117 protein-coding genes, 4 tRNA genes, 3 pseudogenes and 1 riboswitch (1 of these 125 running past the window's edge) are annotated in these 112,367 nt (G+C 71.2%); of the genes and pseudogenes, 17 read left to right on the top strand and 107 right to left on the bottom strand.

Annotation, left to right across the window (positions count from 1 at the left end; translation table 11 throughout):
- Window positions 1-1,099, top strand: a 1,099-nt coding sequence (locus AB0D32_RS14535) for an alpha/beta hydrolase (protein WP_357089532.1), incomplete at its 5' end; no start/stop codon positions are given.
- 65 nt (window positions 1,100-1,164) lie between these two features.
- Here the strand turns inward: AB0D32_RS14535 and glmS are convergent.
- Window positions 1,165-3,078 (bottom strand): glutamine--fructose-6-phosphate transaminase (isomerizing), encoded by a 1,914-nt coding sequence (glmS, locus tag AB0D32_RS14540; protein ID WP_357089535.1) that lies wholly within the window; start codon window positions 3,076-3,078, stop codon window positions 1,165-1,167.
- A 205-nt stretch (window positions 3,079-3,283) separates the two neighbouring features.
- Here glmS and AB0D32_RS14545 point away from each other — a divergent pair, with 205 nt between their 5' ends.
- Window positions 3,284-4,477 carry a pyridoxal phosphate-dependent aminotransferase gene (locus tag AB0D32_RS14545; RefSeq protein ID WP_357089538.1) on the top strand — a complete coding sequence of 398 codons (1,194 nt, stop codon included), beginning with the start codon at window positions 3,284-3,286 and terminating at the stop codon, window positions 4,475-4,477.
- 20 nt (window positions 4,478-4,497) lie between these two features.
- Here the strand turns inward: AB0D32_RS14545 and AB0D32_RS14550 are convergent, their stop codons facing one another.
- From AB0D32_RS14550 to AB0D32_RS14585, 8 genes are all read right to left on the bottom strand, one after another.
- On the bottom strand, window positions 4,498-4,743 hold the full coding sequence (locus tag AB0D32_RS14550; RefSeq protein WP_357089541.1) for a hypothetical protein: 246 nt from the start codon (window positions 4,741-4,743) through the stop codon (window positions 4,498-4,500).
- A gap of 101 nt (window positions 4,744-4,844) precedes the next feature.
- The gene (gene glmM / locus AB0D32_RS14555) at window positions 4,845-6,203 is read right to left on the bottom strand and encodes a phosphoglucosamine mutase (RefSeq protein WP_357089543.1); all 1,359 of its coding nucleotides are present in this window, start codon (window positions 6,201-6,203) and stop codon (window positions 4,845-4,847) included.
- Window positions 6,204-6,312: 109 nt separating this feature from the next.
- On the bottom strand, window positions 6,313-6,777 hold the full coding sequence (rpsI, locus tag AB0D32_RS14560; protein WP_357089546.1) for a 30S ribosomal protein S9: 465 nt from the start codon (window positions 6,775-6,777) through the stop codon (window positions 6,313-6,315).
- Window positions 6,778-6,797: 20 nt separating this feature from the next.
- Window positions 6,798-7,241, bottom strand: a complete 444-nt coding sequence (rplM, locus tag AB0D32_RS14565; protein ID WP_357089548.1) for a 50S ribosomal protein L13 — start codon at window positions 7,239-7,241, stop codon at window positions 6,798-6,800.
- Window positions 7,242-7,433: 192 nt separating this feature from the next.
- Window positions 7,434-8,804 (bottom strand): nitrate/nitrite transporter, encoded by a 1,371-nt coding sequence (locus tag AB0D32_RS14570; RefSeq protein ID WP_357090005.1) that lies wholly within the window; start codon window positions 8,802-8,804, stop codon window positions 7,434-7,436.
- 134 nt (window positions 8,805-8,938) lie between these two features.
- On the bottom strand, window positions 8,939-9,232 hold the full coding sequence (locus tag AB0D32_RS14575) for a hypothetical protein (protein WP_357089551.1): 294 nt from the start codon (window positions 9,230-9,232) through the stop codon (window positions 8,939-8,941).
- Window positions 9,222-9,479, bottom strand: coding sequence for a DUF6364 family protein (locus tag AB0D32_RS14580; protein ID WP_208417965.1), 258 nt, complete (start codon window positions 9,477-9,479; stop codon window positions 9,222-9,224). The genes AB0D32_RS14575 and AB0D32_RS14580 overlap by 11 nt, the downstream gene beginning before the upstream one ends.
- Window positions 9,480-10,092: 613 nt before the next feature.
- Window positions 10,093-10,809, bottom strand: a complete 717-nt coding sequence (locus AB0D32_RS14585) for a methyltransferase domain-containing protein (protein ID WP_357089556.1) — start codon at window positions 10,807-10,809, stop codon at window positions 10,093-10,095.
- Window positions 10,810-10,966: 157 nt separating this feature from the next.
- On the opposite strand from AB0D32_RS14585, the pseudogene AB0D32_RS14590 reads away from it, so the two are divergent.
- A pseudogene (locus tag AB0D32_RS14590) lies at window positions 10,967-11,359 on the top strand (hypothetical protein); the annotation flags it as partial.
- Here the strand turns inward: AB0D32_RS14590 and AB0D32_RS14595 are convergent.
- The 4 genes from AB0D32_RS14595 to AB0D32_RS14610 form a co-directional block, all read right to left on the bottom strand.
- Window positions 11,338-11,961, bottom strand: a complete 624-nt coding sequence (locus AB0D32_RS14595) for an ATP/GTP-binding protein (RefSeq protein WP_091627807.1) — start codon at window positions 11,959-11,961, stop codon at window positions 11,338-11,340. The pseudogene AB0D32_RS14590 and the gene AB0D32_RS14595 overlap by 22 nt on opposite strands.
- Entirely contained in the window at window positions 11,942-12,307 is a 366-nt protein-coding gene (locus AB0D32_RS14600) for a DUF742 domain-containing protein (RefSeq protein ID WP_091627805.1), read from the bottom strand. Before AB0D32_RS14600 ends, AB0D32_RS14595 begins: the two co-directional genes overlap by 20 nt.
- 88 nt (window positions 12,308-12,395) lie before the next feature.
- Window positions 12,396-12,803, bottom strand: coding sequence for a roadblock/LC7 domain-containing protein (locus AB0D32_RS14605; protein ID WP_067359650.1), 408 nt, complete (start codon window positions 12,801-12,803; stop codon window positions 12,396-12,398).
- Entirely contained in the window at window positions 12,800-15,931 is a 3,132-nt protein-coding gene (locus AB0D32_RS14610; RefSeq protein WP_357089560.1) for a sensor histidine kinase, read from the bottom strand. Before AB0D32_RS14610 ends, AB0D32_RS14605 begins: the two co-directional genes overlap by 4 nt.
- A 444-nt stretch (window positions 15,932-16,375) precedes the next feature.
- Between AB0D32_RS14610 and AB0D32_RS14615 the strand changes: the two genes are divergently transcribed.
- The gene (locus AB0D32_RS14615) at window positions 16,376-17,557 is read left to right on the top strand and encodes an ABC transporter substrate-binding protein (RefSeq protein ID WP_357089562.1); all 1,182 of its coding nucleotides are present in this window, start codon (window positions 16,376-16,378) and stop codon (window positions 17,555-17,557) included.
- A gap of 55 nt (window positions 17,558-17,612) precedes the next feature.
- Here the strand turns inward: AB0D32_RS14615 and AB0D32_RS14620 are convergent, their stop codons facing one another.
- Together AB0D32_RS14620 and AB0D32_RS14625 are read right to left on the bottom strand one after the other, a co-directional pair.
- Window positions 17,613-18,470, bottom strand: coding sequence for an ABC transporter permease (locus tag AB0D32_RS14620; protein ID WP_357089564.1), 858 nt, complete (start codon window positions 18,468-18,470; stop codon window positions 17,613-17,615).
- A 97-nt stretch (window positions 18,471-18,567) separates the two neighbouring features.
- Complete coding sequence (locus AB0D32_RS14625; protein ID WP_357089566.1) at window positions 18,568-19,593, bottom strand: ABC transporter substrate-binding protein; 1,026 nt, start codon at window positions 19,591-19,593, stop codon at window positions 18,568-18,570.
- Between the two features lie 267 nt (window positions 19,594-19,860).
- Here AB0D32_RS14625 and AB0D32_RS14630 point away from each other — a divergent pair, with 267 nt between their 5' ends.
- From AB0D32_RS14630 to AB0D32_RS14640, 3 genes are all read left to right on the top strand, one after another.
- A complete protein-coding gene (locus tag AB0D32_RS14630; RefSeq protein WP_357089568.1) occupies window positions 19,861-20,646 on the top strand; it encodes an ABC transporter ATP-binding protein in 786 nt (261 codons plus the stop codon).
- A gap of 2 nt (window positions 20,647-20,648) precedes the next feature.
- Window positions 20,649-21,638 (top strand): LLM class F420-dependent oxidoreductase, encoded by a 990-nt coding sequence (locus tag AB0D32_RS14635; RefSeq protein ID WP_357090008.1) that lies wholly within the window; start codon window positions 20,649-20,651, stop codon window positions 21,636-21,638.
- Window positions 21,639-21,714: 76 nt separating this feature from the next.
- The gene (locus AB0D32_RS14640; protein WP_357089571.1) at window positions 21,715-23,997 is read left to right on the top strand and encodes a hypothetical protein; all 2,283 of its coding nucleotides are present in this window, start codon (window positions 21,715-21,717) and stop codon (window positions 23,995-23,997) included.
- Between the two features lie 174 nt (window positions 23,998-24,171).
- Here AB0D32_RS14640 and thiC read toward each other — a convergent pair whose 3' ends face one another.
- The 7 genes from thiC to thiE all read right to left on the bottom strand — a co-directional run bounded on the left by thiC (window position 24,172) and on the right by thiE (window position 30,134).
- Window positions 24,172-25,764 carry a phosphomethylpyrimidine synthase ThiC gene (gene thiC / locus AB0D32_RS14645; RefSeq protein ID WP_357089574.1) on the bottom strand — a complete coding sequence of 531 codons (1,593 nt, stop codon included), beginning with the start codon at window positions 25,762-25,764 and terminating at the stop codon, window positions 24,172-24,174.
- 17 nt (window positions 25,765-25,781) lie between these two features.
- A complete protein-coding gene (gene thiD / locus AB0D32_RS14650; protein ID WP_357089577.1) occupies window positions 25,782-26,570 on the bottom strand; it encodes a bifunctional hydroxymethylpyrimidine kinase/phosphomethylpyrimidine kinase in 789 nt (262 codons plus the stop codon).
- Window positions 26,567-27,295: a thiamine phosphate synthase gene (locus AB0D32_RS14655; RefSeq protein WP_357090011.1), complete on the bottom strand. Its 729-nt coding sequence runs from the start codon at window positions 27,293-27,295 to the stop codon at window positions 26,567-26,569. Before AB0D32_RS14655 ends, thiD begins: the two co-directional genes overlap by 4 nt.
- A gap of 119 nt (window positions 27,296-27,414) precedes the next feature.
- On the bottom strand, window positions 27,415-28,185 hold the full coding sequence (locus AB0D32_RS14660; RefSeq protein WP_357089580.1) for a thiazole synthase: 771 nt from the start codon (window positions 28,183-28,185) through the stop codon (window positions 27,415-27,417).
- A 4-nt stretch (window positions 28,186-28,189) separates the two neighbouring features.
- A complete protein-coding gene (gene thiS / locus AB0D32_RS14665; RefSeq protein ID WP_357089583.1) occupies window positions 28,190-28,390 on the bottom strand; it encodes a sulfur carrier protein ThiS in 201 nt (66 codons plus the stop codon).
- The gene (gene thiO / locus AB0D32_RS14670; RefSeq protein WP_357089586.1) at window positions 28,381-29,514 is read right to left on the bottom strand and encodes a glycine oxidase ThiO; all 1,134 of its coding nucleotides are present in this window, start codon (window positions 29,512-29,514) and stop codon (window positions 28,381-28,383) included. Before thiO ends, thiS begins: the two co-directional genes overlap by 10 nt.
- On the bottom strand, window positions 29,508-30,134 hold the full coding sequence (gene thiE / locus AB0D32_RS14675; RefSeq protein ID WP_357089589.1) for a thiamine phosphate synthase: 627 nt from the start codon (window positions 30,132-30,134) through the stop codon (window positions 29,508-29,510). Before thiE ends, thiO begins: the two co-directional genes overlap by 7 nt.
- Window positions 30,129-30,237, bottom strand: a riboswitch (TPP riboswitch). Its footprint overlaps the gene before it by 6 nt.
- Window positions 30,238-30,358: 121 nt before the next feature.
- Between thiE and AB0D32_RS14680 the strand changes: the two genes are divergently transcribed.
- On the top strand, window positions 30,359-31,291 hold the full coding sequence (locus AB0D32_RS14680) for a DUF559 domain-containing protein (RefSeq protein ID WP_357089592.1): 933 nt from the start codon (window positions 30,359-30,361) through the stop codon (window positions 31,289-31,291).
- A gap of 238 nt (window positions 31,292-31,529) precedes the next feature.
- On the opposite strand, the gene AB0D32_RS14685 is transcribed toward AB0D32_RS14680, so the two are convergent.
- Genes AB0D32_RS14685 through AB0D32_RS14700 form a run of 4 tightly spaced genes read right to left on the bottom strand, consistent with a single transcriptional unit; the run spans window position 31,530 to window position 35,066 of the window.
- Window positions 31,530-32,492, bottom strand: coding sequence for an aldo/keto reductase (locus tag AB0D32_RS14685; RefSeq protein WP_357089596.1), 963 nt, complete (start codon window positions 32,490-32,492; stop codon window positions 31,530-31,532).
- Complete coding sequence (locus AB0D32_RS14690) at window positions 32,480-32,743, bottom strand: nucleotidyltransferase domain-containing protein (protein WP_357089599.1); 264 nt, start codon at window positions 32,741-32,743, stop codon at window positions 32,480-32,482. Before AB0D32_RS14690 ends, AB0D32_RS14685 begins: the two co-directional genes overlap by 13 nt.
- Window positions 32,740-34,419, bottom strand: coding sequence for an ATP-binding cassette domain-containing protein (locus AB0D32_RS14695; RefSeq protein WP_357089602.1), 1,680 nt, complete (start codon window positions 34,417-34,419; stop codon window positions 32,740-32,742). The genes AB0D32_RS14690 and AB0D32_RS14695 overlap by 4 nt, the downstream gene beginning before the upstream one ends.
- 41 nt (window positions 34,420-34,460) lie before the next feature.
- Window positions 34,461-35,066, bottom strand: coding sequence for a methyltransferase (locus tag AB0D32_RS14700; RefSeq protein WP_357089606.1), 606 nt, complete (start codon window positions 35,064-35,066; stop codon window positions 34,461-34,463).
- Window positions 35,067-35,318: 252 nt separating this feature from the next.
- On the opposite strand from AB0D32_RS14700, the gene AB0D32_RS14705 reads away from it, so the two are divergent.
- A complete protein-coding gene (locus AB0D32_RS14705) occupies window positions 35,319-36,509 on the top strand; it encodes a hypothetical protein (protein WP_357089608.1) in 1,191 nt (396 codons plus the stop codon).
- Between the two features lie 55 nt (window positions 36,510-36,564).
- Here the strand turns inward: AB0D32_RS14705 and AB0D32_RS14710 are convergent, their stop codons facing one another.
- The 57 genes and pseudogenes from AB0D32_RS14710 to AB0D32_RS14990 form a co-directional block, all read right to left on the bottom strand.
- Entirely contained in the window at window positions 36,565-37,614 is a 1,050-nt protein-coding gene (locus tag AB0D32_RS14710; RefSeq protein WP_357089612.1) for a P1 family peptidase, read from the bottom strand.
- A 144-nt stretch (window positions 37,615-37,758) separates the two neighbouring features.
- Window positions 37,759-38,589 carry a tRNA pseudouridine(38-40) synthase TruA gene (gene truA / locus AB0D32_RS14715; RefSeq protein ID WP_357089615.1) on the bottom strand — a complete coding sequence of 277 codons (831 nt, stop codon included), beginning with the start codon at window positions 38,587-38,589 and terminating at the stop codon, window positions 37,759-37,761.
- 69 nt (window positions 38,590-38,658) lie between these two features.
- The gene (gene rplQ / locus AB0D32_RS14720; RefSeq protein WP_357089617.1) at window positions 38,659-39,219 is read right to left on the bottom strand and encodes a 50S ribosomal protein L17; all 561 of its coding nucleotides are present in this window, start codon (window positions 39,217-39,219) and stop codon (window positions 38,659-38,661) included.
- Window positions 39,220-39,253: 34 nt separating this feature from the next.
- Window positions 39,254-40,276: a DNA-directed RNA polymerase subunit alpha gene (locus AB0D32_RS14725; protein ID WP_350923898.1), complete on the bottom strand. Its 1,023-nt coding sequence runs from the start codon at window positions 40,274-40,276 to the stop codon at window positions 39,254-39,256.
- Window positions 40,277-40,374: 98 nt separating this feature from the next.
- Window positions 40,375-41,001 carry a 30S ribosomal protein S4 gene (gene rpsD, locus AB0D32_RS14730; RefSeq protein WP_357089619.1) on the bottom strand — a complete coding sequence of 209 codons (627 nt, stop codon included), beginning with the start codon at window positions 40,999-41,001 and terminating at the stop codon, window positions 40,375-40,377.
- Window positions 41,002-41,014: 13 nt separating this feature from the next.
- Entirely contained in the window at window positions 41,015-41,422 is a 408-nt protein-coding gene (rpsK, locus tag AB0D32_RS14735; protein ID WP_030329919.1) for a 30S ribosomal protein S11, read from the bottom strand.
- 132 nt (window positions 41,423-41,554) lie between these two features.
- Window positions 41,555-41,935 (bottom strand): 30S ribosomal protein S13, encoded by a 381-nt coding sequence (gene rpsM, locus AB0D32_RS14740; RefSeq protein WP_357089622.1) that lies wholly within the window; start codon window positions 41,933-41,935, stop codon window positions 41,555-41,557.
- Window positions 41,936-42,198: 263 nt separating this feature from the next.
- Window positions 42,199-42,312 carry a 50S ribosomal protein L36 gene (gene rpmJ, locus AB0D32_RS14745; RefSeq protein WP_012184307.1) on the bottom strand — a complete coding sequence of 38 codons (114 nt, stop codon included), beginning with the start codon at window positions 42,310-42,312 and terminating at the stop codon, window positions 42,199-42,201.
- Between the two features lie 93 nt (window positions 42,313-42,405).
- Complete coding sequence (gene infA, locus AB0D32_RS14750; protein WP_007073013.1) at window positions 42,406-42,627, bottom strand: translation initiation factor IF-1; 222 nt, start codon at window positions 42,625-42,627, stop codon at window positions 42,406-42,408.
- Window positions 42,628-43,125: 498 nt separating this feature from the next.
- Window positions 43,126-43,650, bottom strand: a pseudogene (locus AB0D32_RS14755) (DUF1707 domain-containing protein); the annotation flags it as partial.
- 1,032 nt (window positions 43,651-44,682) lie between these two features.
- A complete protein-coding gene (map, locus tag AB0D32_RS14760; RefSeq protein WP_357089624.1) occupies window positions 44,683-45,534 on the bottom strand; it encodes a type I methionyl aminopeptidase in 852 nt (283 codons plus the stop codon).
- A 93-nt stretch (window positions 45,535-45,627) separates the two neighbouring features.
- Window positions 45,628-46,281, bottom strand: a complete 654-nt coding sequence (locus tag AB0D32_RS14765; protein WP_091627746.1) for an adenylate kinase — start codon at window positions 46,279-46,281, stop codon at window positions 45,628-45,630.
- Window positions 46,282-47,610 carry a preprotein translocase subunit SecY gene (secY, locus tag AB0D32_RS14770; protein ID WP_357089628.1) on the bottom strand — a complete coding sequence of 443 codons (1,329 nt, stop codon included), beginning with the start codon at window positions 47,608-47,610 and terminating at the stop codon, window positions 46,282-46,284.
- A 236-nt stretch (window positions 47,611-47,846) separates the two neighbouring features.
- Window positions 47,847-48,290, bottom strand: a complete 444-nt coding sequence (gene rplO, locus AB0D32_RS14775) for a 50S ribosomal protein L15 (RefSeq protein ID WP_357089630.1) — start codon at window positions 48,288-48,290, stop codon at window positions 47,847-47,849.
- Window positions 48,290-48,472, bottom strand: a complete 183-nt coding sequence (rpmD, locus tag AB0D32_RS14780; protein ID WP_012184313.1) for a 50S ribosomal protein L30 — start codon at window positions 48,470-48,472, stop codon at window positions 48,290-48,292. Before rpmD ends, rplO begins: the two co-directional genes overlap by 1 nt.
- Window positions 48,472-49,086, bottom strand: coding sequence for a 30S ribosomal protein S5 (rpsE, locus tag AB0D32_RS14785; RefSeq protein WP_357089634.1), 615 nt, complete (start codon window positions 49,084-49,086; stop codon window positions 48,472-48,474). The genes rpmD and rpsE overlap by 1 nt, the downstream gene beginning before the upstream one ends.
- 33 nt (window positions 49,087-49,119) lie before the next feature.
- Entirely contained in the window at window positions 49,120-49,497 is a 378-nt protein-coding gene (gene rplR / locus AB0D32_RS14790; RefSeq protein ID WP_357090013.1) for a 50S ribosomal protein L18, read from the bottom strand.
- A gap of 8 nt (window positions 49,498-49,505) precedes the next feature.
- Entirely contained in the window at window positions 49,506-50,048 is a 543-nt protein-coding gene (gene rplF, locus AB0D32_RS14795; RefSeq protein WP_357089637.1) for a 50S ribosomal protein L6, read from the bottom strand.
- Between the two features lie 16 nt (window positions 50,049-50,064).
- Window positions 50,065-50,472, bottom strand: a complete 408-nt coding sequence (gene rpsH, locus AB0D32_RS14800) for a 30S ribosomal protein S8 (protein WP_013288624.1) — start codon at window positions 50,470-50,472, stop codon at window positions 50,065-50,067.
- A 118-nt stretch (window positions 50,473-50,590) separates the two neighbouring features.
- Window positions 50,591-50,776, bottom strand: a complete 186-nt coding sequence (locus AB0D32_RS14805) for a type Z 30S ribosomal protein S14 (protein WP_088998358.1) — start codon at window positions 50,774-50,776, stop codon at window positions 50,591-50,593.
- Between the two features lies 1 nt (window position 50,777).
- Window positions 50,778-51,347 (bottom strand): 50S ribosomal protein L5, encoded by a 570-nt coding sequence (gene rplE / locus AB0D32_RS14810; protein WP_357089640.1) that lies wholly within the window; start codon window positions 51,345-51,347, stop codon window positions 50,778-50,780.
- Window positions 51,347-51,667: a 50S ribosomal protein L24 gene (gene rplX, locus AB0D32_RS14815; RefSeq protein ID WP_172896341.1), complete on the bottom strand. Its 321-nt coding sequence runs from the start codon at window positions 51,665-51,667 to the stop codon at window positions 51,347-51,349. The genes rplE and rplX overlap by 1 nt, the downstream gene beginning before the upstream one ends.
- A complete protein-coding gene (gene rplN / locus AB0D32_RS14820; protein WP_357089643.1) occupies window positions 51,664-52,032 on the bottom strand; it encodes a 50S ribosomal protein L14 in 369 nt (122 codons plus the stop codon). Before rplN ends, rplX begins: the two co-directional genes overlap by 4 nt.
- Window positions 52,033-52,129: 97 nt before the next feature.
- On the bottom strand, window positions 52,130-52,405 hold the full coding sequence (gene rpsQ, locus AB0D32_RS14825; RefSeq protein WP_357089646.1) for a 30S ribosomal protein S17: 276 nt from the start codon (window positions 52,403-52,405) through the stop codon (window positions 52,130-52,132).
- A complete protein-coding gene (gene rpmC / locus AB0D32_RS14830; protein ID WP_007073028.1) occupies window positions 52,402-52,638 on the bottom strand; it encodes a 50S ribosomal protein L29 in 237 nt (78 codons plus the stop codon). The genes rpsQ and rpmC overlap by 4 nt, the downstream gene beginning before the upstream one ends.
- Entirely contained in the window at window positions 52,638-53,063 is a 426-nt protein-coding gene (rplP, locus tag AB0D32_RS14835; RefSeq protein ID WP_073834927.1) for a 50S ribosomal protein L16, read from the bottom strand. Before rplP ends, rpmC begins: the two co-directional genes overlap by 1 nt.
- Before the next feature lie 3 nt (window positions 53,064-53,066).
- Window positions 53,067-53,924, bottom strand: coding sequence for a 30S ribosomal protein S3 (gene rpsC, locus AB0D32_RS14840; protein ID WP_357089649.1), 858 nt, complete (start codon window positions 53,922-53,924; stop codon window positions 53,067-53,069).
- A complete protein-coding gene (gene rplV, locus AB0D32_RS14845) occupies window positions 53,924-54,391 on the bottom strand; it encodes a 50S ribosomal protein L22 (protein WP_357089652.1) in 468 nt (155 codons plus the stop codon). The genes rpsC and rplV overlap by 1 nt, the downstream gene beginning before the upstream one ends.
- 40 nt (window positions 54,392-54,431) lie before the next feature.
- Window positions 54,432-54,713, bottom strand: a complete 282-nt coding sequence (gene rpsS, locus AB0D32_RS14850) for a 30S ribosomal protein S19 (RefSeq protein WP_088647003.1) — start codon at window positions 54,711-54,713, stop codon at window positions 54,432-54,434.
- Between the two features lie 12 nt (window positions 54,714-54,725).
- The gene (rplB, locus tag AB0D32_RS14855; protein ID WP_357089654.1) at window positions 54,726-55,565 is read right to left on the bottom strand and encodes a 50S ribosomal protein L2; all 840 of its coding nucleotides are present in this window, start codon (window positions 55,563-55,565) and stop codon (window positions 54,726-54,728) included.
- Window positions 55,566-55,577: 12 nt separating this feature from the next.
- Window positions 55,578-55,880, bottom strand: a complete 303-nt coding sequence (rplW, locus tag AB0D32_RS14860; protein WP_088998352.1) for a 50S ribosomal protein L23 — start codon at window positions 55,878-55,880, stop codon at window positions 55,578-55,580.
- On the bottom strand, window positions 55,877-56,527 hold the full coding sequence (gene rplD, locus AB0D32_RS14865) for a 50S ribosomal protein L4 (protein WP_357089656.1): 651 nt from the start codon (window positions 56,525-56,527) through the stop codon (window positions 55,877-55,879). The genes rplW and rplD overlap by 4 nt, the downstream gene beginning before the upstream one ends.
- Window positions 56,524-57,189 (bottom strand): 50S ribosomal protein L3, encoded by a 666-nt coding sequence (gene rplC, locus AB0D32_RS14870; protein ID WP_357089659.1) that lies wholly within the window; start codon window positions 57,187-57,189, stop codon window positions 56,524-56,526. The genes rplD and rplC overlap by 4 nt, the downstream gene beginning before the upstream one ends.
- Window positions 57,190-57,200: 11 nt before the next feature.
- The gene (rpsJ, locus tag AB0D32_RS14875) at window positions 57,201-57,509 is read right to left on the bottom strand and encodes a 30S ribosomal protein S10 (RefSeq protein WP_007073037.1); all 309 of its coding nucleotides are present in this window, start codon (window positions 57,507-57,509) and stop codon (window positions 57,201-57,203) included.
- A gap of 350 nt (window positions 57,510-57,859) precedes the next feature.
- Window positions 57,860-59,053: an elongation factor Tu gene (tuf, locus tag AB0D32_RS14880; protein ID WP_357089663.1), complete on the bottom strand. Its 1,194-nt coding sequence runs from the start codon at window positions 59,051-59,053 to the stop codon at window positions 57,860-57,862.
- Window positions 59,054-59,272: 219 nt separating this feature from the next.
- Window positions 59,273-61,369, bottom strand: coding sequence for an elongation factor G (fusA, locus tag AB0D32_RS14885; protein ID WP_357089666.1), 2,097 nt, complete (start codon window positions 61,367-61,369; stop codon window positions 59,273-59,275).
- 75 nt (window positions 61,370-61,444) lie between these two features.
- Window positions 61,445-61,915, bottom strand: coding sequence for a 30S ribosomal protein S7 (rpsG, locus tag AB0D32_RS14890; protein WP_077938296.1), 471 nt, complete (start codon window positions 61,913-61,915; stop codon window positions 61,445-61,447).
- Window position 61,916: 1 nt separating this feature from the next.
- Window positions 61,917-62,291 (bottom strand): 30S ribosomal protein S12, encoded by a 375-nt coding sequence (gene rpsL / locus AB0D32_RS14895; RefSeq protein ID WP_014440718.1) that lies wholly within the window; start codon window positions 62,289-62,291, stop codon window positions 61,917-61,919.
- A gap of 525 nt (window positions 62,292-62,816) precedes the next feature.
- Window positions 62,817-63,236 (bottom strand): hypothetical protein, encoded by a 420-nt coding sequence (locus tag AB0D32_RS14900; RefSeq protein WP_357089670.1) that lies wholly within the window; start codon window positions 63,234-63,236, stop codon window positions 62,817-62,819.
- Between the two features lie 355 nt (window positions 63,237-63,591).
- Entirely contained in the window at window positions 63,592-63,963 is a 372-nt protein-coding gene (locus AB0D32_RS14905; RefSeq protein WP_357089673.1) for a hypothetical protein, read from the bottom strand.
- A 109-nt stretch (window positions 63,964-64,072) separates the two neighbouring features.
- Window positions 64,073-67,960, bottom strand: a complete 3,888-nt coding sequence (locus AB0D32_RS14910; protein ID WP_357089676.1) for a DNA-directed RNA polymerase subunit beta' — start codon at window positions 67,958-67,960, stop codon at window positions 64,073-64,075.
- Between the two features lie 80 nt (window positions 67,961-68,040).
- Window positions 68,041-71,472, bottom strand: a complete 3,432-nt coding sequence (locus tag AB0D32_RS14915) for a DNA-directed RNA polymerase subunit beta (RefSeq protein ID WP_357089679.1) — start codon at window positions 71,470-71,472, stop codon at window positions 68,041-68,043.
- A 572-nt stretch (window positions 71,473-72,044) separates the two neighbouring features.
- The gene (rplL, locus tag AB0D32_RS14920; protein ID WP_357089682.1) at window positions 72,045-72,428 is read right to left on the bottom strand and encodes a 50S ribosomal protein L7/L12; all 384 of its coding nucleotides are present in this window, start codon (window positions 72,426-72,428) and stop codon (window positions 72,045-72,047) included.
- A 54-nt stretch (window positions 72,429-72,482) separates the two neighbouring features.
- Window positions 72,483-73,028, bottom strand: coding sequence for a 50S ribosomal protein L10 (rplJ, locus tag AB0D32_RS14925; protein ID WP_357089685.1), 546 nt, complete (start codon window positions 73,026-73,028; stop codon window positions 72,483-72,485).
- Between the two features lie 602 nt (window positions 73,029-73,630).
- Entirely contained in the window at window positions 73,631-74,347 is a 717-nt protein-coding gene (rplA, locus tag AB0D32_RS14930; RefSeq protein WP_357089687.1) for a 50S ribosomal protein L1, read from the bottom strand.
- A gap of 83 nt (window positions 74,348-74,430) precedes the next feature.
- The gene (rplK, locus tag AB0D32_RS14935; protein WP_357089690.1) at window positions 74,431-74,862 is read right to left on the bottom strand and encodes a 50S ribosomal protein L11; all 432 of its coding nucleotides are present in this window, start codon (window positions 74,860-74,862) and stop codon (window positions 74,431-74,433) included.
- A 183-nt stretch (window positions 74,863-75,045) separates the two neighbouring features.
- Complete coding sequence (gene nusG / locus AB0D32_RS14940) at window positions 75,046-75,768, bottom strand: transcription termination/antitermination protein NusG (RefSeq protein WP_357089693.1); 723 nt, start codon at window positions 75,766-75,768, stop codon at window positions 75,046-75,048.
- A 38-nt stretch (window positions 75,769-75,806) separates the two neighbouring features.
- Window positions 75,807-76,205, bottom strand: a complete 399-nt coding sequence (gene secE, locus AB0D32_RS14945) for a preprotein translocase subunit SecE (RefSeq protein WP_357089696.1) — start codon at window positions 76,203-76,205, stop codon at window positions 75,807-75,809.
- Between the two features lie 213 nt (window positions 76,206-76,418).
- Window positions 76,419-76,491, bottom strand: a tRNA-Trp gene (locus AB0D32_RS14950).
- A gap of 128 nt (window positions 76,492-76,619) precedes the next feature.
- Window positions 76,620-77,012, bottom strand: a complete 393-nt coding sequence (locus AB0D32_RS14955) for a MaoC/PaaZ C-terminal domain-containing protein (protein WP_357089699.1) — start codon at window positions 77,010-77,012, stop codon at window positions 76,620-76,622.
- Window position 77,013: 1 nt separating this feature from the next.
- Window positions 77,014-77,460 carry a MaoC family dehydratase N-terminal domain-containing protein gene (locus tag AB0D32_RS14960; RefSeq protein WP_357089702.1) on the bottom strand — a complete coding sequence of 149 codons (447 nt, stop codon included), beginning with the start codon at window positions 77,458-77,460 and terminating at the stop codon, window positions 77,014-77,016.
- A 126-nt stretch (window positions 77,461-77,586) separates the two neighbouring features.
- Window positions 77,587-77,754 carry a 50S ribosomal protein L33 gene (rpmG, locus tag AB0D32_RS14965; RefSeq protein WP_091627630.1) on the bottom strand — a complete coding sequence of 56 codons (168 nt, stop codon included), beginning with the start codon at window positions 77,752-77,754 and terminating at the stop codon, window positions 77,587-77,589.
- A 132-nt stretch (window positions 77,755-77,886) separates the two neighbouring features.
- A tRNA-Met gene (locus AB0D32_RS14970) sits at window positions 77,887-77,959 on the bottom strand.
- A gap of 25 nt (window positions 77,960-77,984) precedes the next feature.
- A tRNA-Thr gene (locus AB0D32_RS14975) sits at window positions 77,985-78,057 on the bottom strand.
- 96 nt (window positions 78,058-78,153) lie between these two features.
- Window positions 78,154-80,682, bottom strand: a complete 2,529-nt coding sequence (locus AB0D32_RS14980; RefSeq protein ID WP_357089705.1) for a bifunctional diguanylate cyclase/phosphodiesterase — start codon at window positions 80,680-80,682, stop codon at window positions 78,154-78,156.
- Window positions 80,683-80,732: 50 nt separating this feature from the next.
- Complete coding sequence (locus AB0D32_RS14985; RefSeq protein WP_357089707.1) at window positions 80,733-80,876, bottom strand: hypothetical protein; 144 nt, start codon at window positions 80,874-80,876, stop codon at window positions 80,733-80,735.
- A gap of 394 nt (window positions 80,877-81,270) precedes the next feature.
- On the bottom strand, window positions 81,271-82,608 hold the full coding sequence (locus tag AB0D32_RS14990) for a PLP-dependent aminotransferase family protein (protein ID WP_357089709.1): 1,338 nt from the start codon (window positions 82,606-82,608) through the stop codon (window positions 81,271-81,273).
- A 97-nt stretch (window positions 82,609-82,705) separates the two neighbouring features.
- Between AB0D32_RS14990 and AB0D32_RS14995 the strand changes: the two genes are divergently transcribed.
- The 3 genes from AB0D32_RS14995 (at window position 82,706) to AB0D32_RS15005 (ending at window position 84,869) form a co-directional block, all read left to right on the top strand.
- Complete coding sequence (locus tag AB0D32_RS14995; RefSeq protein WP_357089711.1) at window positions 82,706-83,521, top strand: alpha/beta hydrolase; 816 nt, start codon at window positions 82,706-82,708, stop codon at window positions 83,519-83,521.
- On the top strand, window positions 83,518-84,261 hold the full coding sequence (locus AB0D32_RS15000) for an SDR family oxidoreductase (RefSeq protein ID WP_357089713.1): 744 nt from the start codon (window positions 83,518-83,520) through the stop codon (window positions 84,259-84,261). Before AB0D32_RS14995 ends, AB0D32_RS15000 begins: the two co-directional genes overlap by 4 nt.
- A gap of 143 nt (window positions 84,262-84,404) precedes the next feature.
- On the top strand, window positions 84,405-84,869 hold the full coding sequence (locus AB0D32_RS15005) for an NUDIX hydrolase (protein ID WP_357089716.1): 465 nt from the start codon (window positions 84,405-84,407) through the stop codon (window positions 84,867-84,869).
- 167 nt (window positions 84,870-85,036) lie between these two features.
- Here AB0D32_RS15005 and AB0D32_RS15010 read toward each other — a convergent pair whose 3' ends face one another.
- The 4 genes and pseudogenes from AB0D32_RS15010 to AB0D32_RS15025 all read right to left on the bottom strand — a co-directional run bounded on the left by AB0D32_RS15010 (window position 85,037) and on the right by AB0D32_RS15025 (window position 87,403).
- The gene (locus AB0D32_RS15010; protein WP_357089719.1) at window positions 85,037-85,420 is read right to left on the bottom strand and encodes a hypothetical protein; all 384 of its coding nucleotides are present in this window, start codon (window positions 85,418-85,420) and stop codon (window positions 85,037-85,039) included.
- 319 nt (window positions 85,421-85,739) lie between these two features.
- A complete protein-coding gene (locus AB0D32_RS15015; protein WP_357089722.1) occupies window positions 85,740-86,318 on the bottom strand; it encodes a DUF4265 domain-containing protein in 579 nt (192 codons plus the stop codon).
- A 366-nt stretch (window positions 86,319-86,684) separates the two neighbouring features.
- A pseudogene (locus tag AB0D32_RS15020) lies at window positions 86,685-86,879 on the bottom strand (N-acetyltransferase); the annotation flags it as partial.
- 149 nt (window positions 86,880-87,028) lie between these two features.
- Window positions 87,029-87,403 (bottom strand): hypothetical protein, encoded by a 375-nt coding sequence (locus AB0D32_RS15025; protein WP_357089725.1) that lies wholly within the window; start codon window positions 87,401-87,403, stop codon window positions 87,029-87,031.
- A 1,248-nt stretch (window positions 87,404-88,651) separates the two neighbouring features.
- Here AB0D32_RS15025 and AB0D32_RS15030 point away from each other — a divergent pair.
- Both AB0D32_RS15030 and AB0D32_RS15035 read left to right on the top strand, forming a co-directional pair.
- A complete protein-coding gene (locus AB0D32_RS15030) occupies window positions 88,652-89,008 on the top strand; it encodes a PadR family transcriptional regulator (protein ID WP_357089727.1) in 357 nt (118 codons plus the stop codon).
- Window positions 89,005-89,922 (top strand): hypothetical protein, encoded by a 918-nt coding sequence (locus AB0D32_RS15035; protein WP_357089730.1) that lies wholly within the window; start codon window positions 89,005-89,007, stop codon window positions 89,920-89,922. The genes AB0D32_RS15030 and AB0D32_RS15035 overlap by 4 nt, the downstream gene beginning before the upstream one ends.
- Window positions 89,923-90,263: 341 nt before the next feature.
- Here the strand turns inward: AB0D32_RS15035 and AB0D32_RS15040 are convergent, their stop codons facing one another.
- The 6 genes from AB0D32_RS15040 to AB0D32_RS15065 form a co-directional block, all read right to left on the bottom strand.
- A complete protein-coding gene (locus AB0D32_RS15040; protein ID WP_357089733.1) occupies window positions 90,264-90,773 on the bottom strand; it encodes a S1 RNA-binding domain-containing protein in 510 nt (169 codons plus the stop codon).
- Window positions 90,774-90,787: 14 nt separating this feature from the next.
- Window positions 90,788-90,991, bottom strand: a complete 204-nt coding sequence (locus AB0D32_RS15045; RefSeq protein ID WP_357089735.1) for a hypothetical protein — start codon at window positions 90,989-90,991, stop codon at window positions 90,788-90,790.
- A gap of 15 nt (window positions 90,992-91,006) precedes the next feature.
- Window positions 91,007-91,579 (bottom strand): hypothetical protein, encoded by a 573-nt coding sequence (locus tag AB0D32_RS15050; protein WP_357089738.1) that lies wholly within the window; start codon window positions 91,577-91,579, stop codon window positions 91,007-91,009.
- Window positions 91,576-92,091 carry a sigma-70 family RNA polymerase sigma factor gene (locus AB0D32_RS15055; RefSeq protein WP_357089740.1) on the bottom strand — a complete coding sequence of 172 codons (516 nt, stop codon included), beginning with the start codon at window positions 92,089-92,091 and terminating at the stop codon, window positions 91,576-91,578. Before AB0D32_RS15055 ends, AB0D32_RS15050 begins: the two co-directional genes overlap by 4 nt.
- A 163-nt stretch (window positions 92,092-92,254) precedes the next feature.
- Window positions 92,255-93,289 carry a tyrosine-type recombinase/integrase gene (locus AB0D32_RS15060; protein ID WP_357089743.1) on the bottom strand — a complete coding sequence of 345 codons (1,035 nt, stop codon included), beginning with the start codon at window positions 93,287-93,289 and terminating at the stop codon, window positions 92,255-92,257.
- Window positions 93,290-93,638: 349 nt separating this feature from the next.
- Window positions 93,639-93,722: transfer RNA gene (locus AB0D32_RS15065), tRNA-Tyr, on the bottom strand.
- A 149-nt stretch (window positions 93,723-93,871) separates the two neighbouring features.
- On the opposite strand from AB0D32_RS15065, the gene AB0D32_RS15070 reads away from it, so the two are divergent.
- The gene (locus tag AB0D32_RS15070; RefSeq protein WP_357089746.1) at window positions 93,872-94,366 is read left to right on the top strand and encodes a YajQ family cyclic di-GMP-binding protein; all 495 of its coding nucleotides are present in this window, start codon (window positions 93,872-93,874) and stop codon (window positions 94,364-94,366) included.
- A 249-nt stretch (window positions 94,367-94,615) separates the two neighbouring features.
- Here AB0D32_RS15070 and AB0D32_RS15075 read toward each other — a convergent pair whose 3' ends face one another.
- The 9 genes from AB0D32_RS15075 to AB0D32_RS15115 form a co-directional block, all read right to left on the bottom strand.
- A complete protein-coding gene (locus AB0D32_RS15075; protein WP_357089748.1) occupies window positions 94,616-95,875 on the bottom strand; it encodes an MFS transporter in 1,260 nt (419 codons plus the stop codon).
- A 143-nt stretch (window positions 95,876-96,018) separates the two neighbouring features.
- Window positions 96,019-96,894, bottom strand: coding sequence for a zinc metalloprotease HtpX (gene htpX / locus AB0D32_RS15080; protein WP_357089750.1), 876 nt, complete (start codon window positions 96,892-96,894; stop codon window positions 96,019-96,021).
- Window positions 96,895-97,063: 169 nt separating this feature from the next.
- On the bottom strand, window positions 97,064-98,578 hold the full coding sequence (locus AB0D32_RS15085; RefSeq protein ID WP_357089752.1) for an NADH-quinone oxidoreductase subunit N: 1,515 nt from the start codon (window positions 98,576-98,578) through the stop codon (window positions 97,064-97,066).
- 100 nt (window positions 98,579-98,678) lie between these two features.
- Entirely contained in the window at window positions 98,679-100,184 is a 1,506-nt protein-coding gene (locus AB0D32_RS15090; protein WP_357089755.1) for an NADH-quinone oxidoreductase subunit M, read from the bottom strand.
- 173 nt (window positions 100,185-100,357) lie between these two features.
- Window positions 100,358-102,292, bottom strand: coding sequence for an NADH-quinone oxidoreductase subunit L (locus AB0D32_RS15095; protein WP_357089757.1), 1,935 nt, complete (start codon window positions 102,290-102,292; stop codon window positions 100,358-100,360).
- Window positions 102,289-102,729, bottom strand: coding sequence for an NADH-quinone oxidoreductase subunit NuoK (gene nuoK, locus AB0D32_RS15100; RefSeq protein WP_357089760.1), 441 nt, complete (start codon window positions 102,727-102,729; stop codon window positions 102,289-102,291). Before nuoK ends, AB0D32_RS15095 begins: the two co-directional genes overlap by 4 nt.
- The gene (locus AB0D32_RS15105; RefSeq protein WP_357089763.1) at window positions 102,726-103,322 is read right to left on the bottom strand and encodes an NADH-quinone oxidoreductase subunit J; all 597 of its coding nucleotides are present in this window, start codon (window positions 103,320-103,322) and stop codon (window positions 102,726-102,728) included. Before AB0D32_RS15105 ends, nuoK begins: the two co-directional genes overlap by 4 nt.
- Entirely contained in the window at window positions 103,319-103,945 is a 627-nt protein-coding gene (locus AB0D32_RS15110) for an NADH-quinone oxidoreductase subunit I (protein WP_357089765.1), read from the bottom strand. The genes AB0D32_RS15105 and AB0D32_RS15110 overlap by 4 nt, the downstream gene beginning before the upstream one ends.
- A 145-nt stretch (window positions 103,946-104,090) precedes the next feature.
- Window positions 104,091-104,525, bottom strand: a complete 435-nt coding sequence (locus AB0D32_RS15115; protein WP_357089767.1) for an ester cyclase — start codon at window positions 104,523-104,525, stop codon at window positions 104,091-104,093.
- A 349-nt stretch (window positions 104,526-104,874) separates the two neighbouring features.
- On the opposite strand from AB0D32_RS15115, the gene AB0D32_RS15120 reads away from it, so the two are divergent.
- Window positions 104,875-105,894 (top strand): glutathione S-transferase C-terminal domain-containing protein, encoded by a 1,020-nt coding sequence (locus tag AB0D32_RS15120; RefSeq protein ID WP_357090015.1) that lies wholly within the window; start codon window positions 104,875-104,877, stop codon window positions 105,892-105,894.
- 181 nt (window positions 105,895-106,075) lie between these two features.
- Here AB0D32_RS15120 and AB0D32_RS15125 read toward each other — a convergent pair whose 3' ends face one another.
- Entirely contained in the window at window positions 106,076-107,038 is a 963-nt protein-coding gene (locus AB0D32_RS15125; protein ID WP_357089769.1) for a complex I subunit 1 family protein, read from the bottom strand.
- Entirely contained in the window at window positions 107,038-107,790 is a 753-nt protein-coding gene (locus tag AB0D32_RS15130) for an NADH-quinone oxidoreductase subunit C (RefSeq protein WP_357089772.1), read from the bottom strand. Before AB0D32_RS15130 ends, AB0D32_RS15125 begins: the two co-directional genes overlap by 1 nt.
- 161 nt (window positions 107,791-107,951) lie before the next feature.
- On the opposite strand from AB0D32_RS15130, the gene AB0D32_RS15135 reads away from it, so the two are divergent.
- Window positions 107,952-108,998 carry a glucose 1-dehydrogenase gene (locus AB0D32_RS15135; RefSeq protein WP_357089775.1) on the top strand — a complete coding sequence of 349 codons (1,047 nt, stop codon included), beginning with the start codon at window positions 107,952-107,954 and terminating at the stop codon, window positions 108,996-108,998.
- Window positions 108,999-109,004: 6 nt separating this feature from the next.
- Here the strand turns inward: AB0D32_RS15135 and AB0D32_RS15140 are convergent, their stop codons facing one another.
- The 3 genes from AB0D32_RS15140 to AB0D32_RS15150 form a co-directional block, all read right to left on the bottom strand.
- Window positions 109,005-110,321, bottom strand: coding sequence for a DUF2252 domain-containing protein (locus AB0D32_RS15140; RefSeq protein WP_357089778.1), 1,317 nt, complete (start codon window positions 110,319-110,321; stop codon window positions 109,005-109,007).
- A 56-nt stretch (window positions 110,322-110,377) separates the two neighbouring features.
- Window positions 110,378-110,968: an NADH-quinone oxidoreductase subunit B family protein gene (locus AB0D32_RS15145; RefSeq protein ID WP_357089781.1), complete on the bottom strand. Its 591-nt coding sequence runs from the start codon at window positions 110,966-110,968 to the stop codon at window positions 110,378-110,380.
- Window positions 110,969-111,153: 185 nt separating this feature from the next.
- Window positions 111,154-112,367 carry the 3' portion of an aminotransferase class V-fold PLP-dependent enzyme gene (locus tag AB0D32_RS15150; RefSeq protein ID WP_357089784.1) on the bottom strand. The gene runs 277 nt beyond the window's last position, so only the last 1,214 of its 1,491 coding nucleotides appear in the window; the start codon falls outside the window, past its right edge; its stop codon occupies window positions 111,154-111,156.

A 112,367-nucleotide genomic window follows, 5' to 3' on the forward strand; every position in this document is an offset into this window, starting at 1 on the left:
CGCGGCGTGGCCCGCCGCGCCACCGGCCGGCCGGCCGCCGCGCGGCGCCGACCCGGCGGCGGTACGGGCGTGGTGGTCCGCGCTCACCCCCGCGCAGCGACGGTGGCTGGTCGCGCACGAGCCGGGCCTGGTCGGCCGCCTCGACGGGGTGCCGGCGTCCGCCCGCGACCAGGCCAACCGGCTGCTGCTCGGGGCGCGGCGGGAGGAGTTGCTGGCCGCGCGGCGACGGCTGCTGGAACGGGTGCCGCGCGGGCCCGTCGAGCTGGCCGGGCTGGCGCGCGTCGGGGAGTCCCTGGCGGGGCTGGACGCGCTGGCCGCCCGGCTGGCCGGCGACGAGCAGCCCCGCGCCTACCTGCTCGGGCTGGGCACGGCCGGCGAGGGACGGGCGGTCGTGGCGCTGGGCAACCCGGACCGGTCGACGCGGATGCTGACCTACGTGCCGGGGATGACCGCCGGCCTCGGCGACGTGCCCGGCGAGCTGGGTCGGGCGGCCCGGGTGCTGTCCCGCTGCGCCGCACTCGCCCCCGAGGAGGAGACCGCCGCGGTGCTCTGGCTGGACTACGACGCCCCCGACTTCCTGCACGAGGCGGCGTGGCCGGGCCAGGCCCGGAACGCCGGCCCCGCGCTGCACCAGTTCCAGGAAGGGCTGCGGGCGACCCATGACGGGCCCCCAGGCCGGCAGACCGTGCTGGGGCACAGCTACGGCTCGCTGGTGGTCGGCACAGCCGCCCGCGACCACGGGCTGGCCGCCGACGCGCTGGTCTTCGTCGGCTCGCCCGGGGTGGGGGTCAGGCACGCGGGCGAGCTGGGCCTGCCGGCCGGGCAGGTCTGGGCGAGCACCGCGCCGGACGACGTGATCCGGTTGGCCCGACCGCCGGACGAGTTGGCCCGGCGGGCCCTGCTGGGGGCGTCGCCGGTCGGCCCGGCGATCGGGGGACTGCTCGGCATGCCGGAGCGCGAGCTGTGGTTCGGGCAGGATCCGTCCCACCCGGGCTTCGGCGGGCGCACGTTTCCCAGCGGGCGGCACGGCCACACCGGCTACTGGGCGGCCGACAACCCGGCTCTCGACGGGATGGCCCGGGTGGTGCTCGGCCGCTGACCCGGCGAACGTGCCGGGCCCCGCCCACCGGCGCGGTGGACGGGGCCCGGCACGGGGCGGTGCGACTACTCGACGGTGACCGACTTGGCCAGGTTGCGGGGCTGGTCCACGTCGTGCCCCCGGGCTGCGGCGATCTCGGCCGCCAGGATCTGCAACGGCACGGTGGTGACCAGCGGCGCGAGCAGGGTCGGCGTACGCGGCACGCGGATCAGGTGGTCGGCGTAGCGGACGACCGCCTCGTCGCCCTCCTCCGCGATCACGATGGTCCGGGCACCACGCGCCCGTACCTCCTGGATGTTGGAGACCACCTTGTCGTGCAGCATGCCCCGGCCCACCGGGGAGGGCACGATGCAGATCACCGGGGTGCCCTTGTCGATCAGCGCGATCGGGCCGTGCTTCAGCTCGCCGGCCGCGAAGCCCTCGGCGTGCATGTACGCCAACTCCTTGAGCTTGAGCGCACCCTCCAGGGCCACCGGGTAGCCCACGTGCCGGCCGATGAAGAGCACGGTCGGCTCGGCCTTCAGGTCGCGGGCCAGCTCGCGGACGGGCTCGATCCGGTCCAGCAGCTCGCGCAGCTTGCCCGGCATCTCCTGGAGCTGGGCGACCACGGCGGCCACCTCGTCGGCGAACTTGATGCCGCGCACCTGGGCCAGGTGCAGGCCGATCAGGTAGCAGGCGACGAGCTGGGTGAGGAACGCCTTGGTGGACGCGACGGCGATCTCCGGCCCGCCGTGGGTGTAGAGGACCGCGTCGGACTCCCGGGGGATGGTGGAGCCGTTGGTGTTGCAGATGGCCAGGACGCGGGCCTTCTGCTCCTTGGCGTGCCGCAGCGCCATCAGGGTGTCCATCGTCTCGCCGGACTGCGAGATGACCACGATCAGCGTGGACCGGTCGAGGACCGGATCGCGGTAGCGGAACTCGCTGGCCAGCTCCACCTCGCACGGGATCCGGGTCCAGTGCTCGATGGCGTACTTGGCGACCAGACCGGAGTGGTAGGCGGTGCCACAGGCGACGATGAAGATCTTGTCGACGTCGCGCAGGTCCTGGTCGCTGAGGCGGACCTCGTCGAGCATGATCTCGCCGGACTCGGTGAGCCGGCCGAGCAGCGTGTCCGCGACGGCCTGCGGCTGCTCCTCGATCTCCTTGAGCATGAACCAGTCGTAGCCGCCCTTCTCGGCGGCGGAGGCGTCCCAGTCGATGTGGAAGTCCTTGCCGCTGGCGGGCTGGCCGGCGAAGTCGGTGATCTCGATGGTGTCGCCGGTGATGAGGACGATCTGGTCCTGGCCGAGCTCCACCGCCTCCCGGGTGTGCTCGATGAACGCCGCCACGTCGCTGGCGAGGTAGTTCTCGCCGTCGCCCCGCCCGACCACCAGTGGCGAGTTGCGCCGGGCGCCGACCACCGCGCCGGGCACCGCGGCATCGACGGCGAGCAGCGTGAACGCGCCCTCCAGCCGCTGGCAGACCACCCGCATGGCGGCGGCGAGCAGCTGCGGACCGTCGGGGTGGCCGGCGGCGCGCAGGTCGGCCAGCGCGGCGGAGAGCAGGTGGGCCGCGCACTCGGTGTCGGTGTCGCTGGTGAACTGGACGCCGTCGGCCTCCAGCTCGGCGCGCAGCTTCGCGAAGTTCTCGATGATGCCGTTGTGGATCACGGCGACGCGGCCGTCGGGGGCCAGGTGCGGATGGGCGTTGCGGTCGGTCGGACCGCCGTGGGTGGCCCAGCGGGTGTGCCCGATGCCGGTGGTGCCGTCCCCGATGCCGATCGGGCTGGCCGCGCAGGACGTGGGATCCTCGGCGGCCCGCTCGGAGAGCACCTTCTCCAGGTTGGCCAGCTTGCCGGCCTTCTTCTCGGTCAACAGCTCGCCGTCGCAGACGATGGCGACGCCGGCCGAGTCGTAGCCGCGGTACTCCAGCCGCCGCAGTCCGTCGAGCACGATGCCGAGCGCCGGGCGCGCACCGGCGTAACCCACGATTCCACACATGTCCCGCAGCCTAACCTAGTTTCACTCATCATGCGTGCGCGAAAGCCGGGTAATCGATCACCGAAGCTGAGCGATCGGAGGCGAACCGACACCCTCCGTGACATACCTCCGCCCGACGAAGGGGACGCGGGCGGCCGTTCCGGGCGATCGACGACCGTCCTCGGCAGGGGTTGAAGCGGCGCCGGGAGTCCGTAGGCTGGCGGGTGTGACGATCGCCGACGTGGATCCGCTGGTGGCCCGGATGCGCCCGTTCGGGACGACCATCTTCGCCGAGATGTCCGCCCTCGCCGCCCGCACCGGCGCGATCAACCTCGGCCAGGGCTTCCCGGACACCGACGGGCCGCCGGAGATGCTGGCCGCCGCGGCGGAGGCGCTGCGTACCGGGCAGAACCAGTACCCGCCGGGTCCGGGCGTCCCGGCGCTGCGCGCTGCGGTGGCCGCGCACCAGCGCCGGTTCTGGGGGCTGGAGTACGACCCGGACGGCGAGATCGTGGTGACGGCGGGCGCCACCGAGGCGATCGCCGCGGCGATCCTCGGGCTCTGCGAGCCGGGCGACGAGGTCATCTGCTTCGAGCCGTACTACGACTCGTACGCCGCCTCGGTGGCGCTGGCCGGCGCGGTCCGCCGCCCGGTCACGCTGCGTCCCGCCGCCGACGGCCGGTACGCCTTCGACCCGGCCGCCCTGCGCGCCGCGTTCGGCCCGCGCACCCGGCTCGTGCTGCTCAACTCCCCGCACAACCCGACCGGCAAGGTGTTCACCCCCGACGAGCTGGCGCTGATCGCCGAGCTGTGCCAGGAGCACGACGCGTACGCGGTGACCGACGAGGTGTACGAGCACCTGGTCTTCACCGACGCCGCCGCCGGCCACGTGCCGCTGGCCACCCTGCCCGGGATGCGCGAGCGGACGCTACGCATCTCCTCGGCCGGCAAGACGTTCTCCTGCACGGGCTGGAAGGTCGGCTGGGCGAGCGGCCCGGCGGCGCTGGTCTCGGCGGTGCTGCGGGTGAAGCAGTTCCTCACCTTCGTCAACGCCGCGCCGCTCCAGCCCGCGGTCGCCGCGGCCCTGGCCCTGCCGGACGACTACTTCACCGGCTTCCGCAACGGCATGCAGACCCGCCGGGACCAGCTCGTCGGCGGGCTGAGCGAGGCCGGGTTCGAGGTGCTGGCGCCGGAGGGGACGTACTTCGTCACCGCCGACGTCACCGCGCTCGGCGGGCGGGACGGGATCGAGTTCTGCCGCTCGCTGCCCGAGCGGTGCGGCGTGGTGGCCGTCCCGGCCCAGGTCTTCTACGACGATCCGGAGGCGGGCCGCCACCTCGTCCGCTTCGCCTTCTGCAAGCGCCCCGAGGTGCTGGCCGAGGCCGTCACCCGGCTGCGTGGGCTGGCGGACACGCGGTGACCGGCGAGTACGCCTGACCGTCAGCCGGCCGCACGGTTCGGGGCGGTCCCCTGCTCCGGCGGCGCCCCCTCGGAACGGGACGTCCGTAGCCTGGCGAGCACCGCCGCGCCGTCGGCGAGGAGCACCCCCTCGGCGTCGTCGACGAAGGCCAGGTCCGCCTCCACGTGCCTACTCGCCGCCGAGAGCAGCAGCCCGACCACCGGGTCGCCGGCCCGGCAGGTGATCCGCGTCGACCCGACACTGTGTGCGGCCTCGTCCCCCCGCAAGGTGCTGCCTGACGGACGGAGCCTTTACCCAGAACGACGCAGGGGCACCGTGCCCCGGTGCCCCCGACCGCGGGTGACCGGCCGGGGGCGGGCACGAGTCGTCAGGCCGACGCCGGGCTCGCCGTCCGGACCTGGGCGGCGATGCGCTCGGCGACCTCGCGGGCGACCTGCTCGGTGGCCGCCTCGACCATGACCCGGACCAGCGGCTCGGTGCCGGACGGGCGCAGCAGCACCCGGCCGGTCTCCCCCAGCTCCGCCTCGGCCCGCTCGACCTCGGCCCGGACGGCGGGTGCGGCGGCGCCGACCGTACGGTCACCGACGGGGACGTTGATCAGCACCTGCGGCAGTCGGGTGATCACCCCGGCCAGCTCCGCCAGGGACTTCCCGGTCGCCGCCATCCGGGACATCAGGTGCAGCCCGGTCAGCACGCCGTCGCCGGTGGTCGCGTGCGCGGGCATGACGATGTGCCCGCTCTGCTCGCCGCCCAGCGCCAGCCCGGACGCCCGCAGTTCCTCCAGCACGTACCGGTCGCCGACCTTGGTCTCGATCAGGCGGATCCCCTCGCGGGACATCGCCAGGCGCAGGCCCAGGTTGCTCATCACGGTGGCGACCAGCGTGTCCTGGGTCAGCGTGCCCGCCTCCCGCATGGCCAGGGCGAGGATCGCCATCACCTGGTCGCCGTCGACCTCGTCCCCGTCGGCGGTCACCGCGACGCAGCGGTCGGCGTCGCCGTCGTGGGCGATGCCCAGGTGCGCGCCGTGCTCGACCACCGCGGCCCGCAGGGCTTCGAGATGGTTGGAGCCGCACTCGTCGTTGATGTTGAGGCCGTCCGGCTCGGCGTAGATGGCGACGACCTCGGCGCCGGCCTCCCGGTACACCACCGGGGCCACCTCGGCAGCGGCGCCGTTGGCGCAGTCGACCACGACCTTGATCCCGTCGAGGCGGTGCGGCGCGGTGCCGACCAGGTGCTGCACGTAGTGGTCGCCGCCGTCGAGCAGGTCGTGCACCCGGCCGACGCCGGCACCGACGGGCCGCTTCCAGGCGGTCGTGGCGTTCGCCTCAACGGCCGACTCGATCTGCATCTCGATCTCGTCCGGCAGCTTGTGTCCACCGGCGGCGAAGAGCTTGATCCCGTTGTCGGGCATCGGGTTGTGTGAGGCGGAGAGCATCACGCCGAGGTCGGCCTTGGCCTCGGCGGTGAGGAACGCCACGGCCGGGGTGGGCAGCACGCCCACCCGGACCACGTTGGCGCCAGCGCTGGTGAGCCCGGCGACCACGGCGGCCTCCAGCATCTCGCCGCTGGCCCGGGTGTCCCGCCCGACCACGGCCAGTGGGGGATGGCTCCGGTCCGACTCGGAGAGTGTGTGCGCGGCGGCGACCGCCACCGCGAGCGCCAACTCAGGCGTGAGATCCGCGTTCGCCCGCCCGCGTACGCCATCCGTGCCGAACAACCGGCCCATACCCGCCAACCTCCGATGAAACGGTCCAGGAAAGGCGAACGGCCGGGCCACCTCCCGTTCGGGGAGGCGAACCCGGCCGTTCGTCAGAAGTACAACGTGCCGCTGAAGATCAGCGCTTCGAGTACTGGGGAGCCTTACGGGCCTTCTTGAGGCCGTACTTCTTGCTTTCCTTGACCCGGGCGTCCCGGGTGAGGAAGCCGGCCTTCTTCAGCGCCGGACGGTCGTCAGGCTCGCTGACGATCAGGGCCCGGGCGATGGCGAGCCGGAGCGCGCCGGCCTGACCGGTGGTGCCGCCGCCACGCAGGTTGGCGATGACGTCGAACGCCTCCGGCTTCTCGGCGGTGACCAGCGGGTCCTTGATCAGCTGCTGGTGCACCTTGCTCGGGAAGTAGGCCTCGAGGTCCCGGCCGTTGCAGGTGATCTTGCCGGTGCCGGGGACGATGCGGACCCGGACGATGGCCTCCTTGCGCCGACCCACGGTCTGGATCGGGCGGTCACCACGCGGCGCGCGGACGACAGGCGCCGGCGCCTCGGTGGCCTCGGGGGCAACCTCGGTCTCGGTGATCTCGGTCATGCTGTTTCCTTCGCCCGCGCTCACTGCGCGATCTGCTTGATCTCGAACGGCATCGGCTGCTGAGCGCCGTGCGGGTGCTCGGCACCGGCGTAGACCTTCAGCTTCTTGATGAGCTGACGGCCGAGCTTGTTGTGCGGGAGCATGCCCTTGACGGCCAGCTCGATGGCCCGCTCGGGACGCTTGGTCAGCAGCTCGTCGTAGCCGACCTGCTTCAGACCACCCGGGTAGCCGGAGTGGCGGTAGGCGACCTTGGTGTGCCGCTTGTTGCCGGTCAGCGCGACCTTGCCCGCGTTCACGATGACGACGAAGTCGCCCGTGTCGACGTGCGGCGCGAAAGTCGGCTTGTGCTTGCCGCGCAGCAGCGTGGCGGCGTGGGTGGCCAGGCGGCCCAGCACGACATCAGAGGCGTCGATGACGTGCCACTGACGCTCGATCTCACCCGGCTTCGGGCTGTACGTACGCACAGGTATACCTTGTCTCGTCGTCGGTCTGGGGTCGCGCGCCGAGGATTACCGGGCGCGCACGAACGACCAAGCGTACCTCAGGCGGCACGCCTCTGGATGTCGTACAACAGCAGGCAACGATACTCGCCGCCCCGTCGGCAGGTCAAAACGGGGGTACCACCCCGCTCGCCCCGCGACCCTACATGACGGGGCTCACACCCCGGTCAGCCGACTCCGACCCGGCCGCAGGTAGACCAGCCAGGTCACCCCGAAACAGAGCGCGTAGACGGCGATGAAGGCGACGTACGCCGCGTCCGCGCTGCCCTGGGCCAGGAAGGACTGCCGGAAGGCGATGTTCACCAACACCCCGCCGAAGGCCCCGACCGCTCCGGCGATGCCGATCAGCGACCCGGTCATCCGCACGGCCCAACGCTGTGCCGCCCCCGCCTCCCGCCGTCCGGCGTCCACCTCGACGGCCGCCCGGACCCGGAAGATCGCCGGGATCATCTTGTACGTCGAGCCGTTGCCGATCCCGGAGAAGACGAAGAGGGACAGGAAACCGAGCAGGTAGAGCCCGAACGACCGCTCCCGGGCGGCGTAGAGCACCAGCGAGGCGCCAGCCGCCATCGCGACGAAGTTCCAGAAGGTCACCCAGGCCCCGCCGAGGCGGTCGGCGAGGTACCCGCCGACCGGCCGGATCAGCGAGCCGATCAGCGGGCCGAGGAAGGTCAGCCAGGCGGCGTCGACCGGAGTCGGGAAGCGGTCGGCGAACTGGAGCTGGAGCACCTGGCCGAAGGCGAAGCCGAAGCCGATGAAGGAGCCGAAGGTGCCGATGTAGAGCAGCGACATGATCCAGGTGTGCGGGTCGCGGGCGGCCTCGCGCAGCGCGCCGGGCTCGTTGCGCACCCCGGCGATGTTGTCCAGCCCCCGTGCTGCGGCGAACGCGGCCAGCACGATCAGCGGCAGGTAGACCGCCGGCACCAGACGGGGGTACGCGGTTCCCGCCGTGGCCAGCACCGCCAGCCCGACCAACTGCACCGCGGGCACGCCGAGGTTGCCGCCGCCGGCGTTGAGCCCGAGCGCCCGGCCCTTGAGCCGTTGCGGGTAGAACAGGTTGATGTTCGCCATCGAGGACGCGAAGTTGCCTCCGCCGACGCCGGTCAGGCAGGCCAGCACCATCAGGGTGGAGTAGGAGACGCCCGGCTCCAGCAGCACCGCCATCGGCACGGCCGGGACGAGCAGCAGCAACGCGCTGGCGATCGTCCAGGTCCGCCCGCCGAAGCGGGCCACGGCCAGCGTGTAGGGCAGCCGCAGCGCCGCCCCCAGGGCCGCCGGGACGGCGGTGAGCAGGAACTTGCCCGCCGGGTCGATGCCGTACTCCGGGCCGAGGAAGAGCACCATCACCGACCAGAGGCTCCACACCGAGAAGCCCACGTGCTCGGCGAGGATGGAGACCCAGAGGTTGCGGCGGGCGATCGGCGCCCCGGTCGTACGCCAGAACTCGGGGTCCTCGGGTCGCCAGTCGTCGATGCGGTGCCGCCGGCTGGCAGCGGCCGGGGCGGCCTCGGGTGCGGTGGGGGCCAGTGCGCTCACGGCGACTTCTCCTCATCGGTGCGAGCTGTAGGAACGCCAGGAATCCGGGATCACCCGGGGGTGCCCGTCCCGGGTCGGGGCCGGAAACGGAGACCGCACCACGGGGGGATGTCGACGCTGAGATGTCAGAGCTGTTGCAGGATGCGCAGCGCCCGGCCGACCCGGTGCATGGTGTCGGTGTCTGCGACGTCCACGCACTCGGTGAACCACTTCTTCATCGGCGAGGAAAGCCGGTCGGGCATCACCACGTACGCGCCCATCGCCACCGCCAGGGGCGAGTCGCGCAGCAGCGCCTCCTCGACCACCTCGGCCACGATGACGATCGGCACGTCGGTGGAGTTGTAGACGTCGGAGCTGATCACCAGCCCGAGCCGTTCCCGGGCGCCGTCGATGCGCCAGACCTCGCCCCTACGCAGCACGCGGGCGCCCGCCGAAGAGCACGTCGTCGACCATGCCCACCTCGCGGGCGTCGGCGAGGGCGGCGGATTCCAGGTCGAGCCCGGCCCGGCCGACGGCGGCGGCGTGCGCGGTGAAGACCTCGCGCAGCGCCTTCTCCCGGGCCGCCTGGTCCATCCACGCCGACAGGGAGAGCCCCTCGCGCTTGGCGAACCGCCGGGCCTCCTCGATCGTCTCGTCCGAGAACGACAGGGTCACCTTGGCAGTCATGCCCCGCAGACTACCCATCGGTATGACCGACAGTCATCCTTCTTGCCGCCGGTCGTCGAACCCGACAAATCCCCCGCCCCGACCCCGGATTCGACAGCCCGTTGCGGCCTCCGGGACGGTGGCCGGCCGACCCAAGCGCAGTCACCGACAGCCGCGACGTGGCTGTCGGGACACTGTCGCCTACCCCATCGGCGTGGCTGTCGGGACGGTGTCGACCTGCCCCATCGGCGCGACCAGCGGGACACTGTCGACCTACCCCATCGGCGTGGGCGGCGGGACACTGTCGACCTGCCCCGTCGGCGCGACCAGCGGGACGGCCGGCCACGCTCCACCGACGGGGACACCCCGCAAGCCACCACGCCCCACCCACCGCCCGCCCCCACCCCGCACCGTCGATCTTGCAGTTTCGGCCCTCCCTATGGGCGGAATGAGGCATATCTCGGGGCAGGAAGTGCAAGATCGACGAGAGGAAGCGCGGGGAGGGGGACGGAGCGGGGACGGGGGAAGAGGGGCGGGGGGAGGGGGGCGGGGGTGCCGGGCGGTCACTGTCCCATCGGCAGGGGCAGGTCGACAGGCACGCACGTCCACACGTCCCGTCCCCGAGGTCGCCGGGTCAGCCGAGCGCCTCGGCGTCGGGGCCGCGCCGGCCGCCGAACACGGCGAACCGCCACTGCTTGAAGAAGCAGTCGACGTCGGCCAGGCCCGCCTCGGCCAGCCAGCGGCACTGCGCGGCGACCGACGCCGGCCGGTCGTACGCCATCCGCTCCTCGGCGGCGGCGATCTCGTCGGCGCCGGAGCCCAGCGCGGCGATCTGCGCCAGCCACACCTCGTGGTAGCGCCGGTCCAGTGCCGGGGTGGGGCCGGCCACCTGCTCGGCGTTGACGAACACACCGCCGGGCACCAGCGCCGCCGGCACCCGCCGGTAGAGCTCGCGCTTGCCGGCGTCGTCGAGGTGGTGGACGGCAAGCGCGCTGACCACGGCGTCGTAGCGGCCGGCCGGCAACGGGTCGGCCAGGTCGGCCGGGACCGTCCGGTGGGCCACCCCACGGGCGCGCAGGTGGTCGGCGGCGACGGCGAGCATGGCCGGCGCGGCGTCGACCAGGGTCAGCCGGATCCCCGGCACCGCCGCGGCGAGCAGGAGCGACAGCAGCCCGGTGCCCGCGCCCAGGTCCAGCACCTCGGGGGTACGCCCTTCGGCGAGCGCGGCCCGCAACGGCGGCGCGGCCACCTCGACGGCGGTGCCGTAGAAGGCGTCGAAACAGGGCACCAGGCGTCGGCGGGCCTCGTCGTAGCTGCCGGCCACCGCGTCGAAGACCTCGGCCACGTCCATTGCGCCTCCCGAATTACAGGACAGTTTTCCCATACTGTAAACACCGCGAGCCGGCCCGCCGCTCCCGCGCGGAGTGAGCGGCTCTTGACAGGGCCGAAACAGACGGGACCCGGACCGGAAACCGTCCCCGGCACGCTTTGCCGATCGACCTGGTCGCGGCCGGCTGGTCTACGCGGTCACCTTCACCTCGGCCCCGGCGGCCGAGGCACTGCTGCGTGGGCGCGGTCGCCGCAGGGCCTCTGCTGCGGCGTGGGGTGCCCGTCAGCGCGCGCCGGCCAGGGCCCGGCTGGGTGCCCTGGTCCGGACCATCGTCGACGAACTGCCGCGCCGCACGGTCGCCCTGAGGGCGGCCGGTCACCTGCTCACGCCTCGCGGGCACGCCACCGCGCGGCGCCGATAGCACGCCGTGGAGATGGCGGTGGCCCGGCTATGCGCCGGGTTGCACGCGCCCCGGGCGCTGCAGACCGGCGTCAAACGCGGCTACCCCTCCGGGTCGACCGACGCGACCCGGAGGGGTAGCCGTCCCGTTCAGCCGACCGGCGTCGGGTAGCCCCGGCCCTGCTCGGCCTCGAGGCGGATCATGGCGTGCTCCACGACGGTCACCAGCACCTGCTTGACCGCGTCCCGGTGCCGGGCGTCGGTCAGCACCAGCGGCACGTCCGGCGAGATGGCCAGCGCCTCGCGGACCTCTTCCAGCTCGTACTGCGGCGCGCCGTCGAAGCGGTTCAACGCCACGACGTACGGCAGCCGGCGGTTCTCGAAGTAGTCGAGCGGGGCGAAGGCGTCGGTGATCCGGCGGGTGTCGACCAGCACGGCCGCGCCGACCGCGCCTTTGATGATCTCGTCCCACATGAACCAGAACCGGGTCTGACCCGGTGTGCCGAAGAGGTACAGGATCAGGTCCTCGGCCATGGTGATCCGGCCGAAGTCCATGGCGACGGTGGTGGTCTGCTTCCCCGGCACCTTGGACGGGTCGTCGATGCCGACACCGGCTGCGGTCATCACCGCCTCGGTCCTGAGCGGGGTGATCTCCGAGATCGCGCCGACCAGGGTCGTCTTGCCCACGCCGAAGCCACCAGCGACCACGATCTTCGCGGAGATGATTCCCCGGTTCTGGCGGGCCCCGGCGGGGTCATAGCCTGCGAAGTCCACTTAGCACCCTTCCAAGGATTTCCATCCGCTCCTCGAACCCTTCGGCGGGAGCGGCAGTGTGTAGCGTCAGCAGGCTCTCGGCCACCATGTCGGCGACCAGCACCCGGGTGACGCCCAGCGGCATCCGGGTGTACGCGGAGATCTCGGCCAGCGACTGTGCCCGGCCCTCACATACGGTGGCGATGCGGTGCTTGTCGTGCCCCGCGAAGCGGGCCTCCGCGGCCTGGGTCGGGCTGGCTGTCAGGACCGCCTCCAGGGCGATGTCCATTCGGGCCTCGGTCCGGCCGCGGGTGACCGCGTACGGCCGTACCAGCGCACCACGTGGGTCCACGCGCCGTTGGTCCATCGACGATCACCTCCTCTCCCGGCCGGGCCCCTGGTCGGGCACCGGATCCACTCGTTCCTGACGACGCACGATCCGCGCGTCGCGTCCCCTAGGACCGCACCGCGTCCCGGGGCAGCGGCACCAGCGCCGCACCCACCCGCTCGACCAGAAGCGCCATCTCGTAACCCACCTGACCGACGTCGCAGCTGCGGGCCGCCAGCACGGCCATCGACGAGCCGTCGCTGATCGACATCAGGAACAGGTATCCGCTGTCCATCTCGATGACCGTCTGCAGCACGCCGCCGGCGCTGAACATCCGGGCGGCGCCCTCGGTCAGGCTGACCACGCCCGAGGTGATCGCCGCGAGCTGGTCCGCCCGGTCCGCGGGCAGGTCCCGCGAGGAGGCGAGCAGCAGCCCGTCGGCGGACACCGCCACCACGTGGGCGATTCCCGCCACGCTGTCGGCGAAGTTGGTGAGCAACCAACTCATGTCCTGCATGGCCGCTGGCCTGTTCATCGACTCGTCTCCTTGGTCGCGGTGCTGTCCTGGTCCGTCCCGGCCGCCCGGCCGCGCTGCACGCCGCGGTGGTAGGCCGACAACAGGCCCCGAACTTCGTCCGGGGTACGCCGGCTGCGGTCTTGGCCGCTCCGGGGTTCGATCCCGCCCGGCACGAGTTGGGCCTGCGGCTGCCGCTTGGGCAGACCGGAACGGGTGGTGCCGGCGGTGGCGGGCGCCGCCGCCTGGCTGGCCCGGGACCAGCCCTCGTCGGCGGCCGTCCGCCAGGCGTCCGCGTCGGTCGCGGGCGCCGCCGAGGGCGGCTCCGCGACCGGCGTCGCGGGAGATGTCGTCGCAGGTGTCGTCACAGGTGTCGTGGTGGGCATGGTGGGCCGTGCCGCGGCCGGCGGGGCGTAGGACGGCGGTGCCGGCTGCGCTGGCGGCGGGGTGGGGGTGCTGCCCGGCGTACGCGTGGGCAGCCGCGGCCCGCGGGGCTCCTCCGGTGCCGGCCGGGCCGCGGCCGGCATCCCGGCGGTCGGTGCTCCGGCTGCCTGCTGGGCTGCGGGCGACTGGCTGAAGTCCGGGCGGGTGAAGATGGCCGTGGCGTCGTTACCGTGCGACCGGAACCACACCGCCTCCATCTCCCGGAAGATCGGCGCCTCGGCCGGCAGCTCGGGGCGCGGGGTGATCGGCGCGGCGGGAGCGGGCGGAGCGGTGGCGGCCAGGTTGGCCCCGAGGCCGCGCCCCGGGTCGGTGCCGAACCCGGTCGGCCGGGTGGTCCCGGCCAGCCCCGCCGACGAGCCGGCGATCGGGCCGACCGGCAGGGCCGGTGCGCCCGGTGCCGGGGCCTCCACGCCGGGGACGCGCTTGGGCAGCGCGTCGACCGTGGGGTACGCGACCGTCGGCGTGCCGACCGAGACACCTCCGCCGGCGAAGGTCGGCTGCGCCGGGGGAGTCGCCGTCAGGCCGCCGGCCTGCACCGGGGCGGTGGTGTCGCGCGCCTGCTCCGGGGCCTGCCACGGCGCGGGCGCGGCGGACCGCCACTGGTCGGTGAGGGTGGCCGAGGCGGTACGCCCCGCGCCGACGGCCGGCTCGGCGAGGCCGGCCGGGGTGAGCGGGCTCTGCTCGACCGCGAGCGGCTGGCGGGGCCGGGTGATCTGCTGGTCCCGGCTGTGCACGGGTGGCAGGACCACCGCCGCGGCGGGGAGCGTCACCTGGGCGACCGTGCCGCCCTCCACGTTGCGGCGCAGCTCCACCCGGATGCCGTAGCGGGAGGCCAGGCGGCTGACCACGGCCAGACCCATCAGTCGGAACGCCGCGACGTCGACGCTCGGCGGGGCGGCCAGTCGCCGGTTGAGCGAGTCGAGCTGGTCGTCGGTCAGGCCCAGGCCGCGGTCCTCGACCTGGATCAGGACGTAGTCCCGGATCCGCCGGCCGTCGGCGACGACAGTGGTGGTCGGCGGCGAGAAGCGGGTGGCGTTGTCGAGCAGTTCGGCGACGAGCCGGACCACGTCGTTGACCGCGTGCGCGGCGACCGAGATGTCGGTGTCGACGGTGCCGAACTCGATCCGGTTGTAGAGCTCCACCTCGGACTGCGCGGCCCGCAGCACGTCCACCAGCAGGGCGTCGTCGCGGCGCGGCACGGCCGAGTCGGCACCGGCCAGGACGAGCAGGTTCTCGTCGTTGCGGCGCATTCGGGTGGCCAGGTGGTCCAGCTCGAAGAGCTGTGCGAGCCGCTTCGGGTCCTCCTCGCCGCGCTCGATCGCGTCCAGCTCGCCGATCATGCGGTCGACCAGGGTCTGACTGCGCCGGGCCAGGTTGAGGAACATCGCCGAGACGCTGGTACGCAGCGCGGCCTGCTCGGCCGCCACGCGGACCGCCTCGCGGTGCACGACGTTGAAGGCGAGCGCCACCTGGCCGACCTCGTCGCGGTTGTTGAGCTTGATCGGGTCGCGTACCTGCCGGACGATCTCCTCGACGCCGCCGTCACCGACGTTGCCGACGTTCTGCAGCCGCTTCACCGCGTCCGGCAGGTCGTGGTTGGCCACCGAGAGGGCGCCCTCACGCAGGCGGCGCAGCGAGTGGTTGAGCGAGCGGGCCAGCACCACGGCGAGGGTCACCGCGACGATGAGGGTCAGCAGCACCAGCGCCGTCTCGATGATGGCCTGCCGGATGACGTCCGACCGGGCCTGGTCGGCCTGGCTGAGCAGCCGGTCCTGGAGCCGGATCTCGGCCCACCGCATCAGGTCGTTGACCGCGCCGATGGCGGCGGTGGCGTCCTGGGCGGACACCAGCGGGCTCTGCCCGACCGAGCGGGTGATGTCGGCGGCCACCCGGTCGGCGAGGGTGACGGCGTCGCCGGAGACGGTGCTGTCGACCAGGGCGCGCTGGGTCGGGTCGGCGGCCAGGGAGAAGGCGACCAGTGCCTCCTGCTGGCTGGTCAGCGTGGCCACGAAGGAGGAGAACTGCTCCTGGTCGAACTGGCCGGCGACGAGCGCGGTGTAGGCCACCGACTGCTCCTCGGCGACGGCCGCCTTGGCGTGGGCGAAAGCGGCGACCGCACGGCGGGCGTCGCCGAGCCGCTCGTCGCCGGGCAGCTGGGCCAGCCCGTCGCCGTACGCGACCAGGTCGGTGATGATGACCCCGTAGCGCAGCGCCGCCTCGGCGACCGCCATCTGCTGGCGGTCCAGCACCTTCTGCCGGGTGCTGGCGAGCGTCTCCAGGTGCTCGTCGATGGTCTCCAGCCGCTCCCGTACGGCGGTCGGCACCTCGCCGATCCGTCCGCGCTCCGCCCGGTACGCCTCGACCCGCTCGTCGGTGCTGCGCACCCGCAGGTTGTAGGTGTCGGCCTTCTGCTGCGGCGCGGACAGGAAGGCGGCAGCCGCCATCCGCTCGGTGTGCAGGTCCTGCGTCAGCGCGGAGACGTCGGTGGAGAGCGCGGTCAGTGCCCGGGCCTGGTTGGCGTCGAAGGTGTTCTCACCGACGGCGACGAGCCGGACCGTGGCCAACGCGAGCACCGCGGCGACCGGCACGACCAGGATCAGCGCGAGCTTGGAGCGGATCCGCACGTCGCGGAGCCGGGGTAGCCGACGCCGCTTCGGCTGGTCCGTGTCGCCACTCGCGGGCAGGGTCGTCGGTCCGGTGCTCACGACATCGCCTCCGTCGTTTCTTCCACGCCTGCCCCGCCGACTCGCGCCCGGTGCAGCGGACTGCGCCACACGCGGCACGGCCGCGATTTCATCAGAAGTGATCCTGTTTGGGAAGTCGCAGCGGGGTAGGAAACGGTTGCAGGGCACGCATCCCGTGATCCGGTCAACTAATACCTTCAATTCTTCATGCCCGTGAACAGGGCATGTAACTCCGGGGGGTCATCCGTGTCGTATTAGTAAGCGTTTGCAAACTTCCCGTTGCGCCACCATGTGGGATGCGCGTCCCGAAACGGTTCCGACGCTCCGCTTGACCGCAGGGCCCGGCGTTGGCAAGGTTTTGCAGGCTTCGCGCACACCGTACGGCAGACCGATCCCGTTCCTCTACTGAGGACGGACAACCCGGCGGTGACCGGGCAGCGCCCGGGCCGCATCTGGAGGACTGAGTTGAGCCCCATCCGCTCCGCGACCGCCGCGGCGCTCGCATCGGCCTTGCTGGCCACCACGCTCACCGGCTGCCAGCTCGGCGCGGACGAGCAGGACACCAGTCCCATCGTCATCGCCGCGGACCTCGAACTCTCCGGCGCGGCGGCGCACATCGGCAAGGCGTACCAGCGGGCGCTGGAACTGAAGGTCGACCAGCTGAACTCCTCCGGCGCGCTGAACGGCCGGAAGGTCGAGCTGAGGGTCGAGGACAACCGGTCCGACGCGAGCGAGTCGCTACGCAACATCGGCGACTTCAGCGCTGATTCCCGAGTCAGCGCCATCATCATGGGCGGCTGCAACGAATGCGCCGTCGGCGCCGTGGCCACCATCAACGAGAAGCGCATTCCCACCATTGCGCTCGCCCCGTCCAGCGCCGTGTCCAGTCCGGTCGCCGAGCGGCGGTACGTGTTCAAGCTCTCCCCGAACGCGGCCGACAACGCCGCCGCCCTCGCCTCGGAGCTGAGCCGCAAGGGCGTCAAGAAGGCGGGCGTCCTGCACAGCGACGACGCCTACGGCCGTGAGGGGCTGACCGCGCTGCGCGCCGAGTTCGCCAAGGCCGGCGTCAAGGTGCTGCGTGAGGAGGCCGTGCGCACCACCGACACCGAGGTCGGCAAGCAAATCCGGGACCTGGTCGAGAAGAAGCCGGAAGCGCTGGTCGTCTGGACCCCGGCGGAGCAGGCGACCCTCGCCGCCACCGCCGCCCAGCAGGCCAAGTTCAAGGGTGACCTCTTCTTCGACGCTGCGGCTGCCGGCGACCTCTTCCTCGGCGCCGCGGCGCGGGCGACCGAACGCGCGACCATGGTCTTCACCCAGACGATGGTGATCGACGACGTCATCGCCACCACCCCGGCGAAGGCGGCGCGCCGACAGTGGTTCCAGGACTACACCGCCCGCTTCGGCGGATACAACGGCTCGTCCTCGTTCGCGGCCGACGCGGTGCAGCTCATCGCCGACGCCGAACTGCGCGCGGGCGGCGAGCCCGGCCAGGTCGACCGCGAGGGCGTGCGGAACATGCTGGAGACGATCCAGATGGATGGTCTCTCCGGGCCGATCCGAATGACCCCGGACAACCACTCCGGCCTGATGCCCCAGGCCCTCACCACCCTGGTCGCGCGCAACGGGCGCTGGCGCCTCGCGGGATGAGCGAGGGTGTGGCCCGCCGTGCCCGGCGGGCCACACCCTCGACTGATCTACCTGGTCACCGGGCCGACGTGGTGGCCCGGACCCAGGGCAGGGCGAGCCGCTCGACCAGGGACAGTGCGCTGTAGAGCAGGATGCTCATCAGCGCGATCAGCACGATCGCCGCCCAGGCGGTCGCCGTGTCCCCGATGCCGTTGTACTGCAGGATCTGGTAGCCCAGCCCCGGCTTGTCGGAGTAGAACTCCCCGATCACCGCGCCGATGGCGGCCAACGGCATCGCCACCTTGAGCCCCACGAAGACCTGCGGCAACGCGGCGGGGAAACGCACCTTCCGGAACGCCTGCCACCACGAGGCGTTCAGCGACCGGGCCAGCTCGGCCAGGTCGGCCGGGGTGGTGGTGAGACCGGTCGCCGTGGACAGCACAATCGGGAAGAAGCACAGCAGGAACACCATGGTCAGGATCGGCTTCGAGCCCCAGCCGACCGAGACCACCAGCAGCGGGCCGAGGGCGATCTTCGGCACCGCGTTGACCGCCACCAGCAGCGGCGCGAACATCCGCTCGACGCGCCGGGACGCGGCCAGCGCCATCCCGATCAGCACCCCGGCGACCACCGACAGCAGGAAGCCGACCAGCGTCATCAGGGCGGTCACCCCCAGCGCCGGTAGCAGCACGTCGGCGCTCGCGGTCAGTGCCTGCCACACCGCCTGCGGCGGGGGCAGCGACACCGGATGCACCAGTTCCAGTCCCGACGTGACCAGCCACCAGACGGCCAGCGTGATCACCACGCCGAGCAGCGGCAGGCCGACGGCCGCCGGGCGTACGGCGGATCGGCGGGCGGGCGCCGCCGGTGACGCGTCGGCGCTGGCCCGCTCCGTACCGGTGTGGTCGGACCGGGTACCGGTCGTCTCCGTCACGGGTCCTCCTCTCCTGCCGGCCGAGGCCGGCACGCGACGAGGGTGCGGCCACCGGGTCGCCCCGGTGGACCGCACCCCCGCGGCACGGTCGGCGCGATCAGGCCTTCGGCGCGAGGCTGAAGTCGATGATCTGGTCGGGGGTGATGTTCTCCTTGAGCGCGCCGGCACCCTGGAGGATCGCGATGCTCTTGGCGACCCGGCCGCTGTCCAGGGTGCCGAGCTGGGTGCCGGAGTTGCTGGAGCGCACGTAGCCGGCCATGAGCTGGAGCTCGGCGGCGGCCGCGGTCGGGTTTGCCGCGTCGACGTTCTTCTTCAGCAGCTCACCCGCCTCCTGCGGGTTGGTCAGCGCGTAGTCGAGGCCCTTCATCAGGGCCGCGGTGAACCGCTTGACCATCTCCGGCTTCTCCTTGGCGAGCTTGGAGGAGGTGATCAGCACGTTGCCGTAGAGGTCCTGCATCACGTTGCTGTACGGCAGCATGACGGCCTTCTGCTTGGTCACCGTCTCGATGGTGGGCTGGCCGACGACGAACTGGCCGATGCCGTCCACCGTGCCGGTGCCGAGCATGCCCATCAGGGCCTGCGCGTCGCCGTTGACCCAGGTCACCTTGCTCGCGTCCACGCCGGCCATCCGGGCGTACGTCGGGAAGAGGTTGCGGACGACGGAGGTGGGGGTGTCGGCGAGCTTCTTGCCCTCCAGGTCCTTGGGCGACGCGATGCCCTTGCCCTCGACGGTGGCGATGGCGGCCATGGTGCGCTGCTGGATCGCCGCGACCGCGACGAAGTCCTTGGCCTGGCCGCCGCCGAGTTGAAGCAGTCCGCCGGTGAGGTCGATCGGACCGAACTGGGCCTGGCCGCCGACGATCTGCTGGATCACGGCGCCTGTGCCCTGGCCCGGCTTGATGTCGACGTCGAACCCGGCCTCCTTGAAGAAGCCCTTCTCCTTCGCGACCCAGGCGTAGGAGTCACGGCCGAAGTTGCCAAACGAGGTGAGGTAGGTCACCTTCTCCAACGCCCCGCCGTTGCCGCCCTTGGCACCGGAATCCGAGTCGCCGCTGCACCCGGAGACCAGGGCGAGGGCGGTGGCCAGCGCAGCGGCAGCGACCGTACGGGTCAGCCTTCTCATCAGTGCACCATGTCCTTTCCGACCGGAGCGGCACGCCGCCGCCGGAGGGGTTGTCTGGTGGGCCGGCTGAGGGGTGAAGCCGGTGCCACCATCGTGAGGGGACTCTTTGCGCGCACAGCGTACGAGAAAGCACCCTTCGTAATGCCAGACGTATCGGGTTTCGTTACGGAAAAAACCTCGCGTCCACCCCGGACGACGTACCGTCCACACCAGCCGGTTACCCTGGGCCGCGATACGCTGACCGCTGACTCAGGGAGGCCGCCGGAGATGATCCAGCTTTCCGGGGTGTCCCGCACCTTCGACGGCCGCAGCGGCCGCGTCGAGGCGCTGCGCGGCATCGACCTCGACGTCACGGCGGGCGAGTTCGTCGCCATCCTCGGCCGCTCCGGGTGCGGCAAGTCCACCCTGCTGCGGCTGATCGCCGGCCTGCTCCCGGTGAGCGAGGGCCGGATCACCGTGGCCGGCACGCCGATCACCAAACCGCGCCGGGACATCGCGATGCTCTTCCAGCGACCGGCCCTGCTCCCCTGGCGCACGGTCCTGGACAACGTCCTGCTCCCGGTGGAGATGTTCGGCTGGCAGCGGGCCAAGCACCGCGACCGGGCCCGGCAACTGCTGGACGTCGCCGGGCTGGGTGGCTTCGAGAAGCGGCTGCCGCACGAACTCTCCGGCGGCATGCAACAGCGGGTCTCGCTGTGCCGGTCACTGATCGGCGAGCCCCGGGTGATGCTGATGGACGAGCCGTTCTCCGCTCTCGACGCGCTAACCCGCGAGGAACTCTCCGGCGAGCTGCAACGCGTGCACATGACGTCCGGGGCCACCGTCGTCTTCGTCACCCACTCGATCGACGAGGCGGTGCTGCTGGCCGACCGGGTGGTCGTGCTCAGCCCCCGGCCCGGCCGGATCCGCAAGGTGGTCGACGTCGACATCCCCCGGCCACGCACCCTCGGCCGCAACGCGCACCTCGCGGACGTCGCCCGGGTCAGCGCCGACCTGCACGAACTCCTCATGGAGCGGGACCAGCCGGCGACGGCCGACGCGGAGGGACGATGAGCATGCGGGTTTCCGTGTTCACGGAGCCGCACCGGGGCGCCACCTACGACGACCAGCTCCGCTTCGCCCGGCTGGTCGAGGACGGCGGCTTCGAGGGCTTCCACCGCGCCGACCACTACCAGGCGCTGGGCGACGACGCAGGGCTTCCTGGCCCGACCGACGCCTGGCTGACGCTGGCCGCACTGGCCCGGGAGACCAGCCGGATCCGGCTCGGCACGCTGGTCACCTCGGCCACGTTCCGGCTGCCCGGCCCGCTGGCGGTGATGGTGGCCCAGGTCGACCAGATGAGCGGCGGCCGGGTCGAGCTGGGCATCGGTGCCGGCTGGTACGAGCGGGAGCACACCTCCTACGGCATCCCGTTCCCCGGCGTCGGCGAACGCTTCGACCGGCTGGCCGAGCAGCTGGAGATCGTCACCGGGCTGTGGCGGACGCCGCCGGGCGAGACATACAGCTTCACCGGCGACCACTACCGACTGGTGGACGCGCCCGCGCTGCCGAAGCCGGTGCAGGTGCCCGGCCCGCCGATCATCGTCGGCGGTCGCGGTCCGAAACGCACCCCCGAACTCGCCGCCCGGTACGCCGACGAGTTCAACACGCCGTTCAAGACCGTCACGGAGACCGCGGCCGCGTACGAGCGGGTGCGGGAGGCCTGCGACCGGGCCGGCCGGACCGAGTCGGGACGCGCCCCGCTGACGCTCTCCGCCGGGATCGTGGTGGCGATCGGCCGCACCGACGCCGAGGCGCACCGCCGCGCCGCACCGCTGCACGTCAAGAGCTCACTGCCGCCGGAGGACCCGGTGGTCGGCTCGCCCGCGCAGCTCGTCGACCGGATCGGCGAGTTCGCCGCGATCGGTGCCACCCGGGTACACCTGCGGCTGATCGACATCGCCGACCTCGACCACCTGGAGCTCATCGCCGCCGAGGTGCTCCCCCAGCTCTCCGGACCCGATGACCGCCACGCAGCCGCAGCCCGGCTGGTCGAGTTGACGTAACCCCTGGCCGGCGGGTCGCCCCCCGCTCGCGGCGCGCCGGTGGCGGCCTGGTCAACAGGTGCGTAACGTGCCGGACATGGCCTTTCGGACCTGGGGCAGACTGCTGCTCACGGCGCTCGGGGTGAGCCTGCTGGCCGGGGCCGCTCAACTCGGCATCGCCTTCGGCTTCGGCATCGTCCGGCTCACCGGCACCTTCACCGGCGCCACCGTCAACCAGTGGCCGGCCCAGCTCGTCTGGGCGGGCTGGTTCGCGGCGAACGCCGCCGTGGTGGGCGCGCTGCTCACCGAACGCCTGGCCCGCCGGGACGGAGGGCTGGCCGGCACCGGGCGCCTGCTCGCCGTCGCCGGGGCCGCCGCCCTGGGCGCCACCGTCGTCGCGCCGCTCTGCATGCAGCCCGCCCGGGCCGCCGAACTCGTCTCGATGGACCCGGTCTGGGCCGTCGGCATCTGCGCGGTCCTCGGTGCGCTGGCCGGCGCGGGCGCCGCGCTCGCCGTACTGCTCCAGCCGCCGGTGGGATGGAACATGGCGGCGCTCGCGGGCGCGGTCTGGCTGCTGGCCCTGGTCTCGGTGACGCCGTCGCTGGTCTCGACCGGGCCGTTGGACACCGTACGACTCGGGGTGCTGGAGCCCGCGTCCCTCGACGCCGGGGCGGCGCAGCGGCTGGCCCTGGTGGTGCTGCCGCTGGTGGCGCTGCTGGTCGGCGGGGCGAGCGGCGGGCTGGCCCGGTGGCGTGGGCACCCGCCGCTGGTCAGCGGCGCGACGGGGGTGGCGGGGCCGGTGCTGGTCGCGTTCGCCTACCTGACCGCCGGCCCGGGCGACACGGCCGACCGCTACCAGCTCACGCCCTACTACGCGGCACTGCTCGCGGTGGCCGCAGGCGCGCTCGGGTCGGCCGCAGCCACGCTGCTGCGCTGGCCGCTCGTCACGCGCACCGCCCCCACCGGGGCCATCGAACCGACGGACATCCTCCGCCCCCTGCCCGCCGGTCCCGCCCTGCCGGGGACCCAGCCCTCCACCAGCGACGACGAGCCGGAGACGGTCGACCTGGCCGGCGCCGGTCTGGTCGTCGCCCACAGGGCAGGGAGTACGGGCTCCGGCGGGATCGCCACCCCCACCGACGACGGCCCGACGCCCCAGGCCATCCCCCCGCACTGGGACTGGCCGGCCTCGGGCGGAACCGCCCCGGCTCGCGCCGCCGACGCCCCGACAGGCGCGGATCCACACTGGACGGCCGGGTCGCCGGTCCTCGTTTCCGAAGGCCCGTCCGTGGTCGACCACCCGGTCGCACCGGAATCCGCCGCCACCCGGGACAGCACCGACGACCACACCCCGACGGCCCCGACGACGCCGACCGGCCCGGCCGCCCGGCGTGCCGACGAAGCGCCACCGGCGGAGTCGGCGACGCCCGCCGGTCGACCCGCTGGGAAATCGACGCCGGCCGCAGGGGCGACGCCTGAGGAAGAGCCGGCCGTTTTGTCGACACCCGCGGGGCAGCCGGCCGGAGGACCGACGCCCACCGAACACCCGGCCGAGGTATCGGCACCCGCGGGGCAGCCGGCCGAGGCACCGATGCTCGCAGGACAGCCCGCCGGAGGGTCGACGCCCGCAGAGCAGGCCGAGGTGGTCGCCGCACAGCAGGTCACCCCGAGCACGCCCAAGCCCCGCCGCACCCGCAAGCCCCGGTCGACGCGCCAGCCCGCCGCGGCGGTGGCACCGGAGGCCGCGGGCCCGAGGCCCGTCACCGCCGACGCCCCCGCGACCGGGGTGACCGCACCGGTGGCCCCGGCTTCGGCTGCCGAGCCGGACTCCGGAAGGGACGCCGAGCCGGACTCCGACACCGCGTCCCGGCCCACCCAGCCGGCCGCCCCGGCGTGGCCCGCTCCGCCCCGGGCCCCGGGAGCCTCCACCGCCGAGGCTGCGCAGCCGGCCAAAGATCCCGCCCCCGAACCGACGCCCCGGCCCCGCCACCGGGCTCCGATGCCGGACCTGGCCCGGGCCACGAGCTGGGAGGCGCTCGCCACCGCGCGACGCGGCGGTCCCGCCCCGACGCCGGTCGACGCCGCGCCGCAGAACGGCGCGGGGACGCCGTCGACGGGCCCGGCGTCAACGGGTCCGGCGTCACCCGGCGGGTCCGAGCAGGCTGCCGGACGGGCCAGGGGCCGGCTGGGACTGTTCCGCCGCAACCGGCCCCGGGCCGAGGACGCCCCGGTCGACCAGGAGTCCGACCCGCTGCCGAAGCAGGACGAGGAGTACGTGGACTGGGTCAGCGGCCTGAGCAAGCCGGTCTCGGACAACGAGCCCGAGCAGGAGAGCGGCCGGCGGTCGTTGCGCTCCACCGGCCGCCACCACCGCGACTGACCCGCCCCGAAGACGCCCGCCCCCGCCCGGCCAACAGCCAACGAGGGCTGGCCCGCGTCCTCGACAACGCCCGGATCCTGCGGGAGGCGCGAGTGGGCGTCGTCGCGGGCGGAAGCCTGGCTCCGGCGGGGCGTCGTACGGGGCGCGTCCGTCCCGGGTGGGCAGCCGCGCGGCTCAGGCGAGCGGCAGGTAGACCCGGCCGCCCGAGGAGAGGAACTCCTCCGACTTGTCCTTCATGCCGCGCGCGGCGTACTCCTTCAACTCCTGGGTGATCTTCATGGAGCAGAACTTCGGCCCGCACATCGAGCAGAAGTGGGCGGTCTTCGCCGGCTCCGCGGGCAGCGTCGCGTCGTGGTACGACCGCGCGGTCTCCGGGTCCAGCGAGAGGTTGAACTGGTCCTCCCACCGGAACTCGAACCGTGCCCTGGAGAGCGCGTCGTCCCACGCCTGCGCGCCGGGGTGCCCCTTGGCCAGGTCGGCCGCGTGCGCCGCGATCTTGTACGCGATCACGCCGGCCTTCACGTCGTCGCGGTCCGGCAGTCCGAGGTGCTCCTTCGGGGTCACATAGCAGAGCATCGCGGTGCCGAACATGCCGATCATCGCGGCGCCGATCGCCGACGTGATGTGGTCGTACGCGGGGGCGATGTCCGTGGTCAGCGGGCCGAGGGTGTAGAACGGCGCCTCGTGGCACCACTCCTGCTGGAGGTCCACGTTCTCCTTGATCTTGTGCATGGGCACGTGGCCCGGACCCTCGATCATCACCTGCACGTCGTGCTCCCAGGCGACCTTCGTCAGCTCGCCGAGGGTACGCAGCTCGGCGAACTGCGCCTCGTCGTTGGCGTCGGCGATCGAGCCGGGGCGCAGCCCGTCGCCGAGCGAGAACGTCACGTCGTACCGCGCGAGCAGCGAGCACAGCTCGGCGAAGTTCGTGTAGAGGAAGTTCTCCTCGTGGTGTGCCAGGCACCAGGCCGCCATGATCGAGCCGCCCCGCGACACGATCCCGGTGACCCGGTCCACGGCCAGCGGCACGTACGGCAGCAGCACCCCGGCGTGCACCGTCATGTAGTCGACGCCCTGCTCGGCCTGCTCGACGACGGTCTCCCGGAACACCTCCCAGCTCAGCTTCACCGGGTCGCCGCCGACCTTCTCCAGCGCCTGGTAGATCGGCACGGTGCCGATCGGCACCGGCGAGTTCCGTACGATCGCCTCACGGGTCTCGTGGATCCGTTTGCCGGTCGACAGGTCCATCACGGTGTCCGCGCCCCACCGGGTGGCCCAGGTCAGTTTCTCCACCTCGTCCGCCACGGAGGACGTGACCGCCGAGGTGCCGATGTTGGCGTTCACCTTCACCAGGAACGCCTTGCCGATGATCGCCGGCTCGCACTCGGGGTGGTTGACGTTGAGCGGCAGCACGGCCCGCCCGGCGGCGATCTCGTCCCGGACGAACTCCGCCGTCATCCCCTCCCGGATCGCCACGAACTCCATCTCCGGCGTCACCACGCCGGCCCGCGCGTACGCGAGCTGGGTGGGACGTCGCCCGTCGGCGCCCACGAGCGGGGTGCCCGCGCCCCGGACCGGGGCGACGTCGCCACGCTCGGCGATCCACGGTCCGCGCAGCGGCGGCAGCCCGACCTCCGGATCGGATCCGGGTCCGGAGGTGTCGTAGAGCCGCAGTGGCGGGTTGTCGCCGGTCAGCTCCACCTCGGCGAACGGCACCCGGATGCCCGGCCGGGACCCTTCCACGTACACCTTGCGACGTGCCTGCATGACAGCCTCCCTGGTGATCAAGCGGACCAGCCGAAGTGGTCCAGCGGGCCGCGTCCGGCGCCCAACTCCCAGTCCCGTGCCCCGGTCAGCGCACGGCGGACGTACTCCTTGGCGGCGGCGACGGCCGTCGGCACGGGGTCGCCGAGCGCCAGCCGGACGGCGACCGCCGCCGAGAACGAGCACCCGGTGCCGTGGCTGTGCCTGGTGTCGACCCGGGGTGCGCGGAGCAGCGTGGTGACGCCGCCGCCGTGCAGCACGTCGACCGCCTCGCCGTCCGCGTCCACGTCGCCGCCGGTCACCACCACGTGCTCCGGCCCGCCGTCCGCCAGCGCCTCGGCGGCGGCCACCATCTCCTCGACCGTGGTCACCGGGCGTCCGGTGATGGCCGCGGCCTCCGCGCAGTTCGGCGTGGCCACCCTGGCGTACGGCAGCAGCCGCTCGACGGCGGCGACCACTCCCAGCCGGTGCCCGCTGGTGGCGACGAGCACCGGGTCGACGACGAGGTGCGGCAACCGCCCGTCCTTCGCCGCGCCGGCGACCGCGTCGGCGATCGCCGGGGTGCCGAGCACACCCGTCTTGACGGCACGGACGGTGAAGTCGGCGAGCACGCTGTCGAGCTGTTCGGTGACCGTGCGGGGCGGCAGCGGCAGCACGGCGTCGACACCCCTCGTGTTCTGCGCGGTGACCGCGGTGATCACGCTGGTGCCGTACGCGCCGAGGGCCGCGAAGACCTTCAGGTCGGCCTGGATGCCGGCTCCCGCACCGGAGTCCGATCCGGCGATGGTGAGGACTGTTCTCGGCGTCACGGTGCGTTCTCCCTGATCGGCGTCGAGGGCTGCGGCCGACCGGTCAGGCTTGATCCCTCCGTGGGCACGGTCGGCCGCAGCCCCGTCCCGGAGACCTCCGCGTGTTCGCGCGGGCTGCGCGGCTTCGGGGAAATTGCCGGCCGGAAGCTGGCGGTGAGCGTGGCGGCGACCTCGGTAGGGTCGTCGGCGCGCATGATCGCGCCGAGCACCGCCACGCCGGCGGCCCCCGCCTCGACGCAGGCGCCCACCTGGTCCGGGCTCCGCACTCCGCCGAGCGCGAGGACCGGCACCGGGCTGTGCCGGATCAGTTCCCTCAGCCCGTCCGGGCGCAGCGGCGGGCCGTAGCCGGGCTTGGTCCGGCTGGGGAAGACGGGCGAGAGGGTCACGTAGTCCTCGGTGGTCAGGCGCGCCAGCTCCGCCCGGTCGTGGCAGGAACGGCCGACCAGGTCGAGCTGCGGCGGCGGGTACGGGCCAGCCGACGGCAGGTGGACGGCGTTTCCGTCGAGCGGGTCGGGGCCGGCGACGACGAGGGTGCCGCCCGCCTCGGCGAGGACGGCGCGCAGGTCGACGGCGAGGGCGGCGCGCTCGGCCCGGGGCAGGTCCCTCTCCCGCAGCACCACCCATCGCACTCCCCCGGCGACGGCCCCGGCGACGACGTCGACCAGCGACCGCCGCGCCTGCCAGCGGTCGGTCAACAGCACGACGCCGGCCGGCCCGCACGAGATCTTGGTACGCGCTGGCCCCTCCAGGGGCGCCCCCGTACCAAGATCTGCCGGGACCGGGGGCGGGGGCGGGGGCGGGACCGGGGGCGGAGGCGGGGGCGGGGGCGGGAGGTGGGTGGGGGTCACAGGTCCGGCCGTCCCTCGTCCGGGGTGGAGGCGAGGGCGTGGAAGCGCCGGGCGATCCGCCCCGCCCCGTACGCGAGCCGGCCCGCCTCGACCGCGTACCGCATCGCGGTGGCCATCGCCACCGGGTCGGCGGCACGGGTGACCGCACTGGCCAGCAGCACCGCGTCGCAGCCCAGTTCCATGGCCAGCGCGGCGTCCGACGCGGTGCCGATACCGGCGTCCAGGATCACCGGCACGTCGACGCCCTGCCGGATCAGCCGGATGTGGTGCGGGTTCGACACGCCCAGGCCGGAGCCGATGGGCGCCCCCGCCGGCATCACCGCGGCGCAGCCGACGTCGGCCAGCCGGCGGGCCAGGATCGGATCGTCCGACGTGTACGGCAGCACCACGAACCCGTCCGCGACGAGTTCCTCGGCGGCGCGCAGCAGCTCCACCCCGTCGGGCAGCAGCGTGCGCTCGTCGCCGATCACCTCCAGTTTCACCCAGTCGGTGCCGAACGCCTCCCGGGCCAGCTGCGCCAGCTTGACCGCCTCGCCCGCCGTGTAGCAGCCGGCGGTGTTCGGCAGCAGCTTCACGCCGCAGCGGTCCAGCAAGTCCAGCAGCCCGCCGGCGGTGCCGGGGGCGGTGTCGACCCGGCGTAGTGCCAGGGTGACCAGTTCGGTGCCGGAGGCACGGATCGCGTCCTCCAGCACGCGCAGGTTCGCCGCACCACCGGTGCCGAGGATCAGCCGGGACGTGAAGCTCACGCCACCCAGGTCGAGGCCCACCGCGTCACCCGCCCTGGGCGGCGCTGAGCACCTCGACCCGGTCGCCGTCGCGCAGCGCGGTCACCGACCAGCCGGTACGCGGCACCACCTCCCCGTTGACCGCGACGGCGAGGCCGCGCTGCTGGTCGGTGACCGCGCGGACCAGGTCCGCCACGGTCGAGCCGCCGGGCAGGCTACGCCCGGCGCCGTTCACCGTCAGTTCCACGTGTGCTCCTCCTCGGATGTGGACGGTCCGGGGCCGGACCGGACGTCGGCGGCCGGCACGAACCGGGCCGGGGTGAAGGGGGCGAGCATCGGGTCCGCCGTGCCCGTGGCGACCAGGTCGGCGATCAGGTCGGCGGTGACCGGGGTGAGCACGATGCCGTGCCGGTGGTGCCCGGTCGCGACGAGCACACCGGGCCGGCCGGGCAGCGGGCCGAGGACGGGAGCGTTGTCGGGGGTGCCGGGGCGCAGGCCGGCGAGGGTCTCGACGAGGTCGTACTCGGCCAACTCGGGCACCAGGTCGACGGCGGCGCGGAGCAGGCGCAGCACCGCCCCGGCGGAGACGTCGGTGTCGGCACGCTCCTCGACGGTCGCGCCCACCACCACCTCCCCGTCCCGGCGGGGCACGAGGTAGACGTGCTCGCCGTCGGCGTACCCCCGGATGACGTGCCGGAAGCCCGGCGCGGCGCCGCCGGGCGCGCGGAGCCGGACCACCTGCCCCTTCACGGGCCGCACCGGCAGTCCGGTCAGGGCCGCCGCGCCGCAGCCGGCCGCGACCACTGTGACCCCGGCAGCCACGTCGGACAGCCGGCGCACGGCGGCGGGCACCAGCGTGGCGCCGGCCCGTTCGGCGGCCGTACGCAGCGCCGGCACCAGCCGGCGCGGGTCGACCTGGTGGTCGGTGGCGGCGAGCGCGCCCCCGCGCACCCGGGTCGCCAGCGCCGGCTCGCGGTCCCGCAGCGCCGTGGGGCGCAACGGCGTCACCGGCAGTCCGATCCCCTGTTGGTACGCCCACAGCCTGCGCGCCTCGGCCAGGTCGTCGGCGGTGAGCCCGACCATCAGGGTGCCCTCGGTCCGGTAGCCGATGTCCGCGCCCGTGGCGGCGGTCAGCTCGGCGGCGAAGGCCGGCCAGCGGGCGGCGGAGGCGGTCAGCAGCCCGGTCAGCTCGTGCTCGCCGAAGTACGCCTCGGCGACCGGGGCGAGCATCCCGGCGGCGACGTGCGACGCGCCGGAACCCGGGGCGGGATCGTGCACGACGACCCTGAGTCCGCGTGCTGCGCAGCGCCAGGCGATCGCCAGTCCGACCGGTCCCGCCCCCACCACGGCGACGTCCGGCCGGCTCAGCACCCCAGTGCTCCCAGCAGTTCCGCCGTCGCCCGGGCCGGATCGGCCGCCCCGGAGATCGCCCCCACCACCGCCACCCCGTACGCCCCGGCGGCCACCAGCGCGGGCACCCTCGCGGCGGTCACCCCGCCGATCGCGACGACCGGCACGCCCACGGCGTCGACGACCGCGCGTACCCCCGCCGGGCCGATCGGCGCCGGCAGCCCGGTCTTGGTGCTGGTGGCGTGGCAGGGGCCCACGCCCAGGTAGCTGGCCCCGGCGGCGACCGCCTCGGCGGCCGTCCCCGGCTCGCGGGCGGTGGCGCCGAGCACGGCGGTGGCGCCGAGGATCCGGCGGGCCGCCCCGACCGGCAGGTCCGCCGCGCCGACGTGCCCACCGGCGGCACCCACCGCCAACGCCACGTGCAACCGGTCGTTGACCAGGCAGGTGGCGGCATACCGGTCGCAGAGCGCGACCACCCGACGCGCCAGGTCGTACGCCTCCCGGTCGGTGGCGTCGTCCTCCACCCGGACCTGCACGACCAGCTCGGCGCGGGCCACCGGGAGGGCGGCGCGCAGCACGGTGAGCGGATCCCGCCCGGGTCGGGTGTCGGTGATCAGATGCAGTCGCCCGAGGGACGGCACGGCAACACTCCTCCCTGCGCCGGCATTACCCGGATCAGGTTCGACGGTCGGGGGCTCACAGCCCCCCTCTCAGCCCGGTGTACCGGGCTCCCGTGGGTCACTTGCGATGTCACCGTACGACGGATCGCCGGATCCGCCAAGGTCGGGATGCGGATTTCACACCGACCGCCCGAACCCGGCGGGCGGGGCGGTACGTGACCGCCACGTCACGCCATGCTGTTCGGATGCCCTCCGCCGCCCGGGTACCGCCGCGCCTGGCCTTCCTGCCCTTCCGGGCGAGCGCCGCCGTCGCCGACGGACTGCTGACCCGCGCCATGCTGCGCGGTCCGGCCTGGCGGCGCCTGCTGCCCGACGTGTACGTGCACCGGGACGCGCTGCGCGCGCCGGACCATCGGCTCTGGTGTGACGCGGTGGCCCTGCTCCTGCCCACCGGCGCCGCGATCGCCGGGGCGAGTGCCGCATACCTGTGGGGCGTCGACCTGCTGGCCCGGGACGCGCCGGTCAGCGTTCTCCTTCCCCGCTCGGCGAGGCTGCGCCCACACCCACGGCTGGGCGTCACCCGTTCGAACCTGCCGGAGAGCGACCTGGCCCGCTTCGGTGGTCTGCCGGTCACCACGCCGCTGCGGACGGCGTTCGACCTCGGTCGACAGGCGCCGCGCGACGAGGCTCTGGTGGCCGTCGACGCGCTGCTGCACCGCCGGGTGCTCAAACTGCCGGCCCTGTCGGCGTACGCGAACATTCGTCGTCGTTGGCCCGGGCTGCCGCTGCTGCGGGAGGTGCTCGCGCTGGCCGAGCCCCTGAGTGAGTCTCCGATGGAGACCCGGTTACGGCTCCTCCTGCTCGACGCCGGCCTGCCCCCGCCCGTCGCACAGCACGACGTGCTCGACGCCCGCGGACGGTTCGTCGGCCGGGTCGACCTGGCGTGGCCGGCCCTGCGCGTCGCGGTCGAGTACGACGGCGACCACCACCGGGAACGCGTCCACTTCCGGCAGGACGTCGCCCGGCTGAACGCGCTCCGCGCGGCCGGCTGGATCGTCCTCCGGTTCACCGCCGACGACGTGCTCCGGCACCGGACCCGGACGGTACGCCTCGTCGTCGCCGCCCTCCGCGAACGCACCGACGAGCGGAATGCCAGGTCGGTCAACCACCCACGGTGACAGCCCTGGTGTTCCACTCGCCGACGAACGTCCACACCGGCGGGCGCCCCGCAGCACCACCCCACAACGGCCAAGCTGGGACGGCCATGCGCCGAGCAACGGGGACGGGTGGAACACCAGGGCTGTCTCCCGGGGTCGGAGAGGTCCGTGGTGTTCCACCCGTGGAAGCACCGACCCCCGCCCGGCCCGGTCAGGGGCCGGGCGGACACGGGTCAGCGCGCGGGCGGACGCGGGCGGGTCAGAGGATGGCGCGCAGGGCGTCGAGGTCCTCGTCGGTGGGCTGCCAGGTGCCTGCCTCCGCGTTGGAGCGCACCTGCTCGGGCGTGGTCGCGCCGGCGATCACCGAGGTCACCGCCGGCTGGGCGGCCAGTCCGCCGATCGCCACCTGGAGCGTCGACAGCCCCCGTTCGGCGGCGTACGCCTCGATCGCCTCGATGGTGTCCCAGTCGGCGGCGGCGAGTCGCTCGGCGTACCGGCCGCCACCGGCGAGGCGGCTGCCGGCCGGCGGAACCTCGTTCCGCTTGTACTTGCCGGTGAGCAGCCCGTTGGCCAGCGGGAAGAACGGCAGCAGCCCGAGGCCGAACCGCTCGCACGCCGGCACCACCTCGGCCTCGACGCCGCGCGCCAGGAGGCTGTACTGGTTCTGCGCGCTGATGAACCGGGCCCGGCCGTTCGACGAGGCCACCCAGTCCGCGTCGGCGATCTGCCAGCCGGCGAAGTTGGAGTTGCCCAGGTAGCGCACCTTGCCGGCGCGGACGAGATCGTCGAGCGCGGCGAGCGTCTCGTCGATCGGGGTGCCCGGGTCGGGTTCGTGCATCTGGTACAGGTCGATGTGGTCGGTGCCGAGCCTGCGCAGCGACGCCTCGACCGCCCGGGCGATGTAGCGACGTGCGCCCCGGGCACCGAAGTCGGGGCCGTTCATGCCGTGCATGTCCATGCCGAACTTGGTGGCCACCACCACGTCGTCGCGCCGGCCCCTGAGCGCCTGGCCCAGCAGTTCCTCGGAGCCACCCTGCGGCTCGCCGTAGATGTCGGCGGTGTCGAAGAAGTTGATGCCGGCGTCCAGCGCGGCGTCGACCACCGCCCGGGTGCCGTCGAAATCGAGCTTGCGGCCGAAGTTGTTGCAGCCGATGCCGACCACGGACACCACGAGCCCGGAGTCGCCCAACCGGCGGTAGGTCATCTCAGTCACGAGATCCACCCTATGCTGGGCGAGCCGGCACCCGCTGCGGACCGCGAAGCCCAAGCCCACCTACACCCGCCGCGTGCCCGCGAGGCCCACCACACCCGCCACCGGCGCAGCCCCGGCACGTCCAGCTCGCCCCGGTAGTAGAGGCCGAGGTCCCAGTCGGAGTCGGGCCGGTGCTCGCCCCGGGCCCGGCTGCCACCGAGTGCGACGGCGACGACCCCGCCGACCGCGCAGAGGCGGTCGGCCAGGTCGGCGGGGATCACGCCACGTCCCACACCGGCTCGGGGGTCTCCACCACCTCGTTGTCGCCGCGGAAGAGCACGAACCGGTCGAAGGAGCGGGTGAACCATCGGTCGTGGGTCACCGCCACCACGGTCCCCTCGAACGCGGCCAGCCCGGCCTCCAGCGCCTCCGCCGAGGCCAGGTCGAGGTTGTCGGTGGGCTCGTCGAGCAGCAGCAGCGTCGCGCCGGACAACTCCAGCAGCAGCACCAGGAACCGCGCCTGCTGCCCGCCGGAGAGGGTGCCGAACCGCTGGTCGCCCTGCCCCGCCAGCTCGTACCGGCTCAGCGCCGCCATCGCGGCGTGCCGGTCCATGCCGTCCCGGTGCTCGTCGCCCCGCCAGAGGATCTCGACGAGGGTCTTCGCCATCAGCTCCGGCCGGTCGTGGGTCTGCGAGAAGTGTCCGGGGCGCACGCGCGCGCCGAGCCGGGCCACCCCGTCGTGCGCCACCGGCGCGAGCGCGGCGGCGCCGTCGACCGGGCCGTTGGCCGGGTCGGGGTCGGTGCCGCCCCGGGCCAGCAGCCGCAGGAAGTGCGACTTGCCCGTCCCGTTGGCGCCGAGCACCGCGAGCCGGTCGCCGTACCAGATCTCCAGGTCGAACGGGAAGGTCAGGCCGTCGAGCTCCAGCTGTTCGCAGACCACCGCGCGCTTGCCGGTCCGCCCGCCGGTCAGCCGCATCCGGATGTCCTGGTCCTTCGGCGGTACGGGCGGCGGCCCGGCCTCCTCGAACTTGCGCAGCCGGGTCTGCGCCGACTGGTACCGGGACGCCATGTCCGAGTTGTACGCGGCCTTCTGCTTGTACATCAGCATCAGCTCGCGCAGCTTCTGGTGCTCCTCGTCCCACCGTTTGCGCAGCTCGTCGAGGCGGGCGTGCCGGGCCACCCGCGCGGAGTGCCAGCTCGCGAAGCCACCGGGGTGCACCCAGGCGCTGCCGCCCTCCACGGCGACCACCCGGTCGGCGGTACGGGCGAGGAGTTCCCGGTCGTGCGAGACGTAGAGCACCGACTTGGTCGACTCGCGCAGCCGCCCCTCCAGCCAGCGTTTGCCGGGCACGTCGAGGAAGTTGTCCGGCTCGTCGAGGAGCAGCACCTCGTCGGGGCCGCGCAGCAGCAGTTCGAGGGCGAAGCGCTTCTGCTGGCCGCCGGACAGCGTACGGACGGGCCGTTCCCGGGCGCTGTCCCAGGGCAGGCCGAGCACGATGGTGGCGACCGTGTCGAAGAGCACCTCGGCGTCGTACCCGCCGACCTCGCCCCAGGCCGCGAGCGCGTCCGCGTACGCCAGCTGGGCCTTGCCTGCGGCGGTGCTGTACTTGCCGCGGATCTCGGCCGCGCGCATGGCCCCCTCGGTGTCGACCAGCCGGCGGCCGGCGTCGCGCAGCGCAGGCGGGGCCAGCGACAGTGCCAGGTCGGCCAGCGTCGACTCGTCGCCGATCATGCCGATGAACTGGCGCATCACGCCCAGCCCCCCGGCCCGCGCGATCGCGCCGGTCTTCACCGGGAGGTCGCCGGCGACCATCCGCAACAGCGTCGTCTTGCCGGCGCCGTTCGGCCCGACGAGGGCCACCTTGGCGCCTTCCCCGACACGGAACGACACGTCGGAGAAGAGCTCCCGACCGTCGGGGAGGATGTGCCCGACCGCTGCCACGTCCACGTATCCCACGTCGGCATCCTGCCCGAGCACGGGCCGGACGGCCCAACCATTTACCGGGTGACTCTCAGCACCCGATAGCCCTTCTGGCTGGCGGTACGGCCCACCTGCCAGCCCTGCTCGGCCAGCCAGCGGTGCAACGAGTCCCCGCCCAAATAGCGGGCCGCCACCAGCCAGGCGACGCCGTCCGGGGCCAGCCGGGGCAGCCAGCGCAGCAGGAGCTGGTGCAACTCGTCCTTGCCGACCCGGATCGGCGGGTTGGACCAGATCTGGGCGAAGGTGAGGTCGGCGGGCACGTCGTCCGGCGCGGCGACGCGCACCCGGTCGGCCGCGCCGACCCGCGCCGCGTTGGCCTCGGTGAGTTCCCGGGCCCGTGCGTTGACGTCGACGGCCCACACGGTCGCCGAGGGTGCCGAGGTGGCGAGCACACAGGTGATCGGTCCGAAGCCGCAGCCGACGTCGAGCAGGGCACCGGTGGTTCCGGCGGCCGGCAGGTCGGCCTTGCGCAGCAGCACCGCGGTGCCGGGGTCGAGGCGGGCGGCGGAGAAGACGCCGGCCGAGGAGGCCAGGGCGTAGTCGCGGCCGGCGACGGAGAACTCGACCTCGCGCGGGTTGGCGGCGGTCGACGGTTCAGCGGTGAAGTAGTGGTCGCCGGTCACGCCGGCAATTCTCGCACCGACGCCCGGCACGACGGCACGGGCCTGGCCGCGCCGCCACGGGCCCGGCAGGGCTGCACGTCGACACGGGCCTGGCGCGACGCCATGGGCGGCGGGGCACGGCGGCGGGGCCGTGTGCGCAGCACGACACGAAACGACCCCGCGCGCAATTTCCGATTATTCACACCTAAAGGGACAATGCCTCCTAGTCTGGGCGACATGGTGTATCGGTACGAGTCCGATGAGGACGCATTCATGGATCCGGGACCCGGGTCCGACCGGTCGGTGCTCGGTGCCGGTCCGCCTCCCCCGGCTGGCCCCTCCCCGTCCCGCTTCCCGACGCCGTCACTGCCCCGGGTCAGCCGGGTCGCGCCGCCCTCCGCCGCCCCGGAGCCGGTCCGCGCCACGGCGCAGGTGCCGTCACCGCCGCCCGCCCAGGTGCGGCCCCCCGCCGAGGCGCAGTCCTCGGCCCCACCGGCCGAGCCTTCACCGCCAGCCGAGCCGTCGCCACCGCCGGTCGAGCGGCCCCTGCCGGCAGCCGCCCAGCCGCCACCGCCGCCACCCACGGCCGACCCGTCGCCGCCGGCCCAGCCGCCACCGCCGGACGGCCCGTCGTCGCCGGCCGACCCGCTGTCGGCGGCCGAGCCGCTGTCGGCCGGGCGGCCGGCGCGGGGCGGAGGCGGCCGGCTGTGGCAGGTCGTGGTCGGCGGCGCAGCCGTGTTCGTGCTGCTCGCGCTCTGCGGCCTGGGTGCCGCCGCTCTGCTGGCCGAACGCGACAGGACCCCGCAGGCGAACCCCACCGTTGCGCCCGAGGTCGCGGAGTCCGCGGAGATCGAGGCGCAGCCCCTCGACTCCCGGGACACCGACCAGGCCCCGCTGACGGCCAAGGAACTCTTCCCCGGCAAGCAGCTCGTCGTCGCCGACGGGGAGCCCGCCTACCAGGTACTGAAGACCCAGTCCAGCGCCAGCTGCGCGGTGGCGGCCACCGGTGAGGTCGCCGACCTGGTGGTCCGCCTCGGCTGCACCCAGGTGGTCCGCGCCACGCTGCGGACGTCCGACGGCGCCCACCTCGTCACCACCGGGTTGTTCAACCTGACCGACCGGGCCAACGCCGAACGCGCCCGGGACCGGATCCGGCTGCTGCTCGACGAGCGCGAGGGCCGGTTCCGGGGCATGGCGGCCGGCGACGACAGCGCCGTGATCGCCACCGCGCCGGCCCGTGTCGGCTGGCAGGTTCGCGGCCACTACCTCGCGTACGCGGTGGTCGCCCGCAGCGACGGCGAGGCGATCAGGTCCGGCGACACGAAGGCCCGGGAGATCCTCTTCGACATGATCGAGCTGCACCTCAACCGGGGCGTGCTGGAACGCCGGGCGGACGGCGGGACGGCCGGCCAGCCGACCGACGAGGGCGCGGACAACACCGGCACCCAGGACGGGGGCGAGTGACCGGACCGCGACGGGGAACGGGTGCGTACCCGTTCCCCGTGTCGCCACCGACCTCTCAGATCGGGAGCTCGACCCGGTGCGCCCGCAGCAGGTCGAGCATCCGGTCGTGCGGGACCGCGTACTTGACGCGCCCCTTGACACCGACGGTGGTACGCGCCATGAACAGCGAGTTCAGCAGTGCCTCCTCCACGGCCTCCAGCACCGCCGCGAAGATCGGCTCCAGGTCGGGCTCCGGTGCCGTCGGTGTCGCCGGGTCGGCCGTGGAGAACGCCAGGGCGTAGTCGCCACTGCCGCCGGCGAAGTCCGAACCGACCCGCGCCATCGCGAAGATGGCCCGGCGGGCGACCCGAGCCAACTGCCGGGCGTCGAGACGGCCGTCCGTGGCGACCACGATGACGCAGGAGTTGCCCGGATGCTCGGGCCGGTGGATCGACGGGGCCGGCACCCCGACCTGCTCGGGCCGGACCGGCACCCCCGACACCTGTAGCACGCCCGAGAAGTTGGACTGCACCAGCACACCGACGGTGATCGTGCCGCGGGATGTCGTGGCGAGCCGCGAGGACGTCCCGATGCCGGCCTTGAAACCGAGGGCCGCCGTGCCGGTGCCGGCGCCGACGGCACCCTCCTCGGGCAGCCCGCCGCGGGCCTCCTCCAACGCGCCGAGGACGTGCTCCGCCCGCACCGGACGCGCCCGGATGTCGGACAGGAACCCGTCGTTGGTCTCCGCCACCACCGGGTTCAGCGACTCGGCCGTCTCCCGGCCCGGCTGCCGGAGCATGTACGTGACCAGGGCGTCCGCGGCCCGGAACGTCGACAGCGTCGCGGTCAGCACCACGGGGGTCTCGATCTCGCCCAGCTCGGTCACCTGGGTCGACCCGACCATCTTGCCGTGCCCGTTGCCCACGAACAGCCCCGCCGGCAGCGATCGGCGGGCGGTCAGTTGCTCCGGGACGATCGCCGTCACGCCGCTCCGGATGCTGTCACCGTCGACCAGCGTGGTGTGTCCAACCCGTACGCCGGACACGTCGGTGACGGCGTTCAGAGGTCCCGTCGGCATCGTCCCGACGACGATGCCGAGATCCCGTCCACGGCGAGGTTCCTGCACGACTTCCACTCCTTGGCGTCGAGGATGCGCTGAAGAGATCGGGCGAGGGAGCGGGCGCGCGGCCCCGGCGGGCACCCACCCCGGCCCCGGCCCGGCCCGGCCCGACGATCCGGCAGCCGACGGCCAGAAGCAAGCCCCGGGCGGTCAGCCCTCGACGGGTACGCGCAGCCGGCGGGTCGCCTCGGCGCGGAGGGCGTACTCGGCCGGGTCTTCGGGGTAGCCGACGGCGACGAGGGTGAGCCCGTGCGCCGGCGCCACGGTCACCTCGCTGGAGCGTTCCCGGCGGGCCAGCAGGCTGCCCGGCCACTCGACGGGTTTGCGACCGTCCCCGGCGACCAGCATCGCGCCGACCAGGCTGCGCACCATCGCCTGGCAGAACGCGTCGGCCTGGACGGTGGCCACGAGGATGCCGTCCGGGTCCCGCCGCCAGTCCAACCGGGTCACCTCGCGCAGCGTGGTGGCGTTCTCCTTGCGCCGGCAGTACGCGGCGAAGTCGTGCTCCCCCACCAGTCCCGCGGCGGCGCCGTTCAGCGCGGCCAGGTCCAGCGGCTTGGGCCAGGCCAGGATCTCGTTCCGGCGCAGCGGCTCGGCGCCCCAGGGCGCGTCGGTGACCCGGTACTCGTAGCGGCGGAAGGTCGCCGAGAACCGGGCGTCGAAGTCCGCCGGCACCTCGGCCATCACGCGTACCCGGACGTCGGTGGGGAGCAGCCGGGCCAGCCGGCGCAGCAGCCGCCCCTCGTGCTCCCGCCACACGGCGGTCGGCAGGTCGACGTGGCAGACCTGCCCGGTCGCGTGCACCCCGGCGTCGGTGCGGCCCGCCACGGTCAGCCCGGTCGCGGTACCCGCGCCGAGGACCAGGTCGAGGGCCTCCACGAGCACCCCGGCGACCGTACGCCGCGTCGGCTGGGCGGCCCAGCCGGAGAAGCCGGTGCCGTCGTACGCGACGTCCAGCCGCAGCCGGGTGCGCTCGTCCACTCGTACCTCCGCCTCACGGGGTCGGGCCCGGCACCCCACGAGGGGTGCCGGGCCCGACGGTGGCCTGGATCAGGCCTTGTCGTTCTCGCCGGCCTCGTCGCTGTCCTCGCGGGCGGCGGCGGTGTCGCCGGACGCCGACACGGGCGCCTCGGCGTCCTGGTCGCCCGAGGTCGACTTCGGGGCCTCCTCGGCCGGGGCGAGCGCCTCGACCTTGTCCTGCTGCGCGGCCTTGCGGGCGGCGGTCTTCTTGTTCGCCTTCGGCTCGGCGACCTGGAGCTCCTCGACCAGCTCGATGATCGCCATCGGCGCGGCGTCACCCTTGCGCGGACCGGTCTTCACGATCCGGGTGTAGCCACCGTTGCGGTTGGCGTACCGGGGCGCGATCTGGTCGAACAGGGCGTAGACCACGTCCTTGTCCTTGACGACGCCCAGCACCCGCCGGCGGGACGCCAGGTCGCCGCGCTTGGCCTTGGTGATGAGCTGCTCGGCCAGCGGACGCAGCCGCCGGGCCTTCGTCTCGGTGGTCTGGATCTTGCCGTGCTGGAACAGCGCGGTGGCCAGGTTGGCCAGCATCAGCCGCTCGTGCGCGGGGCTGCCGCCGAGGCGGGGGCCCTTGGTGGGCGTGGGCATGCTTGGTGCTCCTCAGGTGTGGCGGCAGCGCGGACTAGAGCTGCTCGGTCTCGCGATAGTCGTCGGTGTCGTAGTCGGCCTCGCCGAAGGTGTCCACGACGTGCGCCGGGTCGAAGTTCGGGGCCGAGTCCTTCAGCCCCAGACCCATCCCGGCGAGCTTCATCTTGACCTCGTCGATCGACTTCTGACCGAAGTTGCGGATGTCGAGGAGGTCGGCCTCGGTACGCCCGATGAGCTCACCAACGGAGTTGATGCCCTCGCGCTTGAGGCAGTTGTAGGAGCGGACGGTCAGGTCCAGCTCCTCGATCGGCAGCGCCAGGTCCGCCGCGAGCTGGGCGTCCTGCGGGGACGGCCCGATGTCGATGCCCTCGGCGGTCTCGTCCAGCTCCCGGGCCAGACCGAACAGCTCCACCAGCGTCGACCCGGCGGAGGCCAGCGCGGTACGCGGGCCCATCGACGGCTTGGTCTCGACGTCGATGATCAGCCGGTCGAAGTCGGTCCGCTGCTCGACACGGGTCGCCTCGACGCGGTACGTCACCTTCAGCACCGGCGAGTAGATCGAGTCGACCGGGATCCGGCCGATCTCGGCGCCGGCCTGCTTGTTCTGCGCCGCCGTGACGTAGCCGCGACCCCGCTCGACGGTCAGCTCCATGTCGAGCCGGCCCTTGCCGTTGAGGGTGGCGAGCTTCAGGTCCGGGTTGTGCACCGAGACACCGGCCGGCGGCTGGATGTCGCCCGCCGTCACGTCGCCCGGGCCCTGCTTGCGCAGGTACATGCTGACCGGCTCGTCGTGCTCGGAGCTGACGCAGAGCTCCTTGATGTTCATGACGAGCTCGACCACGTCCTCCTTGACACCGGGGATCGTGGTGAACTCGTGCAGCACGCCGTCGATCTTGATCGAGGTGACCGCCGCACCCGGGATCGACGACAGCAGCGTACGCCGCAGCGAGTTGCCCAGGGTGTAGCCGAAGCCCGGCTCCAACGGCTCGATGGTGAACCGGGACCGGGTGTCGTTGATCGACTCCTCGGAGAGAGTCGGTCGCTGGCTGATGAGCATGTCTTCTCTTCTCTTCCGGGGCGCCCGCTATATGACGCCCACGACAAACTGTTCCGGTGGCCCGCCCCGGAAGGACGGGCCACCGCAACGAGCTCCGACTACTTCGAGTAGAGCTCGACGATCAGCTGCTCCTGGACCTGCGTGTCGATGGCCTGCCGGGCCGGGAGCGAGTGCACCAGGATCTTCATCTGGCTGGGGATGGCCTCGAGCCAGGCCGGCACCGTCCGCGAACCCGCCTGAGCCTGCGCGACGACGAACGGGGTCAGCTCCTTGCTCTTCCCCCGCACCTCGACGATGTCGTGCTCCTTGACGCGGAACGACGGGATGTCGACCTTCTTGCCGTTCACCGTGAAGTGGCCGTGCTTGACCAGCTGGCGGGCCATGTCACGCGAGTGCGCGTAGCCAGCCCGGTAAACGACGTTGTCCAGCCGCGACTCGAGGATCTGCAGGAGGACCTCACCGGTCTTGGCCTGCTTGCCCACGGCCTCCTCGTAGTAGCCGCGGAACTGCTTCTCCAGCACGCCGTAGACACGGCGGGCCTTCTGCTTCTCACGGAGCTGGAGCAGGTACTCCGTCTCCTTGGTGCGGCCGCGGCCGTGCTGTCCGGGCGGGAACGGCCGGGACTCGAACGGGCACTTCGGGCCATCGCACTTGCTGCCCTTGAGGAACAGCTTCATCTTCTCCCGCCGGCAACGGCGGCAGTCAGCACCGGTGTAACGAGCCATCTCTCTCTACCTCTCAGACCCGGCGACGCTTCGGCGGACGGCATCCGTTGTGCGGCTGCGGGGTGACGTCGGCGATCTGGCCGACCTCCAGCCCGACGGCCTGCAACGAACGAATCGCGGTCTCCCGGCCGGAGCCGGGGCCCTTGACGAACACGTCGACCTTGCGCATGCCGTGCTCCATCGCCCGACGCGCGGCGGCCTCGGCGGCCAGCTGTGCGGCGAACGGAGTCGACTTGCGCGAGCCCTTGAAGCCGACCTGGCCGGCGGAGGCCCAGGAGATGACCGCACCAGTCGGGTCCGTGATGGACACGATGGTGTTGTTGAAGGTGCTCTTGATGTGCGCCTGCCCGTGGGCGACGTTCTTGCGTTCCTTGCGCCGGACCTTCTTGACGGCGGCTCCGGCACGAGCCTTCGGTGGCATAAGTCTGTGCGCTCCTGTATGGGTTCTCGATCGGGTTCTGGCTTTCGCCCGCCCCGTTGACTTCGTAGACACCGGTTCCGGTTGGAGCCCGGCCTACCTCGGCGGAGAACGACCAGAATTCCGGTTTAAGAACTACTTCTTGCCGGGCTTCTTCTTGCCGGCGACGGTCCGCTTCGGGCCCTTGCGGGTCCGCGCGTTGGTCTTGGTCCGCTGGCCACGCACGGGCAGACCCCGGCGGTGCCGGATGCCGGCGTAGCAGCCGATCTCGACCTTGCGGCGGATGTCAGCGGCGACCTCGCGGCGCAGGTCGCCTTCAACCTTGTAGTTGCCCTCGATGTGGTTGCGGAGCTGGAGGAGCTCCTCATCCGTGAGGTCCCGAGCGCGCTTGTCCGGCGAGATGCCGGTGGCGGCGAGCGTCTCCAGGGCACGGGTACGACCCACGCCGAAGATGTAGGTGAGCGCGATCTCCATCCGCTTCTCGCGGGGGAGATCCACGCCGGCTAGACGTGCCATGTGCGGGCGTACTCCTCGTGATGTTGTGGCGGAGGTGTGGACCCGTCCCACCCCGCTACCGACCGTTCCGCCTCCGGCGTGGTGCGCCGGCGACCGGGAACGGCCGTTGCCCGAGCGGGCCCCGGCCTCCGACCGGGGGTCAACCACGCAGAGGTACGCGACGCGCACCGCTCGCGGCTGGGACGAGCATGTGATTCGTTGTCTGGATCTGCGGCCCGGACCTGTTTCGACCGACCGTTGTCACACGGCTGGTCGGAACCGGTTCAGCCCTGGCGCTGCTTGTGGCGCGGGTCGGTGCAGATGACCATGACCCGGCCGTGCCGGCGGATGACCCGGCACTTGTTGCAGATCCTCTTGACGCTCGGCTTGACCTTCACGGTTGCCTTACTTCCCATCTGGCCCGACGACGCGCCGAGGCGCGACACCGGACGTCGAAGACGGACACGGGGACGTCCCGGCCGCCGTCAGGCTTACTTGTAGCGGTAGACGATGCGCCCGCGGGTCAGGTCGTACGGCGAGAGTTCGACGACGACCCGGTCCTCCGGCAGGATACGGATGTAGTGCTGCCGCATCTTGCCGCTGATGTGAGCCAGCACCTTGTGGCCGTTCGCGAGCTCCACGCGGAACATGGCGTTCGGCAGGGGCTCGATGACTCGACCCTCGATCTCGATGGCTCCGTCTTTTTTCGGCATGTCCTCCGCTGTCCTGACGTCGGTTACTCCGGACGGCCCACAACGTCTTACACGGGCCCCGGATCAAGATCAGGTTGCCCGCGCCAGCCGCGGCTCCGACTCCCACCGAAGCGCAGGATGGGCATGCCGGAGTGGACGCTGTGCGCCGATCTGAAAGTGTACGCCCGCCCGCATGCGGTCGCCAAACCGGCCGGGAATCCGCGCGTCGGACCGGACATAACCGGCCAATCAGACCCCGGCGTCGGCCTCGCCGCGCCGGCGTTCCCGCTCGGCGGCCGGCACCTCCCGCTCCCGGATCCGATGTTCCTCCCCAACCGGCAGCTCCCGCTCCCGCCGCTCCACGTCGGCCACGGCCAGCTCCCGATCCAGGGGCTGCGGCTCCCCCACCGCAGCGGACTCACGCTGCCAGGGCTGGCGCTCCTCCACGGCCGGCAGTGCCCGCTGTCGGCCGTCTTCGCCAGCGGCGGCCAGCTCGCGCTTCCGCGCCCGCTTCGCCAGCCGGCGCTCACGCCGCCGGTCCTGCTTCGCCGCCCACCGTCGCGGCTCCCCGCCGGCGAGCCCGGTGACCGTCTGCACCAGGAGCACGGCGCCCCACGGCCCAGCCACCCAGGCGGGCCAGAAGTAGAGCAACTCCCTGGAGAGCAAGGAGGTCACCGCCCAGACGGTCACCACGATCGCGGTCACCTTCAGGTACGGAAGCCAGACCTCGGCCAGCCAGCGGGCGGTCACCGACGAGTTCGTCGGCTGGGCGGCCACCGAAGGGTCTGTCGACTGGGCCCGTTCCGCCAGCGACGAGACGACACCCGCCGGCATGGCGAGCTCCGACGCCGCCGGGGCAGCCGGCCCGGGCAGGTCGGCCACCAGCGCGTCCAGCTCCCCGTACGTGCGCGAGGCATACACCCGCTGCAACCGCTCGTCGTACTCGTGCAGGTCCAGCCGGCCCTCGTCGACGGCTACCCGCAGCCGTTCCGCCACCGCCTGGCGGTCCGCGTCGGCGGCCCGCATCCCGTCGCGTCCCTCCATGCCCGCAAGCATGCCACCACACCACCAACACCGGCCCCCTCGCGTCCGCCCTCCCCACCAACCCGCCCCACCCAGGCCCACCCTCCCGACCCCTCCCCCGGCCTCCCGTTTGGGGTTGATCAAGAGGTTTGCGTCTCGATCCGGCCCCGAATCTGACCCAAACCTCTTGATCAACCCGAAACCGGGCGCGACGCGGTCCCGGGCCAGGGCCAGGGTGCGGGGGCTGGGTGCTGGGTGTCAGCTTGAACGCGCGGCAGCGCGGGCGGCGGTACCGCGCGGCAGGGGTACGGAGGGCGGGCCAGCGCCGAGGTGTGGGCGGCGGGGTGGTCAACCTTGGCGCGCGGCGGCGGGGCATCGGGATGGCCCAGGGTCGAAGTGTGGGCGTCTGGTGTCGACCTTGACGCGGTGCGGCGGGGTGGCACAGGGCCGGGATGCGAGTGCTGGGGTGGTCGAACGTGACGGCCGGCGGCCGGGGCGAACGCCCGACGATCATCCGCTGCTGCGGACGGACCATTCGGTCCACGGCTGAGGTGCGGGCCGTCGGTCAGGTGGCGCCTCGGGACGCCGAAGCCCGAGCCTCAGCGGACCGGAGTTGGGAAGCTCAACGGGCGGGAGGACGGGAGCCGGGGCGGAGATCCGCACCGCCTCGCCTCGTCGTTCAACGGTTACCTGGCGCGGTGCGCCGGCTGGCCCAACAGGAGACCAACCAGCCGACCGCAGACCGCCAGCGATCGGCACCGCGGCGCCGGGAGCCCACCGGCGGTCAGGGCGGCAGCCCGCCGACGCCCTGCCACCCCAGGGCAGCCGGCAGCCGGAACCACAGCGCACCAGCAACCAGCACACCAGGGGGCTGGCCGCCCGGGGCAGAGCCTGCCGGAAACCGGCGGCCAGGGCACCGCCGGGCGGAGGCTCACCGCATCAGAAGCCGCCACCTCAGAAGCCGGCAGCGCAGGCCCCAGTCTGCCGGGAGCCAGCAGCCAGGGTGCCGGCGCGCTCAGGGCTCGCCGGCCAGGGGCTCAGCGGGCCAGGAGCTCAGCGGGCCGGTGAGTCCGCCGGCTGGCGGGAGGTGACCAGTTCGCCGAGTCGGCCCCGGCCGCCGTCCGGCGCGGTCAGCACCCAGACGCCGTCCGGGAGCAGCGCCATCGTGTGCTCGACGTGCACCGCCATCGACCGGTCCCGGGTGACCACGGTCCAGCCGTCGGAGAGCTCGACGGTCCGCGGCGAACCCATCGTGATCATCGGCTCGATCGCCAGCGCCATGCCCGGCACCAGGCGGGGACCCTTGCCCGGCCGCCCGTGGTTGAGCACGTGCGGGTCCTGGTGCATCTCGGTGCCGATGCCGTGCCCGCCGTAGCCGTCGACGATGCCGTACCGGCCGCCCTTGCGTACCGCGTCCTCCACGGCGTGGGAGATGTCGGTGAGCCGGCCCTTGCCGCTGGCCGCGCCCCGGGCGGCGGCGGCAATGCCCGCCCACATGGCGTCCTCGGCCACCGCCGTCATCTTCAGCAGCGCCGGGTCGGCCTCGCCCACGCCGACGGTGATGGCGGCGTCGCCGTGCCAGCCGTTCAGCACCGCACCGCAGTCGATGGAGATCATGTCGCCGTCGCGGAGCACCTGCTGCGCCGACGGGATGGCGTGCACGACCTGCTCGTTGACGGACGAGCAGATCGACGCGGGAAAGCCGTGGTAGCCCTTGAAGGAAGGGACGGCACCGGCCTCGCGGATGGTCGACTCGGCGATGGCGTCCAGGTCGGCGGTGCTGACCCCGGGGGCGACCGCCTCCCGCATCCGACGCAGCGCCTCGGCGACCACCAGCCCGGCAGCCCGCATCTTCTCGATCTGGTCAGGGGTCTTCAGCTGGATGTCCAGCTGGGGACGACGCATGGAGCCGTTACCTTTCGTTGCCGAAGCCGAAGAGCGAGGCACGTCGGACGTACCCCGCTCTTCGCACTCTATCCGCCGGAACCCGGCGGGACGTCAGCCGCCGTACGACCGCAGGGCGTCGATGGCGCGGACGGTGACGTCCTCCACCGGGCCGGTGGCGTCGATGCCCACCAGCTTGCCCTGGGCGCCGTAGTAGTCGACCAGCGGCGCGGTCTTGTCCGCGTACTCCCGCAGGCGGGTGGCGATGGTTTCCGGCTTGTCGTCGTCGCGCTGGAACAGCTCGGCGCCGCACCGGTCGCAGATGCCCTCGCGGGAGGTGGCGTCGAACTCGACGTGCCAGATCTTGCCGCAGCCCCGGCAGGTACGCCGACCGGAGAGCCGCCGGATCACCTCGTCGTCGTCGACGACCAACTCCAGCACCAGGTCCAGCGCGGTGCCCAGGTCGGCGAGGAGCTTGTCGAGCGCGGCGGCCTGCGGCGTGGTGCGCGGGAAGCCGTCGAGCAGGAAGCCCTCGGAGGCGTCCGGCTCGGCGAGCCGGTCACGCACCATGTTGATCGTGACCTCGTCGGGCACCAGCTCGCCGGCGTCCATGTAGCGCTTCGCCTCGACCCCGAGCGGGGTGCCCTGCGAGACGTTCGACCGGAAGATGTCACCGGTCGAGATCTTCGGGACCGAGAGGTGCGCGGCGATGAACTCAGCCTGTGTGCCTTTGCCCGCACCCGGCGGGCCAACCAGAACGAGTCTCATCTACCGCAGGAACCCTTCGTAGTTCCGCTGCATCAGTTGGCTCTCGATCTGCTTGGTGGTCTCCAGACCGACGCCAACCATGATCAGCACAGCGGTGCCGCCGAACGGGAAGTTCAGGTACTGCTGCTTGTCCAGCCAGATGAAGAAGAAGTTCGGCAGGATCGAGATGATGCCCAGGTAGAGGGCGCCCGGCAGCGTGATCCGGCTGAGGATGAAGTCGAGGTAGTCGGCGGTCGGCTTGCCGGGGCGGATACCCGGCACGAAGCCACCGTACTTCTTCATGTTGTCCGCGACCTCGGTCGGGTTGAACGTGATCGAGACGTAGAAGTACGTGAAGAAGATGATCAGCAGGAAGTAGACCGCGATGTAGATCGGGCTGGTCGGGTCGACCAGGTTGTTCTGGATCCACGCCTGGGTCTTGCCCGGGTTGTTCTGGTCGAAGAACTGCAGCGCCAGCTGGGGCAGGTAGAGCAGCGACGAGCCGAAGATGACCGGGATGACACCCGCCTGGTTGACCTTCAGCGGGATGTAGGTCGAGGTGCCGCCGTACATCCGCCGGCCGATCATGCGCTTGGCGTACTGCACCGGGATCCGGCGCTGCGCCTGCTCGATGAAGGTGACCGCGGTGATGACGACCAGGACCAGCGCGATGACGAGCAGGAACTTGCTCCAGCCGCCGGTCTGCTTGATCTGCCAGCCCTCGCTGGGGAGCCGGGCGGCGATCGAGGTGAAGATCAGGACCGACATGCCGTTGCCGACGCCGCGGTCGGTGATCAGCTCGCCGAGCCACATCACCACGCCCGTGCCGGCGGTCATCGTCATGACCAGGAGGCCCAGCGTCATCCAGTCCGGGATCCCGGTCCCCTCGGGGATGATCGGGAACTGGTCGCACTGGTTGTTGAAGAGCTGCCCGGAGCGGGCCAGCGCCACGAACGCCGAGGCCTGGAGGACACCGAGGCCCAGGGTCAGGTAGCGGGTGTACTGGGTGATCTTCGCCTGGCCGGACTGGCCCTCCTTGCGGAGCTGCTCCAGCCGGGGGATCACCACGGTCAGCAGCTGCAGGATGATCGACGCTGTGATGTAGGGCATGATGCCCAACGCGAAGACCGAGAGCTGCAGCAGCGCTCCGCCGGAGAAGAGGTTGAGCAGGTTCAACACCCCGGTGGAGCCGTCCTGGAGGGTGTCGAGGCACTTCTGGACGTTGCCGTACGAGACGCCCGGGCTGGGCAGCGTCGCCCCGAGCCGGTAGACCGCGATGATGCCTACTGTGAACAGCAGCTTCTTGCGCAGGTCAGGCGTACGGAACGCACTGAGAAAGGCGGACAGCAACTTCTTCCTCCTGCGCGAGGCGGGCCGCCGGTGATCCCTGGCGGTTCGGGGTGGGTGCCGGGCGAGTGCCCGATATCCATGGCTGGGAAGGGACTCTAACAGCCCGATCCCCGTCCGGGCAGATGTGCCCGGCTACATAAACCGAATCCGATGTTACCCGGCGCACACGTGCCAGGCAGACCATGGCGCCCGCCCAGTTGCGGACAACTGAGCGGGCGCCATGGGTCGTACAGCCCTTACAGCTCGGTGACGGAGCCACCGGCGGCGGCGATCTTCTCCTTGGCCGACGCACTGAACGCGTGCGCCGACACCTGGATGGCGATCCCGCCGAGGTCCCCGGTGCCGAGGACCTTGACCGGGTGACCCTTGCGGACCGCGCCGGCCTCGACCAGCTCCAGCGGACCGACCTGGCCACCGTTCGGGAACAGCTCGGCGAGTCGGTCCAGGTTGACCACCTGGAAGACCACCTTGAACTTGTTCTTGAAGCCCTTCATCTTCGGCAGGCGCATGTGGATGGGCATCTGCCCACCCTCGAACGCCGCGGAGATGTTCTTGCGGGCCTTGGAACCCTTGGTACCGCGACCGGCGGTCTTGCCCTTGGAGCCCTCACCGCGACCCACACGGGTCTTCGCGGTCTTGGCACCGGGCGCCGGGCGCAGGTGGTGGACCTTGATCGTCATTACTCGACCTCCTCGACCTTCACGAGGTGGTTGACCGTGAAGATCATGCCGCGGATCTCCGGACGGTCCTCCTTGACCACCACGTCGTTGATCCGCTTGAGACCGAGCGAACGCAGCGAGTCACGCTGGTTCCGCTTGGTCCCGATCTCGGACCGGACCTGGGTGACCTTCAGGCGAGCCATCAGGAAGCCACCCCCGCCCGCGACGCCAGCATGGCGGCCGGCGCGACGTCCTCGACCGGCAGGCCACGACGGGCGGCGACGACCTCGGGGGACTCGAGCCCCTTCAGCGCCGCCACGGTGGCGTGCACGATGTTGATCGGGTTCGACGAACCGAGGCTCTTGGAGAGCACGTCGTGGATACCCGCGCACTCCAGCACGGCACGCACCGGACCACCGGCGATGACGCCCGTACCGGCGGAAGCCGGCTTGAGCAGCACCACACCGGCCGCGGCCTCACCCGTCACCGGGTGCGGGATCGAGGAGGCGATCCGCGGAACCTTGAAGAAGTGCTTCTTGGCCTCCTCGACGCCCTTGGCGATCGCCGCGGGCACCTCCTTGGCCTTTCCGTAGCCCACGCCGACGGTGCCGTCGCCGTCGCCCACGATCACCAGGGCGGTGAAGCTGAAGCGACGACCACCCTTCACGACCTTGGCGACGCGGTTGATCGCGACGACCCGCTCAAGGTGCGGGGTCTTCTCGACGGGCGCGTTTCCGCGGCCGCCCTCACGGCGGTTGTCGCGGCGACCACCCTCGTTGCCACCGGACCCGCCGCCACGGCGCTGTTGACCTGGCATCAGCAGCCTTCCTTCTCTCTCGTGACGGGGTTTCTAGAACTCGAGCCCGGCTTCGCGGGCGGCGTCGGCAAGCGCGGCGACCCGCCCCGCGTACCGGTTGCCACCGCGGTCGAAGACGACCTTGGAGACGCCAGCGGCCTTGGCCCGCTCGGCGAGCAGGGCGCCGACCTTGCCGGCCAGGGCGCTCTTGTCGCCCTCCGTGCCGCGCAGCGACGTGTCCAGGGTCGAGGCCGACGCAAGGGTGTGGCCCTTGGTGTCGTCCACGATCTGGGCCACGATGTGCCGCAGGGAACGGGTGACCACGAGGCGGGGACGCTCGGCGGTGCCGCTGACGTTCTTGCGGACCCGGAAGTGCCGGCGCGCACGCCCGACGGCACGCTTGGCGGCGACGCCGCGGCGGCGCTTGAGCAGCGTGGCGCTCACTTCTTACCTGCCTTTCCAGCCTTGCGGCGGATGACCTCGCCCTGGTACTTCACGCCCTTGCCCTTGTAGGGCTCCGGCGGGCGGATCTTCCGGATGTTGGCGGCAACCTCACCGACGAGCTGCTTGTCGATGCCGGCCACGTGGAACAGCGTCGGCTTCTCCACCGTGAAGGTGATGCCGTCCGGCGCAGGCACGGACACCGGGTGCGAGAACCCGAGCGCGAACTCCAGGTCCTTGCCCTTGGCGGTCACGCGGTAACCGGTGCCGGCGATCTCCAGGCTCTTGCGGTAGCCCTCGGTCACGCCGACGATCATGTTGGCGACCAGGGTACGGCTGAGGCCGTGCAGTTCCTTGGCCCGGCGCTCGTCGTTCGGGCGGTTGACGTTCAGCTGCCCGTCCTCGGCCCGGTCGATCGTGATCGGCTCGGCCAGGGTGTGCGAGAGCTCGCCCTTCGGGCCCTTGACCTTGACGGTCTGCCCGTCGATCGTGATGTCGACGCCGGCTGGCACCGGGATCGACTTACGTCCAATACGCGACATTTCTACCTGTCTCCCGTTACCAGACGAAGGCGAGGACTTCCCCGCCAACGCTCCGCTTGCGGGCCTGCCGGTCGGTGAGCAGCCCCTGGGACGTCGAAATGATCGCCACGCCCAGCCCGCCGAGCACCCGCGGGAGCCCGTCCGACTTGGCGTAAACCCGCAGACCGGGCTTGGACACGCGCTTGATGCCGGCCAGGCTCCGCTCCCGGTTCTGGCCGTACTTCAGCTCGACGACCAGTCGCTTGCCGACGGCGCCCTCCTCGGGCTCCTCGACCGACCAGGTGGCGATGTAGCCCTCGGCCTTGAGGACCTCGGCGATGTTCGCCTTGATCTTCGAGTAGGGCATCGTCACCCGGTCGTGGTACGCCTGGTTGGCGTTACGCAGACGCGTGAGCATGTCTGCGATCGGGTCGGTCATCGTCATGGATTTCGTCAGCCTTTCTCGCCGGGGTTCCCGGGGCCTTACGCCCCGGGCCTACGGCGAAGAGCAATACGTGATCGGTGCAAGGGGCCCCGGCCTGGCGGCCGGGACGCGGTCGCCCTTACCAGGAAGCCTTGGAAACGCCCGGCAGCTCACCGCGGTGGGCCATCTCCCGGATGCAGACCCGGCAGAGACCGAACTTGCGGTAGACCGCCTTGGGACGCCCGCACCGCTGGCAGCGGGTGTACGCGCGAACCGAGAACTTCGGCTTCGCGGCCGCCTTGTGGATCAGCGCCTTCTTGGCCATCTCAGTTCTCCTTGAACGGGAAGCCCAGGAGCTTGAGCAGCGCCCGGCCCTCGTCGTCGGTCGTGGCGGTCGTGACCACCGTGATGTCCATGCCCCGCTGCCGATCGATCTTGTCCTGGTCGATCTCGTGGAACACCGACTGCTCGGTCAGGCCGAAGGTGTAGTTGCCGTGCCCGTCGAGCTTGCGCCCGTCCAGACCACGGAAGTCACGGATACGCGGCAGAGCGATCGACAGCAGCCGGTCCAGGAACTCCCACATCCGGTCGCCACGAAGGGTCACCTTCGCGCCGATCGGCATGCCCTCGCGGAGCTTGAACTGCGCGATGGACTTGGTCGCCCGCCGAACCTGCGGCTTCTGGCCGGTGATGGTGGCCAGGTCCCGGACGGCGCCGTCGATCAGCTTGGCGTCCCGGGCGGCCTCGCCGACACCCATGTTGACGACGATCTTGACCAGCCGCGGCACCTGCATGGGGTTGCCGTAGCTGTGCTGCTCCTGCAGCTGCGCCACGATCTCGTTGCGGTACCGCTCCTTGAGGCGCGGCATGGTCTTGGCTTCGGTAGCCGTGGTCATCACAGGTCCTTACCGGTGCTACGCGCGATGCGGACCTTCTGGCCGTTTTCGTCGATCCGGTAACCGACTCGGGTCGGCTTGCCGTCGGAGTCCAGGACCTGCACGTTCGAGACGTGGATCGGGGCCTCCTGGGTGACGATGCCACCGGTCTTGGCGCCACGCTGGGTGGTGCTGATACGGGTGTGCTTCTTGACCCGGTTCACGCCCTCGACCAGGACCTTGTCCTGCCGCGGGTAGGCCGCGATGACCTTGCCCTTGGCGCCCTTGTCCTTGCCGGCGATGACGACGACCGTGTCGCCCTTCTTGACCTTCACGGTCACAACACCTCCGGCGCGAGAGAGATGATCTTCATGAACCGCTTGTCCCGCAGCTCGCGACCCACCGGGCCGAAGATACGGGTACCGCGCGGGTCCCCGCCGTCCTTGATGATGACGGCGGCGTTCTCGTCGAAGCGGATGTACGAACCGTCCGGCCGCCGCTTCTCCTTGGCGGTGCGAACGACGACGGCCTTGATGACGTCGCCCTTCTTCACACCGGCACCCGGGATCGCGTCCTTGACGGTGGCCACGATGACGTCGCCGATGCTCGCGTAGCGCCGACCGGAGCCACCGAGAACCCGGATGCACAGGATCTCCCGAGCACCCGTGTTGTCGGCGACGCGCAGTCGCGACTCCTGCTGAATCACGTCTATCTCCTATGTCTGCCGGTTCTCCGGCCACGCACGGCGGCCGGAGCCTGGCGGAACCCGCGCCCGACTGACGCCGGGCGAGCTTGAGCCTTCGCTACTTGGCCTTTTCCAGGATCTCCACGAGCCGCCACCGCTTGGTGGCGGACAGCGGCCGGGTCTCCATGATCAGGACCCGGTCGCCGATGCCGGCGGTGTTCTGCTCGTCGTGCACCTTCAGCTTGCTGGTACGGCGCATGATCTTGCCGTACAGCGCGTGCTTGACCCGGTCCTCGACCTCGACGACGACGGTCTTTTCCATCTTGTCGCTGACCACGAGGCCCTCACGCACCTTGCGGCGGGCCCGCGCGGTGGCGGTGGTGTTCTCGCTCATGATGCAGTCACCTCAGTCGGCGCGGCCGAGAGACCCAGCTCGCGCTCACGCATGATCGTGTAGATCCGGGCGATCTCCCGACGGATGACCTGCAGCCGCCGGTTGTTGTCCAGCTGGCCGGTCGCGGCCTGCACGCGGAGGTTGAACAGCTCCGCCTTGGCCTCGCGCAGCTTCGTGACCAGCTCCTCCTCGGAGAGCTCACGCAGCTCGGAGGCCTTAACGCCCGCTGCCATCAGGATTCACCCACTTCGCGCGTAACAATGCGGCACTTCATCGGGAGCTTGTGGATCGCGCGACGCATCGCCTCTCGCGCGATCTGCTCGTTGGGGAAGGACATCTCGAAGAGGACCCGCCCCGGCTTGACGTTGGCGACCCACCACTCGGGCGAACCCTTACCGGAACCCATCCGGGTCTCGGCCGGCTTCTTGGTGAGGGCCTGGTCCGGGAAGATCGTGATCCAGACCTTGCCACCACGCTTGATGTGGCGGGTCATCGCGATACGCGCCGATTCGATCTGGCGGTTGGTCACGTACGCCGGCTCGAGAGCCTGGATCCCGAACTCGCCGAACACCACCCGGTTACCACCCTTGGACGCGCCGTGGCGGTCCGGGTGGTGCGGCTTGCGGAAGCCCTTCGGGGGCTTGCGCGGCATCAGCATCTGTCAGCCCTCCTGCTGCGTTTCTGCCGCGGCGGCGACGGCGGCGGGATCCACCGCGTCACCACTCGGCGTCTCGGCCTGCTGCGCGATGGTCGTCGCGGCGGCGGCCCTGCCGGCCTCGGTACCGCCGGCGGTCGTTCCGGACGAGCCGGACCGGCCACGACGCGGCCGCTCGGGGCGGTCGCCGCGGTCACGGCGCGGGCGCGACGGAGCCTCGGCCGGGGCTTCCCGACCCGGCACCGCGTCACCCTTGTAGATCCAGACCTTCACGCCGATCCGGCCGAAGCTCGTACGGGCCTCGAAGAAGCCGTACTCGATGTTGGCCCGCAGCGTGTGCAGCGGAACCCGGCCCTCGCGGTAGAACTCGGTCCGGCTCATCTCGGCGCCGCCGAGACGGCCCGAGACCTGGACCCGGATGCCCTTGCAGACCGGGTTCTTCATCGCGGACTGCATGGCCTTGCGCATCGCCCGGCGGAAGCTGACCCGGCTGGAGAGCTGCTCGGCCACACCCTGTGCGACGAGCTGCGCGTCCGACTCGGGGTTCTTCACCTCGATGATGTTCAGCTGGACCTGCTTGCCGGTCAGCTTCTCGAGCTCGCCGCGGATCCGGTCGGCCTCCGCACCCTTACGGCCGATGACGATGCCCGGCCGGGCGGTGTGGATGTCGACGCGGACCCGGTCCCGGGTGCGCTCGATGTCGACCTTGGAGATGCCGGCACGCTCGAGGCCCTTGGACATCATGCGGCGGATCTTGACATCCTCGCCGATGTAGTCCTTGTAGAGCTTGTCCGCGAACCAGCGGGACTTCCAGTCGGTCGAGATGCCGAGCCGGAACCCGTGCGGGTGAACCTTCTGACCCATTACTCGGCGCCCTCCGTCTTGCTCTGCGTCTCGGCCGTCTCGGCCGGCTCCGCCTGCTTCGTCGGGGCCGCCTTCTTCGCGGCCGCCTTCTTCGGCGCGGCCGGCGCCACCGCCTCGACCGCGACGGTGATGTGGCAGGTGCGCTTGCGGATCCGGTACGCCCGGCCCTGCGCCCGCGGCTGGAACCGCTTCATGGTCGGGCCCTCGTCGACGTACGCCTCGCTGACGAGCAGCGCGTCGGGGTCCAGCCGCTCGTTGTTCTCCGCGTTGGCGATCGCGCTCGCGAGCACCTTGTACACCTGCTCGCTCGCAGCCTGCGGCGCGAACTGCAGCACCGTGAGCGCCTCCTTCGCGGGCAGGCCGCGGACGAGGTTGACCACCCGGCGCGCCTTCATCGGCGAGATGCGCACGTGCCGCGCAACCGCCCGCGCGCCCGGAAGCACCGGAGCGTCGCCCTTTCCTGGCATCGCTGTAACCCCTTGTTCCTCTATCCGTATGCCCGCGGCGTCAGCGCCGACGGCTCTTCCGGTCGTCCTTCTCGTGACCCTTGAACGTGCGGGTCAGCGCGAACTCGCCGAGCTTGTGCCCGACCATCGCCTCGGTCACGAACACCGGGACGTGCTTGCGTCCGTCGTGCACGGCGATCGTGTGACCCAGCATCTCCGGGATGATCGTCGAGCGCCGCGACCAGGTCTTGATGACGTTCTTCGAGCCCTTGTCGTTCTGCGTCTCCACCTTCTTGAGCAGGTGGTCGTCGATGAACGGGCCCTTCTTCAGGCTGCGAGGCATGTCTTATCTCCCTCAGCCGCGCTTACGCGTGGCGTAGCGGCGGCGGACGATCAGCCGGTCACTCGGCTGGCCCTTACGACGGGTGCGGCCCTCGGGCTTACCCTGCGGGTTGACCGGGTGGCGACCACCGGAGGTCTTACCCTCACCACCACCGTGCGGGTGGTCGACCGGGTTCATCGCGACGCCACGGACGGTCGGGCGCTTGCCCTTCCACCGCATCCGGCCGGCCTTGCCCCAGTTGATGTTCGACTGGTCGGCGTTGCCGATCTCGCCGATGCTGGCGCGGCACCGGACGTCGACCCGCCGGATCTCGCCGGACGGCATACGCAGGGTCGCGTACGCGCCCTCCCGGCCGAGCAGCTGGATGCCGACACCGGCCGAGCGGGCCAGCTTGGCGCCGCCGCCGGGACGCAGCTCCACGTTGTGGATCGTGGTACCGACCGGGATGTTGCGCAGCGGCAGGTTGTTGCCCGGCTTGATGTCCGCGCCCGGGCCCGACTCGACGCGGTCGCCCTGCTTCAGGTCCTTCGGCGCGAGGATGTAGCGCTTCTCGCCGTCGGCGTAGTGCAGCAGCGCGATGCGCGCGGTGCGGTTCGGGTCGTACTCGATGTGGGCGACCTTCGCCGGCACGCCGTCCTTGTCGACCCGCTTGAAGTCGATCAGACGGTACTGGCGCTTGTGACCGCCGCCGTGGTGCCGTGCGGTGATCCGGCCGTGGACGTTGCGCCCGCCCTTTTTCGGCAGCGGAGCCAGCAGCGACTTCTCGGGCGTCGACCGGGTGATCTCAGCGAAGTCGGCGACGCTGGAGCCACGCCGGCCCGGCGTCGTCGGCTTGTACTTACGGATAGCCATTGTCTACACCCCTCAGCTGACCGGGCCGCCGAAGGCCTCGATACGGTCACCGTCAGCCAGCTTCACGATCGCCCGCTTGGTGGCCTTGCGCTGACCGAAGCCGGTCTTGGTGCGCTTGCGCTTGCCCTGGCGGTTGAGCGTGTTGACCGTCAGGACGCGGACGTCGAAGATCTGCTGGATCGCGATCTTGATCTCGGTCTTGTTCGCGTCCGGGTGCACCAGGAAGGTGTACCAGTTGCGGTTCAGCTCGCTGTAGCTCTTCTCCGAGACGACCGGCGCCACGATGATGTCGCGCGGGTCGGCGATCGTGCTCACTTGCCACCCTCCTCGGTGGTCTCGGCGGGAACACCGAGGAACTCGTCCAGGGCGTCCTTGGTGAAGACCACGTCGTCGGCCACCAGCACGTCGTACGTGTTGAGCTGGCTGGCCTCGATCAGGTGCACCCGCGGCTCGTTGCGCAGCGACACCCAGTTCAGCTCGTCGGTGCCGCTCAGCACGACCAGGACCCGGCGGGCCTCGGTCAGCTTCGCCAGCGTGGCCAGGGCGGCCTTGGTCGACGGCTTCTCGCCCGAGACGAACGCCTCGACGACGTGCACCTGCCCGGCGCGGGCCCGGTCGGAGAGAGCGCCACGCAGGGCGGCGGCCTTCATCTTCTTCGGGGTCCGCTGGCTGTAGTCGCGCGGCACGGGGCCGTGCACGACGCCACCGCCGGCGAACTGCGGCGCGCGGATCGAGCCCTGCCGGGCGCGACCGGTGCCCTTCTGCTTGTACGGCTTCTTGCCGCCACCGGCGACCTCGCCGCGGGTCTTGACCTTGTGCGTGCCCTGCCGGGCCGCCGCGAGCTGGGCCACCACGACCTGGTGCATCAGCGCGAGGTTGGCCTGGACGTCGAAGATGTCGGCGGGCAGCTCGACGGAGCCGCTCTTGGAGCCTTCGACGGTGAGGACGTCAACGGTGGTCACTTGGCCACACCGCCCTTCTTCGCCTTGGTCTTGGCCGCGGTACGGACCAGAACCAGCGCGCCCTTGGGGCCGGGAATGGCGCCGCGGACGAGCAGGAGGTTGTTCTCGGTGTCGACCGCCTGGACGGTCAGGTTCTGGACGGTGTAGCGCACGCCACCCATCCGGCCGGCCATCCGGGTGCCCTTGAAGACACGACCCGGAGTGGCGCAGGCGCCGATGGAGCCGGGCGAGCGGTGCTTGCGCTCGACACCGTGGCTGGCGCGCAGACCGTGGAAGCCGTGCCGCTTCATCGGGCCGGCGTAGCCCTTGCCCTTGGTCTTGCCGGTCACGTCGATGGAGACGCCGGCCGGGAACTCCTCGACCGTGATCTCCTGGCCGAGTGAGTAGTCCGCCGCGTCGGCGGTGCGCAGCTCGACGATGTGCCGGCGCGGCGCGACGTCGGCCTTCGCGTAGTGCCCGCTGATCGGCTTCTTGACCTTGCGCGGGTCGATCGTGCCGTACGCCAGCTGGACCGCGGAGTAACCGTCCTTCTCGGCGCTACGAACCTGGCTGATGACGCACGGGCCGGCCTCGACCACGGTCACCGGGACAACACGGTTGTTGTCCCAGACCTGGGTCATGCCGAGCTTGGCGCCCAGGATCCCCTTGACTTGCCTGTCCATTTGTCCGGTCCCTACAGCTTGATCTCGATGTCGACGCCAGCCGGCAGGTCGAGGCGCATGAGCGAGTCGACCGTCTTCGGGGTCGGGTCGATGATGTCGATCAGCCGCTTGTGCGTGCGCATCTCGAAGTGCTCGCGCGAGTCCTTGTACTTGTGCGGCGAGCGGATAACGCAGAAACGGTTGATCTCCGTGGGCAGCGGCACCGGGCCCGCGACCTGCGCCCCGGTACGCGTCACCGTCTCGACGATCTTCCGAGCCGAGGAGTCGACGACCTCGTGGTCATAGGCCTTGAGCCGGATGCGGATCTTCTGTCCCGCCATGGTGGCTTCTGTTCCTTCTCTCGATGCCGCTGTGTTGCGGGCGCCTGTGCCGGCTGGCACAGGCCCACTTCGCCGACCCCCGCGGTCGGGCGTGTCGCGCCCTCGGGCCAGGCTCCGCCCCGGGACTCCGGAGAGACTCTGACCGCGCGGTGGGTCAAGGCGTCGATCGCACTACCGCGACCTGAACGCCGTGCGAGGGTGGTTGACGGCCGGGCCGTCAACCACCCCACGCTCGACTGTCCTGCCACCCGGAGGTTCAGCGTAAGCCGAACACGGGCAGCGAACTGTCGTTACGCAACCTGACTAGTATGCCGCACGACCGGCGGCGGGTCTAATCGGGGTTACCTAGCTCACTTGATGATCTTGGTGACGAACCCGGCGCCGACGGTGCGGCCACCCTCGCGGATCGCGAACTTGAGGCTCTCCTCCATGGCGATGGGCTGGATCAGCTTCACCGTCATGGTGGTGTTGTCACCCGGCATGACCATCTCGGTGCCCTCGGGGAGCGTGACGACACCGGTGACGTCCGTGGTCCGGAAGTAGAACTGCGGACGGTAGTTCTGGAAGAACGGGGTGTGCCGGCCGCCCTCCTCCTTGGAGAGGATGTAGACCGTCGCCTCGAACTCCGTGTGCGGGGTCGTGGTGCCCGGCTTGATGACGACCATGCCGCGCTCGACGTCCTCGCGCTTGATGCCACGCAGCAGCAGACCGACGTTCTCGCCCGCGCGGGCCTCGTCGAGCAGCTTGCGGAACATCTCGATGCCGGTGCAGGTGGTCTTCATCGACTTCTCGCGGATGCCGACGATCTCCACCTCCTCGTTCGGCTTGAGCACGCCGCGCTCCGCGCGACCGGTGACGACCGTGCCACGACCGGTGATCGTGAAGACGTCCTCGATCGGCATCAGGAACGGCTTCTCGGTCTCGCGCTCCGGCTGCGGGATCGCGGTGTCGACCGCGGTCATCAGGTCCAGCAGCTTGCCGGTCCACTCGGGGTCACCCTCGAGGGCCTTCAGCGCCGAGACCCGGACGACCGGCAGGTCGTCACCCGGGTACTCCTGGTTCGACAGCAGCTCACGGACCTCGAGCTCGACGAGCTCCAGGAGCTCCTCGTCGTCGACCATGTCGCTCTTGTTGAGCGCCACGACGATGTACGGCACGCCGACCTGACGGGCCAGCAGCACGTGCTCGCGGGTCTGCGGCATCGGGCCGTCGGTCGCCGCGACCACCAGGATCGCGCCGTCCATCTGGGCGGCACCGGTGATCATGTTCTTGATGTAGTCGGCGTGACCGGGGCAGTCGACGTGCGCGTAGTGCCGCGCCTCGGTCTGGTACTCGACGTGCGAGATCGAGATCGTGATGCCCCGGGCCTTCTCCTCCGGCGCCTTGTCGATCTCGTCGAACGGCGTGTACGGGTTCAGGTCCGGGTACCGGTCGTGCAGGACCTTGGTGATGGCCGCCGTCAGCGTCGTCTTACCGTGGTCGATGTGACCAATGGTGCCGATGTTGACGTGCGGCTTAGTCCGCTCGAACTTCGCCTTCGCCACTGGTGTCCTCCTGTGGACTTCTTGGTTCGTACGCCCCGGCGCGCCGGTCGGCGCTTAGGACTCTGTCGACAGCCTTTCCAGCCTGACGGCCGGAGAGCTTTGGTGGGTTCTGCGGCGATGAAGCCTACAGGCCCGGTCTCACGCGTTCCGACCGAGGTGGCCGCGGGCGGGAGCACCCTCCCGCGACCGCCCCGGATCATCGATCACGTCAGGTGAGGGTCACTCACCCGTCGCCTTGGCGATGATCTCCTTCGCGACCGAGGACGGAACCTCGGCGTAGGAGTCGAACTGCATGCTGTAGCTAGCCCGGCCCTGGGTCTTCGACCGCAGGTCGCCGACGTAGCCGAACATCTCCGACAACGGCACCAGAGCCCGGACGACGCGGGCGCCGCTGCGCTCCTCCATCGCCTGGATGATGCCGCGGCGGGAGTTGAGGTCGCCGATGACGTCACCCATGTTCTCCTCAGGAGTGGTGACCTCAACAGCCATCATCGGCTCGAGCAGCGCGGGGTCGGCCTTGCGGGCCGCCTCCTTCATCGCCATCGAGCCGGCGATCTTGAATGCCATTTCCGACGAGTCGACCTCGTGGTACTGGCCGTCCACCAGGGTGAGCTTGACACCCACCAGGGGGAAGCCGGCGAGGATGCCGTACTGCATGGCGTCCTGCGCACCCGCGTCCACCGACGGGATGAATTCCCGGGGGATGCGGCCACCGGTCACCGCGTTGGCGAACTCGTAGGTCGGGGCGTCGTTGCCGAGCGGCAGCGGCTCCAGGCTGATGATCACCCGGGCGTACTGGCCGGAACCACCGGTCTGCTTCTTGTGCGTGTACTCGACCTTCTCCACCTTGCGGCGGATGGTCTCGCGGTACGCCACCTGCGGCTTACCGATGTTCGCCTCGACGTTGAACTCGCGGCGCATCCGGTCGACCAGGATGTCCAGGTGCAGCTCACCCATGCCGGAGATGACCGTCTGACCGGTCTGGTCGTCCAGCTTGACGCGGAAGGTCGGGTCCTCCTCGGCCAGCCGCTGGATGGCGGTGCTGAGCTTCTCCTGGTCGGCCTTGGTCTTCGGCTCGATGGCGACCTCGATGACCGGCTCCGGGAAGGTCATCGACTCCAGGATGACCGGGTTCGCCGGGTCGCACAGGGTGTCACCGGTGGTGGACTGCTTGAGACCCTGCACCGCGATGATGTCGCCAGCCTGGGCCGAGCTGCGCTCTTCCCGCTTGTTGGCGTGCATCTGGTAGATCTTGCCGATCCGCTCCTTGCGGTCCTTGGTGGAGTTGACCACCTGGGAGCCGGACTCGAGCGTGCCGGAGTAGATCCGGACGTAGGTGAGCTTGCCGAGGTGCTTGTCCGTCTGGATCTTGAAGGCCAGGCCGGAGAACGGCTCCGACTTGGACGGCTTCCGCAGCAGCGGGGTCTCGCCGTCGGTGGCCGTGCCCTCGATCGCGGGGATGTCCAGCGGCGACGGCAGGTACGCGACGACCGCGTCCAGCATCGGCTGGATGCCCTTGTTCTTGAAGGCGGTACCGGTGAGGACCGGGTTGGCCTTGCCGGCGATGGTGGCCCGACGGATGGCGGCCTTGATCTCCTCGACGGAGATCTCCTCGCCCTCCAGGTACTTCTCCATCACCGCGTCGTCGACGTCGGCCAGGGTCTCCAGCAGCTTCTCGCGCCACTCGGCGGCGGAGTCGGCCAGCTCGGCCGGGATCTCCTCGACCGTGTAGTCCTCACCCTTCTGGGTCTCGCCGTGCCAGGTGAGGGCCCGCATCTCGACCAGGTCGACCACGCCGACGAAGTCGGACTCGGCGCCGATCGGGATCTGGAGCACCAGCGGGGTGGCGTTGAGCCGGTCGATCATCATCTGCACGCAGCGGAAGAAGTCGGCGCCGGTCCGGTCGAGCTTGTTGACGAAGCACATCCGGGGGACGTTGTACTTGTCGGCCTGCCGCCAGACGTTCTCCGTCTGGGGCTCGACGCCGGCGACACCGTCGTAGACCGCGACCGCACCGTCCAGCACCCGCAGCGACCGCTCGACCTCGACCGTGAAGTCGACGTGGCCGGGCGTGTCGATGATCTGGATCGTGTGGCCCTTCCACTCGCACTTGGTGGCGGCGGAGGTGATGGTGATACCACGCTCCTGTTCCTGTTCCATCCAGTCCATGACGGCGCCACCCTCGTGGGTTTCGCCGATCTTGTACGTGATGCCGGTGTAGAACAGGATCCGCTCGGTGGTGGTGGTCTTACCGGCATCGATGTGAGCCATGATGCCGATGTTGCGTACGTTGGCGAGCGCGTCTGCGGCGGCCACTTCAGTCCCTACTTATCGTCGTCTCGACACAACTGGTGGCGGTTCCGGCGCCGCGAGGGCGCCGGAACCAGGGTGTTACCAGCGGTAGTGCGCGAAGGCCTTGTTGGACTCGGCCATCTTGTGCGTGTCCTCGCGCCGCTTGACGGCGGCACCGAGACCGTTGCTCGCGTCCAGCAGCTCGTTCATCAGCCGCTCGATCATCGTCTTCTCGCGCCGGGCGCGGGAGTAGGTGACCAGCCAGCGCAGACCCAGGGTGGTCGCCCGGGCGGGGCGGACCTCGACCGGGACCTGGTAGGTGGCGCCACCGACGCGACGGCTGCGCACCTCGAGGGTCGGCTTGACGTTGTCCATCGCCCGCTTGAGGGTGACGACCGGGTCGGTGCCGGACTTCTCACGGCAGCCCTCGAGGGCGGCGTAGACGATGCGCTCGGCGAGCTGACGCTTACCGCGCAGAAGGATCTTGTTCACCAGCTGGGTGACCAGCGGAGAGTTGTACACCGGGTCAGCGACCAGCGGCTTCCGCGGAGCGGGTCCCTTACGCGGCATGTCAGCTCTTCTCCTTCTTCGCGCCGTAACGGCTGCGCGCCTGCTTGCGGTTGCGGACACCCTGGGTGTCCAGCGAACCGCGAACGATCTTGTAACGCACGCCGGGGAGGTCCTTCACACGGCCGCCGCGGACGAGCACGATCGAGTGTTCCTGCAGGTTGTGGCCGACACCCGGGATGTAGGCGGTCACCTCGATCTGGCTGCTGAGCTTGACACGAGCGACCTTGCGCAGCGCCGAGTTCGGCTTCTTCGGGGTGGTGGTGTACACGCGGGTGCACACGCCGCGCCGCTGAGGAGAACCCTTCAGCGCCGGGGTTTTGGTCTTACTCGTCTTTGCCTGGCGGCCCTTTCGGACCAGCTGCTGAATCGTGGGCACCGGGTTTCTCCGCTCCCTTCGACCGCCTGGTGGCGGCCGCGCCGTCTGCCGTAGCCGGCCTGTTGGCCGACTCTCCTACATTCCGGCCGGGCCCACCTCGCGGAGGTCCCGGCACCCGCGGTCGGGCGTGTCGCCCAGCTCACGGTCCCGGCGCCGACGCTCACGCGTGTCGACCGGGTCTCGCACCAGCACACGGCAGGCCGCGCGCCGGATCTTTGGCTTTGTCGTGCTCCCACGCGATCCCCGGCTCACCGGATCCAGCGCACGCACGAGTTGCCTGGGCATGCCCAGGCACAAGGGGAAAGAGTACCTACCACAACCGCACAGGTCAAAACGGAGCGGCTGGCAGAGCGTCCACCGCTCGCCGATCGAACCCGTCGCGCCTACTTGCCCGTGGTGGGCACCTACCGGGCCCGAGCCCGCCCGTGATGGGCACCTACGGATCCGAGTGTACCGGCTTCCCCATCGGGCCGACCCGTCGACCCCGTCACGGCCGAGGTCACGTCCCACGGCCGGGCACGGGCGTCACCCGAGCGCCAGCAGCAACGCCAACCCCAGGCCGAGCAGGCTGAGCAGTAGTCCCGCCCCACCGCAGCTGACTCCGGCCACCGCCAGGCCACGACCGGTGAACCGGACCGCCGGCGGCGCCGCCGGGCGCCGGATCTGTCGCAACGCCAGCAGGCCGGCGACGACGGCGCCCGCGCCGGCCAGGACGCCCAACACCGTGAAGGCGCCGGCCGCCCACGCGCCGCCCGTGCGGGCGACCGCCCCGAGACAGATCACCAGCATCGCGACAAGCGTCGAGGCGATCCCGGCCACCAGGGAACCCACGGCCAGGCCGGAGGTGACCGGCGGTACGTCGAGATGCACCACGCCGAACGGCGTTCCCGCGACGGGGTCGACCCGCTTCGGCGGCCGGGCCGCCTCGCGCGGCGGCGGGGGCATCGGGGCCGGCCCCCAGCCCGCAGCCGGGGACGGGCCCGCTCCTGAGGGCGACGAGGCCCGGTGCGCCGGCGACGGTCCCGGGGAGGACGCGCCCCAGTGTGGCGCCGGCGACGGATGCCCTGACGCGCCGGACGCGACGCCCTGGCCCCCGTCGGGTCGGGCCCACTGCGGCCCGCCGGGCGGGGCGGCGTCCGGATGCGCCACGGGATCGCTGCCCGGGAAGCGCGCCGGTTCCGTCACGGGTCCTCCTGTCGACGTCTCGGCGTCCACCGCCGCGCGACGGACACCGAGCCAGGCTACCGCCGCCGACCCACGCCCGGCGCGGCCCGTGCCCGGCGGGCGGTCGGTCGGTCAGTCAGTCCACGTTCGGTGCGAAGTCCTGCCCGTAGGGCGTGTCGGCGAGCCGGACCACCCCGAGCACCACCGCGGCCACCACGCTGACGGCGACCAGCACCAGGCCCGTCCAGGCCAGCCGCTCCCCCCGGCGCAGCCAGGCCGCGCCGGTCAGGAAACCCCCCGAGGCGTACGCCTCCCGGCGCGCCTGGCGGGCGAGCTGGAGCGCCAGCGTGGCCGGGACCACACCGCCGATGAACAGGCCGGTCAGCGCGCCGATCAGGCCCAGCGCGAAGACCGCCCGCGCCTTGGTGGCCCGGGCCGGGTCCGGATCCAGCGGATGGCGGGGCAGCCCCGGCTGGGCGACGGGAGCCTGCCCGGGAGCGATCGTCATGCCCCCATCATGCCCCGGCCGGGTCCGCCGCGACGCCCGCACCGGCCACCCGGTCCCTGGACACGGCGAGGCCCCCGGCAGGAGCCGGGGGCCTCGTCGATCGTGCTGCCTAGCGGTACGACCCGAAGTCGAAGTCGTCCAGCGGAACCGCCTGGCCGCTGGCCGGCCCGAAGCCGTAGTCGGTCTCCGGGTAGCCGGTCATCGAGTAGACCTTGGCCTTCGCCTCCTCGGTCGGCTCGACCCGGACGTTGCGGTACTTGCTGATGCCCGTACCGGCCGGGATGAGCTTACCGATGATCACGTTCTCCTTGAGGCCGACGAGCGAGTCGCTGCGCGAGTTGATCGCCGCGTCGGTCAGCACCCGGGTGGTCTCCTGGAAGGAGGCCGCCGAGAGCCAGGAGTCGGTGGCCAGCGAGGCCTTGGTGATACCCATCAGCACCGGACGGCCGGCGGCGGGCTCGCCGCCCTCGGAGACGAGTCGGCGGTTCTCCGACTCGAACAGCGCCCGGTCGACCAGCACGCCCGGCAGGAACTCGGTCGAGCCGGAGTCGATGACCGTCACCCGCTTGAGCATCTGGCGGATGATGATCTCGATGTGCTTGTCGTGGATGAGCACACCCTGCGAGCGGTAGACCTCCTGGACCTCCTGGGTCAGGTGGACCTGGACCGCGCGCGGGCCGAGGATGCGCAGCAGCTCGTGCGGGTCGATGGTGCCCTCGGTGAGCTTCTCGCCGACCTCGACGTGACCGCCGTCGTGGGTCCGCAGCCGGACCCGCTTGGAGATCTTGTCGTAGACGATCTCCTCGCTGCCGTCGTCCGGCACCACGATGATCTTCCGCGAGCGCTCGCCGTCCTCGATCCGGATCCGACCGGGGGTGTCGGCGATGGGCGCCTTGCCCTTCGGGACCCGGGCCTCGAAGATCTCCTGGACACGCGGCAGACCCTGGGTGATGTCCTCACCCGCGACACCACCGGTGTGGAAGGTACGCATCGTCAGCTGCGTACCCGGCTCACCGATCGACTGGGCGGCGATGATGCCGACCGCCTCGCCGACGTCCACGGTCTTGCCGGTCGGCAGCGAGCGGCCGTAGCACGCACCGCAGACGCCCAGCTTCGACTCGCAGGTGAGCACGCTGCGCACCCGCACCGTCTCCGTCCCGGCGGCAACGATCTTGTCGACCAGGATGGAGTTGATGTCCTGACCCCGCTCGGCGACGACGACGCCGTCCGGCCCCTTGATGTCGTCGGCCAGCGTGCGCGCGTGCACGCTGGTCTCGGCGTGCTCGTGCACGACCAGCGTGCCGTCGAGCCGCTCACCGATCTGCATCGGGATGGCGCGGTCGGTGCCGCAGTCCTCCTCGCGGATGATGACGTCCTGCGAGACGTCCACCAGACGACGGGTCAGGTAACCCGAGTCGGCGGTACGCAGGGCGGTGTCCGCGAGACCCTTGCGGGCACCGTGCGTGGAGATGAAGTACTCCAGCACGGACAGACCCTCCCGGTAGCTGGCCTTGATCGGCCGCGGGATGATCTCGCCCTTCGGGTTGGCCACCAGACCACGGATCGCCGCGATCTGCCGGAGCTGGAGGAGGTTACCGCGGGCACCCGAGTTGATCATCTTCCACAGCGGGTTCTCCTGCGGCAGCGCGGTGTCCATCTCCTTGGCGACCTCGTTGGTCGCCTTGGTCCAGATCTGGATGAGCTCGCCGCGACGCTCCTCCGGGGTCATCAGACCACGCTGGTACTGCTTGTCGATCTGGTCGGCTTCCTTCTCGTACCGCTCCAGGATCTCCCGCTTGCGCGGCGGGGCGATGACGTCCTCCATGCCGATCGTCACGCCGGACCAGGTGGCCCAGTGGAAGCCGGCCTCCTTGAGCCCGTCCAGGGTGGCGGCCAGCGCCACCTTGGGGAAGCGCTCGGCGAGGTCGTTGACGATCGCGGAGAGCTGACCCTTGCGGATCTCGTAGTTCACGTAGCGGTAGCCCTGCGGCAGCGTCTCGTTGAACAGCACCCGGCCGAGGGTCGTCTCCACGGTCAGCGGGTCGCCCGCGACCCAGCCCTCCGGGGCGGTCCACGGCTCGGCGCTGGCGCCGTTGTCGACCTCGACCACGCCACGCAGGCGGATCTTCACCGGGGCCTGCAGGTGCAGCTCGCCGTTGTCGTACGCCATCCGCGCCTCGGCGTCCGAACTGAACGGCCGGCCCTCGCCCTTCTCACCCGTGGTGAGGTGGGTGAGGTGGTAGAGGCCGATGACCATGTCCTGGGTGGGCATGGTGACGGGCTTGCCGTCGGCCGGCTTGAGGATGTTGTTCGACGACAGCATCAGGATCCGCGCCTCGGCCTGGGCCTCGGCGGAGAGCGGCACGTGCACCGCCATCTGGTCACCGTCGAAGTCCGCGTTGAACGCGGTGCAGACCAGCGGGTGGATCTGGATGGCCTTGCCCTCGACGAGCTGCGGCTCGAAGGCCTGGATGCCCAGGCGGTGCAGGGTCGGGGCCCGGTTCAGCAGGACCGGGTGCTCACCGATGACCTCTTCCAGCACGTCCCACACGACCGGCCGCTGCCGCTCGACCATCCGCTTGGCGGACTTGATGTTCTGCGCGTGGTTGAGGTCGACCAGCCGCTTCATCACGAACGGCTTGAACAGCTCCAGCGCCATCTGCTTGGGCAGGCCGCACTGGTGCAGCTTGAGCTTCGGGCCGACGACGATGACCGAACGGCCGGAGTAGTCGACGCGCTTGCCCAGCAGGTTCTGGCGGAACCGGCCCTGCTTGCCCTTGAGCATGTCGGAGAGCGACTTCAGCGGGCGGTTACCCGGCCCGGTGACCGGCCGGCCACGGCGGCCGTTGTCGAACAGCGCGTCGACGGCCTCCTGGAGCATCCGCTTCTCGTTGTTGACGATGATCTCGGGCGCGCCGAGGTCGATCAGCCGCTTGAGGCGGTTGTTCCGGTTGATCACGCGGCGGTACAGGTCGTTCAGGTCGGAGGTCGCGAAGCGGCCACCGTCGAGCTGCACCATCGGACGCAGGTCCGGCGGGATGACCGGCACGCAGTCGAGCACCATGCCGAGCGGCGAGTTGCGGGTGTTCAGGAACGCCGCGACGACCTTGAGCCGCTTGAGCGCCCGGATCTTCCGCTGGCCCTTGCCGGAGCGGATGGTCTCGCGCAGGTTCTCGGCCTCGGCGTCGAGGTCCATGTTCTGGACCAGCGCCTTGATGGCCTCGGCGCCCATGCCGCCCGTGAAGTACTCGCCGAACCGGTCGCGCAGCTCGCGGTAGAGCAGTTCGTCGGTGACGAGCTGCTTCGGCTCCAGCTTGCGGAAGGTGTCCAGCACCTCGTCCAGGCGGTCGATCTCGCGCTGGGCCCGGTCGCGGATCTGGCGCATCTCGCGCTCTCCGCCCTCCTTGACCTTGCGCCGGACGTCCGCCTTGGCACCCTCGGCCTCCAGCTCGGCCAGGTCGGCCTCGAGCTTGGTGGCCCGCTTCTCGATCTCCGAGTCGCGGCTGTTCTCAGCCTGCCGCTTCTCGGCCAGGATCTCGTTCTCGATCGTCGAGAGGTCACGGTGACGCGACTCGGCGTCCACGCTCGTCACGACGTACGAGGCGAAGTAGATGATCTTTTCGAGGTCCTTGGGGGCGAGGTCCAGCAGGTAGCCCAGCCGGCTCGGCACGCCCTTGAAGTACCAGATGTGGGTCACCGGCGCGGCGAGCTCGATGTGCCCCATCCGCTCACGCCGGACCTTCGACCGGGTCACCTCGACGCCGCAGCGCTCGCAGATGATGCCCTTGAACCGGACCCGCTTGTACTTACCGCAGTAGCACTCCCAGTCCCGCTGCGGACCGAAGATCTTCTCGCAGAAGAGCCCGTCCTTTTCCGGCTTCAGGGTGCGGTAGTTGATCGTCTCAGGCTTCTTGACCTCACCGTGCGACCACTGACGGATGTCGTCAGCGGTGGCGAGGCCGATGCGCAGCTCGTCGAAGAAGTTGACGTCGAGCACTATGTCCCCTATGTCGTCGTCTGTACTGCTAGCTAGTGGGTGGGGTCGGGAGCCGGCGAGCCGGCCCCCGACCGCTCACCTCAGACCTCTTCGACCGAGCTCGGCTCGCGCCGGGACAGGTCGATGCCCAGCTCCTCCGCGGCGCGGAACACCTCGTCGTCGGTCTCGCGCATCTCCAGGGCCACGCCGTCGCTGGACAGCACCTCGACGTTGAGGCACAGCGACTGCAGCTCCTTGAGCAGCACCTTGAACGACTCCGGGATGCCCGGCTCCGGGATGTTCTCGCCCTTGACGATGGCCTCGTAGACCTTGACCCGGCCGAGGACGTCGTCGGACTTGATCGTCAGCAACTCCTGAAGGGCGTACGCGGCGCCGTACGCCTGCATCGCCCAGCACTCCATCTCGCCGAAGCGCTGGCCACCGAACTGCGCCTTACCACCCAGCGGCTGCTGCGTGATCATCGAGTACGGACCGGTCGACCGGGCGTGGATCTTGTCGTCGACCAGGTGGTTGAGCTTCAGGATGTAGATGTAGCCGACCGCGATCGGGTCCGGCAGCGGCTCACCGGAGCGGCCGTCGAACAGCTGCGCCTTGCCGCTGGAACCGATCAGCTGCTTGCCGTCCCGGTTGGGCAGGGTCGACGCCAGGAGGCCGGAGATCTCCTCCTCGCGGGCACCGTCGAAGACCGGCGTGGCCACGTTGCTGTCCGGCTCCGACTCGTGCGCCTCGATGGAGCGCAGCTGGCGCTTCCACTCGGTGTCGTCGCCGTCGACGCTCCAGCCCGTCTTCGCCACCCAGCCGAGGTGCGTCTCCAGCACCTGGCCGATGTTCATCCGGGACGGCACACCCAGCGGGTTGAGCACGATGTCGACAGGCGTGCCGTCCTCCAGGAACGGCATGTCCTCGATCGGGAGGATCTTGGAGATGACGCCCTTGTTGCCGTGCCGGCCGGCGAGCTTGTCACCGTCCTGGATCTTCCGCTTCTGGGCGACGTACACCCGGACCAGCTCGTTGACGCCCGGCGGCAGTTCGTCGCCGTCCTCGCGGGAGAAGGTACGCACGCCGATGACCGTGCCGGTCTCGCCGTGCGGCACCTTCAGCGAGGTGTCGCGGACCTCGCGCGCCTTCTCACCGAAGATCGCGCGGAGCAGCCGCTCCTCCGGGGTCAGCTCGGTCTCGCCCTTGGGCGTGACCTTGCCGACCAGGATGTCACCGGGGACGACCTCGGCGCCGATCCGGATGATGCCGCGCTCGTCGAGGTCGGCGAGCATCTCCTCGCTGACGTTCGGGATGTCGCGGGTGATCTCCTCCGGGCCGAGCTTGGTGTCCCGGGCGTCGACCTCGTGCTCCTCGATGTGGATCGAGGTGAGCACGTCCTGCTGAACGAGGCGCTGCGACAGGATGATCGCGTCCTCGTAGTTGTGGCCCTCCCAGCACATGAACGCCACGAGCAGGTTGCGCCCGAGCGCCATCTCGCCCTCGTCCGTGCAGGGACCGTCGGCGATGACCTGGCCGGCCTCGACGCGGTCGCCCTCGAAGACGACCGGCTTCTGGTTGACGCAGGAGCCGGCGTTGGAGCGACGGAACTTGTGCAGCAGGTACGTGCGGCGGTGGCCGTCGTCCTGGTGGATGGTGATGTAGTCGGCGCAGAGGTCCTCGATGACGCCACCGACCTCGGCGACGACCACGTCACCGGCGTCGACCGCGGCGCGGTATTCCATGCCGGTGCCGACGAGCGGGGACTCGGCCTTGACCAGCGGCACCGCCTGGCGCTGCATGTTCGCGCCCATCAGCGCCCGGTTGGCGTCGTCGTGCTCGAGGAACGGGATCATCGCGGTCGCGACCGAGGTCATCTGCCGCGGCGACACGTCCATGTAGTCCACGGAGCTCGGGGGCACGTCCTCGGTCTCGCCGCCCTTACGGCGGACCAGGACGCGGTCCTCGGCGAACGTGCCGTCGGCCTTCAGCGGCGCGTTGGCCTGCGCCTTGACGAACCGGTCCTCCTCGTCCGCGGTCAGGTAGTCGATCTGGTCGGTGACCTGACCGTCGACGACCTTCCGGTACGGCGTCTCGATGAAGCCGAACGGGTTGACCCGGGCGAAGGTGGACAGCGCGCCGATCAGGCCAATGTTCGGGCCTTCGGGCGTCTCGATCGGGCACATCCGGCCGTAGTGGGACGGGTGCACGTCGCGGACCTCGAAGCCGGCCCGCTCCCGGGACAGACCACCCGGGCCGAGCGCGCTCAGCCGGCGCCGGTGGGTCAGGCCCGCCAGCGGGTTGGTCTGGTCCATGAACTGGGACAGCTGCGAGGTGCCGAAGAACTCCTTGATCGCCGCCACCACCGGGCGGATGTTGATCAGGGTCTGCGGCGTGATCGCCTCGACGTCCTGGGTGGTCATCCGCTCGCGGACGACACGCTCCATCCGGGACAGGCCGACCCGGACCTGGTTCTGGATCAGCTCACCCACGGTACGCAGGCGCCGGTTGCCGAAGTGGTCGATGTCGTCGGCCTCGTAGCCGTCCTCACCGGCGTGCAGCCGGCAGAGGTACTCCACGGTGGCGACGATGTCGTCCTCGGTCAGGGTGCCGGTGGTGATCGGCACTTCCAGCTCGAGCTTCTTGTTGAACTTGTAACGACCGACCTTGGCGACGTCGTACCGCTTCGGGTTGAAGAAGAGGTTGTCGAGCAGGGTCTGGGCGTTCTCGCGGGTCGGCGGCTCGCCGGGGCGGAGCTTCCGGTAGATGTCGAGCAACGCCTCGTCCGCGCCGGCGATGTGGTCCTTCTCGAGCGTGGTCATCATCAGCTCGGACCAGCCGAACCGCTCGCGGATCCGCTCGGCCGACCAACCGATGGCCTTGAGCAGGACCGTGACGGCCTGCCGGCGCTTGCGGTCGATGCGGACGCCGACCGTGTCGCGCTTGTCGATGTCGAACTCCAGCCAGGCGCCCCGGCTGGGAATGACCTTGACGCTGGTGAGGTCGCGGTCGGAGGTCTTGTCCGGCTGCTTGTCGAAGTACACGCCCGGGGACCGGACGAGCTGGCTGACCACGACGCGCTCGGTGCCGTTGATGATGAAGGTGCCCTTCGGCGTCATCATCGGGAAGTCACCCATGAACACCGTCTGGCTCTTGATCTCGCCGGTGGTGTTGTTGGTGAACTCCGCGGTCACGAACAGCGGGGCGCAGTAGGTCAGGTCCTTCTCCTTGCACTCCTCGATCGAGGCCTTGACCTCGTCGAAGCGCGGAGCCGAGAAGGAGAGCGACATGGTGCCGGAGAAGTCCTCAATGGGACTGATCTCGTCGAGGATCTCCGCGAGACCCGAGCGTGCGTGCGGGTCGTCCGCCGACCGGCCCTGCCAACCCTCGTTGCCGACGAGCCAGTCGAAGGACTCGTTCTGGATGGCGAGGAGGTTGGGGACCTCGAGGTGTTCGGTGATCCTGCCGAATGAAACTCGGCGGGGAGCGAATGCGCTCGACGTACGACTGGTCTTCGCAGGGCGGGAAGCTGCCAAGATGCGTCCTTCCGAGGACCGGTGCTGCATAACGGCTGGTACGCGTGCACTCCAATGACCCCACCAGAATTATCCGTAAACGGACATTTCCGAGCAGGGGTCAAGTCGGAAGGCAGCGCAAACTAGCAGTGTAGCCGAGAGGCTAACCGCTGTCCAGCCCACCCCGCAGGTCGTCGCGGAACGAGCCTCGGGATCCCTCGAACGAGGGTCTCACCGGGCCGCTCGGAACGCGACGTTCCTGCCGGGCCGCTCAGGTGCCGCAGCCGATGGTGCCGCTGCTGCCATTACCCAAGTGGTGGCCGTTGCAAGCGCGGAAGGTCTTGCTGGTGTCAGCGTGCCTGTCAGCCGGGGGCCGCGTCAAGGGCCGGCATCCGGGTCGCTACGTCTTTCCCACCGACGGACTACCGCCACGCCCTGGCCGCCGGCCGGTGCACAGCGTCAACGCCCTGCTCACCGCGCTGCCACCGGACCACCAAGACGGCGGGCGGCAATCCACTGTCGGATCACCGCCCGCCGTGACGCGGTGTGCCCCGGCTCACGTGAGCCGGACGCGCGCCTGGTGGTACGTCAGGTCACTTGAGGGTGACCTTGGCGCCCTCGCCCTCGAGCTTGGTCTTGGCCTTCTCGGCGGTCTCCTTGTTGGCCTTCTCCAGGACGGCCTTCGGAGCGGCCTCGACCAGGTCCTTGGCCTCCTTGAGACCCAGGCCGGTCAGCTCACGCACGACCTTGATGACCTGGATCTTCTTGCCACCGTCAGCCTCGAGGATGACGTCGAACTCGTCCTTCTCCTCCTCGACCGGGGCGGCCGCGCCCGGGACGGCCGGGCCGGCGGCGGCGACCGGCGCCGCGGCGGTGACCTCGAAGGTCTCCTCGAACTGCTTCACGAACTCGGAGAGCTCGATCAGCGTCATCTCCTTGAACGCGTCGAGCAGCTCGTCGGTGCTGAGCTTCGCCATGTCTGGCGTCCTTTCCTGAATCTGTTAGGTAAGAACTGGGTGCGCCGCGGGGCCTCAGGCCGCCTCGGCGCCCTCCTTCTCGCGCTTGTCCTGCAGGGCAGCCGCCAGGCGGGCGGTCTTCGAAAGCGGGGCCTGGAACAGGGCCGCGGCCTTGCTCAGGTTGCCCTTCATCGCGCCGGCCAGCTTGGCCAGCAGCACCTCACGGGACTCCAGGTCGGCGAGCTTCGTGACCTCGGCCGCGGAAATGGCCTTGCCCTCGAAGACACCGCCCTTGATGACGAGCTTCGGGTTGGCCTTCGCGAAGTCGCGAAGCCCCTTCGCCGCCTCGACGACGTCGCCCGAAACGAAAGTCAGCGCGGTAGGACCGGTGAACATCTCGTCGAGGCCGGAGATCCCAGCGTCGGTCGCGGCACGCTTCGCGAGCGTGTTCTTCGCGACCGTGTAGCTGGTCTCCTTGCCAAGCGAGCGCCGCAGCTGCGTGAGCTGGGAAACCGTCAGACCGCGGTACTCGGTCAGCACCGTGGCACCCGCGTTGCGGAAGCTCTCGGTCAGGTCAGCGACGGCCGTGGCCTTGTCGGCCCGGATCGGCTTGTCCGCCATGTCCCTCCTCTCTCGTTACTCGAGGCCGGTCACCGTCGTCAGCCGGAGCTTTCGACGGGGGCGGAGGCGCCACGACAACGAGAAAAGCCCCGGCGCAGGGCGCGCGGGGCGAGGGCCGGCACACGGGCACAGTCGGCGGACCATGCTCAGCACCAATTTCGCTTACCGCCCTGCGCGGGTCGCCCGTCGTCGCGGGACCTTCGACCGTGCCGGAGCACGGTGACCAGCGGTCTCTGGGTGGAACTTCGCAGCCCAGGTTACGCGAGGAGCCCCGCGACAACCAAATCGCCCCCCGGTGGGCCGGATCACTCCCGCGTCGTGCGGTGTGGAGCCGGCCCGCGTCGTGCGGTTTGGAGCCGGCCGAAGCAGCGCGGTCCCCCGGTAGCCCCGCCCGTGGACTCCGGCACCCGGGCCAGGGGTGCCACGCAAGCGTCCACGGCGCCGTAGAGGCCTCTCGGCGCCGTCGGAGGCGGAAGCTCGGTGGGTGGGCGTACGCGAAGGATCTGGTGGCTCTCGGCGCGCCACCGGCCGGGCATGCCACGACCGACACGGAACGGGGCGCCGCCACGATGTGGCGACGCCCCGTCACGGGGTGCGGATGCTCAGGCCTCGGCCGAGACCTCATGCAGGTTCTTCACCAGGTTGGGGTCGACCGGGACGCCCGGGCCCATGGTGGTGGTGAGGGTGACCTTCTTGAGGTACTTGCCCTTCGCGGCGGACGGCTTGGCCCGCAGGACCTCGTCGAGGACCGCCGCGTAGTTGTCGATCAGCTGGGCCTCGGAGAACGATGCCTTGCCGATGATCAGGTGCAGGTTGGAGTGCTTGTCCACCCGGAAGGTGATCTTACCGCCCTTGATGTCCGAGACGGCCTTGGTGACGTCCATGGTCACCGTGCCGGTCTTCGGGTTCGGCATGAGACCGCGCGGGCCCAGGATCCGCGCGATCCGGCCGATCTTGGCCATCTGGTCCGGCGTGGCGATCGCCGCGTCGAAGTCGAGCCAACCGCCCTGGATCCGGGCGACCAGCTCGTCGGTGCCCACCTCGTCCGCACCGGCGGCGGCGGCCTCCTCGGCCTTCGCGCCGGCGGCGAAGACGATCACGCGGGCGGTCTTACCGGTGCCGTGCGGCAGGTTGACCACACCGCGGACCATCTGGTCCGCCTTACGGGGGTCGACGCCGAGGCGCATGGCGACCTCGACCGTGGCGTCGAACTTGGCGGTGGTGACGTCCTTGGCCAGCTTCACGGCCTCGGCGGGGGTGTAGAGCTTCGACCGGTCGATGACCTCGGCGGCCTTGCGGTAGCTCTTGCTGCGCTGCATGTTCTGCGTACTCCTGTGGTCTATGGCGGGCCGCGGTGCTCGCGTGCCCTCCCACGAACTGATCGGGTGAGTGCTGACCAGCGTCAGTCGTTGACGACGATGCCCATCGACCGGGCGGTGCCGGCGATGATCTTCGCAGCCTGGTCGACGTCGTTGGCGTTGAGGTCGACCATCTTCTTCTCGGCGATCTCACGCACCTGGGCCTGCGACACGGAGCCCACCTTGTCCTTCTGCGGGACGCCCGAGCCCTTCTCCACGCCGGCGGCCTTGAGCAGCAGCCGGGCGGCGGGCGGGGTCTTCAGGACGAAGGTGAAGCTGCGGTCCTCGTAGACGCTGATCTCGGCGGGGACGATGTCGCCCCGCTGGGACTCGGTCTGCGCGTTGTAGGACTTGCAGAACTCCATGATGTTCACGCCGTGCTGACCCAGCGCGGGGCCGACCGGCGGAGCCGGCGTGGCCTGGCCCGCCTTCAGCTGAAGCGTGAACGTCTTGACGAGCTTCTTCTTCGGAGGCATGTCTCTTCCTGGGGCTTGAAACTGGGAAAGGTGCCGGCCGCAGGCGCGCACGGTCAGCGCGATGCGACAGCGGCGACGTTCTAGAGTAGCGCAGCGGCCCGCCGCGGCCTGCGCCGAGGTCGGGCGGAGGCCGGAACGGGTACGCCGGCGGTGGGACGCTGCCCACCGCCGGCGATCCGTACGTCAGATCTTGGCGACCTGGTTGAAGTTCAGCTCGACCGGCGTCTCGCGGCCGAAGATCGACACCAGCACCTTGAGCTTCTGCTGGTCGGCGTTGATCTCACTGATCGTCGCCGGCAGCGAGGCGAAGGCGCCGTCGGTGACGGTGACCGAGTCGCCGACCTCGAAGTCGAGGACCTTGATCTCGGGCTTGGCCTTCTTCTGCTCGGTCTCGATGGCCGGCGCCAGCCACTTCAGCACCTCGTCGAGGGAGAGCGGGGCCGGGCGGTCCGCCCGGTCGGTCGCGCCCACGAAGCCGGTGACGCCCGGCGTGTTGCGCACGCAGGAGTAGGACTCGGCGGTCAGCTCCATCCGGACCAGGATGTAACCCGGGAAGACCTTGGCCTGGACCTGCGACCGCTTCCCGTTCTTGACCTCCACCTCTTCCCGGGTCGGAACCTCGACCTGGTAGATGTAGTCCTCCATGTCGAGGCTCGTGATCCGGGTCTCGAGGTTGGTCTTGACCTTGTTCTCGTAGCCGGCGTACGAGTGCACCACGTACCAGTCCCCCGGCGCGTAGCGCAGCTTCTGCCGCAGCTCGGCAACCGGGTCGTAGTCCTCGTCCGGCACGGGCTCGGTGGTGGGGAACTCCGGCTCGCTGGCGGCCTCGACCGACTCGTCACCAGCCGCCGTCGCCACCGTGGACTGCTCGTCCGTGGTCTCGGCGGTCTCGTCGTACTCAGGCACGCTCGCTCACTTCCGTCACTATCGGCTCAGTCGGCCGGTCAGCTGGGGTTGCCGAAGACCCACAGCACGCCCTTCGCGAAGGCGAAGTCAAGGCCGGCCACGATCGTCAGCATCACCGCGACGAAGGCGACCACCACGGCCGTGTAGGTCAGCAGCTCCTTGCGGGTCGGCCAGATGACCTTACGCAGTTCCGCCACGACCTCGCGGATGAATCGGGCGATGCGGCCGAACGGACCCACGCGATCGGTTTCCGTCTTGGTCTTCGGACGGCTGTCCGCCGAATCCGCCTTCGCCCGCGACCGCGTCGCGGTGCCACCCCGGGAAACCGGCTCCTCGGCGTCGGCGTCGGTGGCGTCGTCGTCGGCCACGTCGTCGACGACCTCGTCGTGCAGACGATCGTCGCCGGCGTCCTCGCCGCGCCGCTTCTTGTCGGCCACTTCGCCCTCCGTCGCGGGATGTCGGGTCGCACGCTGTCGGGCGTGCGCGGCGTTTGGTCACGCCGGCCGGACCAACCGTCCCGCGACGGGCCGCGGCCGGCGGATCAGCCGGGATGGCCCGAATGCCTCGGAGCCACCCCGCTGATGCCACCACCACGGGCCGGACGCCGCCGTACGGCGGCGCGACCCACGGGAACGGTCAGGCCTGAGGCGCAGGGGTGACAGGACTTGAACCTGCAGCCTGCGGTTTTGGAGACCGCTGCTCTGCCAATTGAGCTACACCCCTGTGCGGCAATGCTCACCCCACCCGGTCACGCACGACCGTGCAGGGGTTACTTGCCCCACGGCGGACCAGTGTACGGGTAGTGGCACGACTTTCCCAACCGGTCTGCCCCTCGCGCGTCGGAAGCCTGGTCAGCGGGCCGTCCGGACTGTCGCCCGGGCCTGCGACAGCACCTTCTCCCCCCGGCAGACGGCGGTCACGTCGAGCCTGGTCAGGCCCTCCTCGGTGACCTCCCGGACCACCGCCGTCACCTCGATCTCGGTGCCCTCGTCGTCGTCCGGGACGACCACCGGCCGGGCGAAGCGGACGTTGTAGTCGACGATCGCGTCGGGCGCCCCGGCCCACTCCGCCACCGCACGGCCGACCAGCGCCATGGTGAACATGCCGTGGGCGATCACGCCCGGCAGGCCCACCTTCGTGGCGGTCCGGTCGCTCCAGTGGATCGGGTTGAAGTCCCCCGAGGCGCCGGCGTAGCGGACCAGGTCCGCGCGCCTCACCCGGAACGTCCTGGCTGGCAGCTCCATCTCAGCCCTCCCCGCGTACGACGAGCTTCGACCAGACGGTCACCACCGGCTCGCCGGCCGGCGTGGCGACCTCGGTGCGGGTGGTCAGGAAACCGTGCCCGCCACGGCTGCTGACGTCGTCGACGACGCTGACACAGACCAGCTCGTCCCCCGCCACCACCGGCCGGGTGTAGGCGAAGCGCTGGTCGCCGTGGACGACGCGGCTGTAGTCGACGCCCAGGGCCGGGTCGTCGATGATCTGCTGGTTGGCCGCCATGGTGAGCACGATGGGGAAGGTCGGCGGGGCCACCACGTCCGGGTGCCCGAGCGCACGGGCGGCCTCCGGGTCGTGGTGGGCCGGATCGGCGGCGCCGATCGCCGTGGCGAACTCGCGGATCTTTTCTCGGCCCACCTGATAGGGGGCGGTCGGCGGATACGTCCGGCCGACGAAGGACGGGTCCAGGGACATGCCGCGAACCTACACGTAAACGGCGATCGCCGACCCGCACGGTCGGCGGCGGCCAAAGCCGCGCCATCCCTTACGGATCGGCGATCGAAAGTGCCAGAGGACCGGGCCGGCGATGCCGGCCCTGGGTCAGCGGGTCTCGCGGTGGACCGTGTGCTTGCCGTCCCGCCGGCAGAACTTCTTCAGCTCGATACGGTCCGGGTCGTTACGACGGTTCTTACGCGTGATGTAGTTGCGCTCCTTGCACTCCACACACGCCAAAGTGATCTTCGGCCGGACATCGGTCGCCTTCGCCACGGCGGAGTGCCTTCCTCGCTACGGATAACAACTACAGCGCGTCAGCCTACGCGCTGACTGCGCGGACATGCAAAGTGGGCGCCTGTGGCGCCCATCCTACCGACCGCCGGGAGGTAGCCCGGTGGACGAGAGTAGCGGTGGCCGGACTTGAACCGGCGACACAGCGATTATGAGCCGCTTGCTCTGCCATCTGAGCTACACCGCCGTGGCGGGTCCAGCCGGACCCTCTGAGCCCCCTTACGGAATCGAACCGTAGACCTTCTCCTTACCATGGAGACGCTCTGCCGACTGAGCTAAGGGGGCCTGCGCGATCTCCCCGGGGGGCGACGCGCAGGGGATACATTACACGGCCGCGCGGGGGAGGTGAAATCGGATCCCCCACAGGCGCGTTTCCGCAGATCAGGGCACGACCCGCAGCCGGGGCAGCTCCCCCGGGGAGATCGTCTCGGGATCCACCTGGGCGCCGAACCACGCCTCCAGCCGCTCGTACGGCAACGGCCGGCTGAACAGGAATCCCTGGCCGATCTCACAGCCGATGTCCTGGAGCAGCTCCAGGGTCAGCTCGCTCTCCACGCCCTCGGCGACCACGGCCAGGCCGAACTGTTGGGAGAGCGTGACCACCGCGTTGACGATCGCCAGGTCGCCCGGATCCGTCGCCATGCCCTGCACGAAGGAACGGTCGACCTTCACCTCGTGCACGGGCAGCCGGCGCAGGTGTGCCAGCGACGAGTCGCCGGTGCCGAAGTCGTCCACCGACAGCCGTACGCCGAGATCCCCCAGCCTCCGCAGGGTCGGGATGGGCCGGTCGGTGCCGTCCAGCACCCCGGCCTCCTTGATCTCCAGCGTGAGCCGATGCGGCGGTACGCCGTACTCGTCGAGCAACTCCCTGACGCGGGCCGGGAAGTGCTGGTCGGTGAGCGTACGGGCGGAGAGGTTGACCGCGACGGCGAGCGGCTGGCCGGCGTGCGTCCAGTCCCGGCTGCGCCGCAGCCCCTCGCGGAGCACGAACTCGGTGAACCGGCCGAGCTGGCCGGTGTGCTCGGCCACCGCCACGAAGTCCTCCGGGGCGACCGTGCCGTGCGCCGGGTGCTCCCAGCGGGCCAGGCACTCCACGCCGACCAGTCGGCGGTCCCGCAGCGTCACCTTGGGCTGGAAGTAGACCTCCAGCCCGCCGGTGTCCAGCGCGCGCCGCAGGTCGCCGGCGAGGCCGAGCCGTCGCAGCGACCGGGACTCCAGCGTCGGAGTGAACAGCTGCACGCTCCCCGGCACGGACTTGGCCGCCGTCGCCGCCAGGTCCACCCGTTGCAGCAGGGAGGCGGGGTCGCTGCCGTGGTCCGGGTGCACGGCGACACCGACCGCCGTGTCCACGTCGAGGGTGAGCGCGTCGAAGACCATCTCGTCGCGGATCTGCTCGCGCAGCTGCGCGGCCAGCTCCATCGCCGCCTCGGCGCTCTCCAGCCGCAGCGTCACCAGGAACTCGTCCCCACCGGCCCGCCCGACCAGCGCTGACGAGGGTACGCAGGAACGCAGCCGGTCGGCGACCTCCACCAGGACCTTGTCGCCGGCGGCATGACCGAGCGACTCGTTGACCTGGCGCAGCCGGTCGACGTCGAACAGCAGCAGGGCCACCACCTCGCCGGGCGCCCGGATCTTGACGGCCTCCTCCAGCGCGCTGGTGATCCGCCGCCGGTTGGGCAACCTGGTCAGCGTGTCGTGGCTGGCGTCGTGCCGGAGCCGGTCCACCAGCCGCGAGTTCTCCAACGCCACCGCCGCGTGCGCCGCCACCGTCTCGAAGAGAGGCACGTCGGTACGGACGAAGTGGTTGCTGTCCCCCAGCCGGTTGGCGACCTCCAGCGTGCCGATGACCGCCTGACCGGAGCGCAGCGGAAGGACGATCACGTCCTTGACCCGGTGCGAGGAGAGCGGGGCGCGCAGGTCACCGTCGGTCGTCAGCCCTCGTCCGACGGCGACGGTGCGGCCCTCGTCGCGGGCCCGTTCCCGCACGGCGGCCGGGGTCTTGGCGAAGTCGAGCAGACCGGGGGCGTCGTTGCGCGCGGTCAGCAGCACCTCGGGGTGCCTGCCCTGAGCGGGCAGCCAGAGGGTGGCGTACTCCGCCTGCATGAGGGCGCGTACGCGGCCCAGGAGGGCGTCGGGCAGCGTGCCGTACTCGCCGCTCTCGCTCACCGCACGGCTCAGCTCGTACATGTCGGTGAGGGTGCGGTGCTGTCGGAAGAACTGCGCGTACGCCCGGTAGACGAGGGCCAGCGCGACGACGAGGGCGCCCAGCAGCAGCAGGGACCACCAGGTGGTCGCGATGAGAATGAGCACGATCATGCCGCTGGCGATGTTGATCATTGCGGCCAGGAGCGCGGGCATCGACTGCCGGAGCGTGCCCCGTCCTGCCTGCCAGCCCTGCAACAGCGTGTGCACGCCGGCGACCGAGGCGATGCTCAGCAGGTTCACCATGCTGGCCGCGAAGAACAGCTTGAGCCAGGTGCCCGGCCCGACGCCGTGGACGGGCGGCAGCGCCTGGAGGACGAGGACGGCCAGAGACGAGCCCGCCGCCGCCCGGGCCACGTTGAACCAGAACTTCGTGGCGCCGAACCGGTGCCTGAGGTGGGTCACGGCCGACGCGACCGTGTAGATCACGACGACCGTGAGTGGTTCGACGAGATAGAACGCGAGGACCAGCGGTATTTCGGTCAGGGTCACGCCGAGGGACTGCCGCCGGACGGTGAAGTTCAGCACCGGGAGCCCGGCGGCCACCATGGCCACGAGGAGCGGAAGCGCGAGCGACCACCCGCCGAACGGCTGCGGCGCGACCAGGCCGACCACCGTCGCGCAGACGATGGCGATCAGGGCCAACGGCCCGGTGATCAGCCACGCGTACTCAGTCGAGCGGGGGCCGGTGGGGCCACGACCCGCCATCCCGTGCCCCCTTACCGGCCCGCCGGTTCACATCATCGAGCGTTGGTTGCTCAGCGAGGCGCGGGCATGTTCCAGATCACGTCGGCGGTCTGAAGGTCTCCGAGACCCCAGAGGTCACCGACCAGGACCCCGCTGGCGAGAGCGGCGAGCACGAAAAGCGAGCCAAGCAGCCGGCCCAGCCTTCGACCAGACATGTTTGCTCCTGTCGGGGAAGTGTCACGGGGATGGTGGAGGTTCCACGATCGTGCCACAAGGCAGGTAGCCAGGAAAGCGGTGCATGGGCCAGCGGGCCGAGCGTCGGTGACGTTCCGCCGTTCGGCCCGGCGGTCGCCCCGACCGAGCCCTGATCACGGGGCTGTGTGGCCACCATGCACTTCGCACATTGCGGAATGCGACCTTCCACGCAATTGGGGGAATCTCCGGGAGCGGTGACCTCCTGTCGAGGAGGATGCTCGACCGAACATCGACCACGATACTCGTTCTGCGCCAGCGCGCCAGGGCTCTGACGCCGGACCGACAACTCGGATTCGGGACCTACCCCCTGAACTCGTCCGCCTCTCAGGTACCCGGTGCCGCTCGGGCCGGCGGTCATTCCACCCCGACGTCTTCCGGACTGGAAGAGGCCAGCGCCGCGAGCGTGTCGAGCGCCCCGGACAGGGTCGGCAGCGGCGGTGCGGCCAGCCCCAGCCGTACGGCGTTGGGGGCGTGGCTGGTCCCGACGGTGAACGCGGCGGCGGGGGTGACCGCGATGCCCCGGCGGGCCGCGGCCGCGACGAACGTCTCGGCGCGCCACGGATCCGGCAGCTCCCACCAGCAGTGATATGCGTCCGGATCGGACCGGACGTGCTGGCCGGCCAACCGGGTCCGCGCCAACTCCTGCCGGGCTCGGGCGTCCCGCCGTTTGCCGGCGGTGATGGTGTCGACCGTCCCGTCGCCGAGCCAACGGGTGGCGGCCTCCAGCGCGAAACGGGTGGCGGCCCAGGTGCCGGACCGGATGGCGGTCGCGAGCCGGTCGACGAGCGGTGCTGGCGCGGCGGCGAAGCCGACGGTGAGGCCCGGGGCGAGCCGCTTCGAGAGGCTGTCGACGAGGACGGTTCGCGACGGCGCCAGCGCGGCCAGCGGTGTCGGGGCATCGGTGAGGAACGACCAGACGGCATCCTCGACGGCGTACACCCCGAGTTGGTCGAGCAGGTCGGCGAGTGCGGCGCGGCGGTGCGCCGGCATGGTCACGCCGAGCGGGTTGTGCAGGGTCGGCTGGAGGTAGACGGCCCGGAGCGGGGCGGCCCGGTGCGCCTCGGCGACGGCCTCGGGCAGCAAGCCGTCCTGGTCGATCGGCAGCGGGACGAGGGTGACGCCGAGCCGGCCGGCGATGGCTTTGACGACGGGGTAGGTGAGCGCTTCGACGCCGAGCCGCTCGCCCACCGGGACGAGGGTGGCGATGGCGGCGGCGATCGCCTGCCGGCCGTTGCCGGTGAACAGGAGCTGCCGCGGATCCGGGGCCCAGTCGGGGCGGCGGAGCAGCCCGGCGACGGCCTCCCGCGCCGCGGGCGTCCCGGCGACGCCGACCGGTGGCAGCGCGGTCGCCAGCGTGTCGGGCCGCAGCAGGCCGGCCAGGCCACCGGCGAGCAGTTGGGGCTGCTGCGGCAGCACCGAGAAGCTCAGCTCCAGGTCAACGCGGGCGTCGCCGGGTTCGGCGAGGGCGGGCTCCGGCGGCGGGGTCGCGGCGCGGACGAAGGTGCCACGGCCGACCTCCCCGGTCACCAGCCCGCGCCGGGCCAGTTCCGCGTACACCCGGGCGGCGGTGGAGTTGGCGATGCCGCGTTGGCGGGCGAACGCCCGCTGCGGCGGCAGGCGGTGTCCGGCGGCGAGCCGGCCGGCGGCGATGTCGGCGGCGATCCCCTCCGCGATCCGACGGTAGTCGTCCACGGTCGACCCCCAATTGCTCCGAGTGCATTGTTTTTATTGCACTCGAATATTGCACCGAATAGCCTTCCTGTCGAGGTCGACTCACGGAGGAGCGGGCATGGCGACGGCACAGGTCAACGGAGTCAGCATCGGATACGACGACCGCGGCGACGGGGAGACGCTCGTCCTCGTACACGGGCATCCCTTCAACCGCTCCATGTGGCGTCCACAGGTCGACTTCGCGGTGGCCGCCGGCTGGCGCGTCGTCGCCGCGGACCTGCGCGGGTACGGCGAAAGCACGGTGGTGCCGGGCCGCACCACGCTCGACGTGTTCGCCCGGGACGTCGCCGGCCTGCTCGACCAGCTCGGCATATCCCGGTTCGCCCTCGGCGGACTGTCGATGGGCGGGCAGATCGTGATGGAGTGCCTGCGCCAGTTCCCCGAACGCATCTCCGGTGTCCTGCTGGCCGACACGTCCGCACCGGCGGAGACCCACCTCGGGCGCAAGCTCCGCAACGAGCTCGCCGACCGGCTGCTTCGCGACGGCATGGCCGGCTACGCCGAGGAAGTCCTGCCGAAGATGCTCGCCCCGCGGAACATCGCGGCCCTGCCGGAGGTCGCCCGGCAGGTCAGCAGCATGATGCACACCACCTCACCGGTCGGTGCCGCCGCCGCCCTGCGGGGACGCGCCGAGCGTCCCGAGTACGTCGAGACGCTGCGCCGGGTCGAGGTCCCGACCCTGGTCGTGGTGGGCAGCGACGACGAGTACACCCCGATCGGCGATGCCGAACTCATCACCGAGTGCGTCCCGGGCGCGACGCTGGTCGTGGTCGACGGCGCCGGCCACCTGCCCAACCTGGAGCGGGAAGAGGTCTTCAACACCGCACTCGGGGGACTGCTTCAGCAGGTCACGACGGTGTGGGGGCAGCGGTGACGACCGTCTTCGTGACCGGGGCCAGCAGCGGTTTCGGGGCAGCCGTCGCGCGACGCTTCGCCGCCGACGGCGCCCGGGTGGTCGCCTGCGCCCGACGCGCCGACCGGCTCGCCGCGCTCGGCCCGGACGTGCTCCCGCTGGTGCTCGACGTCCGGGACCGCGCCGCCGTCACCGCCGCGATCGAGGAGCTGCCCGCGCCCTACGCCGAGATCGACATCCTGGTCAACAACGCGGGCCTCGCCCTCGGGATGGAACCGGCGCACCAGGCCGACCTGGACGACTGGGAGCGGATGCTCGACACCAACTGCCGGGGGCTGGCCTACTGCACGCACGCGGTCCTGCCCGGCATGGTCGCCCGGGGGCGTGGCCACGTCGTCAACATCGGTTCCACGGCCGCGACCTACCCCTACCCGGGCGGCAACGTGTACGGCGCCACCAAGGCGTTCGTCCGGCAGTTCAGCCTGAACCTCCGCAGCGACCTGCACGGCACCGGCGTACGGGTCACCTGCGTCGAGCCGGGCATGGTCGGTGGCACCGAGTTCTCCGCCGTCCGGTTCGGCGGCGACACCGAGCGCGTGGGTCAGTTGTACGACGGCATGGTGCCGCTCACCGCCGACGACATCGCGGAGGCGGTGCACTGGGCCGCCGGGCAACCGCCGCACGTCAACGTCAACACCATCGAACTGATGCCGGTCGCGCAGAGCTTCGCCCCGTTCCAGGTGCACCGCCAGCCGGGCTGACCGGCCCGCCGGCATCGCCTCAGAGACAAGGGTCGACGCCCACGACCAGTTGTCTCAGCTGCTGGGCGTAGCCGGACTCCGCCAGTCGCCCGTAGAGGTGGAGGGTAGGTCAAAATCCACTGGGATCCTGGAACGGTGAGGGGATGCAATTGCCGGACTACATCGGATGGTTGCGACAACGGGTCGGTCACGCACCGGTCTTCCTGAACTTCGCTGGTGCGTGTGTGCTGCACCACGGCCAGGTGCTGCTGCAACGCCGCAGTGACGACGGCTGTTGGGGACTGCCGGGTGGCGCCCTGGAACTCGGCGAGTCGGCCGAGGAGGCGGCGGTACGGGAAGTTGCCGAAGAGACCGGACTCCAGGTGCGGATCGACGGCCTGTTGGGTGTGTACACCAAATACCGCCACGTCTATCCGAATGGCGACGTCACGCAGCCGATCACGGTGTTCTTCCGCTGCTCCGTCGCCGGGGGCCAGCTGACCGAGGGCGACAGTGAAACCCTGGAACTGCGCTTCTTCGCGTTGTCCGCTCTGCCGCCGCTGAGCCACCAGCAGCACGTCGACGCGCTTGAGGACCTGCGGGCGGGCCGAGTCGGCGTTTGCCGATAGGCGGCGCGCCACGATCGGCGGCCCTGTTCCGCCTCACCGGGCCCATGCCGGGAAGCAACAGCCCCGGGCTCAGAGCCGTCCGCAACGACGAACCTGCCGGTTGACGCCGGGCGGCCTGATGCCCGGAGCGTGACGCTCCGGGCATCAGGCCGGCCCTGCCTGGCCGATCAGAAGTGGGGATCGATGTAGGAACCCCAGGTCCAGGTGCCGGACACAGAGATCCTCAGATCGTCGCTGATGGTCGCGGTGGCCCATCCCGACTGATCCGGGTCCAGCGTTGTCGTCTGCCGGTAGTAGCCGTTCTTCGGATCCAGGCAGGTCGTCCACGTGTAGGTGGTGGCGCCGAGGTACTGGTCACGGACCGAGCCGGGGAAGTAGTTCCCCCAGGTGTAGTTGCCCGCTGCCAGGGTGATCCGCTTGCTGGTGCAGGAGGTGTCCATCGAGTCCGTGGGGTTGCTGGTGAGGTATTGGGTCTTTTCCAGGTAGGCGGTGGTTGCCGCCGAGGCTGGGCTCCCGGTCAGCAGGATCATCGCGCCCACCGCTGCACCCACCAGAGCAATCGCTGATGGCATAGACCTTGTCTTCACGCGCTCTCCCATCCCCGTCGGTCCAACAAGATTGCGTGGCATCGACACTAATCGCTGCAATATCTGCTGTCCACCACGTCGGCGACACTTTGCATGCATACACAGAGTTCGATGGCAAGCCGTCGCTTGAGTGGCTGCGACGGACACCGCCCTGATGATCACGGCGCCAGTCGGACCAGCGGCGAGCGAGCGGGCCACCTGTAGCGCGATCAGGATGACCGACAGGCCAGCCGCCCACCATGTGCCCACGCCCACGGCACGGTGCCGGAACGACGCCAACTGTTCAGGCCGTTGTCCACTCCTCGGTCGCGCATCCGGCCTCAAAGCTCCACCAGCCCTCCGCCTTACCTCGCAGCAGGGTTGCCTTGATCGCGGGGATATCTGCGCTCGCCGGTACGGTGAAAGCAACGAGAGGGAGTTCCTTGCTGAACGTCTCGCCGCCGAGGCCGAAGGGCGCCAAGCGGTCGTAAACAGCTTTGGCGCTTGGTCCGAGTGGGCCATGGGGATCCGGCAGGACTCTCACAGTGCAGTTGCCCGATGCCTCGACCCGCCCGGTTGCCCAACGAAGTCCGTCAGAATCCATAGTGAAGCGAACGACGTCTCCCTCAGCCACGCCGTCTTGAAGGAACGGAGCGTTACAGATGCGAGCCGTGTCGGGGCCAGCAGCGACACCCCACAGGCCCTCTGTGTCGTAGGGAAGCCACCCTTCCCGCGGGACGAACTTGAACCAGATCTTGATGAGCTGGTCTCCGGCAAGTGGGTCTCGGTCCGGTGCGGGTGAGGGCATGGCCGACATCTTCCCCTGCGGCCGGAACTCCCACCTCACCTCGTCTCGCCGTCGACGCTGTGCGGACGGTCTCATGCCAGCGCGTCGCCGACGCGGTCGTTGATGGCGTCCTCTCCCCCGCCGACGCAGTTGGCGTAGACCCGGAGCAGGGCGGCGACGCCGTGGCCCAAGCGTCGGGCGACCTCGGTCGGTGGGACACCGGCATTCAGCCGGAGCGAGGCCGCCGCATGGGGTGGTCGTAGGGACGGTGCACGAGGGGTGCGGCCACCTGCGGTTCGGTGAGCGCCCGCCCCCGGGCGAGCTTCCACCGGCCATAGACCGACTCGAAGAGCCGCCCGGGGTGCGGACTACGGAAAGACGGGCCGTCCGGGTCGACGCCGTGATTCTCGACGTGAGCGCACAGCAGCTCGAATGGGCTTCTCGCGCACCGGCAGGTAGCTGTCAGGTAATGGTGGGGCTGCGGCGTTCGATGAGGGTGGCATCGCGCCAGATGCCGTGGTGACGGCCGACGCGTTCGCGGGTGCCGAGGGTGCGGAAGCCGCAGGCGGTGTGTAGGGCGAGGCTGGCGGTGTTCTCTGGAAACACGCCGGATTGGATGGTCCAGACGCCGGCCTGCTCGGTGGAGGCGATCCAAGAGCCTGTTCGGAATTGAGATCACGGAGGTCACGGCGGTGATCTCTACAAGAAGCGCAACCTATCGAACGCTGTCTCGGTAGGATCAAGGAGTGACGGGGCCCGGCCAGTCGCTACACCAAGCCCCCGAGAACTACCTCGCCGGATTGCATTTAGTGCGTGTACCAGCGTGTGCACCACTTGCCTCGCTCGCAGACGCGGAACTTCGTCACCTCGCCGAAGCCGGATGAGACCCTGCCGCAACTCGGGTCCGCGCTCCCGTTCCCATCGGAGATCTCGAAAGTCTGGCTCGACCCTGACATGTAGAACTCGGTGTACACGCCATTGCCGTCCGCTTCCCGGTCGCAGGCGTAAATGGTCTCGTACTTGTGCGTGACGCCGCCGTAGTCGGCACCGTTGTACGCGATATCGTCGCCGGTGCTGGCTTGCGCGGCCGGACTCAACGCCACCGCACTCGCAGCCAGAAGCAACGTCGCTAGCGGGACAGTCAGGACCTTCCACTTCAGGGAATGTCGACCTTGCTTCATGATTTACCTCTCTTCGAGGGCGACCTGCGAGGCATGGGCCATCCCAGCCACCGGACGCCAGACCATTTGGTCCGCTTCGGCTTGCTCGGTTCGGAGCAAAGCCAGGGTGATGTTTTTCACCAGGTCACTTAATTATGGGGTTACTACGTAAGAGCCGAGACAGGCATTCGTCCGTGACATCGACGCGAACGAGAGTCATGCCGGCAGTCAAACACGTGATCCGGCGGCTGCGCAATGTCGAGATCGCGACGCGCACGGTAATCGCCGGGGGTGAACGAGCAACAGCAGACATTTGTGGTTGCGTTGCAGCCGGTCGTCTGTGCCGAGTTGACCGCCCAGGTCGTACGGCGACTGCCGGCCGAGCCATGAAGGCGACGAGTATCTCTGCCACTCACCACGGCTGACGGCAAGGTTGATCGACTTCCCACCCCTCGGGGTCGGACGCTCCGGCGCGGCCCGCTCGCCGTGCAACAGCGAAATGGAGCTACCTCCACGGCCGTGATCAGCCCTCGACCAACCAGCCGAGGTTCGCGACCTGCCCACTTGGCCCTCAGCGCGACCGCACGCCGCCGACGTATTCTGGACAAGGTGGCAGGGCGAGCAGAGCGTTACTGTCGATTTCCTCTGTTCTGGATCAAGAGCGCGGCGCGCGGGCGGTGGACCGCCCGGCGGCTGCCGCCTCCGCGCCGAGGTGGGACAGTCGACCCGCCGAGCTACGGGCGTGAAGCGTCTCCCCCGGCCTGATGGACTGCGAGGCAGGCAACGACGCGGGAGCCGTCGCAGAGCGTCGCGACATGACTCGTAGGCGTCGCCGTCCTCAACGTCAAGTAGGACGATCAGGGTGTCTCGCTCCACCCGGCCATCCTGCCGGTCGGCCGACGTCCAAGCCCGGGAGTGATCACACTCCGAAGCCGGCGAGCTCTGGGCTTCCGACGGGGACTGCCGCACCAGTCCAAGAACGAGACTGCTTGCCCCCAAGCGTCCCGCTGCCGGCCCGATTCGAACCTCTGTAGCTTTCGCAGCGGATTGACAGAGCGCCAACGCCGCTACGTTGACCAGACCAAACACCGTTCCGACCAGCATCGGGCGATATGGCCGCGACACGAACTGCCGACAGCAGCCGCCACCCCGGAGCGTCCACAGGGTTCGCGCCCGGCTTCGAGCGACAAACGCCAACCACTCCGCGTAGCCGCCGTCGCGCTCATCGAGCCTTGACCCATACGTCGATCATCTGCTTATGTTGACAGCATGACTGGCTCCTTCGCGTCGATGCGCGAACCCACCTACTTCATCTTGGCCGCGTTGCAGGACGAACCCTTGCACGGCTACGCGATCGTCAAGCGGGCGCAGGAGTTGTCCGACGGGCGGGTGCGCCTCACGACGGGCACCCTCTACGCCGCTCTGGACCGGCTCACCCGTGAAGAGATGGTGCGGGTGGCCGAGGAAGCGGTGGTCAACGGCCGGGCCCGCCGCACCTACGAGCTGACCCAGCGAGGTATGTCCGCACTGCGTGCGGAAGCAGAGCGGATGGCTGCGGCGGCGAGCGTCGTTCGTGACCATTCCGTCCGCTCGACGCCTTCGGCGGGTTGGGTGGTGCCGGCATGACTGAGCTGGAGCGCCGCTACCGGTGGCTACTGCGGGCCTACCCCCGCGCCTACCAGCAGTATCGCGCCGACGAGATGCTCGAAACCCTGCTCACCACGGCTGACGACGAGCGGCAGCGGCCGAACCTTCGAGAAGCGGCGGCGCTCGTGGTCGGAGGGCTACGCGCCCGCACCGGTGTTGACCGTCTCGGCTCGCGATCGGCGCTGGGATACTCCGCGCTGCGACTGTCCGCGCTGTCCCTGCTCGTGTACGGCATGACGCTCTGGGCCGGGGGTCCGGTCTCATTCTTGGTGACGATGCTGTCGGATGGCCCATACAAACCCGACGCATGGTGGTTCATGTTCATCGTCATTCCGGCGCTGCTGACCATCGCGCTTTTCGCTACGGCGTGGGGTAGCTACCGGCTGGCATTAGCTGCGACTATATTGACCGTGGCCGCGCAACTCTGGTCGGCAAATTGGTTTACCCAATCGCTCTGGTCGGTTTTTAGCCTCCAGGGCGCGATTGTTCCCAAGTTTTGGCCAGCGCTGCTGGCTTCGCTGGCCTTGCTGCTACTGCTCCGCGCACCCCGAACGCCCGTGACCAGACCTTGGGCCTGGCCCGTCCTCGGGGCACTGGCAGTCGTCGTTTTGACGCCGAGCCCGATCAACGGCTGGTCGGACGCACCCCTGATGTCCCTGTACGCGTTCGCCGCACTGGCCGTCATCACCGCGCCCATCGATGCACGGATGCCCATCGTCGCCTCGGTGCTTCTCCTGGCGCCAGCCTTGGCGCAAGCGACCTACCAGCTCTTTTTCGAACAAGCAGGGTGGGAACCAGAAATCTCCATCACCACGATCTCCATCCTCACGGCGGTCATGGTGATCACGCTTGCAGCCGGAACAATCGCAGGCCGCCGCCAAGCCCGCATGTAGACACGGAAGCGCCCCCGCCACCCACTTCGTGGATAGCCGGAAGCCGAGCCGGCCGCAGGACTGCTCGTCCAGATCGTGCAGGCAGCCCGGTGATCACGGCGAACAACGACAGCGGCCCCTGATCAGCATTCCTGCTGGTCAGGGGCCGTTGGTGCTCCTGGTGGCGGGCAGAGGATTCGAACCTCTGTAGCTTTCGCGACGGATTTACAGGGCGTCCGCGATCTTGCGTGAGGAAGACCCCTTGAGCTGCCGCTTCTCTATTGCTGCCCGCCCGCTGACGCTCGGCCGCCCACCATCTGCCCACGCCCACGGCAGACGCCCCAGGCCCGGAACCCGATGCTTCATGACGGTTCGCGCCTGCTCGGCAGGAGTCGGATCCGGCGGTGAACAAGGTTGATGTCGACGACCTTCACTGACAACTGGTCGCCGAGTTCAGGGGTGTGGTCGAGCGCGGACTTGTGGACCAGCCCTTGAATGCTTTCTCCCACGGCAACGAAGACACCGAACGGCACGATCCGGGTCACCTCACCACGCAGGACAGCGCCGAGACGTGTCCGGGCGAACTCAGCCATCGGGTCAGGCTGCAACGCCTTCAGCGACAGCGACACCCGCTCGCGCTCGAAGTCGACGTCCAGCACCATCACGGTGAGCCGATCCCCCACGCCCACGACGTCGGTCGGGTGATCGATGTGCTTCCAGGACAGCTCCGCGCAGTTCACCATGCCAGTGACACCGCCAAGCTCTACGAACACCCCGAAGTCCTTGATATCGACCACCACGCCCGCGGCGACCTGGCCACGCTCAAGCGTTCCCAAGCTCAGTTGCGCGCTGTCGTCGTCCCTCTGCCCCATAAGTCCAACCCTTATCACCCCAGTGCGTCGCCGATCTTGTCGTTCATGGTGTCGTCTCCACCGTCGATGCAGTTCGCGTATACGCGGAGCAGGACGGCGACGCCGTGGCCCAGGCGCCGGGCGACCTCCGTCGGCGGGACGCCAGCATTCAGCCAGAGCAAGGCCGCCGCGTGCCGCAGGCGTAGGGACGGCGTAAGAGGGGTGAGGTGACCTGCCATCCCTGGCACGTCCGTTCAGTCGCTTGCCGGCGCTACGAACATCTTGACCGATCCGCACGTCTCGGGCGCGTTCTTGAACTGCCCGCCGTCGATGACGTACACAAGCTTCCCCCACCTTGCCTCAGAAGAGCGGGAAGGAGAGGCGCCACTTCCCGAAGAAGAAATCTCCTCAATACGCTGTACACAGGCATACAGATGGGCCGGCGCCTTGGCGCTAAAGATCCGGCTCCACGACCTCCGACAGGCATCAGCCGGAGTTTCCCCAACTCTCGCCACCGTTTCCCCCATCCGATGCATACCGCTTGTGGCGCACACAAAGGCCTCACCGTTTGCAGGCAATGCCTCAGGTGGCGCAGTCGGCGCACGATAGCCACCGATAGCGGCAGTCGCACCGCCAGCCACCAAAAGCCCGGCGGCAACCGCTCCAACGATCCCCAAGCGCCTCGGGGACCTCTTCTCGCGCTGCTGCGGCAAGTCTAGGACGCGCGCGAGCATCGCCTCTCCCTGAGGGCTTGTTGTGAACGTGACCTCGGCGGTGGGCCGGACGCGAATAATCAGGTCTTCGGTCTTTGTGTCGTAGTGCTTCACTCCAGCCCCCTCGCGTATGCGGTCAGACTGCCGAGCCGAGATAGTTTTGGCCCTTCCCGCCGCCGTCCGTATACGTCCTCGAATCGGCGACGAGCCCGGTGTAAACGCACGGCAAATGTCGCCGCCGTACACCCCAGCACCTTCGCCGATTCTCTGCCGTTGAAGTCGTACCAGTACCGCAGTAGCAACACCTCGCGGTCGATCTCTGGCAATTCCGCCAATGCCGCCATCACGTCCATTCGGTGGGAGGCGGACGGACCGTACTCGGTCTCGTCGTGAGCCTGAGAGTGCAGACGCGCCTGCAACGCCGCGTGAACTGCGCGCCCGCGCCGATGCTGCAACACCAGGCGTCGCGCGACCCCGAACAACCAGGGCCGTTCCTGGCCCTCCTTGATGGTTGCCAAGCGCCGCCACGCCACGGTGAACACCTCGCTCACGAGGTCCTGCGCATCCTCGCCGCCCAGTCGATCATTGGCGTACGCGAAGACCGCGTCGCCGTGTCGACGGAACAAGTCAGTTAGGCGCTGGCGGTCTGCGGTCGTCCTCCGCGCGTCCGGCACCGATCCTCCAGGTGGTGGTCTCACGCCCATACTTGTCGCTGCAACCTCGGTTCCTTACGGCCATCCGGAAGGTTTCTGGCTCCGCCCCCTCCACCTTGAGACGAGCCGAAGACGCTCATCCGAGGGCGTCGCCGATCTTGTCGTTCATGGTGTCGTCTCCGCCGTCGATGCAGTTGGCGTAGACCCGGAGCAGGACGGCAACGCCGTGGCCCAAGCGCCGGGCAACCTCGGTCGGCGGGACGCCGGCATTCAGCCAGAGCGAGGCCGCCGCGTGGCGCAGGTCGTAGGGACGGCGTACGAGAGGTGAGGCGACTTGCGATTCGGTCAGCGCCTTCTCCCGGGCGAGCTTCCACCACCGGTCGTAGACCGGCTCGGAGAGCGGTCCGCCGTGCAGGCCACGGAAGAACCGACCATCTGGGCCGACGCCGTGATTCTCGACGTGCGCGCACAGCAGCTCGACGAGCCGGGGCGGGATGGGCACCGTCCGGGTTTCCTGTCGTGCCCGGTGCTTGAGGCCGCGCCGCTCATGCGACCCGCCGTCATCCGTCCAGTGCGACCCGGCACGCGGCGATGTGCCCGCGAGCACCAGGCGACCCCAGCGGTATTCGATCTTCTCGTGATCGCCGGACGCCGAAGGCTTCACCGCCGCCAGGTCGTCGAAGTCGGTCCCGCAGCCGAGGCAGTGCCCGGGAAGGTCGCAGTCCTCCCGCCGTAGGTCTGCCGCTTCCGAGGGCCGCATGCCCGCGTAGTAGAGGCAGCCGAAGAACGCCGTCACCTTGTCGGCCCGTTTGCCGAGAGATTTCACCGCCTCCAGCAGCGTGGCGACCTGGGCCGGGTTTGCCACCACCCGGCGGTCGATGGATTGCGCGACCTCGGGGGCGGTCCACTGCACCCGGTCGACCGGATTGGAGGCGATCAGCTCCAGCTCGACGGCGTACCCGAGCGCGTTGTAGAAGGTGGCCCGCTTGCGCTGGACGGTGGAGGCAGCCGCGGGCTTGCCGCCAAGGCGCCGCGCTGCGCGCGGCGCGGGGACGGTGAGCCGGCCGGCGGCAAGCCGCCCCCGGCCGCCTTCGGCGCCGGGGCGGAGGCCACCGACTACTGCCGGACTGCCGCCCCCCGAACCGCTGGAGCCAGGCAGCGGCACGATCACGGCCAGGCGGTACGGAAGCCGGCGGGTCGGCCCGGCCGAGGGTCGGGGCTTCCGGCTGCCGCGCCAGTCCAACCCCAGGACTGGCTTGCCCCTGGCCTATCTCCCCGCAGCCGGCCACATCACAGCGCGGAGCCCTCAGCCGGTCCCTACGCGCACGGCCCACGGCAGCCCGGCAAGCCGCCGCCAACACCACCAGGCGCAGCCCCAGAGAAGCGCTCAGAGGCAAGATCGACCCGCCCACCATCTGCCCACAACCAGTCGTCAACGGTTGGACGCAGCCGGACTCTGTCAGACAAACGACAACGGCCCCCGATCAGCATTTCTGCTGGTCAGGGGCCGTTGGTGCTCCTGGTGGCGGGTAGAGGATTCGAACCTCTGTAGCTTTCGCGACGGATTTACAGTCCGCTCCCATTGGCCGCTCGGGCAACCCGCCAGGGCACCCACCGCGTCGTAACGCGGCAGCGGAAGCAAGGATAGCGGCTCACCCCGGCATCAGCGCAAGCGGGTACCGTCAGGGGGTCGTACCGCTGGTCAGCGGGGGACGAAGGACCACAGAGACCGCCGGACAGCAGGAGCATGAGCATGGCAGCGAACCCGTCGTTCGACATCGTGAGCAAGGTGGACCGCCAGGAGATCGACAACGCTCTCCGTCAGGCGGAGAAGGAGCTCGCGACGCGGTTCGACTTCCGGGGCACCGGCGCCGAGATCTCCTGGTCGGGCGAGGAGGCGATCAGCCTCCAGGCGGAGACCGAGGAGCGGGTGCGGGCGGCGCTGGATGTCTTCAAGGAGAAGGTGGTCAAGCGGAACATCTCACTGAAGTCGCTGGACGCCGGCGACCCGCGTCCGTCGGGCAAGATCTTCAAGATCGACTGCAAGGTGATCCAGGGCATCGACTCGGACAAGGCCAAGGCGATCGGCAAGAAGATCCGCGACGAGGGCCCGAAGGGCGTCCAGGCCCAGATCCAGGGCGACCAGCTCCGGGTCACCGGAAAGAAGAGGGACGACCTCCAGGCCGTCATCGCGCTGCTGAAGGGCGAGGACTTCGGCATCGCCCTCCAGTTCACCAACTACCGGTAAGACGAGATCACTCCAGTTGGTGCCGTCGGGGTCGTTGCCAGCAGTCGTCGTTCTCCTGTCCCGTTGAACGCTCGACGGCCTGGCAACGGCCCCGGCCCCGCGCTCGGCAGGGTCCACCCGGCCGCTCGTCTCTGACGGGCGCGCCGGTCACCTGCGAGGTCGGCAACGTCGCCTCGGCGAGGACTCTCGCCCATCACGGTGGCGAATTCGAGGACGTGCGGAACATCGCACTCGGCCCCGTTCGGGACGTCACGCAGGCAGCAGTTCCTCGGCGCGTACCGCCGTGGCCTCCGCGCGGGCGATGGGCCCGGCGGGCAGGGCGGCGACCCCGGCCCCGACGGCGACCGCGGCCCCGGCAAAGAGGAACGCCCAGGGCACCCCGCCGCCGTGGTCGACGATCAGGCCGGCCACCGCGCCGCCGGCGGCGCTGGCCCCCACCGACATGGTCACCACCCAGGTGTACGCCTCGTTCAGCATGCTGGTCGGGGCGATCCGGCCGACCAGGGTGTTCTCCAGGGTGAGCGCGGGCGCGATCGTGGCGCCGCCGATCACCAGGGCGGTGCCCAGCGCCAGCGGGGTGGGCATCACCGCGAAGACGGCAAAGCTGGCGGCCACCGTGCCGAGCAGCAGCGCGAACTGCCGGGTCATGTTCCGGGCCGGCTTGCGGACACCGAACCAGAACCCGCCCACGGCGCTGCCGACGCCCCAGACGGCCAGCAGCACGCCGGCGAGGCTGTCGGGGTCGTCGGACGTGTAGGCGGTCGCGAATGCCGGTACGGTCACGCCGGCCGCGCCGAAGGCGACGCCGATGCTGGCCACGCAGAGCAGCAGTGCCGGGAAGCCGTGGACGCGCAGCGGCCCGAGCCCCTTGGTGTGGTGCTCGCGCGGGTGTGGCTGCCGGCCGCGCATCACCCGGCCGAAGGCGACCGCGATGGTGCCGACCAGGGTCACCACGGCCGCTCCGACCAGGGCGGCCCCGGCGTCGGCGAACAGGATGAAGCCGGCGACCAGCAGCGGGCCGAGCACGAAGACGATCTCGAAGAGGGTGGTCTCGGCGGCGAGCGCGGTGTTGCGCAGGTGCCACCGGCCGGACGCGGGTGAGGTGAGGTCGTTCCAGGCGCCCCGGATGGCGGCGGTGAGCGGTGGGTAGGTGGCCCCCGCGACTCCGGAGGCGACGAAGACCAGGGTCAGGCTGCCGGCGTCGGAGCGGGCGGACCAGAGCAGGCCGAGCAGGGCGAACGGGTGGGCGATGGCGGTGCCGACGAGCACCGGGGTGGGGCCGATCCGGTCGGCGATCCGGCCGGCCACGGGGCTGAGCGCGGCGCCGGAGAGGGCGTAGATGCCCCCGGCCACGGCCGCCAGCGAGTAGCGGCCGGTGACCTGCTCGACGACCAGCAGCAGCGCCAGCGGCGTCATGCCGATCCCGAGCCGGCCGATGATGCCGGTGATCAGCAGCATCGGTGCTCCGGGGATCCGCCAGACGCCCAGATACTGGCGCAGTGCGGCCACGTTCGACCTCCAGGGGATGTAACGGGTGGGGAACCTTTCGACCCTAACGCCGTCCGGGGAGCGAGTGGAACGGTTAACGTGCTCACACGGCGTTCCGCCCGTGCCCGGCGGGCCGGACACGGGCGGGAAGGGTGATCAGCGCCTCAGCGCTGGAACTGTACGGGACCGCTGTTCGCGGCCATCCGTTCCAGTCGGGCGACCCGCTCCTCCATCTTGGGGTGGGTGGCGAAGAGCGTGGCCACGCCGCCGCCCCGGAACGGGTTGTCGATCATGAGGTGGGCGGTGCTGGTGAGCTGCCCCTGGGCCGGCAGCGGCCGACGCTGGGTACCCATGTGGATCTTCCGTAGGGCACTGGCCAGGGCCAGCGGGTCCCGGGTGAGCTGGGCGCCGGAGGCGTCCGCCTGGAACTCCCGGCTGCGGCTGATCGCCAGCTGGATGATGGTGGCCGCGATCGGGCCCAGGATGATGGTGAGCAGCAGCACGGCCGGGTTCGGCGAGTCCTCGTCGTCGCCCCCGCCCAGCGGGATGAACCAGGCGATGTTCGCCAGCATGGTGATGATGCCGGCCAGACCGGCTGCCACGCTGGAGATGAGGATGTCCCGGTTGTAGACGTGCGACAGCTCGTGCCCGATCACGCCGCGCAGCTCGCGGTAGTCGAGGATCTCGGTGATCCCCTGGGTGACGCAGACGGCCGCGTTCTGCGGGTTCCGCCCGGTGGCGAACGCGTTGGGCTGCGACGTCGGGCTCACGTAGAGGCGGGGCATCGGCTGCCCGGCCTCGTTGGCCAGTTCGCGGACCATCCGGTACAGCTCGGGGAACTGTGCCTCGCTGACCGGTTGCGCCCGCATCGAGCGCAGTGCGAGCTTGTCGGAGTAGAAGTAGGTGACGCCGTTCATCACCAGCGACAGGACGACGGCGATGACCAGGCCGCCACTGCCGCCGAACCAGTAGCCCACCGCCAGGATCAGCGAGGTGAGCAGGCCGAGCAGCGCGGCGGTCTTCAGACGGTTGTGGTGCACGATCACTCCTTCGGTGCAGCACGGATCACGCGGGATCCGCTGACCGGTTCAACAACCCGGTACCCGTCAACCATCCATCTCATGGCTGTGAGTTGCCTGGGATGTCCGAAGTGCCCGTCGGGATTACCGCCGCGGGAGCCGGGAAGACCGCCTGACCGAAACCGCCGCCTCAGCGGGCGGCGACGTCGAGCACGAACTGCGGGGCGAAGCCGATCACCAGCGCCGCCGCCGTCGCCACGGCGAGCACCACGCCGACCGTCCGGGCCCGCACGGGGACCACGGCCGGGGCGCCGACGGACCCGACGCCCGGCGCGGCGTCCGTGCCCGGCAGGCCGGCCGGAGCGGCCCAGAGGGCGGCGGTGAGGCGCAGGTAGTAGGCGAGACCGATCACCGCGTTCACGGCCACCACCACGGCGAGCCAGCCCGCGCCGCCGTCCAGCAGCGAACGGACCACGGTCACCTTGGCGAAGAGGCCGGCCAGGCCCGGCGGCAGCCCGGCGAGCCCGACCAGCGCCAGCCCGAGCGCCGCCGCCCGCCACGGGTGTCGCCGGGCGGCCCCGCGCAGGTCGTCGACCGTGCCGCCGTCCGCGCCCGCCGGGCGCAACGCCACCAGGGCCGCGAAGGCCGCCAGTTCCAGGACCACGAAGAAGACGGCGTACGCGACGGCGGCCGCGTACGCGGCGGTGCGGGCGTCGTCGGTGCGTCCGGCGGCCAGCGCCAGCGCGCCGAGCGGGGCGAGAATGTAGCCGGCCTGCGCCACCGAGGACCAGGCGAGCAGCCGCACCGTACGCCGCTGGCGCAGCGCCACCAGGTTGCCGACGGTCATCGTCAGCACCGCGAGCAGGGCGAGCACCGGACCGGTCACGTCGGCCGGCAGCGCGTGCTGCACGACGGCGAGCAGGGCCACCACGCCGCCCAGCTTCGAGACGGTCGACAGATAGGCCGCCACCGGCAGCGGTGCGCCGTCGTACGTGGCCGGCGCCCAGGCGTGGAACGGCACCGCCGCCACCTTGAACGCCAGCCCCAGCACCACCAGCGCCACGGCGGCGGTGGTGAGCGGCAGGTCCAGCAGGTCCGGCCGGTCGGCGAGGATCGCGCCGATCCGGCCCAGGTGCAGCCCGCCGGTGGCCGCGTAGAGCAGCGCCGCCCCGAGCAGCGTCAGCGTGGTGGCGACCACGCTCACCACGAAGAAGGTGACGGCCGCCTCGGCGCTGGCCAGGCTGCCCCGGCGCAGCCCGACGAGGACGTAGAGCGGCAGGGTGAGCGTCTCCAGCGCCACGATCAGCGTGATCAGGTCGCCGGCCGCGCCGAGCACCACGCCGCCGGTCATCGAGCAGGCGAGCAGGAAGCAGTACTCCCCCGTCGGCGACTGCCCCGCCCGCAGCAGCGGGCCGGACAACGCGAGCACGCCGAGAGTGAGCAGCGCGACGACTGCGGCGACCAGGGCGGCCCGGCCGCCGAAGACGTACGAGCAGTCGGGGCCGACGCAGAACGTCCGCCGCTCGTCCCCGGCACCGACCAGAGCCGCGCCGAGCGCGGTGGCCGTCGCGCCGACGGCGGCCGTTGCCAGCGTGACCCGGGCGCGGGCCACCAGCAGGTCGGCCAGCAGCACCAGCACGGCCGTGCCGGCGGCCAGGTACGCCGGGAGCAGCGCCACGTTGTCGACGCTCTGCACCACGCTCATGTCGGCACTCCGCTCCGCTGCGTGCCGCCATGAGACAGCATGGCGCTGAGCCCGACGACTCGCTCGCCCCGCTCACCGATGATTCGCTCGCCCCGCTCGCTCACCGCAGCACCTCCACCAGGGCGTCGACGGGTGCCTCGGCGACGCCGAGCACCAGGGTCGGGGCCAGCCCGACCGCGAGGGCGAGCAGCACCAGCGGCGCCCACGCGACCAGTTCCACGCCGGCCAGGCCGGGGGCCAGCCGCCCGACCGCCGGGCTGGGCCGGCCGTGCGTCACCCTGCGCAGCAGCCGCAGGAGGTACGCCGCGGTGAGCGCCCCGCCGACCGCGGCCAGCACGCCCAGGGTGGTCCAGAGCGCCCCGCCGGCCTCCACGGCGGCCACCACGGCGAACGCCTCGCCCCAGAAGCCGGCCAGCCCGGGCAGGCCGAGCGAGGCGACGGCAGCGAAGCCGAGCAGCCCGGCGAGGCGGGGCGCGGTCTCCCGCAGCCCGGACAGCTCGTCCAGCGACCCGGTGTGCGTACGGTCCTTGATCGCGCCGGCGAGGAAGAAGAGCAGGCCGGTGATCACCCCGTGTGCGACGTTGCCGATCAGGGCCGCCTGGATGCCGGTGGCGGTGAGCGTGGCGACCCCGAGCAGCACGAAGCCCATGTGCCCGACGCTGGAGTACGCGATCAGCCGCTTCAGCTCGCGTTGCGCCAGGCAAACCAGCGACCCGACCAGGATCGCCGCCACGGCCAGCACACCGAGCACCGGGGCGGCCCAGCGGGCACCCTCCGGGGCCACCCCGACCGCGATCCGGATCAGCCCGTACGTGCCCATCTTGAGCAGCACCCCGGCGAGGACCACGCTGCCGACGGTGGGCGCCTGGGTGTGCGCGTCGGGCAGCCAGGAGTGCAGCGGCCAGAGCGGGCTCTTCACGGCGAAGGCCAGCGCTAGCAGCGTGAACGCGGCGAGCTGGGTGCCCCGGGACAGTCCCGTCCCGCCGGTGAGCGCCACCACGTCGGCCGTTCCGGCGGCGGCCACCACCACGAAGACGCCGACCAGCAGCAGTACCGAGCCGAGCAGCGTGTAGAGGGCGAACTTCGCCGCCGCCCGCCGCCGGTCCGCGCCGCCCCAGCCGGCGATGATCGCGTACATCGGGAGCAGGACGACCTCGAAGAAGACGAAGAAGAGCACGAGGTCGAGGGCGAGGAAGGTGCCGAGGATGCCGACCTCGACGACCAGCAGCAGGGCCACCAGCGCCCGCCCGCTGCCGCCGTCGGGCACCCGCCACAGCGTGTAGGCGCAGCAGAGGAGGGTGAGCAGGGCCGTCAGCACGACCAGCGGCCAGGAGATGCCGTCCACCCCGAGGTGGAAGCGCAGGTCGAGGCCGGGCACCCAGGGCAGGTCGAGCCGGTGCCACGGGCGTACCGCGGGTGTGCCGGCCGCATAGGTTGTCCAGGACCGGTCGCCGAGGAACAGCAGCGCGGCGGCCACCAGGGTCAGCCCGGCGACGACCGTGCCGACCGCCCGGGCCGCCCGGTCCCGGGGCGTCGCCGCCACCGCCAGCGCACCGAGCGCCGGCAGCGCCAGCACGGCGACCAGCAGCACCTCCCCGAACCTCACGACGCCACCTCGGTTCGCGACTGCGGGGCTCGCAAACCCGGCTCACTCCTCGCGCTCACGACGCCACCTCGGTTCGCGACTGCGGGGCTCGCAAAGCCGGCTCACTCCTCGCGCTCACGACGCCACCTCGGTTCGCGACTGCGGGGCTCGCAAACCCGGCTCACTCCTCGCGCTCACGGCGCCCCTCCGATCAGCACGGCCGCCAGGCCGATCAGCAGTGCCCCGGCCAGCACGCCGACCGCCGCGCGCGGCAGTGCCGCACGGTGCAACGACGCCAGGCCGCCACCGAGGCCGAGCGCGGCCCGGCCGCTGCCCTCGACCGCGCCGTCCACCACCACCTCGTCGGCGGTACGCGCCGCCCGGGCCAACGCCCTCGTGGGGCGTACGACCAGGGCGCGCTGGACGTCGTCGAGCCGGAACGCGGCGGCGAAGACCGGCCGCAGCGGACCCAGCGCGGTCGCCGGGTCGGCGGCCGGGTCCCGCCGCCAGCGCAGCCAGGCCAGCCCCGCCCCGACCGTCAGCAGCACCAGTGGCAGCAGCAGTTCCGGGCCGACGTGGATCAGGAGGTGCTCGCCCGGCTCGCCCGAGGTGGGCGTGAGCAGCAGCCGGCGGGCGAAGGCCCAGTTGAAGCCGGCGAGACCGAGCAGGGCCGCCGGCACGGCGAGCAGCAGTACCGGCCAGCGCAGCACGGCCGGCGGGTCGTGCGGGTGGGCCAGCGGCATCCGCGGCTCACCGAAGAAGGTGCGCAGCAGCAGGCGGGTGGCGTACCAGGCGGTGACCGCGACGCCGACCAACCCGGCCAGCCAGACCAGCCAGCCGACCCAGGCCGGGGCCGGACCGGTGCCGTGCAGGGCGGCGTCCCCGGCGACGGTGAGCACGCCGTCCTTGCTCCAGAAGCCCGACAGCGGTGGCACCCCCGCGAGGGCTCCCAGCCCGACGACCGTGCACCAGAAGGTGACCGGCATGGTGCGGCGCAGCCCACCCATCCGCGACATCAGCGTGGTGCCGACCGCGTGGATCACCGCACCGGCCGCGAGGAAGAGCAACGCCTTGAAGGCGGCGTGGGTGAGCAGGTGGAACAGCGCGGCCGGCGGCGAGCCGACCGCGAGAGCGCCGGTCATGTAACCGATCTGGGAGACCGTCGACCAGGCCAGCACGCGCTTGAGGTCGTCCTGGGCGGTGGCGGCGAACGCGCCGAGCAGCAGGGTGACCGAGGCCATCACGCCGAGCACCGCCAGCGCCACCGGGGTCACCTCGAACAGCGGGTAGAGCCGGGTCACCGCGTACACGCCGGCGGCGACCATCGTGGCGGCGTGGATCAGCGCCGAGATCGGCGTCGGGCCGGCCATCGCGTCCGGCAGCCAGGTGTGCAGCGGGAACTGGGCGCTCTTGCCGGCCACCCCGGCGAGCAGCAGCAGGCAGGCGGCGGTCAGCGTCCCGGTGGCATGGTCGTGGGCGAGCACGTCGGCGATCCGGAAGCTGCCGGCCGAGACGCCGAGCAGCGCGATGCCGAGCAGGAAGCCGACATCGCCGACCCGGGTCACCAGGAACGCCTTCATCGCGGCGGCCGGCGCCTCCGGCAGCCGGCGGTCGTGGGCGATGAGCAGATAGGAGCAGATGCCCATCACCTCCCAGCCGACCAGCAGCAGGATCAGGTCGCCGGCGACCACCACCAGCAGCATGGCGGCGGTGAAGAGGCTGATCTGCGCCGCGTACGGCGGGTAGCGGTGATCGGTGTCGACGTCGTCGTGCGGCCCCCGGCGCAGGTACCCGATCGAGTAGACCTGCACGGCCAGGGCCACCGCGGCCACCGCGACGGCGACCAGCGCGGCGGCGGAGTCCAGCCGCACCCCGAGGCTCACCGTCAACCCGCCCAGGTCCACCCAGGTCGTGGACGCCTCGGCGGGCCTGTCGAGGGTGACCAGCAGGGCTACGGCGAGCGCCAGCGCACCGGCGGCACCGGCCACGCCGAGCGTGATCGCCACCCGCCGGGCCCGGTCCCCGCCCGTCCCGACACTCCCCGGTGCGGGCGGCAGCAGCAGGCCGAGCAGGCCCGCCACCAGCGGTACGGCCGGCAGCAGCGTGCCGAGCAGCGTGGTCGTGCTCACCGCTCCCCCTCCGGACGCTCGGCGGACCCGGGCCGGACGTCGCCACCGGGCCTGGCGGTGGGCCCGGGCCGGGCGTCGCCACCGGCAACGGCTACGGCCACGGCCGGCTCGGCGGGGCGCTCGGGCGACGGACGCTCAGTCAGCGGGACCTCGTCGACGGCGACGCTGGCCCGCAGCCGGTAGAGCTGGAGCACGATCGCCAGGCCGACCCCGATCTCGGCGGCGGCCAGCACGATCACGAAGAGCGCGAAGACCTGCCCGCCGTGCGGCAGTTGCGCGCGCACGGTGGTGTCGGCGGTGACCAGGATCAGGTTGACCGCGTTGAGCATCAACTCGACGGCCATCAGCACCAGCACCGCGTTACGCCGGCGCAGCACGCCGTAGACGCCGAGGCCGAACAGCAGCGCGGCGGTGACGTACGGGATGACGGGCCTCACCGCGACCGCCCGCCCTCGTCGCCCGGGTCGCCCCCGGCGATCCCGGGGCCGGACCGGCCGGTGTGGGACTGGTCGGCGGCTGGCCCCTGGGCCTTCGGCCGGCCGATGTCGGGTCGGGAGAGCACGATGGCGCCGACCAGGGCGGAGAGCAGCAGCACCGAGAGCACCTCGAAGGGCAGCACCCAGCTGCGGAAGATCTGGTCGCCGAGGCGTTCCGCGGTGCCCGCGTCGGGCAGCTCCACGGCCGTCCAGCGGTACGCGTCGACCAGCAGGGCAGCCAGCCCGAACCCGGTGCCGCCACCGATCAGCGCCGCCGCCCAGCCGGGCCGGTCCAGGTCGTCGGAGGCACCGATCGGGGCGCGGGTGAGCATCACCGCGAACAGCAGCAGCACCACCACCGCGCCGACGTAGATCAGCACCTGCACCCAGGCCACCAGCTCGGCGGTGAGCACCAGGTACATCCCGGCCAGCGCGCCGAGGCAGACCACCAGGTAGAGGCCGGCCCGGACCAGGTGCCGCGTCGCCACCACCAGCACCCCCGAGCCGACCGCCACCGCGCCGAGGGCGAGCAGCAGCGCATCCGCAGCGGTCATGCGCCGGCCTCGGGCTCGGGGCGTACGGGCGGGGCGGCGGGACGGGCGGCGGGCGCGGCCGGAACCGCGGCCTTGCGCGCGGCGGCGGTCTCCTCCTTCGCCGGCTCGCCGTGCGGGTCGTGCGCGGGCGGCGGCGGTACGGTGCCCATCCACTGCCCGAGGTGGTCCTTGTCGTGCAGCAGATCCTTGATGTCGTACTCGGCGTACTCGAACTCGGGCGACCAGTAGAGCGCGTCGAAGGGGCAGACCTCCACGCAGATGCCGCAGTACATGCAGAGCGAGAAGTCGATGTCGAACTTGTCGAGCACGTTGCGCTGGCGGGGGCGGGCGGCGCCGGGCACCGCCACTTCCTCCTTGTGCGAGTCGATGTAGATGCACCAGTCCGGACACTCCCGGGCGCACAGCATGCAGACCGTGCAGTTCTCCTCCAGCAGCGCGATCACCCCGCGCGAGCGGGGCGGCAGCTCGGGGGCGACGTCCGGGTACTGCTGGGTGGTCGAGCGGCGGGTCATCGTCTTCAACGTGACCGCGAGCCCTTTGACCAGGCCCGCGCCCGGCAGGCCACGGTCTGCGCCGGTGCCGCCCGGCTCGCTGCGGTCGCTGCGGTCGGTCATGCCGACCATCCTGCCCTGTGGCCGCAGCGCGCGCGACCACCACCCGGGGTCTGCCAGGGCATCCCATGCGACTCGGCGTGGCGCTGGAGGGACACTTCCCTGAGGACAACGGTCAGGCCGGTGCTGTTCCCGGTGGACGTGCCGCCCAGCCGGATCACGTCCCGGATCCGCCGACTCCGCCGGGCGCGGGCGGGAGCATCTCGACACCGAGCTGCTGGAGAAGCTGGAACAGCTCGTTGCAGCTCCACACGTCGACGATCCGGCCCGTGTCGTCGAAGCGCAGGAAGCTCGCCCCCGAGTAGGCCACCACCTGCCCGGTCGGCGGCACCGGCCCGAACGGCCCGGCATGGGTGCCGGCGGCCCGCCAGTGCACCGCCACCCGGTCCCCGGCGGCCACCACGTCCACGATCTTGTAGCGCAGGTCGGGGAAGGCGGCGCGGCGTTCCCGATGCCACGCCAGCGTCGCCTCCGGGCCCTCGCCGCCCAGCCCCGGGCACTCCGGCCCGACCAGTTCGTACGCGGACTCCTCCCGCCGGGCGTTCCACACGTCGGCGATGAAGCGCCGGGCCGCCACCTCCACATCGATCATCGCGGCAGCCTAACCGCCGTCCGGCCTCGGCGACCGGGTCCGAGGGCTTTCGGGCCGCAGTGGTCGTCCGGGCCGGATGAGCGGGGAGCGCGACCCGGACGGGGGGCGAGGCGAGCAAGGCCCGGGGCGCGGTGGCGCGTCCGTCGGCGGCAGAGGTCTGCACCCGGGCGCCGAACGGTGGCCGAGGTGGAGACTCGGCGCGCCCAACGGTGGCGGAGCCGCCATGATGGGACGAGCGACGAGCGACGGTGGAGGGGCTGGCATGGGCGGCACGACCGAGGGCGGCACGACTGGCGCGGCGGGTGGCGGCACAACCGGCGGCACGGCGACCAGCGGCGACGAGGTGCTGATGCGCACCGGCGGCAAGTACGTCGAACCGGGCGGCGAGTTCACCCGGGACCAGCGCTACATCGCCACCCGGATCACCGCCGACGCCCGGGACGGCTGGCCGGTGGAGCCCGGCCGGTACCGGTTGGCGGTCAGCCGCGCCTGCCCCTGGGCCAACCGACTGATCATCGTCCGGCGGCTGCTCGGGCTGGAGGACGCGATCTCGATGGCGGTGGCCGGCCCAACCCACGACAAGCGGAGCTGGACGTTCGACCTCGACCCGGGCGGGCGCGACCCGGTACTCGGCATCGAGCGGCTGGCCGAGGCGTACTTCGCCCGGTTCCCCGGCTACGAGCGGGGCATCACCGTGCCGGCGATCGTGGACGTGCCGACCGGGCAGGTGGTCACGAACGACTTCGGGCGGATGAGCCTCGACCTGTCCACCGAGTGGACGGCGTACCACCGCGAGGGCGCGCCCGACCTCTACCCGGAGCGGCTGCGCGACGAGATCGACGAGGTGAGCGAGGTGCTGTTCCGGGACGTCAACAACGGCGTCTACCGATGCGGCTTCGCCGGCGACCAGGCGGCGTACGAAAAGGCGTACCACCGGCTGTTCGACCGGCTGGACTGGCTGAGCGAGCGGCTGGCCGGGCAGCGCTACCTGGTCGGCGACACCATCACCGAGGCGGACGTACGGCTGTTCACCACGCTGGTCCGCTTCGACCCGGTCTACCACGGCCACTTCAAGTGCAACCGCAGCAAGCTGACCGAGATGCCGGTGCTCTGGGCGTACGCCCGGGACCTGTTCCAGACGCCGGGCTTCGGCGACACCGTCGACTTCGACCACATCAAGCGGCACTACTACGAGGTGCACCGCGACATCAACCCGACCGGGGTGGTGCCGCTCGGCCCCGACCTGGCGAACTGGCTCACCCCGCACGGCCGGGAATCCCTCGGCGGCCGCCCCTTCGGCGACGGCACCCCGCCCCCGCCACCCCCGCCCGCCGAGCGCGTCGACCCCGCCCACACCCCACTCCCCTGACCCCACCCCTCCCCGCGGCGACCCCGCCGCTCCCCGCACGTCCGCGATCTTGCACTTTGTGCCCGAGAGTTGCGAGCTTTGTCCGATACGTCGAGGCACAAAGTGCAAGATCGACGAGGATCAGGGGGCGGGGGCGGGGGGCGGGGGGCGGGCGGGGGGCGGGCGGGGGGTGGGGGTGGGGTTAGAGGGATAGGCGGACGGCGGTTGTCAGGACGAGTTGGGCGAGGGAGACGGGGACCAGGACCAGCCAGCAGAGGCGCTGGAGTTGGTCCTCGCGCAGTCGGGGGTAGGACACCCGGATCCAGATGATCAGGAACGAGACGGCGAAGACCTTCAGCAGGGTCCACAGCCAGCCCAGTTGCGCGTCGGCGAACGGGCCCTGCCAGCCGCCGAGGAAGAGCACGGTGGTGAGTGCGGCGATCACCACGATGCCGACGTACTCGGCGAGCAGGAAGAACGCGAACCGCAGGCCCGTGTACTCCGTCATGTAGCCGAAGACCAGTTCCGAGTCGGCGACCGGCATGTCGAACGGTGGGCGGCGGATCTCGGCGAGCCCGGCGAGGAAGAAGACGACCATGGCGGGGGCCTGCCAGAGCAGCCACCAGGGCTGCCACGCCTCGACGATGCCGGAAAGGCTGAGCGTGCCGGCAGCCATCGCCACCGACGCGGCGGCCAGCACGAACGGCAGCTCGTAGCCGAGCAGTTGGGCCGCTCCGCGCAGGCCGCCGAGGAGGCTGTACTTGTTGGCCGACGCCCACGCCGACATCAGCACCGCCAGCACGCCCACGCCCACCACGGCCAGCACGAAGAACAGGCCGATGTCGAGCGGCTGCCCGACCAGGTCGTCCGGACCGAGCGGGATCACCAGCAGGACCAGCAGATAGGGCACGAGGGCGACCGCCGGGGCGAGCCGGAACACCGTCCGGTCCGCCTCCCGGGGCGTGACGTCCTCCTTCTGCACGAACTTCACGCCGTCGGCGACCAGCTGTGCCCAGCCGTGGAAGCCGCCCGCGTACATCGGGCCGAGCCGGCCCTGCATGTGCGCCATGACCTTGTGCTCGGCCTGCCCGACCAGCAGCGGCAGGACGAGGAAGGCGAGCAGCACTCCACCCACCCGGATGACCAGTTCCAGCCACAGTGGCATCAGGGCGTACCTCCGTCGTCGCCGGAGCGCTCCGTCGCGGCCGGTCCCGGTGGTGACGGCGGGGCGGTACGGGGTGGCCGGGCCCCCGGGGCCGGCCGGGCGGGCCGCTCCCGGGCCGGACGGGCCGGGGTGCCGCCGCGCGGCCCCTCGCCGACCCCGCCCGCGCCGGCCGGCGTCGGCGTGGTCCCCCACTCCCCGGGCGCGGGCACGCCCGGCGGTCGGATCGGCCGACGCCCGCCCCCGGCCTCGGACTCGCCCGGTTCCTTGGCGCCCGGCCAGGGCTTGGCCACCCGGGAGGCGAGCACGAACTCCTTGCGCAGCGGGTGCCCCTCGAACTCGGGCGGCAGCAGCAGCGGCGCCAGCCCGCCGTGGCCGGGAAAGTCGATGCCGAACATCTCGTGCGTCTCCCGCTCGTGCCACGCGGCGCCCGGGTAGACGTCGACCACCGAGGCGACCGCCGGAGCCTCCCGGGGCACCCGGGTGCGCAGCAGGAGCCCGTGGCGGCGGGTGGTGGACCAGAGGTGCGCCACGACGTCGAAGCCATCGGCGAGCTCGTCGACGGCGGAGAGCCAGTCGAAGTAGTCGCAGGCCAGCTCGGTGTCGTCGCGGGCGGCGCGGAGCGCGTCCGGCCAGTTCGCCGGCGGTACGTCGACGGTGGCGCGGGCGTGCGCCTGGCCGCCGGAGACCGACGGGGTCACCTCGGCGGGCGCGAGCAGCGCGACCATCCGCTGGCCGACCTCTTCCGGAGTCATGCCGCTGATCCTAGGGCCTGCCCCGCGGCCCCCGCCGGAGCGAGCGATACCGCCGCCAGCCATCCACCTCGTCCGCAAGCGCGCGAGCGGAGGCTGCCCCGATCCGGGCGATCTGGCCGCTTCGCCCCGCGGCGGGCCGGGCGGCGGGGAAGGATGAGGCCGTGCGCGCTGTGACTGTCACCCCGGGTGTCGCCGACTCCCTGCGGCTGGTCGAGGACCATCCGGAGCCGCCGCCCGAGGAGGGCGCGATCCTGGTCGAGGCCCTGGCCGTGGGGATCTGCGGCACCGACCACGAGATCATCGCCGGCGAGTACGGCGAGGCGCCGCCCGGCCTGGACCGGCTGGTGCTGGGGCACGAGTCGCTGGGTCGGGTGTTGGAGGATCCGTCGGGCACCCTGCAACCCGGCGACCTGGTGGCGGGCGTCGTCCGGCATCCGGATCCGGTGCCCTGCCCGAACTGTGCGGTCGGCGAGTGGGACATGTGCCGCAACGGCCGGTTCACGGAGCACGGCATCAAGGCCCTGCCCGGCTTCGCCCGGGACCGTTGGCGGTTGCAACCCCGGTTCGCGGTGGGGCTGGATCGTGACCTCGCCCCGGTCGGCATGCTGCTCGAACCGACCAGCGTGGTGGCGAAGGCGTGGGAGCACATCGAGCGCATCGGTGCCCGCGCCGAGTGGCAGCCGCAGACGGTGCTGGTCACCGGGGCCGGGCCGATCGGCCTGCTGGCCGCGCTGCTGGCGATACAGCGCGGCCTCTCCGTGCACGTGCTGGACCGCAACACCACCGGGCCGAAGCCGGAACTGGTCCGGGCGCTCGGCGCGACCTACCACACGGTGCCGGTCAGCGAGCTGGACTTCGAGCCGGACGTGGTGCTGGAGTGCACCGGGGCGCCGGTCGTCGTCCTCGACGTGATGTACAAGGCCGCGCCGACCGGCATAGTCTGTCTGACCGGCGTCTCCAGCGGCGGGCGGACCATCGACCTCGACGCCGGGGCGCTCAACCGTGCTCTCGTGCTGGAGAACAACGTGGTGTTCGGCTCGGTCAACGCCAACCGCCGGCACTGGGACCTCGCCGCCGCGGCGCTGGCCCGTGCCGACCGGTCGTGGCTCGACTCGCTGATCACCCGCCGGGTGCCGGTGGAGGCGTACGCCGGGGCGTACACCTCCGAGCCGGACGACATCAAGGTGGTGCTGGAGTTCGGCTCCTGACGCCGCTCAGAGGCCGGGCAGCCGGCCGTTGCGGAACAGGTCGACGAAGAGCTGGTGGTCCTGTCGGGCCCGGACGCCGTACGCGTGGGCGAAGTCGACCAGGTGGGCCACGAAGCCCGCCTCGTCGGCGTCCACCGCCGTCACGATCGCCTCCTCGGTGGAGTAGTCGACCAGGTCGTGGCTGGACTCGTCGTCGGCCACCGAGTGCATCCGGGCGACCGCCCGGCCCAGGTCGGCCAGCACCCCGGCCAACTCCTCGGGCTCGTTCACGTCGGCCCAGTCGAGGTCGGCCGCGTACGGGGAGACCTCGGCGACGAGCTGGCCGGCCCCGTCCAGCTCGGTGAAGCCCACCCACGGGTCGGCGTGCGCCTGGAGTGCGCGCTGCGACTCGGCGGTGCGGTGCCCCTGGTGCTGGAAGTAGCCGGCGACCGACTCGTCGGCGATGTGCCGGGCCACCGCCGGCACCTGGGCCTGCTTCATGTAGATGACGACGTCGTTCTCCAACGCCTGGGTGTGCCCCTCCAGGAGCAGGTTGTACGAGGGCAGTCCGGCCGAGCCGATGCCCACCCCCTTGCGCAGCACCACGTCCTTGATGTGCGTGGCCACCGGGCGGAACTGGGCGGAAGAGACCGGCAGCGTGCCGAGGTAGTCCTCGAACGCGGCGCAGACCCGTTCCCGGGTTTCGGCGTCGACCTCGAAGACGCCGTCGCCCAGCGAGAACCGGCGCTCGTAGTTGTCGATGGTGGTCTGGAGGGCGAGCAAATCGACCCGGGTGTTGAGCCGGGCCTGCTGGAGCACCCGGCGGAGCACCCCGTCGGCGTTGTCCAGGGTGATCGAGCCGATCGCGTCGTCGCCACCGGCGGCGATGGCGCGCAGTTCGGTCAGGTACGCCCCCGCGAAGACGGCGACCAGGTCGCTGATCGCCCGGTCGGAGAGCGCCTTGGCGTAGCCGATCAGCGCCACGCTGGCCGCCAGCCGCTTCAGGTCCCAGCTGAACGGCCCCACGTACGCCTCGTCGAAGTCGTTGACGTTGAACACGAGCTGCCCGGACCCGTTCATGTACGTGCCGAAGTTCTCCGCGTGCAGGTCGCCGTGGATCCACACCCGGCTGGTCCGGTCGTCGAGGAACCGGTCGTCGGCGAAGTCGCCGACCTGGTCGGCGTAGAACAGCGAGGCGCTGCCCCGGTAGAAGGCGAACGGCGACGCGGCCATCTTGCGGAACTTGCGCCGGAAGGCTGCCGGGTCGAGAGCCATCGACGCACCGAACTCCTCGGTGAGCACGTCGACGATGTGGGCGGAACGCTGGTCGGCGGAGTGGTTCATGGTGCGCAGGCTAGCCCCCGCCGGCCACCGGGCGTCGCCCCGTCGGACGGTACGGCTCAGGGGGTGGGCGGGCGGACCGGCGGGGCGGTCAGCGACTCCACCGAGCGCGGGGGTGCGCCGGTGGATCCGGCATCCGCCGGCGGGGCGTCGACCGGCGGGGCGAGCGCGTCGGGCCGGGGCACCCCGCCGATGCCGGACTGCTCGGCGGCGATCTTCTCCTGGAGACGCAGGATGCCGTGCAGCAGCGCCTCGGGGCGGGGCGGGCAGCCGGGCACGTAGACGTCGACCGGGATGAGCTGGTCGACGCCCTTGGTCACCGAGTACGAATCCCAGTAGGGGCCGCCGCAGTTGGAGCACGCGCCGAACGAGATGACGTACTTCGGCTCGGGCATCTGGTCGTAGAGCCGCTTGATCGCGGGGGCCATCTTGTCGGTGACCGTCCCGGAGACCACCATCAGGTCGGCCTGCCGGGGCCCGTGCGCGAACGGGATCACGCCCAGCCGCATGAAGTCGTGCCGGCCCATGCTGGTGGCGATGAACTCGATCGCGCAGCAGGCCAGGCCGAAGTTGAAGACCCAGAGCGAGTAGCGGCGGCCCCAGTTCAGCACGAACCGGATCGGCTCGCCGAGCACTCCCGGCAGCTGCACGTCGGTCTCCCTTCCACTTCCGGTGCCAGTCAACCACAGCGCCCGGCGCGGCCGTTCCGCCCGGCGTGACCGGCGGACCGCACACCTCCGGCCGGTTCCCGCGCCGCGCGCCACCGGACGGCCCGGTCGGGTCACCCCGGCCGGGCCGGCACGCGAAGGCGCACCGAGGCGTCGGCGAGCGGGGACTACTCCCAGGTCGGGCGCTGGAGCAGGCTGACGAACTCGACGAGCAGCCGTTCCCGCAGGCCTGCCGGGGCGGCGTCGAGCAGCGCGTTCACCAGCGCCATCCGGTCGGGCACCGGTCCCGCGCCCGCGGCGCCGAGGCCGAGCCCGGCGGCCAGCCCGGTGATCAGCTCCGGGGTGAGCGCCTCCGGGGTCAGCGTGCCGGCGAGGGCGAGCAGCTCGGCGGGGAGCGCGACCGGCCCGGCGGCCCGCGCGGCTGCCACCGCGTCGGCGAGGTCCGGGCCGAACTCGGCCACCCGGGGCGCCACCGCTGCCGTCACCGTCAGGTGCACGCTCGGCGGCAGGTCGGCGTACGACAGCTGGGGCTGGGTGTGCCAGCCCCGGGCGGCCAGCTCGTCGACCAGGACAAAGAGGTCGAGGCCCGGGTCGGTGGCGGTGAAGCAGACGACGGTCGACTCCGGCTCGGCCATCAGCCGCAGCCCGTCGACCGCGCGGACGGCGTCGGCCAGGCCGGTCACGGCGTCGCGGGTGGCCGCCGCGAGCCGCAGGTACCCGTCGTCGCCGAGGTGCCGCAGGGTGGCGTACGCGGCGGCGATCGGGCCACCGGAGCGGGTGGAGGCGATGACCGGGTTCACCATCGTGTAGCCGGGCCAGTCCGCGTACGCGAAGTACTGCGGGGCGCGCAGCGCCGGGTCGCGGTGCAGCAGGACCGACACGCCCTTCGGGGCGTACGCGTACTTGTGCAGGTCCACCGAGATCGAGGTGACCCCCGCGACGGCGAAGTCGAACGGCGGCACGTCCGCCCCGAGCCGGCGCAGGTACGGCAGGGTCCAGCCGCCGAAGCAGGCGTCCACGTGGCAGCGCACCCCGGCCTCGGCCGCCGCCGCGGCGATCTCGGCGACCGGGTCGACGACGCCGTGCGCGTACGAGGGGGCGGAGCAGACCACCAGCACGGTGTCCGGGCCGATGGCGGCGGCCATGTCGGCGGCGGCCGGCCGCAGCGTCCGCGCCGACACGGGCACCAGGTCCACCGCCACCCGCAGGTAGTGCGCCGCCTTGGCGAACGCGGCGTGCGCGCTGGCCGGCACCACGATCCGGGGCGCGGCGATCTCCGGGTGGGCGTCCCGGGCGGCCTTCACGGCCAGGATCAGCGACTCGGTGCCGCCGCTGGTGACGCTGCCCACGACGTCCGGGGCGGTGCTGCCGGGGCCGCCGC

Origin of the sequence: Micromonospora sp. NPDC048170, assembly GCF_040652795.1 — a bacterium.
In the GTDB taxonomy this organism is placed as follows: Bacteria; Actinomycetota; Actinomycetes; order Mycobacteriales; family Micromonosporaceae; genus Micromonospora.

Bases quoted from the DNA above. Each gene is read 5' to 3' on its own strand.
- glmS (WP_357089535.1), bottom strand. From the start codon at position 3,078: ATGTGTGGAATCGTGGGTTACGCCGGTGCGCGCCCGGCGCTCGGCATC.
- glmM (WP_357089543.1), bottom strand. From the start codon at position 6,203: ATGGGCCGGTTGTTCGGCACGGATGGCGTACGCGGGCGGGCGAACGCG.
- rpsI (WP_357089546.1), bottom strand. From the start codon at position 6,777: ATGACCGAGATCACCGAGACCGAGGTTGCCCCCGAGGCCACCGAGGCG.
- AB0D32_RS14580 (WP_208417965.1), bottom strand. From the start codon at position 9,479: ATGACTGCCAAGGTGACCCTGTCGTTCTCGGACGAGACGATCGAGGAG.
- AB0D32_RS14585 (WP_357089556.1), bottom strand. From the start codon at position 10,809: ATGGACGTGGCCGAGGTCTTCGACGCGGTGGCCGGCAGCTACGACGAG.
- AB0D32_RS14600 (WP_091627805.1), bottom strand. From the start codon at position 12,307: ATGGACCAACGGCGCGTGGACCCACGTGGTGCGCTGGTACGGCCGTAC.
- AB0D32_RS14605 (WP_067359650.1), bottom strand. From the start codon at position 12,803: ATGAACAGGCCAGCGGCCATGCAGGACATGAGTTGGTTGCTCACCAAC.
- AB0D32_RS14625 (WP_357089566.1), bottom strand. From the start codon at position 19,593: ATGAGAAGGCTGACCCGTACGGTCGCTGCCGCTGCGCTGGCCACCGCC.
- AB0D32_RS14630 (WP_357089568.1), top strand. From the start codon at position 19,861: ATGATCCAGCTTTCCGGGGTGTCCCGCACCTTCGACGGCCGCAGCGGC.
- AB0D32_RS14635 (WP_357090008.1), top strand. From the start codon at position 20,649: ATGCGGGTTTCCGTGTTCACGGAGCCGCACCGGGGCGCCACCTACGAC.
- AB0D32_RS14640 (WP_357089571.1), top strand. From the start codon at position 21,715: ATGGCCTTTCGGACCTGGGGCAGACTGCTGCTCACGGCGCTCGGGGTG.
- thiC (WP_357089574.1), bottom strand. From the start codon at position 25,764: ATGCAGGCACGTCGCAAGGTGTACGTGGAAGGGTCCCGGCCGGGCATC.
- AB0D32_RS14680 (WP_357089592.1), top strand. From the start codon at position 30,359: ATGCCCTCCGCCGCCCGGGTACCGCCGCGCCTGGCCTTCCTGCCCTTC.
- AB0D32_RS14705 (WP_357089608.1), top strand. From the start codon at position 35,319: ATGGATCCGGGACCCGGGTCCGACCGGTCGGTGCTCGGTGCCGGTCCG.
- rplQ (WP_357089617.1), bottom strand. From the start codon at position 39,219: ATGCCCACGCCCACCAAGGGCCCCCGCCTCGGCGGCAGCCCCGCGCAC.
- AB0D32_RS14725 (WP_350923898.1), bottom strand. From the start codon at position 40,276: ATGCTCATCAGCCAGCGACCGACTCTCTCCGAGGAGTCGATCAACGAC.
- rpsD (WP_357089619.1), bottom strand. From the start codon at position 41,001: ATGGCTCGTTACACCGGTGCTGACTGCCGCCGTTGCCGGCGGGAGAAG.
- rpsK (WP_030329919.1), bottom strand. From the start codon at position 41,422: ATGCCACCGAAGGCTCGTGCCGGAGCCGCCGTCAAGAAGGTCCGGCGC.
- rpsM (WP_357089622.1), bottom strand. From the start codon at position 41,935: ATGGCACGTCTAGCCGGCGTGGATCTCCCCCGCGAGAAGCGGATGGAG.
- infA (WP_007073013.1), bottom strand. From the start codon at position 42,627: ATGCCGAAAAAAGACGGAGCCATCGAGATCGAGGGTCGAGTCATCGAG.
- map (WP_357089624.1), bottom strand. From the start codon at position 45,534: ATGCGTCGTCCCCAGCTGGACATCCAGCTGAAGACCCCTGACCAGATC.
- AB0D32_RS14765 (WP_091627746.1), bottom strand. From the start codon at position 46,281: ATGAGACTCGTTCTGGTTGGCCCGCCGGGTGCGGGCAAAGGCACACAG.
- rplO (WP_357089630.1), bottom strand. From the start codon at position 48,290: ATGACGATCAAGGTCCACCACCTGCGCCCGGCGCCCGGTGCCAAGACC.
- rpmD (WP_012184313.1), bottom strand. From the start codon at position 48,472: ATGGCTCGCCTGAAGGTCACCCAGGTCCGGTCCGAGATCGGGACCAAG.
- rpsE (WP_357089634.1), bottom strand. From the start codon at position 49,086: ATGCCAGGTCAACAGCGCCGTGGCGGCGGGTCCGGTGGCAACGAGGGT.
- rplF (WP_357089637.1), bottom strand. From the start codon at position 50,048: ATGTCGCGTATTGGACGTAAGTCGATCCCGGTGCCAGCCGGCGTCGAC.
- rpsH (WP_013288624.1), bottom strand. From the start codon at position 50,472: ATGACGATGACCGACCCGATCGCAGACATGCTCACGCGTCTGCGTAAC.
- AB0D32_RS14805 (WP_088998358.1), bottom strand. From the start codon at position 50,776: ATGGCCAAGAAGGCGCTGATCCACAAGGCGGCCGCGAAGCCGAAGTTC.
- rplE (WP_357089640.1), bottom strand. From the start codon at position 51,347: ATGACCACGGCTACCGAAGCCAAGACCATGCCGCGCCTCAAGGAGCGG.
- rpsQ (WP_357089646.1), bottom strand. From the start codon at position 52,405: ATGAGCGAGAACACCACCGCCACCGCGCGGGCCCGCCGCAAGGTGCGT.
- rpmC (WP_007073028.1), bottom strand. From the start codon at position 52,638: ATGGCAGCGGGCGTTAAGGCCTCCGAGCTGCGTGAGCTCTCCGAGGAG.
- rplP (WP_073834927.1), bottom strand. From the start codon at position 53,063: ATGCTGATGCCGCGCAAGCCCCCGAAGGGCTTCCGCAAGCCGCACCAC.
- rpsC (WP_357089649.1), bottom strand. From the start codon at position 53,924: ATGGGTCAGAAGGTTCACCCGCACGGGTTCCGGCTCGGCATCTCGACC.
- rplV (WP_357089652.1), bottom strand. From the start codon at position 54,391: ATGCCAGGAAAGGGCGACGCTCCGGTGCTTCCGGGCGCGCGGGCGGTT.
- rpsS (WP_088647003.1), bottom strand. From the start codon at position 54,713: ATGCCTCGCAGCCTGAAGAAGGGCCCGTTCATCGACGACCACCTGCTC.
- rplB (WP_357089654.1), bottom strand. From the start codon at position 55,565: ATGGCTATCCGTAAGTACAAGCCGACGACGCCGGGCCGGCGTGGCTCC.
- rplC (WP_357089659.1), bottom strand. From the start codon at position 57,189: ATGGACAGGCAAGTCAAGGGGATCCTGGGCGCCAAGCTCGGCATGACC.
- rpsJ (WP_007073037.1), bottom strand. From the start codon at position 57,509: ATGGCGGGACAGAAGATCCGCATCCGGCTCAAGGCCTATGACCACGAG.
- rpsG (WP_077938296.1), bottom strand. From the start codon at position 61,915: ATGCCGCGTAAGGGACCCGCTCCGCGGAAGCCGCTGGTCGCTGACCCG.
- AB0D32_RS14900 (WP_357089670.1), bottom strand. From the start codon at position 63,236: ATGCCCCCGCCGCCGCGCGAGGCGGCCCGGCCGCCGAAGCGGGTCGAC.
- AB0D32_RS14905 (WP_357089673.1), bottom strand. From the start codon at position 63,963: ATGACGATCGCTCCCGGGCAGGCTCCCGTCGCCCAGCCGGGGCTGCCC.
- rplL (WP_357089682.1), bottom strand. From the start codon at position 72,428: ATGGCGAAGCTCAGCACCGACGAGCTGCTCGACGCGTTCAAGGAGATG.
- rplJ (WP_357089685.1), bottom strand. From the start codon at position 73,028: ATGGCGGACAAGCCGATCCGGGCCGACAAGGCCACGGCCGTCGCTGAC.
- rplA (WP_357089687.1), bottom strand. From the start codon at position 74,347: ATGCAGCGCAGCAAGAGCTACCGCAAGGCCGCCGAGGTCATCGACCGG.
- rplK (WP_357089690.1), bottom strand. From the start codon at position 74,862: ATGCCTCCGAAGAAGAAGCTCGTCAAGACGTTCACGCTTCAGCTGAAG.
- AB0D32_RS14955 (WP_357089699.1), bottom strand. From the start codon at position 77,012: ATGGAGCTGCCAGCCAGGACGTTCCGGGTGAGGCGCGCGGACCTGGTC.
- AB0D32_RS14960 (WP_357089702.1), bottom strand. From the start codon at position 77,460: ATGTCCCTGGACCCGTCCTTCGTCGGCCGGACGTATCCGCCGACCGCC.
- AB0D32_RS14980 (WP_357089705.1), bottom strand. From the start codon at position 80,682: ATGGCGGGTCGTGGCCCCACCGGCCCCCGCTCGACTGAGTACGCGTGG.
- AB0D32_RS14985 (WP_357089707.1), bottom strand. From the start codon at position 80,876: ATGTCTGGTCGAAGGCTGGGCCGGCTGCTTGGCTCGCTTTTCGTGCTC.
- AB0D32_RS14995 (WP_357089711.1), top strand. From the start codon at position 82,706: ATGGCGACGGCACAGGTCAACGGAGTCAGCATCGGATACGACGACCGC.
- AB0D32_RS15005 (WP_357089716.1), top strand. From the start codon at position 84,405: ATGCAATTGCCGGACTACATCGGATGGTTGCGACAACGGGTCGGTCAC.
- AB0D32_RS15015 (WP_357089722.1), bottom strand. From the start codon at position 86,318: ATGAGACCGTCCGCACAGCGTCGACGGCGAGACGAGGTGAGGTGGGAG.
- AB0D32_RS15025 (WP_357089725.1), bottom strand. From the start codon at position 87,403: ATGAAGCAAGGTCGACATTCCCTGAAGTGGAAGGTCCTGACTGTCCCG.
- AB0D32_RS15030 (WP_357089727.1), top strand. From the start codon at position 88,652: ATGACTGGCTCCTTCGCGTCGATGCGCGAACCCACCTACTTCATCTTG.
- AB0D32_RS15035 (WP_357089730.1), top strand. From the start codon at position 89,005: ATGACTGAGCTGGAGCGCCGCTACCGGTGGCTACTGCGGGCCTACCCC.
- AB0D32_RS15040 (WP_357089733.1), bottom strand. From the start codon at position 90,773: ATGGGGCAGAGGGACGACGACAGCGCGCAACTGAGCTTGGGAACGCTT.
- AB0D32_RS15045 (WP_357089735.1), bottom strand. From the start codon at position 90,991: ATGGCAGGTCACCTCACCCCTCTTACGCCGTCCCTACGCCTGCGGCAC.
- AB0D32_RS15070 (WP_357089746.1), top strand. From the start codon at position 93,872: ATGGCAGCGAACCCGTCGTTCGACATCGTGAGCAAGGTGGACCGCCAG.
- AB0D32_RS15085 (WP_357089752.1), bottom strand. From the start codon at position 98,578: ATGAGCGTGGTGCAGAGCGTCGACAACGTGGCGCTGCTCCCGGCGTAC.
- AB0D32_RS15105 (WP_357089763.1), bottom strand. From the start codon at position 103,322: ATGACCGCTGCGGATGCGCTGCTGCTCGCCCTCGGCGCGGTGGCGGTC.
- AB0D32_RS15110 (WP_357089765.1), bottom strand. From the start codon at position 103,945: ATGGTCGGCATGACCGACCGCAGCGACCGCAGCGAGCCGGGCGGCACC.
- AB0D32_RS15115 (WP_357089767.1), bottom strand. From the start codon at position 104,525: ATGATCGATGTGGAGGTGGCGGCCCGGCGCTTCATCGCCGACGTGTGG.
- AB0D32_RS15120 (WP_357090015.1), top strand. From the start codon at position 104,875: ATGCGCACCGGCGGCAAGTACGTCGAACCGGGCGGCGAGTTCACCCGG.
- AB0D32_RS15125 (WP_357089769.1), bottom strand. From the start codon at position 107,038: ATGCCACTGTGGCTGGAACTGGTCATCCGGGTGGGTGGAGTGCTGCTC.
- AB0D32_RS15130 (WP_357089772.1), bottom strand. From the start codon at position 107,790: ATGACTCCGGAAGAGGTCGGCCAGCGGATGGTCGCGCTGCTCGCGCCC.
- AB0D32_RS15140 (WP_357089778.1), bottom strand. From the start codon at position 110,321: ATGAACCACTCCGCCGACCAGCGTTCCGCCCACATCGTCGACGTGCTC.